73 protein-coding genes and 1 pseudogene (1 of these 74 cut by a window edge) are annotated in these 87,998 nt (G+C 44.2%); 34 read left to right on the forward strand and 40 right to left on the reverse strand.

Going from position 1 to position 87,998, the window contains the following annotated elements; genetic code table 11:
* Nucleotides 1–5, forward strand: partial view of an alkene reductase gene (locus MSG33_RS17060; protein WP_248381530.1) — the end only. 1,072 nt of this gene lie to the left of the window's left edge; 5 of the gene's 1,077 nt are visible here — the last part of the coding sequence; its start codon lies beyond the left edge, outside the window; its stop codon occupies nucleotides 3–5.
* 63 nt (nucleotides 6–68) lie between these two features.
* Here MSG33_RS17060 and MSG33_RS17065 read toward each other — a convergent pair whose 3' ends face one another.
* From MSG33_RS17065 to argR, 4 genes are all read right to left on the reverse strand, one after another.
* Nucleotides 69–506 carry a universal stress protein gene (locus MSG33_RS17065; protein WP_005392306.1) on the reverse strand — a complete coding sequence of 146 codons (438 nt, stop codon included), beginning with the start codon at nucleotides 504–506 and terminating at the stop codon, nucleotides 69–71.
* 42 nt (nucleotides 507–548) lie between these two features.
* Nucleotides 549–3,128, reverse strand: a complete 2,580-nt coding sequence (locus tag MSG33_RS17070) for a TRAP transporter permease (protein ID WP_065644958.1) — start codon at nucleotides 3,126–3,128, stop codon at nucleotides 549–551.
* A gap of 295 nt (nucleotides 3,129–3,423) precedes the next feature.
* On the reverse strand, nucleotides 3,424–4,392 hold the full coding sequence (locus MSG33_RS17075) for a TAXI family TRAP transporter solute-binding subunit (RefSeq protein WP_005392302.1): 969 nt from the start codon (nucleotides 4,390–4,392) through the stop codon (nucleotides 3,424–3,426).
* Between the two features lie 405 nt (nucleotides 4,393–4,797).
* A complete protein-coding gene (gene argR / locus MSG33_RS17080) occupies nucleotides 4,798–5,268 on the reverse strand; it encodes a transcriptional regulator ArgR (protein WP_031780246.1) in 471 nt (156 codons plus the stop codon).
* 359 nt (nucleotides 5,269–5,627) lie between these two features.
* Here argR and mdh point away from each other — a divergent pair, with 359 nt between their 5' ends.
* Both mdh and MSG33_RS17090 read left to right on the forward strand, forming a co-directional pair.
* Entirely contained in the window at nucleotides 5,628–6,563 is a 936-nt protein-coding gene (mdh, locus tag MSG33_RS17085; RefSeq protein ID WP_005392300.1) for a malate dehydrogenase, read from the forward strand.
* 113 nt (nucleotides 6,564–6,676) lie between these two features.
* On the forward strand, nucleotides 6,677–6,868 hold the full coding sequence (locus tag MSG33_RS17090; protein WP_005392299.1) for a hypothetical protein: 192 nt from the start codon (nucleotides 6,677–6,679) through the stop codon (nucleotides 6,866–6,868).
* 89 nt (nucleotides 6,869–6,957) lie between these two features.
* On the opposite strand, the gene ispB is transcribed toward MSG33_RS17090, so the two are convergent.
* The gene (ispB, locus tag MSG33_RS17095; protein WP_005392297.1) at nucleotides 6,958–7,929 is read right to left on the reverse strand and encodes an octaprenyl diphosphate synthase; all 972 of its coding nucleotides are present in this window, start codon (nucleotides 7,927–7,929) and stop codon (nucleotides 6,958–6,960) included.
* A 256-nt stretch (nucleotides 7,930–8,185) separates the two neighbouring features.
* Here ispB and rplU point away from each other — a divergent pair, with 256 nt between their 5' ends.
* The 6 genes from rplU (at nucleotide 8,186) to folA (ending at nucleotide 12,115) form a co-directional block, all read left to right on the forward strand.
* Entirely contained in the window at nucleotides 8,186–8,497 is a 312-nt protein-coding gene (rplU, locus tag MSG33_RS17100; RefSeq protein WP_005383096.1) for a 50S ribosomal protein L21, read from the forward strand.
* 20 nt (nucleotides 8,498–8,517) lie between these two features.
* Nucleotides 8,518–8,775, forward strand: a complete 258-nt coding sequence (gene rpmA / locus MSG33_RS17105) for a 50S ribosomal protein L27 (RefSeq protein ID WP_005383095.1) — start codon at nucleotides 8,518–8,520, stop codon at nucleotides 8,773–8,775.
* Nucleotides 8,776–8,981: 206 nt separating this feature from the next.
* The gene (gene cgtA, locus MSG33_RS17110) at nucleotides 8,982–10,157 is read left to right on the forward strand and encodes an Obg family GTPase CgtA (protein ID WP_005383091.1); all 1,176 of its coding nucleotides are present in this window, start codon (nucleotides 8,982–8,984) and stop codon (nucleotides 10,155–10,157) included.
* A 195-nt stretch (nucleotides 10,158–10,352) separates the two neighbouring features.
* On the forward strand, nucleotides 10,353–11,153 hold the full coding sequence (locus tag MSG33_RS17115) for a threonine/serine exporter family protein (protein ID WP_053809456.1): 801 nt from the start codon (nucleotides 10,353–10,355) through the stop codon (nucleotides 11,151–11,153).
* A complete protein-coding gene (locus MSG33_RS17120; RefSeq protein WP_005392295.1) occupies nucleotides 11,153–11,626 on the forward strand; it encodes a threonine/serine exporter family protein in 474 nt (157 codons plus the stop codon). The genes MSG33_RS17115 and MSG33_RS17120 overlap by 1 nt, the downstream gene beginning before the upstream one ends.
* 9 nt (nucleotides 11,627–11,635) lie before the next feature.
* The gene (gene folA / locus MSG33_RS17125; RefSeq protein WP_046874034.1) at nucleotides 11,636–12,115 is read left to right on the forward strand and encodes a type 3 dihydrofolate reductase; all 480 of its coding nucleotides are present in this window, start codon (nucleotides 11,636–11,638) and stop codon (nucleotides 12,113–12,115) included.
* Between the two features lie 268 nt (nucleotides 12,116–12,383).
* On the opposite strand, the gene MSG33_RS17130 is transcribed toward folA, so the two are convergent.
* The 6 genes from MSG33_RS17130 to lptD all read right to left on the reverse strand — a co-directional run bounded on the left by MSG33_RS17130 (nucleotide 12,384) and on the right by lptD (nucleotide 19,145).
* Nucleotides 12,384–13,190, reverse strand: a complete 807-nt coding sequence (locus MSG33_RS17130; RefSeq protein ID WP_248381532.1) for a symmetrical bis(5'-nucleosyl)-tetraphosphatase — start codon at nucleotides 13,188–13,190, stop codon at nucleotides 12,384–12,386.
* Between the two features lie 15 nt (nucleotides 13,191–13,205).
* On the reverse strand, nucleotides 13,206–13,586 hold the full coding sequence (gene apaG / locus MSG33_RS17135; protein ID WP_005379668.1) for a Co2+/Mg2+ efflux protein ApaG: 381 nt from the start codon (nucleotides 13,584–13,586) through the stop codon (nucleotides 13,206–13,208).
* Nucleotides 13,587–13,661: 75 nt separating this feature from the next.
* Nucleotides 13,662–14,471 carry a 16S rRNA (adenine(1518)-N(6)/adenine(1519)-N(6))-dimethyltransferase RsmA gene (rsmA, locus tag MSG33_RS17140; RefSeq protein ID WP_248381534.1) on the reverse strand — a complete coding sequence of 270 codons (810 nt, stop codon included), beginning with the start codon at nucleotides 14,469–14,471 and terminating at the stop codon, nucleotides 13,662–13,664.
* The gene (pdxA, locus tag MSG33_RS17145) at nucleotides 14,468–15,466 is read right to left on the reverse strand and encodes a 4-hydroxythreonine-4-phosphate dehydrogenase PdxA (RefSeq protein WP_047009044.1); all 999 of its coding nucleotides are present in this window, start codon (nucleotides 15,464–15,466) and stop codon (nucleotides 14,468–14,470) included. Before pdxA ends, rsmA begins: the two co-directional genes overlap by 4 nt.
* Complete coding sequence (gene surA, locus MSG33_RS17150) at nucleotides 15,456–16,739, reverse strand: peptidylprolyl isomerase SurA (RefSeq protein ID WP_006742728.1); 1,284 nt, start codon at nucleotides 16,737–16,739, stop codon at nucleotides 15,456–15,458. Before surA ends, pdxA begins: the two co-directional genes overlap by 11 nt.
* Before the next feature lie 60 nt (nucleotides 16,740–16,799).
* Nucleotides 16,800–19,145, reverse strand: a complete 2,346-nt coding sequence (gene lptD, locus MSG33_RS17155) for an LPS assembly protein LptD (RefSeq protein ID WP_006742729.1) — start codon at nucleotides 19,143–19,145, stop codon at nucleotides 16,800–16,802.
* 266 nt (nucleotides 19,146–19,411) lie between these two features.
* On the opposite strand from lptD, the gene djlA reads away from it, so the two are divergent.
* Complete coding sequence (gene djlA / locus MSG33_RS17160) at nucleotides 19,412–20,266, forward strand: co-chaperone DjlA (protein ID WP_005383076.1); 855 nt, start codon at nucleotides 19,412–19,414, stop codon at nucleotides 20,264–20,266.
* Between the two features lie 100 nt (nucleotides 20,267–20,366).
* On the opposite strand, the gene MSG33_RS17165 is transcribed toward djlA, so the two are convergent.
* From MSG33_RS17165 to leuA, 5 genes are all read right to left on the reverse strand, one after another.
* Nucleotides 20,367–21,149 (reverse strand): DUF547 domain-containing protein, encoded by a 783-nt coding sequence (locus MSG33_RS17165; protein ID WP_248381536.1) that lies wholly within the window; start codon nucleotides 21,147–21,149, stop codon nucleotides 20,367–20,369.
* A gap of 133 nt (nucleotides 21,150–21,282) precedes the next feature.
* Nucleotides 21,283–21,885 (reverse strand): 3-isopropylmalate dehydratase small subunit, encoded by a 603-nt coding sequence (gene leuD / locus MSG33_RS17170; RefSeq protein WP_005430484.1) that lies wholly within the window; start codon nucleotides 21,883–21,885, stop codon nucleotides 21,283–21,285.
* 11 nt (nucleotides 21,886–21,896) lie between these two features.
* Nucleotides 21,897–23,297, reverse strand: coding sequence for a 3-isopropylmalate dehydratase large subunit (leuC, locus tag MSG33_RS17175; RefSeq protein ID WP_228174634.1), 1,401 nt, complete (start codon nucleotides 23,295–23,297; stop codon nucleotides 21,897–21,899).
* A gap of 110 nt (nucleotides 23,298–23,407) precedes the next feature.
* Nucleotides 23,408–24,499 carry a 3-isopropylmalate dehydrogenase gene (gene leuB, locus MSG33_RS17180; RefSeq protein WP_006742732.1) on the reverse strand — a complete coding sequence of 364 codons (1,092 nt, stop codon included), beginning with the start codon at nucleotides 24,497–24,499 and terminating at the stop codon, nucleotides 23,408–23,410.
* A gap of 82 nt (nucleotides 24,500–24,581) precedes the next feature.
* Nucleotides 24,582–26,129 (reverse strand): 2-isopropylmalate synthase, encoded by a 1,548-nt coding sequence (leuA, locus tag MSG33_RS17185; RefSeq protein WP_248381538.1) that lies wholly within the window; start codon nucleotides 26,127–26,129, stop codon nucleotides 24,582–24,584.
* 514 nt (nucleotides 26,130–26,643) lie between these two features.
* Between leuA and MSG33_RS17190 the strand changes: the two genes are divergently transcribed.
* The 8 genes from MSG33_RS17190 to MSG33_RS17225 all read left to right on the forward strand — a co-directional run bounded on the left by MSG33_RS17190 (nucleotide 26,644) and on the right by MSG33_RS17225 (nucleotide 37,470).
* Nucleotides 26,644–27,441, forward strand: a complete 798-nt coding sequence (locus tag MSG33_RS17190) for an SH3 domain-containing protein (protein WP_065644964.1) — start codon at nucleotides 26,644–26,646, stop codon at nucleotides 27,439–27,441.
* A gap of 152 nt (nucleotides 27,442–27,593) precedes the next feature.
* Complete coding sequence (locus MSG33_RS17195) at nucleotides 27,594–28,142, forward strand: phosphatase PAP2 family protein (protein WP_005379690.1); 549 nt, start codon at nucleotides 27,594–27,596, stop codon at nucleotides 28,140–28,142.
* 3 nt (nucleotides 28,143–28,145) lie between these two features.
* On the forward strand, nucleotides 28,146–29,192 hold the full coding sequence (locus MSG33_RS17200; protein ID WP_248381539.1) for an MJ1255/VC2487 family glycosyltransferase: 1,047 nt from the start codon (nucleotides 28,146–28,148) through the stop codon (nucleotides 29,190–29,192).
* A gap of 556 nt (nucleotides 29,193–29,748) precedes the next feature.
* Nucleotides 29,749–30,708, forward strand: a complete 960-nt coding sequence (gene calR, locus MSG33_RS17205) for a LysR family transcriptional regulator CalR (RefSeq protein ID WP_005379693.1) — start codon at nucleotides 29,749–29,751, stop codon at nucleotides 30,706–30,708.
* 293 nt (nucleotides 30,709–31,001) lie between these two features.
* Nucleotides 31,002–32,810, forward strand: coding sequence for a long-chain fatty acid--CoA ligase (locus MSG33_RS17210; protein ID WP_248381541.1), 1,809 nt, complete (start codon nucleotides 31,002–31,004; stop codon nucleotides 32,808–32,810).
* A gap of 449 nt (nucleotides 32,811–33,259) precedes the next feature.
* Entirely contained in the window at nucleotides 33,260–34,984 is a 1,725-nt protein-coding gene (locus MSG33_RS17215) for an acetolactate synthase 3 large subunit (RefSeq protein WP_053809447.1), read from the forward strand.
* A 1-nt stretch (nucleotide 34,985) separates the two neighbouring features.
* The gene (gene ilvN / locus MSG33_RS17220; protein ID WP_005392253.1) at nucleotides 34,986–35,480 is read left to right on the forward strand and encodes an acetolactate synthase small subunit; all 495 of its coding nucleotides are present in this window, start codon (nucleotides 34,986–34,988) and stop codon (nucleotides 35,478–35,480) included.
* A 109-nt stretch (nucleotides 35,481–35,589) separates the two neighbouring features.
* Nucleotides 35,590–37,470, forward strand: coding sequence for a diguanylate cyclase (locus MSG33_RS17225; protein WP_005392251.1), 1,881 nt, complete (start codon nucleotides 35,590–35,592; stop codon nucleotides 37,468–37,470).
* Between the two features lie 64 nt (nucleotides 37,471–37,534).
* Here the strand turns inward: MSG33_RS17225 and MSG33_RS17230 are convergent, their stop codons facing one another.
* Together MSG33_RS17230 and pykF are read right to left on the reverse strand one after the other, a co-directional pair.
* Nucleotides 37,535–38,221 (reverse strand): GntR family transcriptional regulator, encoded by a 687-nt coding sequence (locus MSG33_RS17230; protein WP_082240136.1) that lies wholly within the window; start codon nucleotides 38,219–38,221, stop codon nucleotides 37,535–37,537.
* A 157-nt stretch (nucleotides 38,222–38,378) separates the two neighbouring features.
* Complete coding sequence (gene pykF / locus MSG33_RS17235; RefSeq protein ID WP_005392243.1) at nucleotides 38,379–39,791, reverse strand: pyruvate kinase PykF; 1,413 nt, start codon at nucleotides 39,789–39,791, stop codon at nucleotides 38,379–38,381.
* Nucleotides 39,792–40,224: 433 nt separating this feature from the next.
* On the opposite strand from pykF, the gene MSG33_RS17240 reads away from it, so the two are divergent.
* The 5 genes from MSG33_RS17240 to MSG33_RS17260 all read left to right on the forward strand — a co-directional run bounded on the left by MSG33_RS17240 (nucleotide 40,225) and on the right by MSG33_RS17260 (nucleotide 45,688).
* Nucleotides 40,225–40,986, forward strand: a complete 762-nt coding sequence (locus MSG33_RS17240; RefSeq protein WP_248381542.1) for a DeoR family transcriptional regulator — start codon at nucleotides 40,225–40,227, stop codon at nucleotides 40,984–40,986.
* A gap of 114 nt (nucleotides 40,987–41,100) precedes the next feature.
* Nucleotides 41,101–42,933: a glutamine--fructose-6-phosphate transaminase (isomerizing) gene (glmS, locus tag MSG33_RS17245; protein ID WP_145533396.1), complete on the forward strand. Its 1,833-nt coding sequence runs from the start codon at nucleotides 41,101–41,103 to the stop codon at nucleotides 42,931–42,933.
* A 204-nt stretch (nucleotides 42,934–43,137) separates the two neighbouring features.
* Nucleotides 43,138–43,515 carry a DUF3316 domain-containing protein gene (locus MSG33_RS17250; protein WP_069500063.1) on the forward strand — a complete coding sequence of 126 codons (378 nt, stop codon included), beginning with the start codon at nucleotides 43,138–43,140 and terminating at the stop codon, nucleotides 43,513–43,515.
* A 102-nt stretch (nucleotides 43,516–43,617) separates the two neighbouring features.
* Complete coding sequence (locus MSG33_RS17255) at nucleotides 43,618–44,310, forward strand: heavy metal response regulator transcription factor (protein ID WP_053808759.1); 693 nt, start codon at nucleotides 43,618–43,620, stop codon at nucleotides 44,308–44,310.
* Nucleotides 44,303–45,688: a heavy metal sensor histidine kinase gene (locus tag MSG33_RS17260; RefSeq protein ID WP_248381544.1), complete on the forward strand. Its 1,386-nt coding sequence runs from the start codon at nucleotides 44,303–44,305 to the stop codon at nucleotides 45,686–45,688. Before MSG33_RS17255 ends, MSG33_RS17260 begins: the two co-directional genes overlap by 8 nt.
* A gap of 54 nt (nucleotides 45,689–45,742) precedes the next feature.
* Here MSG33_RS17260 and MSG33_RS17265 read toward each other — a convergent pair whose 3' ends face one another.
* A complete protein-coding gene (locus MSG33_RS17265; protein ID WP_025631419.1) occupies nucleotides 45,743–46,825 on the reverse strand; it encodes a glycerol dehydrogenase in 1,083 nt (360 codons plus the stop codon).
* A gap of 353 nt (nucleotides 46,826–47,178) precedes the next feature.
* On the opposite strand from MSG33_RS17265, the gene dhaK reads away from it, so the two are divergent.
* The 3 genes from dhaK to ptsP are packed head-to-tail and all read left to right on the forward strand — an operon-like array spanning nucleotide 47,179 to nucleotide 51,289.
* A complete protein-coding gene (gene dhaK, locus MSG33_RS17270; protein WP_005392233.1) occupies nucleotides 47,179–48,237 on the forward strand; it encodes a dihydroxyacetone kinase subunit DhaK in 1,059 nt (352 codons plus the stop codon).
* Nucleotides 48,238–48,252: 15 nt separating this feature from the next.
* Nucleotides 48,253–48,888: a dihydroxyacetone kinase subunit DhaL gene (gene dhaL, locus MSG33_RS17275; protein WP_005379705.1), complete on the forward strand. Its 636-nt coding sequence runs from the start codon at nucleotides 48,253–48,255 to the stop codon at nucleotides 48,886–48,888.
* 1 nt (nucleotide 48,889) lies between these two features.
* A complete protein-coding gene (gene ptsP / locus MSG33_RS17280; protein WP_248381546.1) occupies nucleotides 48,890–51,289 on the forward strand; it encodes a phosphoenolpyruvate--protein phosphotransferase in 2,400 nt (799 codons plus the stop codon).
* A gap of 80 nt (nucleotides 51,290–51,369) precedes the next feature.
* On the opposite strand, the gene dhaR is transcribed toward ptsP, so the two are convergent.
* From dhaR to MSG33_RS17310, 6 genes are all read right to left on the reverse strand, one after another.
* Entirely contained in the window at nucleotides 51,370–53,295 is a 1,926-nt protein-coding gene (dhaR, locus tag MSG33_RS17285; protein WP_237312033.1) for a dihydroxyacetone kinase operon transcriptional regulator DhaR, read from the reverse strand.
* Between the two features lie 148 nt (nucleotides 53,296–53,443).
* Nucleotides 53,444–53,974: an MltR family transcriptional regulator gene (locus tag MSG33_RS17290; protein ID WP_012841150.1), complete on the reverse strand. Its 531-nt coding sequence runs from the start codon at nucleotides 53,972–53,974 to the stop codon at nucleotides 53,444–53,446.
* A 57-nt stretch (nucleotides 53,975–54,031) separates the two neighbouring features.
* Nucleotides 54,032–55,180 carry a mannitol-1-phosphate 5-dehydrogenase gene (locus MSG33_RS17295; RefSeq protein ID WP_248381548.1) on the reverse strand — a complete coding sequence of 383 codons (1,149 nt, stop codon included), beginning with the start codon at nucleotides 55,178–55,180 and terminating at the stop codon, nucleotides 54,032–54,034.
* 112 nt (nucleotides 55,181–55,292) lie between these two features.
* Nucleotides 55,293–57,245: a PTS mannitol transporter subunit IICBA gene (locus MSG33_RS17300; RefSeq protein ID WP_248381550.1), complete on the reverse strand. Its 1,953-nt coding sequence runs from the start codon at nucleotides 57,243–57,245 to the stop codon at nucleotides 55,293–55,295.
* Between the two features lie 613 nt (nucleotides 57,246–57,858).
* Nucleotides 57,859–59,607 (reverse strand): GNAT family N-acyltransferase, encoded by a 1,749-nt coding sequence (locus MSG33_RS17305; protein WP_248381552.1) that lies wholly within the window; start codon nucleotides 59,605–59,607, stop codon nucleotides 57,859–57,861.
* Nucleotides 59,608–59,743: 136 nt separating this feature from the next.
* Nucleotides 59,744–60,010 (reverse strand): hypothetical protein, encoded by a 267-nt coding sequence (locus MSG33_RS17310; RefSeq protein WP_041852999.1) that lies wholly within the window; start codon nucleotides 60,008–60,010, stop codon nucleotides 59,744–59,746.
* A gap of 163 nt (nucleotides 60,011–60,173) precedes the next feature.
* Between MSG33_RS17310 and MSG33_RS17315 the strand changes: the two genes are divergently transcribed.
* A complete protein-coding gene (locus MSG33_RS17315; protein ID WP_006742751.1) occupies nucleotides 60,174–60,893 on the forward strand; it encodes an SIMPL domain-containing protein in 720 nt (239 codons plus the stop codon).
* Nucleotides 60,894–60,946: 53 nt separating this feature from the next.
* On the opposite strand, the gene MSG33_RS17320 is transcribed toward MSG33_RS17315, so the two are convergent.
* Nucleotides 60,947–61,996: a DUF4382 domain-containing protein gene (locus MSG33_RS17320; RefSeq protein ID WP_248381554.1), complete on the reverse strand. Its 1,050-nt coding sequence runs from the start codon at nucleotides 61,994–61,996 to the stop codon at nucleotides 60,947–60,949.
* Nucleotides 61,997–62,225: 229 nt separating this feature from the next.
* On the opposite strand from MSG33_RS17320, the gene MSG33_RS17325 reads away from it, so the two are divergent.
* Nucleotides 62,226–62,501, forward strand: a complete 276-nt coding sequence (locus MSG33_RS17325) for a D-fructose-6-phosphate amidotransferase (RefSeq protein WP_225461768.1) — start codon at nucleotides 62,226–62,228, stop codon at nucleotides 62,499–62,501.
* 93 nt (nucleotides 62,502–62,594) lie between these two features.
* Here the strand turns inward: MSG33_RS17325 and MSG33_RS17330 are convergent, their stop codons facing one another.
* The gene (locus MSG33_RS17330) at nucleotides 62,595–63,398 is read right to left on the reverse strand and encodes a MetQ/NlpA family ABC transporter substrate-binding protein (RefSeq protein WP_248381556.1); all 804 of its coding nucleotides are present in this window, start codon (nucleotides 63,396–63,398) and stop codon (nucleotides 62,595–62,597) included.
* Between the two features lie 567 nt (nucleotides 63,399–63,965).
* On the opposite strand from MSG33_RS17330, the gene MSG33_RS17335 reads away from it, so the two are divergent.
* On the forward strand, nucleotides 63,966–65,333 hold the full coding sequence (locus tag MSG33_RS17335; RefSeq protein ID WP_140149148.1) for a site-specific integrase: 1,368 nt from the start codon (nucleotides 63,966–63,968) through the stop codon (nucleotides 65,331–65,333).
* 8 nt (nucleotides 65,334–65,341) lie between these two features.
* On the opposite strand, the pseudogene MSG33_RS17340 reads toward MSG33_RS17335, so the two are convergent.
* The 3 genes and pseudogenes from MSG33_RS17340 to MSG33_RS17350 form a co-directional block, all read right to left on the reverse strand.
* Nucleotides 65,342–65,506 (reverse strand): annotated as a pseudogene (locus MSG33_RS17340) (AAA family ATPase); the annotation flags it as partial.
* Between the two features lie 287 nt (nucleotides 65,507–65,793).
* Complete coding sequence (locus MSG33_RS17345) at nucleotides 65,794–66,585, reverse strand: metallophosphoesterase (RefSeq protein WP_248381557.1); 792 nt, start codon at nucleotides 66,583–66,585, stop codon at nucleotides 65,794–65,796.
* 296 nt (nucleotides 66,586–66,881) lie between these two features.
* On the reverse strand, nucleotides 66,882–67,421 hold the full coding sequence (locus MSG33_RS17350; protein WP_248381559.1) for a hypothetical protein: 540 nt from the start codon (nucleotides 67,419–67,421) through the stop codon (nucleotides 66,882–66,884).
* A gap of 689 nt (nucleotides 67,422–68,110) precedes the next feature.
* Here MSG33_RS17350 and MSG33_RS17355 point away from each other — a divergent pair.
* Nucleotides 68,111–68,398 (forward strand): hypothetical protein, encoded by a 288-nt coding sequence (locus MSG33_RS17355; RefSeq protein WP_069516197.1) that lies wholly within the window; start codon nucleotides 68,111–68,113, stop codon nucleotides 68,396–68,398.
* Between the two features lie 897 nt (nucleotides 68,399–69,295).
* Here the strand turns inward: MSG33_RS17355 and MSG33_RS17360 are convergent.
* From MSG33_RS17360 to MSG33_RS17390, 7 genes are all read right to left on the reverse strand, one after another.
* Nucleotides 69,296–70,291, reverse strand: a complete 996-nt coding sequence (locus MSG33_RS17360) for a hypothetical protein (protein WP_248381560.1) — start codon at nucleotides 70,289–70,291, stop codon at nucleotides 69,296–69,298.
* 2 nt (nucleotides 70,292–70,293) lie between these two features.
* Complete coding sequence (locus MSG33_RS17365) at nucleotides 70,294–72,012, reverse strand: restriction endonuclease subunit S (RefSeq protein ID WP_248381562.1); 1,719 nt, start codon at nucleotides 72,010–72,012, stop codon at nucleotides 70,294–70,296.
* Nucleotides 72,012–73,502, reverse strand: coding sequence for an N-6 DNA methylase (locus MSG33_RS17370; RefSeq protein ID WP_248381564.1), 1,491 nt, complete (start codon nucleotides 73,500–73,502; stop codon nucleotides 72,012–72,014). Before MSG33_RS17370 ends, MSG33_RS17365 begins: the two co-directional genes overlap by 1 nt.
* 139 nt (nucleotides 73,503–73,641) lie before the next feature.
* Entirely contained in the window at nucleotides 73,642–74,967 is a 1,326-nt protein-coding gene (locus MSG33_RS17375) for an MATE family Na+-driven efflux transporter (RefSeq protein WP_148524031.1), read from the reverse strand.
* A 3-nt stretch (nucleotides 74,968–74,970) separates the two neighbouring features.
* Nucleotides 74,971–76,257: a nucleotidyltransferase domain-containing protein gene (locus MSG33_RS17380; RefSeq protein ID WP_248381566.1), complete on the reverse strand. Its 1,287-nt coding sequence runs from the start codon at nucleotides 76,255–76,257 to the stop codon at nucleotides 74,971–74,973.
* Nucleotides 76,258–76,313: 56 nt separating this feature from the next.
* The gene (locus MSG33_RS17385) at nucleotides 76,314–78,791 is read right to left on the reverse strand and encodes a DEAD/DEAH box helicase family protein (protein WP_248381567.1); all 2,478 of its coding nucleotides are present in this window, start codon (nucleotides 78,789–78,791) and stop codon (nucleotides 76,314–76,316) included.
* 753 nt (nucleotides 78,792–79,544) lie between these two features.
* Nucleotides 79,545–80,702 (reverse strand): MarR family transcriptional regulator, encoded by a 1,158-nt coding sequence (locus tag MSG33_RS17390; protein WP_248381569.1) that lies wholly within the window; start codon nucleotides 80,700–80,702, stop codon nucleotides 79,545–79,547.
* 100 nt (nucleotides 80,703–80,802) lie between these two features.
* On the opposite strand from MSG33_RS17390, the gene MSG33_RS17395 reads away from it, so the two are divergent.
* Nucleotides 80,803–80,967 (forward strand): AlpA family phage regulatory protein, encoded by a 165-nt coding sequence (locus MSG33_RS17395; RefSeq protein ID WP_025500610.1) that lies wholly within the window; start codon nucleotides 80,803–80,805, stop codon nucleotides 80,965–80,967.
* Between the two features lie 455 nt (nucleotides 80,968–81,422).
* Nucleotides 81,423–82,238, forward strand: a complete 816-nt coding sequence (locus MSG33_RS17400) for a restriction endonuclease (RefSeq protein ID WP_248381570.1) — start codon at nucleotides 81,423–81,425, stop codon at nucleotides 82,236–82,238.
* A gap of 206 nt (nucleotides 82,239–82,444) precedes the next feature.
* Here the strand turns inward: MSG33_RS17400 and drt2 are convergent, their stop codons facing one another.
* Nucleotides 82,445–83,755, reverse strand: a complete 1,311-nt coding sequence (drt2, locus tag MSG33_RS17405; protein WP_248381572.1) for an antiviral reverse transcriptase Drt2 — start codon at nucleotides 83,753–83,755, stop codon at nucleotides 82,445–82,447.
* 518 nt (nucleotides 83,756–84,273) lie between these two features.
* Here drt2 and MSG33_RS17410 point away from each other — a divergent pair.
* Both MSG33_RS17410 and MSG33_RS17415 read left to right on the forward strand, forming a co-directional pair.
* Nucleotides 84,274–85,149 (forward strand): hypothetical protein, encoded by an 876-nt coding sequence (locus MSG33_RS17410; RefSeq protein WP_248381573.1) that lies wholly within the window; start codon nucleotides 84,274–84,276, stop codon nucleotides 85,147–85,149.
* Nucleotides 85,142–85,528: a hypothetical protein gene (locus tag MSG33_RS17415; protein ID WP_248381575.1), complete on the forward strand. Its 387-nt coding sequence runs from the start codon at nucleotides 85,142–85,144 to the stop codon at nucleotides 85,526–85,528. Before MSG33_RS17410 ends, MSG33_RS17415 begins: the two co-directional genes overlap by 8 nt.
* A gap of 171 nt (nucleotides 85,529–85,699) precedes the next feature.
* On the opposite strand, the gene MSG33_RS17420 is transcribed toward MSG33_RS17415, so the two are convergent.
* Together MSG33_RS17420 and MSG33_RS17425 are read right to left on the reverse strand one after the other, a co-directional pair.
* Complete coding sequence (locus MSG33_RS17420) at nucleotides 85,700–87,106, reverse strand: HipA domain-containing protein (protein ID WP_055467073.1); 1,407 nt, start codon at nucleotides 87,104–87,106, stop codon at nucleotides 85,700–85,702.
* A complete protein-coding gene (locus MSG33_RS17425; RefSeq protein ID WP_055467074.1) occupies nucleotides 87,099–87,434 on the reverse strand; it encodes a helix-turn-helix domain-containing protein in 336 nt (111 codons plus the stop codon). Before MSG33_RS17425 ends, MSG33_RS17420 begins: the two co-directional genes overlap by 8 nt.
* Between the last annotated feature and the right edge of the window lie 564 nt (nucleotides 87,435–87,998).

Raw genomic sequence — 87,998 nt, forward strand, 5'->3', positions numbered from 1 at the left:
CATAATCCTTACTTGTTCAATATAAAAAGGACGCTAATGTTAGCGTCCTTTTTCGTTTCTTTAGTTGTTTAACCTTGCGGTTTCACGACCATCACATTGATTGGAGAATATTCCACGACCTTACTTGCGACAGAGCCAAGCATTACTTTATTGATTTTAGAACGCTTGTGACTTGGCATAATGATGAGATCAGCGCCCAAGCGCTCTGCATAATCAAGAATCGTCGCGTAGGCTTTGCCCTCAGCAACATGCACTTGGTACACCACATCTTCAGCAATATGCTTATTGGCAAAAGCTTTTAATTGCTGCTTCACGTCTTGCTTCATTTTGGCTGCTGCATCTTTTGGGAAGTATGTAGCAACCATCGACATGTGAATACCAGGTAGTACTGTTAGAAGGTGGATTTGCGCATTCGCTTGCTTTGCCTGCCAAACCGCTAGTTCAACCGCTCGGTCTGAAAAGCCTTGGTCATTTAGATCAACCGGAACAAGAATTTGTTTGTACATTCAATGTCTCTCACTAAGGCCCCTTCCTCGGGGCCAAATCGGTTATGCGCTCAATTGTTCCTTACGAGCACGACGTTTTTGGTTCATGGCAAGCACCAGCAAAATCATTAAGCATGGCACAAATACCCATTCTTTCATCGGACGTTCTGCATCTTGGATAACCCACTTGATCTCCCAATCAAAGTCGATACCTGCAGACTCTGCCGGGCTACCAAACTCGACCATATCGACAATCATTTTGTTGTCGCTTTCGGTCAGCATCAGACCCATAGACGAAATACGCGCTTCCGCTGTTGTCGCACTGTCTTCGAATGGAAGACGAACCGTTTTCTCGATGTAGTCGCCCTCAAGGTTTTCGCCGGCAACACGTAGCTCCAATGATTCTCCTACATTTAGCGTTTCCGTGATTTGAGCTACCTCAACGCCAGGAGAAAGAACTTTCGCTGGATACAGCATGTCCCACCAAAAACCAGGACGGAAAAACGAAAATGTCAGTACTAATAATAGAACGGTTTCCCACCACTTGTTACGCGTGAACCACCATCCTTGTGTTGCGGCGGAGAAGATCAGCATCGCAATGATCGATGAGATGACAGTGAGTGCTAAATGCCACCAAGAGTCTATCCCCATCAACAGTAGCTGGGTATTGAACACAAACATGAATGGCAAAATGGCGGTTCGAATATCGTAAGTAAAGCCTTGGATACCTGTACGAATCGGGTCTGATTTAGCAATCGCAGCCGCCGCAAATGCCGCAAGACCTACGGGTGGGGTGTCGTCGGCCAAAATACCAAAGTAGAAAACGAACAAGTGCACCGCAATGAGTGGGATGATCAAGCCATGTGCTGCACCTAGCGTGACAATAACCGGTGCCATCAACGTAGATACTACGATGTAGTTCGCCGTTGTCGGTAGACCCATCCCAAGAACCAAGCTGATTATTGCGGTAAACAGCAGCATAAGAATGATGCTACCGCCAGAGATAAACTCAACGAAGTCCGTCATGACCAGGCCGATACCCGTTAGGGTGACGACCCCAACCACGGTACCTGCCGCTGCCGTTGCAACGCCGATACCAATCATGTTACGAGCGCCAGCAACCAAGCTCTCAGCCAGATCAACGAAGCCATCTTTGGTTTGCTGCATCATGTCACCTTGCTTTGATAACAGAGCAATCAATGGACGCTGAGTCAGCAAAATGAAAATCATGAACACCGTTGCCCAGAATGCTGAAAGACCTGGCGAGAAGCGCTCTACAGTCAGACACCAAACCAATACAACGATAGGCAGTAGATAGTGCAAACCAGATTTAACCGTTGGGCCAGGATCTGGTACTTCTGTTAACTCTGCATCAATCTCAATTGCGCCATCTTGCACATGATTCGCTGAGATCTTCACCAAGCCAACGTACGCAATTAACAGGGCAACCGTAACAATTGGCGTCGCGGCATCACCAAAGACATCTTTCGTCCAACCCACTCCGTAGTAAACCAATGCGCTGATCACACACAGTCCTAAGATTGTGCCAGTAAAGGAAAGTAAACTTTGTACTAACGTTGGGTTGTGGCGACGAGGAAGACCTGTCATACCCGCTTTACACGCCTCAAGGTGAACGATGTAAATCAAAGCGATGTAAGAGATAAGTGCCGGAAGTAGGGCAGCCTTAATCACCTCAACGTATGAGATACCGACATATTCCACCATCAAGAATGCCGCCGCGCCCATGATTGGTGGCGTTAACTGACCATTGGTTGAGGCAGCAACTTCAACGGCTCCCGCTTTGGTGCCCGGAAAACCGACACGTTTCATCAATGGAATGGTAAAGGTACCAGTGGTTACCACGTTTGCGATTGAAGAGCCAGAAACAAGCCCGGATAAACCAGATGCAACAACGGCCGCTTTTGCAGGACCACCTTTCATATGACCCAGTAAAGAAAAGGCGACTTTAATGAAGTAAGCACCTGCGCCAGCGCGTTCCAGCATGGCGCCAAACAATACAAACAAGAACACAAAAGAGGTTGAAACGCCTAATGCGACACCAAATACACCTTCCGTTGTTAGCCATAAGTGAGACATGGCCTTGTTTAAGCTCGCTCCTTTATGCGCGATGACATCGGGCATGTAAGGGCCAGCAAAGGTGTAAGTAAGGAAGACAGCAGCAACCACCATCAGTGGTGGACCGAGCGCTCGGCGTGTTGCTTCTAAAAGGAGAACCATACCGATGACAGCAACGACGATATCTACCGTTGTTGGTGCACCGGAACGTCCGGCTAGCTCGGTATAAAAAAGGTAAATATATGCCGCAGAAAAACTACCTGCTAGCGCCAATATCCAATCGACAAGAGGGATATGATCGCGAGGGGAATTTTTCATCGCTGGATAAGCAGTGAAAGCCAAGAAGATCGCGAAAGTGAGGTGGATTGATCGCGCTTCCGTGTCGTTCAGTACGCCGAAATTAAAAATAAATGGTAGCGGAGATGCGTACCATAATTGAAATAGTGACCAACACAGAGGAACAAACCAAAGGATTCGTCCTTGCATTCCCGAGGGGCTACGTGCACCTGTGTCTGCCTGAGCCACCATTTCTTGCACATCTTGTGACGGAGCTTGATTCGTCGCCATGTACTTTTTCCTTATTATTGATGGTCCTGTCGGATTTTTATCGAGAACCACACTTCGCCTTTATCAGTGTAGCGAATGGAGCGAAGTTTGCTTTCGAGTATTTTGCTGCCTGAACTCAAAGTGTTGAATTTTGGAGACTCTGCTAGGCGGCGTTTAAGTTTTTCTTGGGTATGAACTCGCAATTTTCGGAAGAAAACTGGCGAATGAAGCATGCAGTTAGCACGTGCTACAACCTGCATGCTCAAACAGGCAGAAAACCATCTTTTCCTGCCTGTGAGTTTGGAGTCTGAGGAAGTTACTTAAGTAGACCCACTTCTTTGTAGTATTTTTCTGCACCTGGGTGAAGAGGGATAGATAGACCCGCTTTCACCATGTCTTCTTTTTTCAGGTTTGCAAACGCAGGGTGTAGACGTTTGAACGTATCGAAGTTTTCAAACACGGCTTTTGCAACGTTGTAAGCGACATCGTCTGAAACGTCTGCTGTTGTAACCATCGTTGCTGCAACACCAAAGCTGTTTACGTCTTTGTCTGTGCCACGATACATGCCAGCTGGCACTGAGCTAAAGGCGTAGTATGGGTTATCAGCAACAATCTTATCGATTTTCGGGCCTGTTGCAGAAACTAGCTTAGCATCACATGATGTTGTTGCTTCTTTGATTGAACCGTTCGGGTGACCCACCATGTAAATGAATGCGTCAATTTTGTTGTCACAAAGTGCTTGAGAACGCTCAGAGCCCTTTAGCTCAGAAGCCAATTTGAAGCTGTCGTTTGTCCAGCCCATCGCTTCCATAACAACGCCCATGGTTGCACGGTCACCAGAGCCAGGGTTACCGATGTTTACGCGCTTACCTTTTAGGTCTTCAACGTTTTCGATACCTGAATCTGCACGAGCAATGATGTTGAAAGGTTCTGTATGAAGAGAGAACATTGCACGTAGCTTTTTGTACGGGCCTTGTTCCGCAAACTTACTCGTACCATTGTAGCCGTGGTACTGCCAATCCGATTGCACGATACCAAAATCTAACTCGCCAGCACGGATAGTGTTAACGTTGTAAATAGAGCCGCCAGTCGATTCTACTGAACAACGAATGTTGTGTTCTTTACGACCTTTATTGACCAATTTACAGATAGCACCACCAGTAGGGTAGTAAACACCTGTAACAGAGCCAGTACCGATAGTAATAAACTCTTGAGCGTTAACTGCGCCTGCACCCATTACTGCTGCAGCGATAGCGCCTACTTTGAGAAGTTTGTTAAATGCCATGAATTTCCCTTCCTTATATTCATTATTTACCCGGAAATAACCATAAATCACTTCTGGAGTTTCCTATTTGGAAACGGCATCTTTTCCAATCCAATCGTTTGAAAAAGCGAGTGAATCATAACAAAAAATTGGCAGAAAATTATCCAATTGTTAAATGTTATAGTTGATAAGTCTGAATCTTGTGCAGGAGGATAGTATTAGATTTGTGATTTAATTCTTTTTATAACAAACACTTAATAAGTATTAAGTGAACGAAGTGAAAAAGATCAATTGCGTGATGTTAATCACAAAATGGGTGGTTAAATAATGGTCTGGATAAGCAAAAAATTTACATAAATCATGGGCTACAAAATGAGATTTCTTTTATAGCCCACAAAGAGTTAGCTGATCTAAATGTGAAAGAACTTAGCCAGTGTATTCGAACAGTTCACACACTGATTTGAACAACTGTTCAGTCGTAATCGCCATCGTTGGAGTGATAAAGATAGTGTCATCACCTGCAACAACACCAAGAATACCTTCGGATTTACCCAGTGAGTCAAGCAAGCGAGCAATCAACTGCGCAGCACCAGGGCCAGTATGGATAACAACTAATGCCGCGTTATGGTCAATGTCTAGCACCAGTTCACGCAAAGAGCTGCTTACAGTCGGTACGCCTAGCTCAGCAGGAAGGCAGTAAACCATTTCCATTTTTGCATTGCGTGTGCGGACAGCGCCAAATTTAGTCAGCATGCGTGATACTTTCGATTGGTTAATGCTTTCAAATCCTTGTTGTTTGAGTGCATCAACAATCTCACCCTGTGAGCCAAAGCTCTCTTCTTTTAATAGGGCTTTAAAGGCGCGGACTAAGTTGTCTTGTTTTTCTGAATTGCGCATAGTCATTACGAATCTCTTATTACGGGTCAGCAATTTTGCATATTCTCGCATATATATTCATGCGGTGCCAAAGAGTCCCAGTATTATGTTAGTTACGTCACTGTAAACTATATACCACATGGAATTCTTTAACTATATGAAGTAGGGCTGTTTTTGTTTTCTTGAATTCCTTGTCATTTCAACAGAATAAAAGAATAATCCAAGCCCCATTTGTAGCACGGTAACAGCGAGTTGCGCGAGGTCGCAAAGCTAGCGTTAATTGATTGTAATCAAGTTGTGATTCCGATAGCTTTATTTAAGTTGGTTACAAACTACCCTACGAATACGTTTATAAGAGAAATACTCTCAAGGAGAACTACATGAAAGTAGCCGTTATTGGTGCCGCTGGTGGCATCGGTCAAGCCCTGGCCCTTCTACTTAAGAACCGTCTTCCTGCTGGTTCTGATTTAGCCCTATACGATATTGCTCCAGTAACTCCTGGTGTGGCTGCTGATCTTAGCCACATCCCGACGCCAGTTTCTATCAAAGGTTACGCGGGTGAAGATCCTACTCCAGCACTAGAAGGTGCGGATGTTGTGCTGATTTCTGCAGGTGTTGCTCGTAAGCCTGGTATGGATCGCGCGGATCTATTCAATGTAAATGCTGGTATCGTTAAGTCGCTAGCGGAGAAGATTGCGGTTGTTTGTCCGAAAGCTTGTGTTGGTATCATCACAAACCCGGTAAATACAACAGTGCCAATTGCCGCTGAAGTACTTAAAAAAGCGGGTGTTTACGATAAGCGTCGCTTGTTCGGTGTAACAACACTGGATGTTATCCGTTCAGAAACATTCGTTGCAGAGCTAAAAGACAAAGATCCAGGTGACATTCGCGTACCTGTTATCGGTGGTCACTCTGGCGTAACGATCTTACCTCTACTGTCTCAAGTGGAAGGCGTTGAGTTTACAGCTGAAGAAGTAGAAGCATTAACGAAACGTATTCAAAACGCAGGTACTGAAGTTGTAGAAGCGAAAGCGGGTGGTGGTAGTGCAACACTATCAATGGGCCAAGCTGCATGTCGCTTTGGTCTGTCTCTAGTTCGTGCTCTTCAAGGTGAAGAAGGCGTAGTTGAATGTGCATACGTTGAAGGCGACGGTGAACATGCGACTTACTTCGCACAGCCTGTGAAACTGGGTAAAGAAGGCGTAGAAGAAGTACTAAGCTACGGCAAACTCAGCGACTACGAAAAGTCTGCACTAGACGGTATGCTAGAAACACTAAATGGCGACATCAACATTGGTGTTGAATTCGCAAAGTAATCTAGAAAACCCGAATAAGAAGAAAGCCGATCAAAATGATCGGCTTTTTTGATCTTTGGCTTCTCTGCTTCGTAAAACTGCTTGATCAAAACCACGTGGTGAAGGAGAAGATGATGGAAGCAAGTCGAATCCGTAAAGGCATGGTTGTTGAATGCCAGCAGGGCGTAGGTACGATATTGGTGGTCGACCGTGAAGCAGAGACGGTACTGTTGTCGAAACAAGGCTCTGATCAGCAGATTGCGGTTAGCTTTGATGAAATAGAAGATGACCCACAACTGCATGGCGGTAGTGACAGATATTACTAGCGCCTATCACGGCATTAGGTATCAGATACAAAAAAGGAAGAGCTTGCTCTTCCTTTTTGTTTTAAGTCTTGCGTTATGGGTTGCTATGATTACTTCGTGCGTTGTACCGCGACATGAGCCAGAGTAATAAGCGCTTGCTTGTATTCAGATTCCGGCAATACTGATAGTTCTTCGATTGCTTTGTCTGCTTCTTCTAGTGCTTTTTGCGTCGTGTATTCCAGAGATCCGGCCTCTTTCATCACCGCGAGAATTTCTTCTAAGCGATCCATGCCATTGGCCTTCTCAATTGCTTCGCGAATCATGAGGGCATTGTCTGGCGTGGTATTACGCATAGCGTGAAGTAGAGGCAAAGTTGGCTTGCCTTCAGCCAAATCATCCCCCACATTTTTACCCATGTCTTCGCCATCAGAGGTGTAATCCATGACGTCATCAATAAGCTGAAACGCAGTACCCAAATACTTACCGTAATTTTGCATTGCGATTTCAACATGCTCAGGAGCATCGTTTAAGATTGCGCCAATTTGAGTTGCTGACTCAAATAAGCGTGCCGTCTTAGAGTAGATGACTTGCATGTAGCTTTCTTCTGTCGTGTCAGGATCGTTACAGTTCATCAACTGCTGAACTTCACCTTCGGCGATCACGTTTACGGCGTTGCTCATTAGCTTAAGGATCTTCATGGATCCTAGCTCCGTCATCATTTGGAATGAGCGAGTATAGATAAAGTCCCCAACTAACACGCTAGCAGCATTGCCAAATGCAGCATTCGCAGTTGCTTTACCGCGGCGCATGTCTGATTCGTCGACCACGTCATCATGCAGCAAAGTCGCTGTATGGATGAACTCAATAAACGCAGCTGCCATTGTATGACCGTTGCCTTGGTAACCAAGTGCGCGGGCTGACAGTATCGCTAAAAGCGGTCTCAGACGTTTGCCTCCACCACTCACGATATAAAAACCGAGCTGGTTGATTAAAGAGACATCAGAATTAAGTTGGGCTTGAATTGTTTCATTCACTTTTGCCATGTCATCGGCAGTAAGCGCTTGGATAGTTTTAAAATCCATCGTATATCCGGCTGAAGTTAGACCCTGCAAGGCTTATTCGATTTATATAATTGTCGAATAATACACTAAAAAACGTTGATTAATACATTACTAAAGGGCATGATTGCCGCACTTTTCTTTGGCGATTAGCTTTTCGCCAATTTTTTCAAAATATGGCTTGTCATAGGAGCATCTATTCTGTAGAATCTGCGCCCTATTGATGATTAGTTTAGCGCACACCCTCAAGAAAGGCTGTGCGGAAAAAGCGGAGTAAAATATGTACGCTGTTTTCCAATCTGGTGGTAAACAACACCGTGTAAGCGAAGGTCAAACTCTTCGTTTAGAGAAATTAGACGTTGAAACTGGTGCAACTGTAGAATTTGATAAAGTTCTTCTTGTTGCTAACGGCGAAGACATCAAAGTTGGTGCTCCTCTTGTAGAGGGCGGCAAAATTGTTGCTGAAGTTGTACAACACGGTCGTGGCGATAAAGTTAAAATCGTTAAGTTCCGTCGTCGTAAGCACTCTCGTAAGCAACAGGGTCACCGTCAGTGGTTCACTGAAGTGAAGATCACTGGTATCAACGCTTAATCTATTAGGAGAGTTTAACAATGGCACACAAAAAAGCTGGTGGTTCTACTCGTAACGGCCGCGATTCAGAAAGCAAACGTCTAGGTGTTAAGCGTTTCGGTGGTGAATCTGTACTTGCAGGTAACATCATCGTTCGTCAACGTGGTACTAAGTTCCACGCTGGTAACAACGTAGGTATCGGTAAAGACCACACTCTATTCGCTCTTACTGAAGGTAAAGTGAAGTTCGAAGTGAAAGGTCCTAAGAACCGTAAGTTTGTAAGCATCGAAGCTGAGTAATTAGGTTTTTACCAAGTTACTTAATAGCTTTAAGCTGAATTCAAAAGCCCTGCCGAATCGGCGGGGTTTTTTATTTATGGCAGTCGACATATCGAAGTTTCTCGTTTCCACGTTATTTGTGGGCTGGGAGCTTAGATCTGTCATCTGCTAAAATTGTCAGATGACAAAGTAGATTTAATCCACGCACGAAGTAGTCGGAGTAAAAGATGAAGTTCGTAGATGAAGCGGTAGTAAAAGTTCAGGCTGGCGACGGCGGTAGCGGCGTTGTGAGTTTCTGGCGTGAAAAATTCATCACTAAAGGTGGCCCTGATGGCGGTGATGGTGGCGACGGTGGTGATGTTTATATCCAAGCCGATGAAAACCTTAACACTCTGATTGATTATCGTTTCCAGCGCTTCTACGAAGCGGAGCGTGGTGAGAATGGCCGCGGTGGTAACTGTACTGGTAAACGTGGTAAAGACATCGTTCTTCGTGTGCCTGTAGGTACGCGCGCAGTGGATATCCACACAAATGAAATCGTGGCAGAAGTTGCTGAACACGGTAAGAAAGTGATGATCGCAAAAGGCGGTTGGCACGGTCTAGGTAACACGCGTTTCAAATCTTCAGTAAACCGCGCGCCTCGTCAAAGAACATTAGGCACAAAAGGTGAAGTACGTGAAATTCGCCTTGAGCTATTGCTTCTTGCTGACGTTGGTATGCTTGGTCTACCTAATGCAGGTAAATCAACCTTTATCCGCGCAGTCTCAGCAGCAAAACCAAAAGTCGCTGATTACCCATTCACGACGTTGATCCCAAGCTTGGGCGTAGTGAGTGTCGTACCAGAGAAAAGCTTTGTTGTTGCAGACATTCCAGGTCTTATCGAAGGTGCAGCAGATGGCGCTGGTCTTGGTATTCGATTCTTGAAGCACTTAGAGCGTTGCCGAGTGTTGCTGCACATGATCGATATTATGCCAATTGATCAGTCTGATCCGGTGCAAAATGCACTAACGATCATTGATGAGCTAGAGCAATACAGTGAAAAACTGGCAAGCAAGCCACGCTGGTTAGTATTCAACAAAGTTGATTTAATGCCTGAAGAAGAAGCGAATGAGAAGATCCAAGAAATCTTAGACGCACTAGGCTGGGAAGACGAGTACTTTAAGATCTCGGCGATCAATCGTAACGGCACTAAAGAGCTTTGTTACAAACTGGCTGACTTTATGGATAATCTACCTCGCGAAGAGGAAGAAGTGGCTGAAGAAGATAAAGTTAACTTCATGTGGGATGACTACCATAAAGATGCGATGGCGGGTAAAGACGTTATCACTGAAGATGACGACGACGATTGGGATGACTGGGACGATGAAGAAGATGACGGTCACGTTGTCTACGTTCGTGACTAATCAAAACCGTCAAACAATGCCTGTTTGCCTATAATTCATTAAGCCGCAATTATTTATTGCGGCTTTTTTTGTATCTAAATCATATTTAGATGGTGTAATTTACGGCACAATAGCCGATACGTCGTGATTTTTGAGGGCTAGTTTGGACCTCTCGCGTATGAATGAGCAACACCCTAAAAGGAATTAGACTTATTTATGACTCTAGAAACCATACCGTCTGGAGAGTTGGCGGTATCCACTCAACGATCTATTTCTCGCCTTGTTGCCCAAGCCGGGCAAATGCTACTCGCTCATGGTGCTGAAAGTACTCTGGTGAGCGATATTATGCGCCGTATTGGCCTTGCTTGTGGGGTTAATGAAGTTGCGGTTGCGCTATCAGCCAATGCACTGGTTGTAACGACGGTAATGGATGGACACTGCATCACCACTACCCGAAGTTGTGCCGATCGTGGCATTAATATGCGCGTTATTACGCAAATTCAACGTATCTGCATCATGATGGAGCGTGGGCTGCTCGATGCAACCATGGCGCAGAAAAAGCTGAACGCCATCAGTCCAGAGCGTTATAACCGCTGGTTGGTGGTGTTTATGATTGGCTTGTCATGTGCGGCATTCAGTCATCTGGCAGGTGGTGATTTGGGGGTATTTGTTATGACCTTTTTAGCATCAGCTGGTGGCATGATCGTTCGCCAAGAAATTGGTCATCGTCACTTTAATCCTTTACTGAACTTTGCAGCGACCGCCTTTGTCACCACCTTAATTTCTGCGCAAGCGGAAATCTACCAAATCGGCAATCTGCCCACCGTTGCAATGGCATCGTCGGTATTAATGCTCGTGCCGGGTTTCCCGTTGATCAACTCGGTAGCAGACATGCTGAAAGGGCACATTAACATGGGTATTGCCCGGTTTGTGATGGCCAGCTTACTGACGTTGGCGACGTGTTTGGGCATCGTTGCTGCGATGAGCGTTACTGGAATTTGGGGGTGGGCAATCTAATGAGTTTGTTTGATTTGATGCTTGGCCTGCTGAATGACATGTTTTTCGCTGCGATTCCCGCAGTTGGATTTGCACTGGTTTTTAACGTGCCACAAAGAGCTTTAGTGTATTGCGCTGTTGGCGGCGCGATTGGACACGGCAGCCGTTATTTGATGATGCAGTTTGGTATTCCCATTGAATGGGCGACCTTTTTTGCCGCGACGCTAGTTGGGATGATCGGGGTATACTGGTCTCGCCGCTTTCTCGCGCACCCAAAAGTGTTCACTGTGGCAGCTTTGATCCCGATGGTACCTGGCGTGTTTGCATACAAAGCAATGATAGCCATGGTTGAGATCAACCATATTGGTTATTCACCTGAGCTCGTTGCAACTTGTATGGAGAACTTTCTTAAGGCCATGTTTATTATTGCAGGTTTAGCTGTTGGTCTTGCTGTTCCAGGGCTGTTATTCTATCGCCGCAGACCTATTGTGTAAGGACCTAACATGATCATTAGTATGATTGCCGCGATGGCCGACAATCGCATCATTGGCAAAGACAATCAAATGCCTTGGCATCTTCCCGCTGATTTCGCTTGGTTTAAGCGTTGCACCATGGGAAAACCGGTTGTGATGGGACGCAAAACCTATGAGTCTATTGGTCGCCCTTTACCTGGTCGCTTGAATATTGTTATCAGCCGTGATGAGACACTAAAGATCGAAGGCGTCACTACCGTAACATCGATTGAGCAAGCTTTGGACGTGGCTGGTGACGTGGAAGAAGTGATGATCATTGGTGGTGGTGCGATTTACGCAGCTTGCCTACCGATGGCCAATAAACTATATGTAACACACATTGAAGCCGCGATTGATGGTGATACTCAGTTCCCAGATTGGGGAGACGAGTTTAAGGAAACTTACTCAGAAAAGTATCAAGCCGATGAGAAGAACGCCTACAACATGCGCTTTACTGTGTTAGAAAAGTAATTCGAGATTAATACAGCGTAGTTAATACGATAATGCCGTTCGTATAACAGCGAGCGGCCATCCCGGCCTGCCATCATCCTGAAAGCGACGGAGGAGCGTGATTCAGGATCTTCTATACGAGTACTTTGTTGTCAAAGGTATCTCTATCTACCCGCAGCGTGCGGATATTAGATTCCTAGTCTCGCTAAGGCTCGCTGGAATGACCCTACAGGAGATGTTAGGTGACAGGCATTCTCCCTACGATGGATTATCGACTATTATTCCGTGTTTAACTTAACGCATCCTGAGTAAAGATTTTCTTATCGTTCCAACGGATCATGGTTAGGCTTCCGCCCCAAACACAGCCAGTATCCAGACCGATGATCTCTTCGTCTACATGGCCTTGTAGTGCAGCCCAGTGACCAAATAACACCGTTTTATTGAGGTGAACGCGCTTAGGTACATCAAACCATGGAATAAGTTCGTTACCGGAAACTTGTTGTGGTGGTAGTTTACAATCCATATCCAAACGACCATCGGGGAAACAAAAGCGCATCCGCGTAAAAGCATTGATAATATAACGGTATCGGTCCAAACCCTGTAGAGAGTCATCCCAGGAATCAGGTTGATTACTGTACATGTTTTTTAAGAGCCAAGGCAGCTCTTCACTTTGGATGATGCGTTCAACTTCGCGGGCACATTTTCTTGCGGTTTTTAGATTCCACTGCGGTGATATACCAGCGTGACACATCACGAACTCGTCATGCTCAGCCATAAGAGGTTGCTGAGCTAGCCATGCTAATAGATCTTCTTTGTCGGGTGCTGTGAAAATAGGCGCGGTTTTATCTTTGTCTTTGACCTTTTTTATCCCGTGAGCAACGGCGAGCAGGTGAAGGTCGTGATTACCAAGCACCACTGTTGCGCTTGTGCCAAGTGACTTCACAAAGCGTAAAGTTTCTAGTGATTTAGGCCCTCTGGCGACCAAATCACCAGCGAGCCAAAGTTGGTCTTTTTTCGCAGAGAAAGAGACTTGTTCTAGTAGTCGCTGCAATTCATCAAAACAGCCTTGAATATCACCAACAATATAAGTAGCCACTGAATCTCCAATTTACTAATTTAAAACATTTGGAACAGCAAGACGAAATGGTTCAATTTCGGTGATGAACTCCTGTCCTTTTTCATCCAGCATTTTGTAGTGCCCTTGCATAACGCCGACAGGGGTTTCTAACGCGGTTCCGCTACTGTACGTGTATTCATCATTGCTTGGAATAAAAGGTTGTTGACCCACCACACCGTCACCTTCAACCGTCATTTGCTTGCCATTCGAGTCTGTGATTAACCAGCGACGGCTCACTAACTGCACGGTTTGTTGGCTAAGGTTTTTGATGGTGATGATATAGGCGAAAACGTAGCGTTGTAGCTCAGGATTGGACTGTTCTTCGATGTATTTGGTGTGAACTTGAATTTTGATGCAAGGTTGAATGACGTCCATGTGCACTCCTCAGAAACGTAATATCCCAATAATAATAAGCCAAACCGGCAAGGGTTTGGCTTATCGTTTGAGTTCTTAGTGCTGCGGGTTATCCGCAAGCCAGTTCGCCATCGCGACGAATTGTTCTAGCGTCAGGTTCTCTGGACGCATGCTTGGATTAACACCTAGCTCTTCTAGTACTTCTGTGCTTAACAACGATTTGTAGCAGTTACGAACTGTTTTGCGACGTTGGTTAAAGCCTTCACGACAAACGCGATCCAGCAAACGCAGATCTTTCGCAGGGCATGGTAGCTCTTCGTATGGCACTAGACGAACGACAGCAGAGTCCACTTTCGGTGGTGGAACGAATGCCGTTGGCGGCACTTCCAGTACTGGTACCACTTTACAGTAGTACTGAGCCATTACCGTTAAACGGCCGTAAGCTTTGCTGCCAGGGCCGGCGGCTAAGCGGTTTACCACTTCTTTTTGCAGCATAAAGTGCATGTCTTGAATGTCTTTATGGAATTCAAAAAGGTGGAACATCAATGGTGTAGAGATGTTGTACGGCAAGTTACCGAAAATGCGTAGCTTGTTGTTTGGCTTCACTAATTTAGTGAAGTCAAAACGCATAGCGTCACCCTCATGGATGGTCAACTTATCCGCCAGTTCAGGGTGAGTACGTAGGCGTTCTGCCAGATCGCGGTCTAATTCGATGACCGTGAATTTATCCACTTCACGACCTACCGGCTCAGTGATTGCACCAAGACCAGGACCAATTTCAACCAGGTTTTGACCTGGTTTTGGGTTAATCGCTGATACGATTCCATCAATAATGTATGGATCGTTCAGGAAGTTTTGACCAAAACGTTTACGCGCTTTGTGTCCTAAATGGACATCATTTCTCATTGTTTCTTCTCTACCAAATCTATCGCATGCGTGAGCGCTGTTCGGAAACTCCCTGTATCCGCTTGACCTGTCCCTGCCAGATCTAATGCAGTACCGTGATCCACCGATGTTCTAATAAAAGGTAGACCAAGAGTAATGTTTACTGAACGACCAAAGCCTTTGTATTTTAATACTGGCAACACTTGGTCGTGGTACATGCCTAAAACAGCATCAGCATCATTTAAATATTTTTCATTGAAAATGGTATCTGCCGGCAAAGGGCCGATCAGGTTGATACCTTTTTCTTGTCGAATCTTTTCCAGTGTCGGAGTGATGGTTTCGATCTCTTCACGACCTAAGCAGCCATCTTCGCCAGCATGAGGGTTAAGCCCGCAAACGTAGATGTTTGGTTGTGCGATAGCAAACTTTTCTACAAGGTCTTTATGAAGAATATCGATGATTTTTTCTAATCGCTCTTCGGTGACCGCTTTGGACACATATGCTAAAGGAATATGTGTTGTGACCAGCGCCACTCGTAGTCCTTCCGTTGCTAGCATCATGACGACTAGCGGCGTTTTTGACTTCTCGGCGAAAAACTCAGTATGACCACTGAATGCAACACCTGCGCGATTAATCACTCCCTTATGAACAGGGCCGGTGACAATAGCATCAAATTCATCATTCATACAGCCTAAAGCGGCTCTTTCTAGCGTTTTTAGTACATAGTGGCCATTCGCTTCATTGAGCTCGCCTGCGACCGCAGGTTCCGATATTTGGATATGATCAACGATAAGCGTGCCAGCTTTTTGTGCTTTAGGCGCTTCTTCTGGATTGTAATCAGACAGTTGGACTTCAATGCCAAGCTGCTTGGCTCTGTCCATCAGCATATTTTTATCGGCGCAGACGACAATTTGGTGTGCCCAATCTTCCTTCGATAAGGCAAGCACTAAGTCTGGGCCGATACCCGCAGGTTCCCCTGCGGTTACGACAATTCTACGAATTGTATTAGTTGTCATTGTTGTCATCCACGATTTCAACAAACGCACTTGCGCGTAGCTCTTGCATCCATGCGCCCGCTTCTTCATTAAATTTACGGTTAAATAGAATACGGTAAGCCTTATTCTTCATCGCTGAGTCAGTGCGGTCAACTTGGCGACGATCCAACACTTCAACGATATGCCAGCCGTGAACGGTTTTGAACGGTTCGCTGATTGAGCCAACAGGCAGAGTTTCTACTTGGTGTTTAAATTCTGGCACGTACAGATCTGGCGTTTGATAACCTAGCTCACCGTCTTGCGCTGCCGAACCAGGGTCTTGGCTGTATTGTGTTGCCAGTTGAGCGAAAGTGGCTTCGCCAGCTTTGATGCGGCGTACAAACTCATTCAGTTGCTTCTTCGCCCCTTCGTCACTCAGAATCACGGTTGGTTTAATCAAAATATGACGCGCATTTACTTCCGTTACCGCAACCGTTTCTAAGCCTTTTACATCTTCAATTTTTAGGATGTGGAAACCGACGCCACTGCGGAATGGGCCAATGATGCTGCCTTTGTTTTGCATTTTGATCTGATCGGCAAAGATGGTTGGCATTTCTTCTTTACGCATCCAGCCCCAGTCGCCACCTTGTAAAGCTTTAGGACCTTTTGAGTAGGTGTAGGCCATCTCCGTAAAGTCTGCACCTTCGTTTAGCTTTTTCGCCAGCGCTTTTGCTTCTGCTTCTACAGCAGACTTTTCTTTGTCATCAGAGAAGCGCAGTTGAATGTGTCCAATTTTGTATTGAACGGTCGCATTGGTTTCTTGTGATAGTTGCTCAGCAAGGCTGTCGACTTCTGCTGGAAGGATATTAATACGGCGACGAACCAGTGCATTACGGGCTTCTGAAGCGGCGATTTCCTTACGGATTTGTTCGCGGAATTCTGGGTAACTCAAGCCTTCACTTTCTACAGAAGCGGCGAGTTGTTCTACAGATTGTTCATTATTACGTGCGATCTCCGCAATCGCTTGGTTTAAACGGTTGTCGTCAATACGTACACCGATACGGTCTGCTTCTTGGCCTTGCAACGTATCAATAATCAGTTTTTCAACTACTTGTTCTTTTAACACGCTAGCAGAAGGTAAGCTTTTTCCGCTTTGACGTGCGTTGGCTTGCAGCGTTTTCATCGCTGTTTCAATGTCGCTTTGTAGAATTACACCGTCGTTCACGATGACCGCAACCTTATCGATCTCTACTGGTGCTGCAACCGCTCCGCAAGAGAGTAGGGTCGTGAATAAGATTGATTTCCAAATTTTCATTTAAAATTCCGTCAGTATTTTTTGAATAGGCGTCTTATTCATTTAAGACGCCTATTTCGATTAATTGTTCAGATAGAATGGGCGGCCGTACTTAATCGCGTTGTCAGAACCATCCAGTTCTTTGACTGCAGTGTCTTCACGCTGATTGGTCGCAAAGCCTTGAATACCGAAGTTAACGCTAAAGTTATTTTCGTATTCAGGTGATGCGCCAGTGCTGCCGATAGTTTGGTTTTCCCAACCAAGCAATTGGTTGGCGTAAGTCACACCAATGTACCAACAGTCAGACTGGTAACGCAGGCTCGCTAGCCATTCTAGGTCCGCATTTTCATTTAGGTCGTAGTAGTATTGACCACTTGCAGACCAGTTCGGGTTGAACTCGTAGGCCGCTACAATACCTGCTTGTGAAATGCCTTTACGAGTAATTGTGTCTAGGTTTTCGAGAATGATCGTATCTTCGATGTATTCACGCGTGACGTAACGATAGTTACCCTGAATAAAGCCACCGTTAAATTGGTACTCTAAGGTACTGTTCGCCAACTGCATGGAGCTCAAATCGATATCGTATTGAATTCCACCGTGATAGAACAAGTAATCGTTGTAGTTGAAATCAGCTTCAATCGCCCATGATGAGTAGTTGGTGGTCTCATCCGGAAGATTTGGGCTGTTGCTCAGTTTGGTCTTTTTATCGAAGTAGTAAATCTGACCAAATGAAACGTTAAGACGCTCTTTATAGTCATCATCAAAGAAGCGAGTACTCGCACCGTAGCTTAACTGGTTCGCAGAGGCGATTTTATCAATGCCACTGTACTTACGACTGCGGAATAGCCCGTAGTAGTCGGTTTGTAGCAAGGTGGTATCGTAGTTGTAGATATTGGTTTGATCTTCTTCAGGTACGTACAAGTACTGCAGCTGAGGTTCCAGTGTTTGTGTGTAGCCCTTGATCCAACTCGTGTCTCGCTCCAAGTAAAGTTGCGCATGCGTACGGAACTCGGGGATAACACGAGAAACTTCGTCATCTAACTGGTTTTGTAAGTTTACATCTGTCAGACCCGTTAAGTCTTGAGAGTAGTACGTGGAAAGCACGCGAGCTTCCGTTGTCCACGTTGCCCATGAATTTGAAAGCGGCAATGTAAGCCCTGGTTCAATATGAACACGGGTCGCATTTGGTCGCGCAGCATCGCTCGTATCGAAGCGGCTCACTTGGCTCTTCACGTCAAAGTTGAGGTAATCTCCCCACAATGGCGTGTAGTAGTTCAAGTCTAACTGAGGAAGCAGGCGATAAGGGCGGTTCTCTTCTTTCAATAAGATTTGGAAGTCGCGAACGGTTAACGAGGCATCCCAGAAATCAGAACGATATTGTACTTGTCCTTCTTGAACCAGTTGACCATCTTCACGGTTACCAATATCGGAGTCGAGATCGAGGAAGTAATCAATATCACTCACTTTTGAGTAATCGACTTTGACTATCCACTGTTTATTGATAATACCGTCGTGTTTAACTTGGTAGCCCCAACGAGACTCGTCTTGATATTTACGATCGCTATTGAGGTATTCGCCTTTGATTTCACCATTTCCCCAACCATCTGTTAGGTAGCGGAAATCAGTATCGAGTTTTGTACCACGTTGCTGCATGTAGAGCGTGGTGAGTGTCATGTCATATTGAGGCGCTATGTTCCAATAGAATGGCACCTCGACTTCCATACCATCACTAGAACCATACGATAAAGAAGGGAAGAGGAAACCCGTTTTACGCGTATCTCCAATTGGCATGGTTAGATACGGCACATAGAAAACAGGAACGTCTAACACTTCAAATCGAGGATGGTGCAGCGTCGCCGTCTCTTCATCTTGGTCAACGTCAATACCTGATGCCACTAAACGCCATGAATTGTCGCCTTGAGGACATGATGTAATAGAACCATCTTCGAGTTCATAAACCGACTGACCTGTACGCGCGATGTATGCTGCTGTGCCTCGACCTTGTTGGCAAAGGAACTGATAATCGGTGTTCTCCAGTGAAAACGTGTCTTGGTTGATGTCATTAGTAACACGATCAGATCGAGCTTTGACTTGGCCGTCATTGAAAGTCACGTTGCCTTCGGCAACCACGACGTTGTCTTGTTGGTGCAGCGTTACGCTATCTGCGGTGATTTTCTTCTGGCCTTGGGTGACTTGTACATTACCTGAGTACTGAGCTTTGTCACCATTGATGGCTTGCAGGGTGTCAGCTTCTACCACTACTGGGGTATTAAGAGCGTCCTCCTCGCCACTGGTATCGACCAAACATTGATCTGTGGCGGGCATTTCCTGCACACTATCATGGATATTCGCTTCAGCTTGAGTGGTGGGTACAAACAAGGCGGTGCTGATAGAGGCCGCTAAACATGTGCGGGAGAAATGTTGCATTGAATTGAACTTTCCTGTGTCACTACTACTCGATGGCTATAGGGCTTGTTGTACCCTAGCGTAATAGCCAAATGAATCAACTATAGTCGCATTTATCCCAGCGTATTGATTCACTGTGGCATAATGACGACAAAATAGCTGCAAAGATAAGCAGGCGAAATGGCCTAGCCGAAATAAAACTAATTCCATTATCATAAAGGAAATCGTTGCATCCGGCACTATAAGACCGCCGTCGTCGATAAAAATTCATTGATAGAGAACACATAATGCATATTTTTGGCAAAATTCTGGGTGCCTTTTTTGGCTTGTTACTTGGCGGGCCGCTAGGTTTACTCTTTGGCTTATTTATTGGCCATCAATTCGATAAAGCACGTCGCTTGAGTCAAGCCGGGTTCTCTACTGGCGGCTTTGGAAAAGGGCCGAGCCAAGCTCAGCGCCAAGAAGAATTTTTTAAAGCGGCGTTTGCGGTAATGGGACATGTGGCAAAAGCGAAAGGCCAAGTCACCAAAGAGGAAATCCAACTTGCTTCTGCAATGATGGACCGCATGAATTTGCATGGCGAACAGCGCCGCGCTGCGCAAGATGCGTTTCGTGAAGGTAAAGACAGTGACTTTCCGTTAGAAGACGTTCTTGTTCGTGTGAAAATTTCGACGGCAGGCCGTTTTGACTTGTTGCAATTTTTCCTTGAACTACAAATCTCGGCGGCCTTTGCTGACGGCTCGATTCATCCTAGTGAACGAAATGTGTTACACAAAATAGCACGTGGTTTGGGTTTCTCTTCTGAGCAGCTAGAGCGTCGCTTGCAAATGCAAGAAGCCGCATTCCGTTTCCAAAGCCAGGGTGGTTTTCATGGTCAGCATCAAGGCCAATCTTCTGGGGGTAGCTGGCAACAAGCTTCACAAGCGGATCAACTGGCTGACGCGTACAAAATTCTGGATGTGTCTTCAGATGCCGACAGTAAAACCGTCAAGCGTGCTTATCGTAAACTGATGAACGAGCATCACCCAGACAAATTGATGGCTAAAGGCCTACCACCAGAGATGATGAACGTAGCGAAAGAAAAATCTCAAGAGATTCAAAACGCTTACGATCTGATTAAAAAGGTCAAAGGCTTTAAGTGATTTTGTCAAAATCTAGAAAATAAAAAGGGCACTTGGTGCCCTTGTTAGCTTTTGGGTTACGGGTGACCAAAAGCGTTGCAAGCTGAACGGTGGCGATAAATTAGTCAGCTTGATTCAAACTCCAATCGTATTCGTACTTCACTTTTCCAGAGAAGTCTTTGTACTGTGGCGCGTACTTCGCGATGTGGTTAAAGACTTGTTTTTCTCCACCAAAGTCCGCTGCAAACCAATCATAAATGGAAGACAGCTGTGCCGTGTTTCCTTGGATAGATACGCCTTTGCTGCTGTTGATAAACGCTTTGGCAGCACTTTCAAGTAAGGCTTCAGTGTTTTCGGCAGTGAATGCTTGAGCTTGTAGGTTAGGGCATCCCAAGCTTGCACAATTTACGGCGTAATGCGTTCTTGGATCATTCCAAATTGGACGCAAAATTCGATGTTCAATATCGTTTAAAGTCAGATCCTTGCCGTTGACCACGACCACATCATCTCCCCAAGGACCAAAGCTAAATAAGCCACCCAGCTTGGTGATGGATTCGACGGGATAGTTATCCAAAATAAGATCAACCGTGATGGCGTTGTAAAGGTTCACCCAATAGGCGTATTGCTCTGCTTGGCTGTATTGTAGAGGGTCTAGTTTTGCCAAACGCTGGATGTATTGTTTCAGCTTAGTTTTATCGACAGAGGTCACTTGGCTATAACGAAACAAAGTATTCTCACCTTGTTCAACCAAGTAATTGTCTAACAGTTGTTGCCATTCCTGATGAGAAATTTGGGTTTGGTTGGCCTGATTCGATTGTTGCCAATACGGCCATAAATCAGATTTAGGAGCAGCGAACGCCGAGAAAGAAACCAGAGCACACAATAGCAATAACAGACGCTTCATAGAGATACCTTTGAATGAGATATTGTTGATAGTGTAGACCTGCATAAGGCGAAGTTTCTTTCTTGAGGCAATGAAAATAAAAGAAAAAAGGCTGACATAAGCCAACCTTTTTTTGTTTAAATTGCGATTTTTATTAGCTTAAGAAGCTTGGGATATTCGCTTCGTACTCAGCAATCTTATCTTCGTGCTGAAGGGTTAGGCCAATGTTGTCCAAACCGTTTAGTAAGCAGTGACGACGGAACGAATCGATTTCAAAACCATATTCTTTGCCGTTGGCGCGAACCACATTCGCTTCTAGGTCCACTTCCACTTCTGCGCCTTCGTTGGCCTCAACGAACTGGAAGATTTCATCCACTTCTTGCTCAGTCAAACGAACTGGCACCATTTGGTTGTTGATCGAGTTGCCGTAAAAAATATCGGCAAAGCTAGGTGCGATCATCGCTTTTATGCCGTAATCCGCTAGCGCCCACGGTGCGTGTTCGCGAGATGAGCCACAACCGAAGTTTTCACGTGCCAGCAAGATGGAAGCGCCCTGGTAGCGTGGGGCGTTCATCACGAACTCTGGATTTGGCTGTTCGCCAGCATCATCTAGAAAGCGCCAGTCATGGAACAAGTGTTTACCAAAGCCTAGGCGAGACACCTTTTGTAGGAACTGTTTTGGAATGATGGCATCAGTATCAACGTTCGCTGCATCTAGAGGAACAACTAAGCCTGTATGTTGTTTAAAGCCTGACATTTGTTTGCTCCTTAGTCTAGTTCACGAATATCTACAAAGTGACCAGCAATTGCTGCTGCCGCTGCCATCGCAGGGCTCACTAGGTGGGTACGGCCATCACGACCTTGGCGGCCTTCAAAGTTACGGTTTGAAGTAGACGCACAACGTTCATGTGGACCCAAACGGTCGTTGTTCATTGCTAGACACATCGAGCAACCTGGTAGGCGCCACTCAAAGCCCGCCTCTTTAAAGATGACATCTAGGCCTTCTGCTTCCGCTTGCGCTTTTACTTGCTCAGAGCCAGGAACGATAAGCGCTTGAACGTGAGACGCGACTTTGCGACCTTTCGCGACTTCCGCCGCTGCGCGCATGTCTTCGATACGTGAGTTAGTACAAGAGCCAACGAAGACTTTATCGACGTTGTAATCAGACAATGACTTGCCTGCTTCTAGACCCATGTAAGCCAGAGCTTTTTCTGCCGATGCTTTTTCTACTGGGTCAGCAAAGCTTTCTGGTGTTGGGATCGGTTGGTCTACCGCGATAACCTGGCCTGGGTTAGTACCCCAAGTGACTTGTGGTTTGATATCCGCTGCGTTTAGTGTCACGACAGCATCAAACTGGGCATCATCGTCAGTTTTTAATGTCTTCCAATATTCTACAGCGGCATCAAAATCCGCACCTTGAGGTGAGAACTTACGGCCTTTGATGTATTCGAATGTAGTTTCATCTGGCGCAATCAAACCGGCTTTTGCACCTAACTCAATCGCCATATTACATACGGTCATGCGACCTTCCATTGAAAGGTCTGTGATCGCTTCACCACAGAATTCAACTACGTAACCGGTACCGCCTGCTGCTGTCGTTTCACCGATGATTGCTAGCACAATGTCTTTCGCAGTAATGCCCGGAGCTACTTTGCCTTTCACTTCGATCTTCATCGTTTTAGCGCGCGCTTGTTTTAGCGTTTGAGTTGCTAATACGTGCTCAACTTCAGAGGTACCAATACCAAATGCTAGCGAGCCAAATGCACCGTGTGTAGCCGTGTGCGAGTCACCACAAACAATCGTCATGCCCGGTAGGGTAATACCAAGCTCAGGGCCCATAACGTGCACAATACCTTGGTATTTATGGTTGATGTCGTAAAGCGTAACGCCAAACTCTTCACAGTTTTTTGATAGCGTTTCCATCTGGATACGCGCCATCTCACCGGATGCGTTGATATCTTTGGTGGTTGTCGAAACGTTGTGGTCCATGGTGGCAAAAGTTTTGCTGACCTGACGCACTTTGCGACCTTTTTCACGCAAGCCATCAAAAGCCTGCGGAGAGGTCACTTCATGTACCAAGTGACGGTCGATGTACAAGATAGGGTTTTCCCCTTCTGCTGCGACGGCAACGTGTGCGTCGTAGACTTTTTCGTATAGTGTTTTGCCCATTGTTTGCTTCCTTTCCTCGTTATCCTTGTTGCTTTGTTTTAGCACCAATGACTTAGAGGTAAGTCATTGGTGGATGGAGGATTTAGTATTTATTATGAATCTGTTCTGTATTACGAGTTTAAGATGTACTCAGCGATCTTATCGCCCATCTCTGATGTTGTAAGTGCCGGGTTGTTGCCTGCAAGGTCGCCTGTTAGCTCGCCAGCTGAAAGTGCTTTCGACACCGCTGCTTCGATGTCTTGTGCTGCGGCTTCTTCGCCAAGGCTATAACGTAACATCAGTGCTGCCGATAGGATTTGTGCTACTGGGTTGGCGATGTTCTTACCTGCGATATCTGGTGCGCTGCCGCCTGCTGGCTCGTACAGACCGAACTTACTTTCGTTAAGGCTTGCTGAAGGCAGCATACCCATTGAGCCAGTGATCATCGCGCACTCATCAGAAATGATGTCGCCGAAGATGTTCGAACACAGCATTACGTCGAACTGTGCTGGGTCTTTGATAAGCTGCATGGTTGCGTTGTCGATGTACATGTGTGATAGCTCGACATCTGGGTAATCTTTTGCGATTTCTTCGACTACTTCACGCCATAAGATAGAGCTTTGTAGAACGTTCGCTTTGTCGATAGAGCACACTTTCTTGCGACGTAGACGAGCAGACTCAAAAGCGATTTTTGCAATACGTTCGATCTCAAAGCGGTGGTACACCTCAGTATCAAATGCTTTTTCTGTTGCGCCTTCACCTTCACGACCTTTCGGTTGGCCGAAATAGATACCACCAGTCAGTTCACGGACCACCACGATGTCAAAGCCACGGCCTGAGATGTCAGCACGAAGTGGTGAGAAAGCTTCCAGGCCTGCGTGGATTTGCGCTGGGCGTAGGTTACAAAACAGTTGGAAGTGTTTGCGTAGTGGTAGTAGGGCACCGCGTTCAGGTTGGTCATTTGGTGGCAAGTGCTCCCACTTCGGACCGCCAACTGAACCGAATAGGACTGCATCAGACTCTTCACACGCTTTTACTGTGCTTTCTGGAAGTGGAGAGCCGTGATTATCGATCGCGATACCGCCTACATCATGCTCGTCACGCTCAAACGCAATACCGTGCTTCTTTTCGATAGCATCCAATACCTTGTGTGCTTGCGCCATTACTTCCGGGCCGATGCCGTCACCGGGTAGGACGGCAATTTTGTATGATTTGTCTGTCATGTTAATCCTTTAAGTTTTCTAATTTTGAGCTTAATTATTTCAACGAGCGTGTTCTTTCCTGAGCCATGTAGCTCGGTTGTTATTACACAGTCGCAATCTTTTTCTGCTTCATTTCTTCGATTTTGTCTGCACGGTGGATGCTATTAATAACGTGCAATAGTGCTTGGCCGGAAGCTTCAACGATATCGGTGGAAACGCCCGTACCGTGGTATTTACGACCTTTGTAGTTGGCAATGATGTCAGCTTGACCCAAACCATCTTCACCTTCGCCTTTCGCGGTTAGGTCGAATTTATCCAGTACGATGTCGTAGCCTGTCACGCGGTAGATACATTGGTATAGCGCATCAACTGGGCCATTACCGACTGCCGCTTCACACATTTCTTCATCGCCACATTGCATTTTGATGCTGGTGGTGGCCATTACGCTGCCCGATTGCACGCTTAGGTAGTTCAGTTTGTAGAAGTCATCTTCTTCACGCAGGTTCGAGAAGTGCATTAGGGCTTCTAGATCGTAATCGAACACTTGGCCTTTGCGGTCGGCAAGTTTCAAGAAGTCCGCGTATAGAGCGTCTAGGTTGTACTCGTCCTCGTTGTATCCCATGGTATCCATGTGGCTCTTCACGGCTGCGCGACCACTACGGCTGGTTAGGTTTAGTGCTTGGTTTTTAAGGCCAATCGACTCAGGGGACATGATTTCGTAGGTATTCTTATTCTTTAACATGCCATCCTGGTGGATACCTGAAGAGTGGCTAAAGGCATTCGCGCCCACAATCGCTTTGTTGCTCTGAATTGGCATGTTGCATAATTGGCTCACCAACTTACTGGTGCGGTGAATTTCATCATGCTTGATGCCAGTGTGAACACCCAAGAACTCTTGACGCGTCTTGATGATCATTGCGATCTCTTCAAGAGAACAGTTACCCGCTCTCTCACCAATGCCATTGATGGTGCCTTCTATCTGACGTGCGCCGGCTTGAACGGCGGCAATAGAGTTGGCAACTGACATCCCCAAGTCGTCGTGACAGTGAACGGAGATGATCGCTTTATCAATGTTTGGAACGCGGTTGAAAAGGGTTTGAATAATGCCACCAAACTCGCTTGGTACTGTGTAACCAACGGTATCTGGAATGTTGATTGTGCTCGCACCTGCATTGATGGCAGCTTCTACCATGCGACATAGGTTGTCGATAGGAGTACGACCTGCATCTTCACAAGAAAACTCGACATCATCGGTGTAGTTACGCGCATGTTTAACGGCGTTGACCGCCATTTCAAGTACATCGTCGTAGCTGCGGCGTAGTTTGTCTTCTACGTGAATGGTGGAAGTGGCTAAAAACGTGTGAATACGGAATTGGTCGGCCACTTTTAATGCTTCAGCGGCAGCATCGATGTCTTTCGCAACGGCACGCGAAAGGGCACAAACTCGACTGTTTTTGATGTTTTTTGCAATGGTTTGTACCGACTCGAAATCACCAGGTGAAGAGATTGGGAAGCCAGCTTCGATAACATCAACGCCGAGTCTTTCCAGCGCATAGGCAATTTGCAGTTTTTCTTTAACCGTCAAGCTTGCTGACAACGCTTGCTCGCCATCACGCAATGTGGTGTCGAATATAATGACCTGATCGTTCATGTTTGCTTCCTTCCTGATTTCTGCACTTTACGTGCAAGTTAATCGTTTACTTCCAGTATTTAGATATAAAAAAACCCGCATTCTCATGCGGGTTCTTAGAAATTGGTGTGGTTATTTTTCTTCCACAGCCTACCCGCGCGAACTGGTCACGATCAGGAGGAGGCTAAGCAGAATAGAAAAATGAGCTGACATAGTTGTTAAGCTTTCCACATAATTAAGTTAACAAATTAGTACCGCACTCCATGGAGCGCGTCAACCCTAAAGTCGATTTTTTATTCATATCGGATGAGTCTTTTCATTTACTCGAGAAAAATGATGCGCTAAGTGAAACTGCATGGTGCGATAGAAACGTGCTAGAAGAGGCAAGTTCTCATCAATTTTGCGACGTTTCATTACCAAAACAAGCATTGGGATTGCGACTTGTCACACAAAGGCCCGAATTGTTTGGCAAAAGTTTTGAATGACCATTTATAGTAGTGCAGTTGCACTAGGTAAAAAGAAGGGTTAAGGAATAATGAGGTTAGCAAAACAATTTGGACGTTCAGCCGCAGTATTTACTCTGGTCAGCTTATCGGGTTGTCAGCTGTTTCAATCTCAAACCTATATGGCAGAGATTTCCCCTGTTGTTATTAATGATCACTCTCAGAGTGTCATGGTGATTAATGATCAAATGGATCGATTCTTGAGCTACGAGGGACGCGAGTCGTTTTTGAATCAAATGCTCGTTGCTCTTGAGTCGGACAGTCGAGATAAATTTAAAGGCAAAGATCCGGAAACCTATTCGTGGTGGAAGATCCGAGTGCAACCTAGTGAGAAACAACAAGCGGAAGTCTTCCGACCAACAGCTGACGGTGTGGATACCTCAAACCCAGTTGAGTTTATGGATGTCTCCTATCGCTCTAAGACCACATTAAACTTGCGATCCAAGCCGAGCCTAGAAGGAGAAAAGCTTGGCGTGTTATCTAAAGGGGAAGTTTTTAATGTGTTGGCAAAAGTGGTGGATCAACCTTGGTTTCTTGTTGAACAGAAAGGCGTGATAAAAGGTTACGTCCATAAGGATTATGCGCGCAGCAATGTGGTAAATCGTGACATTCTTTCTACACAGCCTAATCCTCTTTTAGAGTCTGCTTCGAGCACAACTGAGCAAACGGGCATAGAGCATGAACTGTCAGGAAATTACACTTGCCGCTCCCTTAGCTACGAGTTGACAAAAGATGGCGACATGACGATGGGCTCTTTGCGCGCCTGTCGTAAGAAGAGAAAAGTCTGGTATATCGATACGCCTCAACCGCAGCAAGCAAACCCTTCTTAAGCGTTCTCTCCTATGATTGTGCTCAATAGATAGATTATTGGGCACACCCTAATTTGGCATTTGTCATTAATTGTCCAAACTCCCGTCATGCAGTTGTCACCTAAACCTCCTACTTTTCACACAACGGCGTTGTCAAAGTAAGGAAAGGCCACATGCGAACCATAGAGACAATTACACAGCCAATTGCAACCATTGCTAAGTTTGATTTAGCGCTCTCTAGTGTTTGTCTTAAGCACCGTTTTAATCAGCAAGTTGCCAACATCAGTAAAGGAGTCTCCCACAGTGGTGACGGACATCTGTACTTGGTGCTAGGTTTATTAGCTTGGTATTTAGATAAAGAGCAGGGAGTTTGGTTTTTACTGGCGGGTTTACTTGCTTTTGCCATCGAGTTGCCAATTTATTGGACGCTGAAAAACAGTTTTAAGCGTCGTCGCCCTGAAGAACTCAGTGCACTCCTTCCTGCTTTTATTACCCCCTCTGATCGCTACAGTCTTCCTTCAGGACACACTGCCGCTGCGTTTGTCATGGCGACGCTGATTGATCATTTCTATCCGAGCCTAGGCGTTGCTGCATTCTTTTGGGCAAGTTTAATCGGAACTGCGCGAATCTTATTGGGGGTGCACTTTTTTACCGATGTCATCATTGGTGCACTGCTAGGTAGCCTTTGTGGTGGGTTAGCGATTGCGATGCTGGGAGGCTAATTGATGAAAATCTTATACGGTGTTCAAGGTACAGGAAACGGACATATTGCGCGTGCGAGGGCGATGAGTCATGCGTTTAAAGAGCACGATGTTGAGGTCGATTTTTTGTTTTCTGGACGAGCGCCTGAAAAGTACTTTTCAATGGAAGCGTTTGGCGATTATCAGACTCGCCGAGGCTTCACCTTTATCACTGAAAAAGGTTCAGTGAACTATGCGAAAACAGCATTGAGTAACAATTTGGTGCAATTTTGCAAAGAAGTTAAACAGCTTGATTTGTCGTCCTACGATCTCGTGCTCAATGATTTCGAGCCTGTTACGGCATGGGCGGCAAAACAACAAAATAAGCCGTCGATTGGTATCAGTCACCAAAATGCTTTCCGTTATCCAGTGCCGTTAAAGGGAGCGAGTTGGTTAGACAAATCCGTCATTGAATACTTTGCGCCTTCTCAACACCACCTTGGTTTGCATTGGCATCATTTTGACCAGCCTTTGTTGCCGCCAATTGTACATACCGTCGATAGCCAAGCAGAAAATGACGATTTTGTTTTGGTTTACCTACCGTTCGAATCCATTGAAGACATCTCGGATTTACTGTTCCATTTTAACCAGCAAGCGTTCATCTGTTATCACCCCGATGTGATCGAATGTGAGCAGGTGGAAAACATAGAATTAAGCCCTTTATGCCACAGCAACTTTCAGCATCATTTGCATCGGTGTAGTGGTGTCATTGCCAATGGTGGATTCGAGCTCCCTTCGGAAGCTCTGTCTCTAGGGAAAAAATTATTGCTTAAGCCACTCGCAGGTCAGTTTGAGCAACAAAGCAATGTCGCGACCTTAGAAGACTTAGGGCTTGCGATGTCGATGGAGAGCTTAGACATTTCCGCAGTACGCCAGTGGCTAAAGGAGCAGCAAGCCGAAAGTGTGAAATATCCAGATGTTGCTCAGGCCATTGTCCATTGGGTATTGCAAGGCGCGTGGGATTCACAAGCGGAGTTATCCAAACAGTTGTGGGAGCAAGTTGATTTCCCAAGTTACGTGTCGAACATTTAAGTACGTTGTTCTAAGTACATTGTTCCTTCCTATTTTTGACACGATTTTGTTGCAGCCTTTCAATCTAGAAGGCTGCATTTTTATTCTTTCTCTTTCATTTCTATTCAATGTGTATTTGCTGATAATTTGACTGATAAGTGCAAGTTTCACTCAGAGATATAGTCGTCATCTGTTGGTTTGCCCTCGACTAATAACTGAGATAAATGCATGCGTGTGGTGACCATCCGTCTCATCAATTTGCTAAATACTTCCTCAAAGAATGCGCTTTTACGTGTTTTATAGTTTTTTATGTTTTTATCAAGTTATTGTTATTTAAAGGGTAAATACCTAATCGGCTAAAATTTACTGATTAAATATCAATCTAGTTGCGAAACCGCAATCGATTAGTTGATAGTACAGTTCGAGCCGGAAGTATCCGGACAGCAAATATAATAAAAAGTTAGGTTATCTATTCGTAAAATGATTCGAATCCAGCCGCCGTCTTTTGTGCGAGATGGGATTCTATTCGTTATGAATTTAATGAACAAAGTTGACGATTACAAAAGAGGCGCACTCAATGTTAGAGAAGAAAGATGCGATGAGCGCAATTGCTAGCTACCGTATGGAAAGCACTTTGCGTGGTGTAGATTTAAACCTACTGACTGTATTTGATGCTGTGATGCAAGAGCAAAATATTACTCGTGCAGCACATAACTTAGGCATGTCTCAGCCGGCAGTAAGTAATGCCGTGGCACGCCTAAAAGTGATGTTTAACGACGAGCTGTTTATGCGTCAGGGCCGTGGTATTCAGCCAACGCAACGTGCTCGTCAGTTGTTTGGTCCAATTCGCCAAGCATTACAGCTGATTCGTAATGAACTTCCTAGCTCCGTATTCCAACCAGAATCTTCGACTCGCTTATTTAAGCTGGCGATTTGCAGTCCTTGTGACATGCGTTTTGCTCCGAAGATCATGGCAAAAGTGAATCAACAAGCACCAAACGTTCAGCTTCACCTAGATGCAGAATTTGACCGTCTGTTGTCTGAGCGTATGCGCTATCAAGAAATTGATTTCGTGATCGATTATGCTCGCTTTGATGAGCAAGGTTTCTCAAGTACTGAAATCTTCAAAGATGAATTAGTGGTTATCGCGTCAAAAACACACCCACGCATTCAAGGTGGTGTAACGGCCGAGCAACTGCTTAACGAAAAACATGCGAAGTTATCGAAAGTGCACGGTCAACGCAGCTTCTCAGAACAAGCATATCGTGAACTGGATTGCCAAGCCGCGTACGAAGGCTCTAGTCTAAGCAACCTACTATATGTGGTAGGTCAATCTGAGCTTGTGACTATCGCGCCACGTTGGATGGCAGAAAATGCGGTAAACAGCGATCAGCTGCAAATTCTAGACTTCCCATTTGCAAACAAGGAAATCAGCGGCTTCTTAAGCTGGCATGAATCAAGTGAAAAAGATAAAGGCCACATTTGGCTGCGCGATCAACTGATGATCACTTGTGGTGAAGTGGTTGCCGCAAAATAAGATGACGTTTGGTCTTATCGGTTAAGACCATATTGGTAATCATCAATTTTTACAATTCATTGGTCCCCGAGAGATTTTGTCTCTCGGGGCTTTTTGTTTTAGCAATCAACAATCGAAACAGTAAGTTAAATAGAGTAATCATTCAGCAGTTTTGGGTATGTTCGCGACGTATAAGTGATAGTTGTCTCTTATTAGTGATAAGTTTGATACTGGTCAGTTGCGTTTTAGCAAGCCGTGAGTACACTTGTTCGCTCAATTAGCTTACGCCTGTAAGCCAAAAGGTAAGTAAAAGAATGGCCAAGTTAGATTTTCATATCGTTAAACGTATTCGTGAACAAATTGCGAACGGTGGTACACGCGTTGCACTCAAGCATAAAGTGGGTGAGGAATGGCAAGGTATTACGTGGACGCAATTTGGTCAGCAAGTTGATGCTTTATCACTTGCACTTTTGGCTCAGGGATTAGGAGTCCAAGATAAAATCGGCATTTTCTCGAACAACATGCCGCAATGGACGATTGCTGATATTGCAGCGCTACAACTACGCGGCGTAACAGTACCTATTTACCCAACCAATACCGCCGCTCAGTCGGCGTACATCATTGACAACGCAGACGTTAAAGTGCTGTTTGTTGGTGAGCAGCCACAATTTGACGCAGCAGTGAGCATTTTCGACCAGTGCGAGCAGTTAGAGCTCATTGTTGCAATGTCTGATGATATCGAACTTGACGAGCATGATTTCGTTATTTCTTGGCAAGCATTTGTCGCCAAAGGCGATACCACATACCAAGTTGAATTGGACTCACGTTTAGAGCAAGCAAAGGAAGATGATCTACTCACGTTGATCTACACCTCGGGCACAACAGGACAACCAAAGGGTGTCATGTTGGACTACGCAAACATTGCGGCGCAATTGGAAGGGCACGATCAACGTTTGAGCCTTTCTCAAAGTGATGTGTCACTGTGTTTCCTTCCGTTGTCACACGTATTTGAACGCGCTTGGACCTTTTATGTGTTGTACAAAGGAGCGACCAACTGCTATTTGCAAGACACCATGCAGGTACGTGATGCACTGAGCCAAGTGCAACCTACCGTGATGTGTGCCGTGCCGCGTTTCTATGAGAAGATCTTCTCTGCGATTCACGAGAAAGTGTCTCGCGCGCCAATTCATCGCAAGATCATGTTTACTTGGGCCGTGAACATGGGCGCAAAAATGGCCGCTTGTCATCAAGAAAAACGTCAGCCATCGCTCATGCTGCGCAAGTCATATGCCCTGGCGGATAAATTGGTTCTGAGCAAGCTGCGTGCGTTACTTGGTGGACAAATCAACTTTATGCCGTGTGGCGGTGCAAAGTTAGATGAAACCATAGGCCGATTCTTCCACGCGATTGGTATCAATGTGAAGTTAGGTTACGGCATGACTGAAACCACGGCGACAGTATCGTGTTGGGATGATAAGTGCTTTAACCCAGACTCTATTGGTATGTCGATGCCTGGCGCGCAAGTGAAGGTCGGTGAGAACAACGAGATTCTGGTGCGTGGTCCAATGGTGATGCGTGGCTATTACAAAATGCCAGAAGAGACCGAAAAGACCTTTGACGAGCACGGTTTCCTAAAAACTGGCGATGCGGGTTACATTGATGAAAATGGCAACCTGTTCATTACTGATCGTATCAAAGAGTTGATGAAAACTTCAGGTGGTAAATACATCGCTCCGCAAATGATTGAAGGTGCGATTGGTAAAGACCACTTCATCGAGCAAATCGCGGTTATCGCGGATACGCGTAAGTTTGTCTCGGCGCTGATTGTGCCGTGTTTTGATTCTCTTGAAGAGTATGCGAAAGAGCTGAATATCAAGTATCACGATCGCGTTGAATTGATTAAGCATCATCAAGTGGTCGAAATGCTTGAGAAGCGTGTTAACGATCTCCAAAAAGAGTTGGCAAAGTTTGAACAGGTGAAGAAGTTTAAACTGTTACCAAGAGCTTTCTCTATGGATGATGGTGAGTTAACGCCAACTCAAAAACTGCGTCGTAAAGTCATCAATGACAAATACCAAGATGAAATTGAAGAAATGTATAAGGAAAAGTCAGAGAAAAAGTAACTTAAGCTGACTTAGATTTTATATTGATGAAAAAATCCCCAGTGATGTTATTGCGCATTACTGGGGATTTTTGTTTGTGTTGATTCTTTCTATTTTGCTCACCAAATACAGCTATTTAGCACCCTATACTTAAAAGGTTCTGAAATAATGTTCTTTTTTTGAACGTTAAATTTTTAGGTTGTACTGTGAAATAAGGTATGTGTGGCTGCTATTCCTACTAACATTCTAATTACTAGCATCTTGTTTAAAAAGTAGACCAATCTCTCATTAGACCCGTTGATAATAAAACGTTACATTTGTTGGGTAACCTTGCGGGATGTTATGACGAACGCAAGACATAGCCGAAAACGTGGAAGTATTTCGATTAGGCTACGAATAAGACCTAGACTATGTAAAACCAGACCAATCCGTTGACCTTACGGTGAGGAAACTGGCTAAGGAGAGCAATTATGACAGCAATGTTGTCAGGCGCAGAGATGGTGGTTCAATCTCTGATAGAAGAGCACGTAGAGCAGATCTTTGGCTACCCAGGTGGCTCTGTTTTGGATATCTACGATGCACTGCATGCCAAAACCGATCAAATCAAACACGTACTTGTAAGGCATGAGCAAGCCGCCACTCATATGGCAGATGGTTACGCTCGCGCTACCGGTAAACCGGGTGTCGTACTGGTATGTTCAGGTCCGGGCGCGACCAATACCATTACTGGTATTGCCACGGCTTATATGGATTCCATCCCAATGATCGTTATCTCGGGTAACGTACCTAATAGCCTAATTGGTAATGATGCTTTCCAAGAATGTGACATCGTTGGTGTCTCTCGCCCAGTGGTCAAACACAGCTTTTTAGTGAAAAAAGCGGAAGATATTCCTGAAACGATCAAGAAAGCGTTTTATATCGCGACCACAGGTCGACCTGGTCCAGTAGTGATTGACTTGCCGAAAGATGTAATGAATCCGCAAATCAAACTGCCTTACCAATACCCAGAAACGCTTTCAATGCGTTCTTACAAGCCGACGACGTCGGGTCATAAAGGCCAGATTAAAAAAGCGCTTAAATCGCTATTAGAAGCGAAAAAACCAGTGCTTTATATCGGTGGTGGTGCTGTGATTTCTGGCGCTCATGAACATATTTTAGAGCTCTCCGACAAGCTGAACCTTCCAGTAGTCAGTACGTTGATGGGACTAGGCGCATTCCCTGGAACACATAAAAACTCACTGGGCATGCTGGGTATGCACGGTACTTACGAAGCCAATATGGCGATGCATGAAGCGGATCTCATTTTTGGTATCGGTGTGCGTTTTGATGATCGCACGACGAACAACCTTGAAAAATACTGCCCAAACGCAAAAGTCATGCATATTGATATCGATCCATCATCGATCTCGAAAAACGTGAAGGTGGATTTACCTATCGTAGGCTCTGCGGAAAAAGTGCTTACAACCATGCTTGGCCTGCTGGCAGAGCAAGAAGGTGGGAATGATCAAGATGCCATCACCGCATGGTGGGATGACATTCAGGTGTGGCGTGACCGCAACTGTTTGGCTTATGAGAAGTCACCAGAGCGAATTAAGCCACAGCAAGTGATTGAAACCTTGCACAAGCTGACCAATGGTGATGCGTATGTTGCTTCTGATGTGGGTCAGCACCAGATGTTTGCAGCACTTTACTACCCATTTAACAAACCACGCCGTTGGATCAACTCGGGTGGATTGGGCACTATGGGATTTGGCCTTCCGGCTGGTATGGGTGTTAAGTTTGCCATGCCACAAGAAGAAGTCGTGGTTGTTACGGGCGATGGCAGTATTCAAATGAATATCCAAGAGCTTTCGACAGCCATGCAATACGATATTCCAGTGAAGATCATCAACCTGAACAACCGATTCCTAGGCATGGTAAAACAATGGCAAGACATTATTTATCAAGGTCGTCACTCTAATTCTTACATGAGTTCTGTTCCTGATTTTGCAGCGATTGCAGAAGCTTATGGTCACGTCGGTATTCGTATCGAAACGCCTGATCAGCTCGAAGAAGGGCTACAAAAAGCGTTGGATATGAAAGATCGTCTGGTGTTTGTGGACATCAACGTAGACGAAACCGAACACGTATACCCGATGCAAATTAAAGGTGAGGGTATGGATAAAATGTGGCTAAGCAAAACGGAGAGAACTTAATATGAGACACATTATTTCATTGCTATTGGAAAACCAACCGGGTGCGTTGTCTCGTGTTGTTGGCTTGTTCTCTCAACGTGGTTACAACATTGAATCTTTGACGGTATCACCGACAGATGATGAAACGCTGTCGCGAATGAACATTACCACGACGTCTGATGAGATGCAGTTGGAGCAAATTCAGAAGCAGTTACACAAATTGATCGATGTGCTGAAAGTACAAGAAGTCACCGAGTATGAGCACATCGAACGTGAACTGATGATGGTGAAAGTGAAAGCCAGCGGTTTTGCGCGAGCAGAAGTGAAACGGACGGCAGACATCTTCCGTGGCCAGATCGTGGATGTCACTGCTGCTCAATACACGGTACAACTCGCGGGCACGAGTGAAAAGTTGGATGCCTTCATTCAAGCGATATCTGAAGTAACTGAAGTCGTCGAAGTTGCTCGTAGTGGGGTAGTGGGCATTGCCCGAGGTGAGCGCGCACTCAAACCGTAATTGTCTAATTGCATATAGAAAAGCCACTTAATCTAAGTGGCTTTTTGTTTAGAAAATAACAATTAATGATATAATTGTCGTTTTAGTAAGCATTATAGGCAGTAGACGCGTGAAAATACCTAAGCGAGTCGGCACATTGTTGGCGACAGCACTATTTTTTAGTGCGCTCACTGCAGTTTACTATTATCAGAAATATCTGACGTTATTAGAGAGTAACGTTGAGAATACCGCTCAAGAAGCATTACACCAACTGGCTTATACTGGTCGCGAATACAACAATATTCAGGATCAAATTGAGACGATCAGCGATCTTCTCGGTCACAGCCAAAGTCTTTACGACTATCTACGTCAGCCGAACCGAGTCAACCTTTCTATCTTAGAAGATATGTGGATCTCGGTTGCGATCAACCAAAAGCTATATAAACAAATTCGTTTTCTTGATATTACCGGTCAGGAAAAAGCACGGATTAATTACGATTTCAAAACGGGTATCGCTGCACCCGCCCTCAAATTACATGACAAGTCAGAGCGGGATTATTTTCATTACGCGCAAGGTTTAGGTAATGATGAAATTGCGTCGTGGGGGATTGAGCTGGAGCGAGAAAATGGTGAGCTTGTTTACCCTTATAGCCCTTCATTGCGTATTCTGATGCCGATTTCTCTCAATGGGAAACGCGAAGGGTATCTTGTTCTTAATGTTGATATTGAGTATTTATCTTCTCGACTCAACTACTCACCGGTGCGGGATTTTCATATTGAGTTAATTAAAAGTGATGGCTTTTATATCGCGAGTCCTAAGTCATCACGCTTGTACGGCAATATTATCCCAGCTCGTTCTCAATTTAATTTTGGCCGGATGTACCCCAACATTTGGCGCACGATGATCTCCGAAGTTTCGGGCTATGAGTACAACGGCTCGAATTTGATTGCGTATAGCACGATCCAATTTGTTTCTAGTGAACCACTTCATCTGGTTATTGATCTTACCAATGAGCAATTACTATCTCGATCTCAGCGAGATATTGATGACTTAATCCAAGAAGCGTTTTTTGTATTAAGTTTGGTGTTTGGTTTTACTTTACCAACGACCGCGCTAGCCCTGCACTATCGACGTCATAGTATGGAATCGAAGTTAGCTCGGGCTGCACTTGATGGCATGACTGCGGTGATGATCTCAGATGCGTCGCATCGAATCATTATGGTGAACCAAGAATTTGAAAACATGATGGGCTATTCAACCAAGCATACTCAAGGCTGGAATGCGCATAATCTAATTTTCTTACCGGAAGATCTCGAGTCGACCCTCAATATTTGGAATAAGCTTGCGAACGAGCACGTTTGGGAAGGTGAGGTTCGTTGTCGAACCAAGTTTAATCACGTATTTACCGCCATTATGCGCATTCAGGCAAACTTAACCAAGTCAGGTAAAGTAAGCTATTACATCACGTCGCTGGTGGATATATCCGAGCAAAAAGAGCTGGAAGAAAAGCTACGCAACCTCAGTGAAAAAGATGGTTTGACGGGCTTGTGGAACCGCCGAAAATTTGAAGAGCAATTAGCGCAATATGCCGGGATTATTGAGCGTTATCCTGACAGTCCCCCAGCGTGTTTGGCGTTGTTTGATATTGACCACTTTAAGCGCATTAACGATGAACTTGGGCACGATGAAGGGGACAAAGTGATTTGCAGTGTCGCTGAGACTCTTCTTAAAGAGGTGCGCAGTACTGACTTTGTGTCTCGCGTCGGTGGTGAGGAATTTGCGGTGATCATGCCGCATACCACACTCGAAGAAGCAGAAGTTGTATTGAACCGGTTACGTGTGGCGGTTCAACTGCGCAGTGATAGAGCTATTACCGTTAGCGCCGGGTATAGTGATTTAACCTCCGATCGCACGCGCACTTATAAATGTGCTGATATTGCCTTGTATGAATCCAAAAGTGCAGGGCGTAACTGCGTATCACTATGTCATAGTTTCGATGATATTGCTTAGCTCTTTTTCAAAAACAAAAAATCGGGGATAGACCCCGATTTTTATGCTTATTTTAGCCTCAGCGTTATTCGCTAGCCAGTATGCGATATTGGTTGTCGATGGCCGCTTCGATACACTGCATTGACTGTCTCAAATAACGCTCTAGATAACCTAAAGCATCCTGGCTCTTTTTATCTAACGACGTCTTCATCAGCATTTCTTGCTCATCGATATTACAGTGCCCTGGGTTTCCAGTACCTAACATTTGCATAGCAAAATATTGGTAACGCTTAATTTGCGTGAGTAGATCGCGGAAAAACCCAAACATATTGGCAGAGCCAGCGCCTTCAAACAGCGCAGTAAGAAACTGATTATGGCGTTCTTCCCATTCCTTCCAGCAAAAGCTTTCGCCAGATTTAGAGCGGGATAACTTGTGATAAGCGGTTAGGACGTCCAGTTCCCAATTTTCATCGCCAATCACAATTGCTTTATTTAGTAGGCATGCAGAGACCATTTGTAGGCTCTCGTACAAGTCATTCAACTCATCTTTACATACAGGTGCAACCCAGCAGCCTTTTTGCGGCTCAAGTTTGACGTATTTGCTCCACGATAACAGCACCAAAGCTTCGCGAATGGGTGACGCTCCTACGTTGTACTTCTCTTTGAGTTCCGCAACCACGAGTTTTTGACCCGGTTTAAGCACGCCATCGAGAATATCCTGACGGATCATTTTTGATACTTTGTCGGTAAGAGTGGGACTGGACACATACACCTCATAGAAATTTTAATCGTGACGACAAAATTAAACAGTACGCAATTCTGCGCATGGTGAATGATACAGTTAGGCTATTATTAGAGCAAGAAAGCCATATAAAAAAAGAGGGCATAAGCCCTCTTTATCAATCAACTGAAGTATGAGAAGTTCAGTCTTATAGTACGTGTACAGAAGCTGTGTTCGTAGTACCTGAAGCGACTAGAGCACCAGAAACCATCACTACGATGTCGCCTTTGTTACCTAGACCAGATTCTAGAGCAAGCTCTTTACCTGCTACGTAGAATGCGTCAGTGCTTTCGATAGAATCAACAACAACTGGCGTCACACCTTTAGTTAGAACAAGTTGTGCTGCTGTTTTCTTGTTTGTTGTTAGTGCTAGGATGTTTGCAGTTGGGAAGTATTTACGTACTGAACGTGCAGATTTACCACCTTCAGTTGCAACAACGATAAGTGGAGCAGCCAGTTTCTCAGCTGTGTCTACTGCGCCTTTACATACTGCTTCAGTGATGCGTAGACGTGGGCTGTCTAGACGAGAACCTAGTTCAGCTTTTAGCGCTGAATCAGTACGGTTCGCGATTTGAGCCATGATAGTTACCGCTTCAACAGGGTACTTACCTTTAGCTGTTTCACCAGAAAGCATTACCGCGTCAGTACCGTCCATTACTGCGTTAGCAACGTCGCCTGCTTCCGCACGAGTAGGTCGTGGGTTGTTGATCATAGAATCAAGCATTTGAGTTGCAGTGATAACCATCTTACGTGCACGGTTACACTTCTCGATCATCATTTTCTGAGCGAAGATTACTTCTTCAGCTGGGATTTCAACACCTAGGTCACCACGAGCAACCATGATGCCGTCAGAAAGCTCTAGGATCTCGTCGAAGTTATCAACACCTTCTTGGTTTTCGATCTTAGAGATGATGTGGATGTTCTCGCCGCCGTTTGCAGCAAGTACTTCACGGATTTCTTGAACGTCAGAAGCTTTACGGATGAAAGAAGCAGCTACGAAGTCAACGCCTTGCTCACAACCGAATTTAAGGTCGTTCTTATCTTTTTCAGATAGAGCAGGTAGGTTTACAGAAACGCCAGGAAGGTTCACACCTTTGTTCTCGCCTAGTGCACCGTTGTTAAGTACTTTACATTTAACTTCTGTTTCAGTCTTAGAGATAACTTCCATCTCGATTAGACCGTCGTCGACTAGGATAGTGTTACCTACGTTTAGGTCTGCTGCGAAACCTGCGTAAGTTACTGCAACTTTATCTTTGTTACCTACAACTGAAGTGTCAGTTGTGAAAGTGAATTCTTGACCAGCTACTAGATCAACGTCGTTGCCGCCTTCTAGCTTGATAGTGCGGATTTCTGGACCTTTAGTATCTAGAAGAATTGCTAGTGGTTTGCCAGTAGCTTCCATTACTTTACGGAAGTTCGCGATACGAGTGCCGTGTTCTTCGTAGTCACCGTGAGAGAAGTTAAGACGCATTACGTTCATGCCTGCGTTCACTAGCTCAGTTAGCTTCTCTACAGATTCAGTTTTAGGGCCAATCGTACATACGATTTTGGTCTTTTTCATGGAAGATACTCTCCGGTAAGTATAGTTACAATTTGAAAGTCGGTTGTTTACTCTGAAGTTAGGGCGTTATTGATGACATTTAGTGCCTGTCACCCACCGATTTTTCGCCTCATTATCAGTACTTCAGATTCTGAAAGTCTTTCACCAAGTTTAGTCATTTTATGACTAAAAGATCGGCGATTTTGGTTACCTTTTTGTGACTAATCCCACTTTATATGCAGAAAGTTGCAAAAAAATAGCCTTCAATTCTGTAATTTTTTTTCTTTTCGGTGGCGAATTCTACCACTGAATGAATCCAATATCACTGTTTAAGAATTGTCTTAGGACAAGGTTTTATCGAGAAATATTAATTTTTTGGATCGAAATAAATGGACTTGAAAGTTTCGGTTTGACTATAATAAGTTTCACATCGAAACTTAAATTCAAAACGTAAATGTCGAAACGAAACACTCAACTAAGAAGGCACGCCATTTCTAACTTGGTTTCTGAGCTAGGAGAAGTCAGCGTTGACGAACTCGCTCAGAAATTCGAAACCTCAGAGGTCACGATTAGAAAGGATTTAGCTTCTTTAGAGAAAAATGGCCAACTTCTACGCCGCTACGGCGGTGCGATTGCTATCCCAACAGAAGTCATTCACGAAGAATTGAGCGCTAATGTTTCGACTCGAAAGCTAAACTTGGCAAAAGCAGCGGCATCACTGATTCGAGACCATAATCGCATCGTGATCGACAGTGGCAGTACGACGGCTGCGTTGATTCAACAGTTGAATGACAAACGTGGCTTAGTTGTCATGACCAACTCATTGCATGTTGCTAACGCCCTTAATGAATTAGAGAGCGAACCAACACTGCTGATGACTGGCGGGACTTGGGATACGCACTCAGAATCTTTTCAAGGCAAAGTAGCCGAATCTGTGTTACGAGCTTACGACTTTGACCAGCTATTTATCGGTGCGGATGGCATCGATCTCGAACGCGGCACCACAACATTTAATGAATTGGTTGGTTTGAGTAAGGTAATGGCGGAAGCGTCGCGCGAAGTGATCGTCATGATCGAATCGGAAAAAATCGGTCGTAAGATCCCGAATTTAGAGCTCGCTTGGCATCAAATTGATGTGCTAGTGACGGATGCTGATATTCAGCAAGAACACAAAATACAGATTGAACAACATGGCGTGAAAGTTATTTGCGCCTAATCTAATAATGTAATCAGTTTCATATTTCACTTCCCTCTGAATACAGGCCTTTGCTTGCTGCCTCTATCTGAAACATGGCTAGGGAAGAACAAAACTACAAACGGAGATAAACACATGTGTGGAATCGTAGGTGCAGTAGCACAACGAGATGTTGCAGAAATTTTGGTTGAAGGTCTACGCCGCTTAGAGTACCGCGGTTACGACTCTGCTGGCGTTGCTGTTGTTGATGGCGAGTCAAACCTAACGCGCGTTCGTCGCTTGGGTAAAGTGCAAGAACTGGCTGATGCAGTAGAAGAAGCAAAAGTGATCGGCGGAACGGGTATTGCACACACTCGCTGGGCGACGCACGGTGAACCATCTGAAGTTAATGCACACCCACATATGTCTGGCGATATTGCTGTTGTACATAACGGTATTATCGAAAACCACGAAGAGCTTCGTGAATTGCTTCAATCTCGTGGTTACGTGTTTGAATCTCAAACGGATACAGAAGTTATCGCACACATGGTTGAGTGGGAACTTCGCACTTCAGAAACGCTACTAGAAGCAGTACAAAAAACAGCAAAACAACTTGAAGGCGCATACGGCACGGTAGCGTTGGATCGCAAAGATCCTTCACGCATCGTAGTAGCGCGTTCAGGCAGCCCGATCGTAATTGGTTTTGGTGTGGGTGAAAACTTCCTGGCTTCTGACCAACTTGCGCTACTGAATGTAACGCGCCGTTTCATGTACCTAGAAGAAGGTGATGTGGCAGAAATCACTCGCCGTGAAGTTACTGTCTTTGACGCAACGGGCGAGCTGGTTGAGCGTGAAATCGTAGAATCTAACGCAGAACATGATGCTGGCGATAAAGGCCAATACCGCCACTTCATGCAAAAAGAAATCTATGAGCAACCTAAAGCGTTGATCAACACAATGGAAGGCCGTATCACGGCAGACTCCGTTGTAACTGATGCGATCGGTGTTCATGCGGCAGACATTCTAAGCAAAGTAGAACACGTACAAATCGTCGCGTGTGGTACGTCTTACAACGCAGGTATGACAGCGCGTTACTGGTTTGAAGACATTGCTGGCGTGAGCTGTGATGTCGAAATCGCGTCTGAGTTCCGTTACCGCAAGTTTGTGACTCGTCCAAACAGCCTTCTTATTACGTTGTCTCAGTCTGGTGAAACAGCAGATACGTTAGCAGCACTTCGTCTTGCGAAAGAAAAGGGTTACATGGCGGCGATGACCATCTGTAACGTAGCAGGTTCTTCTTTAGTTCGTGAGTCAGATTTTGCATTCATGACTCGCGCTGGTGTTGAAATCGGCGTGGCTTCAACCAAAGCGTTCACGACTCAGCTTTCTGCACTGCTTATGCTGGTAACAGCCCTGGGTAAAGAGCAAGGCCGCATCAGCAAAGAGAAAGAAAAAGAGATTGTCGAAGCTCTACACGCACTTCCTAAGCAAATCAACGCGGCACTTTCTTTCGAGAAAGAAATTGAAGCACTAGCAACGGATTTTGCAGACAAGCACCACACTTTGTTCCTAGGCCGTGGCGAGTTCTATCCAATCGCGATGGAAGCGTCTCTAAAACTGAAAGAGATCTCTTACATCCACGCAGAAGCGTACGCGGCGGGTGAACTTAAACACGGTCCTCTTGCGCTGATTGATGCTGACATGCCTGTTGTTGTGGTTGCACCAAGCAACGACCTACTTGAAAAGCTAAAATCAAACGTTGAAGAAGTGCGTGCACGTGGCGGTCTTCTATACGTATTCGCAGATGCAGACGCAGGCTTCGAAGGCGATGAAACAATGAAGATCATCACGATGCCTCACGTTAGTGAAATCACGGCGGCGATCTACTACACCATCCCAATGCAGTTGCTGTCTTACTACGTAGCACTGATCAAAGGTACGGACGTAGACCAACCACGTAACCTAGCGAAAGCGGTAACGGTTGAGTAATTACGCTTAACAGCAAAAATCCCAAGCGGCACATGCGAGAGTATGTGCCGCTTTTTTTGTCTTATTCTAAGCGTGATGGAACGCTCAAGCGCCTTCGCCAGTAGGTTGCTTTCATGACAAAAATGTCATTTTGTTGAAAGGGTGGTGTCAGAGGCGGTGTTCAATAATGACCTCATTGAAAACAAGCACTCAAAGGTTAACAACATGAACGCAATCAAAACTGCTCTTTTTGTAACGGTAATGGCAATGACTAGCGCATCTGCATTCGCTCAACCACTTTTCACTGGTGGCAACTACGTGAGCCACGAAGAGATGAAAACCATCTCAGTTACGCCGACAGCAACGTCAGATGAGGCTTATCAACAGGCACTGTCTGAACTCAATTCACTTAAAACCATGACGGCTCGTGAACTGAATAAAGAGCTCAATATCCTGACGTTTAATGTGAAGTCTCGCAGTACGCATTTAAAAGATGGTGGCTTCGTGACCGTGCAAGAACGCATGAATGAAGATGGTCAGTTGGAATATTTGGGCAAAGTGAATGTCAAAGTGCATTATGCCGAACGCGATAACAATCGATAATGGTTTGCCAATGGGGAAGAGTATGGTGTGGTTCACATCATGCTCTTTTTCGAGCTTTATACTGGGTTCTCATCCTCCCGCTAACACACTAGGTAAGTAAAGTTGAAAATATTGATCGTCGAAGATGAGCACAAAGCCGGAGAATATCTGCAAAAAGGTTTGATTGAATCTGGGTATGTGGTGGATTTAGTGCATGATGGGGTCGATGGGCTTTATCACGCTACCAGTGAAGAATATGACTTAATCCTCCTCGACATTATGTTGCCTAAACTCGATGGTTGGCAGGTGCTTAATACATTGCGCAGTAGTGGGATTCACACCCCAGTGATCATGCTGACAGCGAAGGAGCAAGTGGAAGATCGCGTGCGCGGTTTTGAGCTGGGTGCCAATGACTATGTCGTAAAACCTTACGCGTTTGCGGAGCTACTGGCGCGTGTTCAAAACGTATTTCGTCATCATATTGCCGCGCAAGTGGTCGCATCGCCGCAAACATTACGTGTGGCAGATTTAGAACTTGATATGATCAAACGCGTTGCCACGCGCGCGGAGCAGTCGATATCGCTTACCGCCAAAGAATATGCCCTGCTTGAGTTGTTGATGCGCAAAACTGGCCAAGTGCTTTCACGTACCACTATTGCGTCGTTAGTGTGGGATATGAACTTTGACAGCGATACCAATGTGATTGATGTGGCGGTCAAACGTCTGCGTAGCAAAGTGGACAAACCGTTCGATAAACCACTGATTCACACAGTCAGAGGGATGGGCTACAAACTCGAAGAGAGTTGTGATGCCTAAGTTTTCGCTCCCTTTTTCCATGAAAAATAAGCTCGTGCTGATGTTTGTTAGCATGACGTTCGTGACCTATTTTTCTTTGGCTTTCATCCTACAGTACGCCATTGAGCGCCACTTTTATTCGCAAGATTTCAGCTATATTTCCAGTAAGTTCAATGCCATTGAGAAAGCGTTAAAACGCTCGCCAGAGGATGTGTTCAAGCAAGCGAATAACAGCACGCTCTACATGTGGGTGTTTGAAGGCAAGCAGAACGTGTATCAGAATTCGAGCCTGACGATTCCTCAGAACCGAGCCTATAGCATTAGCTCACCTCAGGTTTTAAATCACGAGCGCGCCATCGAATGGAGTGAGGACTCGCTGAATATCCGCGCGTTTGCGTTTCAAGCTGGGGAGTATCAGGTGGTGCTCGGCATGAGTATCAACCACCATATTTTGTTTTTGGATAAACTCGACTGGATTTTGTTTTGGGCGCTCGGTTTGGCGTTTGTGATTTCTTCCGCGTTGAGCGGTTGGATTGTAAAACGTGGGTTGAAGCCGATTGTGGGGTTGAATCAGCACATTCAACAGATATCCCCAGAGCAAATGGGCATTCGTCTCGCCCCCGATTCGTTGCCAATAGAACTGCGCGAGTTAGCCAACAAACACAACGCGATGCTCGATAGGTTGCAAACTGGTTTTCGCCGCTTGAGCGAGTTTTCTTCTGATATAGCACATGAGTTAAAAACGCCACTCACCAACATTACTACGCAAAATCAGGTCATTTTAGGTGCATGTCGAACGCCTGAGGAATATCAGGATGCGATTGCCTCAACGTTAGAAGAACTCAACCGCATCACGAAAACCATCAACGATTTGCTCTACATTGCCAAGGCTGAAAACAAGCTCATTCATCGCCATGACGAAGTGTTTGCGGTGCGGGAGGAAATCGACCGCTTGGTCGCGTATTTTGAAATATTGGCCGAAGATGCCGAGGTTCGAATCGTGAACTCAGGCGACGGTCAGCTCTATATGGACAAAAACATGTTTGAGCGTGCGGTGGGCAATTTGCTCTCCAACGCGATTCGTCATGCGTATGCTGATTCAACCATTGTGATTGACGTTCAAGTGGTTGATGAATGGGTGACGATATCGGTCAGCAACCAAGGTGACACCATTGCCGTGCAAAACTTACCGTACCTTTTCGACCGTTTTTACCGCGCAGATAAGTCTCGCCAACATGTCGGCAGCGTCGGTGCAGGGCTAGGTTTGTCGATTACCCAATCTATCGTGCAAGCGTATGAAGGACAGATAAAAGTAACATCAGATAAAGAAAAGACGCAGTTTGTCATGATGTTGCCATCGTCAAGTATCAATGGAAGTGATAAGTCAGTTGAAGCATAAAAGGCAAGCTAAGGCTTGCCTTTGGAGACTTAAACTCGTTTGAAGTTATTTGGGTTATTGGCCCAGTTGATGAGCGGTTAGAATTGCAGAGTAGACATTTTCTGCCGTCACTGGGAATGGCATATTGTGGATGGTTTCTCCCTCGGCCGTTGAAGCTTCGGCGACCTCGCGCAACTTATCGTGATTAAGCTCTTTAACGCCCATATCAAATAAGTTGGTTGGTAGACCTACCGATCGGCAGAAGGCGAGAACCGTATTAATCTCTTCCATCGCTGCGTTTTCTAGCACCAGTTGAACAAGTGTGCCGAACGCGACTTTCTCACCATGATAGAGATGGTGACACTCTTCGAGCTTGGTTAGGCCGTTATGAATAGCGTGAGCGCCTGCTAGGCCACTGCTTTCAAAACCTATACCGCTTAGGTATGTATTGGCTTCAATAATGTTTTCTACCGCTTTGGTGCTCACACCATTTTCTACCGCTGCTTTTGCTTTTAAACCATCTTCAAGCAAGGTTTCATAGCAAAGTTTCGCAAGAGCTTGCGCTGAACGCGTCGCTAAACCACCTGCCATTGTTGCCTTACCAGAGGTCATGTTGGCTCTGGCTTCAAAGTAGGTGGAAAGCGCATCGCCCATCCCCGATACCAGTAGGCGAACAGGGGCTTTGGCGATGACTGATGTATCCATGATGACCATGTCTGGGTTTTTAGGGATCATCAAATATTCTGCAAACTCACCTTCAGGTGTGTATATCACCGCAAGAGCTGATGTCGGCGCATCAGTCGAGGCAATCGTAGGAACCACCACGACAGGAATTTTGGTGTAAAACGCAACGGCCTTTGCTGTATCTAACGTTTTACCGCCACCAATACCGACAATGACATCATGTTTTTGAGTCGCACAAATGTCCGTGATGCGTTCAATCTCAACGCGCGAACATTCGCCACCAAAAATGTTCATAGTGAGTGGAAGCTTTTCGTCAGCAAAGCTTTGTTTGACGTCATCACCAACCAGGTTAGTGACGAACTCATCGGCAATGACTAACGGACGTTCACCTAATGTTTTCACATAGTGAGCGATAGATGTAAGTACTTGTTCACCTTGGACGTATTTGCTTGGGCTGATAATAATTTTGTCCATAATTCAAACCTTTAACCTTTTTTATGTGTGTTTTTGACTGCAATGAAAGTCCATTGTAGCGATAAGGTTTATATTAGGTTTGGTGTGGTAAGTGGTGAAGGATATCTCTGGTTTTGTTCCATGCTTTTATGACCTCTGTGTCAAACCGACTGTCAGAAGTAATAAGCATCAGCATGCTTTATGGCGACGATCACTATTCAGGAAAATTTGTCGTTTTTCGTTTCATATTGAAACAAGAATGTCGAAGATTTTGTTTCAATATGAAACGGATTGATTTTTGTTGAGTACGCTTTTTCTCTGTTTAAGATGAATTCATACCCTACATAAAAATATAAATGGAATGAGATAGAACGATGAAAAAGTTAATTAACCAAGTCGATGATGTTGTATTGCAGCAAATGGAGGGCCTGGCATTGTCCCGCCCTGAGCTAAAAGCCAACTACGAGCCTCGTTACATGTGGCACGAGGAAACGCCAGGGCAAGTGGCATTGGTTTCTGGTGGTGGCTGTGGTCATGAACCTTTGCACGCAGGTTTTATTGGTAAAGGCATGCTGACAGGTGCCTGCCCTGGTGAGGTATTTACTTCACCTACGCCTGATCAAATGTACGAATGTGGCAACCAAGTGAATACTGGTGAAGGCGTGCTATTTATCATTAAAAACTACACCGGAGACGTGTTGAACTTTGAAACGGCCGTGGAGCTCCTTCATACCGATGGCATCAAAGTTGGGTCGGTGTTGGTGGATGACGATGTTGCAGTCAAAGACAGCCTGTATACCGCTGGTCGCCGTGGCGTCGCTGGAACGGTATTGGTTGAGAAGTTAGTTGGTGCTGCCGCGAACAAAGGTTATTCGCTGGAGCAATGTGAAGCACTGGCTCGTCGCGTTAATAATCACTGTCGTTCATTTGGCGTGGCGCTTAATGCTTGTGTTGTGCCAGCGGCGGGTAAACCATCTTTTGTTCTGGAAGATGATGAAGTGGAGTTTGGTGTTGGTATCCATGGTGAACCAGGTATCAAGCGAGTGAAGTACACCGACGTCGATACGTTAGTGGATGAAATGTTTGCTGAAGTTGCTGAAAACACACCTTATCAGCGCACTTTGCGTATTTGGAATCGTGACGAAGGTGAATGGGATGAAGTGGAATCCAGCATTGAGCCTTTCGCCTCTGAACACGACTATATTGTGATGGTGAATGGTATGGGTGGTACGCCAACTTCAGAGCTTTACGGAGTATACCGCCGTCTTGCTCATAACTGCGAGCAAGCGGGGTTCCGTATCGTGCGTAATATGGTTGGTAACTTCTGTACGTCACTCGATATGGAAGGCGTTTCAATTACGTTGCTGAAAGCAGATAAAGAGATGTTGGAGCTGTTTGATGCTCCTGTCGATACGGCCGCGATCAAGTGGTAACAGGGGGGAGCAAACATGCAAATTGAAAAACAACATATCGTTCACTGGTTAGAGTTATGTGCAAAAACGTATCAAGAGAATCAAGATTTTCTGACCGACCTTGATCGTGATATTGGTGACGCGGACCATGGTCTCAATATGAACCGAGGCTTTAAAAAAGTTGCTGAGAAACTGCCGCAATTTGCGGACCAAAATATCGGCAGCATTCTCAAGAATACGGGCATGACCTTGCTTTCTAGTGTCGGTGGGGCAAGTGGCCCGCTTTATGGCACGCTGTTTATTCGCACGGCTGCCGCTGTCGGCACTCGAGAGCAATTAACGTTTGAAGAGTTAGTGGATGCACTAAAAAGCGGTGTGGATGGCGTGGTGTCTCGTGGTAAAGCGGAACTGGGTGATAAAACCATGTGTGATGTTTGGTTACCCGTTTTAGTTAGCGTGAAGGCGTCGTTAGAAAATGGCATGAGCGCTGACCATTTATTGAATGAAATGGTTGAGCTAGCAGAAACGAACGCGGTTGCCACGATTGAAATGTTGGCGAAAAAAGGGCGAGCAAGCTATTTAGGTGAACGCAGTATTGGTCACCAAGACCCCGGCGCAACCTCTTCTTTGTTAATGATTAAAGCACTACAGCAGGCAATAGCAGGTAATTAAGATGGTGGGAATTGTAGTTGTATCTCATAGTCGTCGCCTTGCTGAAGGGGTGGCCGAACTTGCCACCCAAATGACGCAAGGCAAAGCCAAGCTTGCGATTGCCGCGGGGATTGATGATCCAGAGAACCCGATCGGAACCGATGCCATAGCCGTGATGGAAGCGATTGAGCAGGTACAAAATCAACAAGGGGTTGTTGTATTGATGGATCTTGGCAGCGCGTTGCTTAGCACGGAAATGGCTCTGGATCTGATTGATGATCATGTGAGGGAAAATGTCACTCTTATCTCGGCCCCTATTGTTGAAGGAACCATGGCGGCGTCGGTGGCTGCTGCCGCCGGACTATCTTTATCGACGGTAGTCGAAGAGGCACAGAATGCGTTAAGCGTAAAACGAGAGCACCTTGGTGATCAGCCACTAACATCCGCTGAGATAGCGCCAGTATCAGAGAACTTTGAGCAAGAGCAGACATTTGATTGGGTAGTGCAAAATCCGCATGGATTACATGCTCGTCCCGCTGCGGCCATTGTTGGTGCACTCGCGCCTTTTGACTGCCAATTATGGTTGAAAAAAGGCGAGCGCCGTGTGAACGCGAAAAGCTTAAACAGCATTGCGAAACTTGGTGTTCGTAGCCAAGAGACGATCACCTTATGCGCGCTCGGACCTCAATCCAGTGAAGCAATTAAGGCATTTGAAGCCTTAGCTCATGAGCACTTCGGAGAAAAAGACGCGGTTGAGCAAGGCATTGTCGAACCTGAAGAAAGCTCGGATACTTTGCTCGATGACATGGTCCCAAATCAGATTGAAGGTGCTGTTGTTGGTATTCGAGTCAATGACGGTATCGCTACTGCTCCAGTTGTCCTTTTTACTCATGAAATGCCAGCTGTGCCTGAACGTGATTTCCAAAGTGAACAAGATGAAATTGAACGGGTTAAGCATGCGATAGGCGTGGTTGTTCAACATTTGCAGGAGCAAGCGAAGCAGCCGAAAGGGGAAATATTTTCTGCTCATAGCATGATGCTCAGTGACCCAGAATTATGGGCATCGGTCGAGTCGCGAATTCAAACGGGCATGATAGCCGAGCAAGCTTGGATAGAATCACTGCAAACGTTAGCCGACGAGTTTCGCCAGGCTGAAAGCCAGTACATGCGGGAACGCGAAGCTGATGTGCATGATATCGCACGCCAGGTTATGGTTGAAATGACAGGTGTAACGCCTAATGCCATCGACATTCAGGAACCGAGTATTTTGTTGGCCCGCGACCTGATGCCTTCTGATGTGGCCGGGCTTAATAAATCGAAAGTGCTTGGTATCTGTTTGAGTGAAGGAGGGAAAACCTCTCACAGTGCGATTCTTGCGCGTGCGATGGGGATTCCTGCCATCGTTAAAGCTCAGGGCTGCCTTGATGCTGTGCGTGCTGGTCAGGTGGTGACTATTGATGGCTTCCGAGGGCATTTATGGTTCTCTCCTTCGGATTCCGTACAGCAGGAATTAGAAGCGCAACAAATTGAGTGGCAAAGCACCCGACAAAGTGCACTAGCGAGTGCTCAGCAAGCCGCAGTCACCTGTGATGGTGTCCATATTCCAGTATTCGCCAATATTGGTGGACCGAAAGATATTGATGATGCACTAACATCAGGAGCAGAGGGCGTTGGTCTATTCCGGACTGAGTTTCTATTTCAAAACAGTGATGAGTTGCCGACTGAGGAAGCGCAATACCAAGTGTATCGTGATATTGCCGCCGCACTTGGCGATAAGCCACTTACGATTCGTAGTCTAGATGTTGGCGGTGATAAGCCTTTAGTCGCTTACCCTATGCCAGCGGAAGATAATCCATTTTTAGGTCTGAGAGGGGTGCGGTTGTGCCTTCAACATGAGTCATTGTTTACCGCCCAACTTCGAGCCATTCTGAGAGCCTTTCACGAGCAACCGAATATTCAATTGATGATACCGATGGTGGCTCAGGTTGAAGAAGTGAGAAAAGTAAAAGCGCTGTTGGCACATCAAGCAACCCAACTCGGCTTGGATGCGACTCATTTGCCTGTTGGTATTATGATTGAGGTACCCGCCGCGGTATTAAATGCAGATGCGTTAGCCCAAGAAGTCGACTTTTTCTCTATTGGCACCAATGATTTGACTCAATATGTTATGGCAGCTGATCGAGGCAACGCCGCCGTTGCCGAATTGGTGAACTACTTTGAACCATCGGTACTAAAAGCCATTGAACTCACTTGTGCAGCAGGCGATCGCGCGGGCATACCGGTCAGTATGTGCGGTGAGATGGCTGGTGATCCAAATGCCACAGAAACATTGCTTCGTGTGGGGTTACGAAAATTCAGCGCCAGTGCGAGTCTACTACCGGGACTAAAAGCGCAGATTCGTCAGTTGTCTGTTGATGTTTAATCGATACCTTATCGTTAGTACATGTGTACCGGCGTGCTTACGCCGGTTTTACTTTTGTTATAGGAACGCCACTTCTTGGCTTAATACAGCTTCATTTGCTCCTGCAGCCCAAACTTATTAATTTTTCTCCATAAGGTCGTGCGGCCAATTTGCAATGCTTTCGCCATATCATGCATTTTGCCATCACACTGATTCCAAGCCTGAACGATAGCTCTTCTCTCGGCTTCTTCTAACGTGATTACTGGCGTATTTTCTGCGGTATGGCGAGAATTCAGTTTAATGTCTTCAGGAATATCGTTCAGCTTGATTAAGTTGGAACTGCGGTTCAGCAAAATTCGCTCAGTTCGGTTTCTTAATTCAGAGTTGTTGCCTGACCAACGAAAATTCATCAACGCTTCCAGTGCGACTGGCTCTATCGAGATCGTCACATTGTGGCGGCGTTCATAATGGCTGATAAGCTGCTGGACGAGAAATTCAATGTCTTCTTTACGCTTTCGTAGTGGCGGAATATGCAGCTCGTTCGAGGAGATTTCATAATAAAGTTGCCGACCAAATGAGCGCTGAGTGACATACTCGCTGATCTCTGAAGCGGTGCTCGTAATAAGTTGAAAGTCTACGGGGATCAATCGCAAACTGTCGCTGCGGCTGACGAGCCCAGTTTTTAACAACTTAAGTAACACGGCTTGTAAATCGGGCGACAGATATTCCACCTTCTCTAAAAAGAGCGTACCGCCATGGGCGAGTTCAAACTTAGAAGGCATGCCTTGTCCTTCGTCGTAGCCTAGGGTTTCTTTGACCAGTTGCTCTGTATTGATAGAGCGACAGTTGAGCGTAATGAATGGCCCTTCTTTGTAGGTGCTTTCGTTATGAATCGCCATGGCGAGAGTGGCTTTTCCTACACCTTCTTCACCTGTAATTAGAATCGGTGATTTGGACTTTATGGCCCGTTTTGCCACGGTAATGACATGCTTCATTTTTCGTGAAATAACAGGCAAAGTACTGAACGTATAGCGCGCACTGCCACCTATTTGTTGTTGAGCAAGTTCGCGAATTTTATCGATAGGGTGCAAAAACAATAAGTGCGTTCCGTCGTTGAGTGGACGCAAGGTAATGATCGCTTCAACAAACTCGCCACGAACCTCTACCGTTGTGAGTTTTCGGTTGATGCTTGCACCCGACTCAATACTATTGAGGACATTTGGCGGGAAGCGTAAAACAGAAAAGACTTCTTTATCCAAGACCTGACTGGCTTCAATGTTTAACAAGCGCTCTGATTGATGATTTACCATGGTGATACGGCTTTCTTCATCCCAGGCCAGAAGGCCGTCATCCATGCACTCTAACGTTGCGTTGTGCGCACAAGTGAGGCGGTTCATATTTTCTTGTTCCGACTGAATATGGATTTGCAAACTGACTTCTTTCGCGCTCGACGCGATGATGACTAAGTCTTCTTTCTTATAGCTTTCCGCTTTTTTGAAAAGGCATGTTGTACCGCGTAATTTGCCAAATTGGTCGAAAACAGGCGCCGCTACAGAGGCATAAGAGTGTAAGTGGCGATTGAAATGTTCTGCAGCAAAAACTTCACATGGGATGTGAGTGTTGATACAGAGATTGACTGCATTTGTGCCAATTTTCCCTTCAGACAGAAAGCAGCCTTGTTTAATACCGAGTGCTTGCATCTCTTGTCGCATAGAGTCGTGCCCGACGGTGGAGAGAATACAGCCGTTGCCATCAGTCACCATCAATAGCAGGTCTTCGTCTCCTAGCATGTCGTAAGTGTCTTCAAGTACGGTAGTGGCGCATTCGATGAGGTGCTCGTTGCGTTTCATCAGAGATGAGAAGGTAAAGCCAGAGGCAATATGTGGTTTTGACCAGGTATAAGGGCTGCATTGCTTTATGCAACGCTCCCACGACTCAAGTACGGGAGTGCGGGAAAATTCTGGAGATACCCAATGGTGTTTCTGGAAAAACGCCCATTTGGTTTTAGTGTCTTCGATTGAAAGCATGCCATACCGTTTCAATGCCAGCGATAGATTGGTCTGATATTACAGAGACATACGAATATGGACTGTGATGGCTTTCACGCACGTTATACAGAAAGGATACGCAAAGAAAAGAGGCTAGTAGAGAAGGCGTTCCTTGCCGGAGGTTGGGTTAAAAAGGGCTGTCCTTGCCCAGTTCATTGCAAATTTCGACAATGGCGAGCGAGAGACCTGATTTTATTATTTGTTGCTGGCGTTGAAGTTGGAGTTGATAAAACTCAAGGTCGATGTCGTCATCAGGTTCGTTGACTTCTAATTGCACCATGCCCATTTTCTTTACCAGATGCAGCTTTTTGATTGGCTCTAGAATATTTGGATCAGTGAACTCGTAGTCGGATGCATCGCTATTGAGTCGGTTTTTAAGCTTAATGATGTCTTCAATATCATGATAAATATCGTCTGGGAGTACGCCTAAGCCAAATAGGAGTTTCAAACGAACGGAGAGATCGCCCAGCGGTCCGGAGTCTTGCAGTAGGGGACCAACAACCGATTGCACGGCGAAGTTATCTTTACGAAAGATCCTTTGTATTAGCCCGTCGATGGAATCGTTGAACACATCGACTGCTGCAATAAAAAAGCCTCGTACCGATGGCGCGCTGTTTAATCGTTCAATGATCTCGGTTTCGTTGATGTTATCTGCCATATACTGAGTAACTGTTTAAAATTATATTTATGGGGAGCAGAGCTCCCCTTGATTCGATTAAAGCTGGTGGTAAATCACTTCGATTTGAGCCACTTCAACACTGTCTTCAGCCAGGCCAGTGTACGTTGCTAGCGTTTTCTTCACGCCCACGGCTTTTAATGAGGTTTGTAGTTCCACCGCTTGTGGGTCGGTGTCGTTAGTGTACTTCAAGGCCGCCGCGATCCCTTTCAAAAGTGTTTGATTTTCAGTGCCATACTCGATTGTACCGAGTAATGGCTTCACTAATCTATCATTTGCACCCAATTTACGGATTGGCTGGCGTCCAACGCGATCCACTTCATCCACTAAATATGGGTTGGCGAAGCGTCCTAGAATCTTTTCGATGTAGGCATTGTGCATCTCACGGTCGAAGCCGTAACGTTTGATCAGCACTTCACCACTTTCGTGCATTGCTTGTTTTACTTCGGCATGAATGCTTGGGTCTTCAATTGCTTCACGAATGGTACGGTGCCCTTTCAAACAACCTAAATAAGCGGTAATGCAGTGACCTGTGTTTAGGGTGAACAGCTTACGTTCTACGAATGCCATTAGGTTGTTGGTTTTTTCCATGCCAGCAATGTTTGGGATGTCGCCCTTGAACTGTTGCTCATCGACAATCCATTCGCTGAAGCTTTCAACAGTCACTTCCAATGGGTCATCGTTGGCGGCTTCTGCTGGTGGCACGATGCGATCGACAGCGGAATCAACAAAGCCAACCAACTCGTCTGCTTTTGCATGCAATGATTTATCTAAGTGTTTGTACACTTCACCTTTTAGGTGCGTAGTGCCACGCACCATATTTTCACAGGCGATGATGTTAAGTGGCGCGTCATTACCAGCTTCAAAACGTTTGGCGATACCTTTTGCGATGGTTTTCGCGATGATATCTAATACGTTTGGACCGACCGCTGTGGTAACCAAATCGGTTTTGACGATGCGATCAATCACGTCATCACTGGCTGAGTTTACGGCTGTGACGTGGGTAACGGTGTCGATTTTGCACTCAGTACCGACCACTTTCACTTTGTATTCTTGTTTGTGGCTGAGCTGGTCTACCAACGGCGCATCAACGTCAGCGAAAGTGACCTCGACTTCTGCGTCTGCCAAGAGTTTACCGATGAAACCACGACCGATGTTACCTGCACCAAAATGAACTGCGTTTTTCATAATTCTTACCTACCAATATCTGAAAATGTTGACTTACGAAACTAGGGTGAGGCCAACCGCATAGGGGGTGACAGCTGACCTCGTTTGCCTCAGGAGCAAATTAAAGGAGCAATTAAGCCGCTTGTTGACCGCCAAGGATGTTCAGAATTTCTTCTACATCGTTGGTGCTGGTTAGCTTCTCAATTGCTTCCGGCTCATCGAGCGCGTTCGTAATGGTGGTGATCACCTGGATGTGCTCATCGTTCTTCGCGGCAATGCCGATAACCAGTTTCGCGACATCGTCGTCATCTTCAGTAAATTGGATACCCGATGGGTATTGGCAGATTACAATCCCAGTTTTCTTCACGCGGTCTTTCGCTTCTACGGTGCCATGAGGAACCGCGATAGACTCGCCAAGGTAAGTTGGAACCAACGCTTCACGCTCAAACATCGCGTCTACGTATTCTGGTTCTGCGTAGCCAAGTTCAACCAATTTGTTGCCTGCAAAGCGAATGGCTTCTTCTTTGTTGGCTGCTTTCAAACCTAGGTGAATGTTCTCACGCTGGATTTGGAATACCGATGGCTGCTGTGGCTCAAAGCAGTCGTCGTTCGCCGCCATGACTGACACTTTTACCATTTGGTCGTCATTGGCTGCGGATTGGTTTTGTGCTGCCAGTAACTTGGTGACTAGCTGGTTGTACATTTCGCTGTCTAGGAAGTTAGTCAATGAAATGTGGTGTGCATTTGGAGCATGCTTACGTGCACGATCTGTTAAGTCTTTATGAGTAATCACGATATCTGCACTCTCTGGTAAGCTGTTAATAGCAAGGTTGGTTACGTGGATGTTCAGAGCTGCGTCTTTAACCTTTTTACGTAGCATGCTCGCGCCCATTGCACTCGAGCCCATGCCCGCATCACACGCGACAATGATGCTTTGTACTGTCGCTAGGTCTACGTCACCTTTGCTTTGGCTGTTTACCACCGCATCGTTTTTAGATGCAGATTTCATGTCTTTCATTTGTGATGTTGCTTTCTCTAGTGCTGCTTCATCACCGTCTTCTTCTGTTGACGTTTGTGTCTTCATTAGCAGTGCTGCTACGGCGAATGACACGCCTGTTGCGGCTGCGATAGACGCTAGAACACCAACGATTGAACCTTTCTGAGTCATCAACAAGATTGCAAAGATTGAACCTGGTGATGCTGGAGAAACGATACCTGCGTTAAACATAGTTAGAACGAATACGCCAGTCATACCGCCTGCGATAGCCGCAAGGATTAGGCGAGGGTTCATTAGGATGTATGGGAAGTAAATCTCGTGGATACCGCCGAAGAAGTGGATGATTGATGCACCACCTGCAGTTTGACGAGCCGTACCTTTACCAAACACCATGTAAGCCAGCAAGATTCCTAAGCCTGGACCTGGGTTCGCTTCGATCAAGAAGAAGATCGATTGACCAGTCTCTGACGCTTGCTGAATACCCAGTGGAGAGAAGATGCCGTGGTTGATCGCGTTATTTAGGAACAGGATCTTCGCTGGCTCAACAAAAATAGAAGTCAGTGGTAGAAGGTGCGCTGAAACAAGGAAGTTTACGCCGGCTGCCAATGCGCCTGAAAGCACTTTGACAAATGGACCGATAAGGAAGAAAGCCAAAATGGCGCACAGCATACCAATGATGCCCGCAGAGAAGTTGTTCACCAACATCTCGAAGCCGCTTTTTACTTTACCGTCGATGTAGTTATCGAATTTTTTGATTGCCCAGCCGCCCATTGGGCCGACCATCATTGCACCCATAAACATTGGGATGTCGGTACCGACAATCACACCCATGGTAGTGATTGCACCAACGACCGCGCCGCGATCGCCGCCCACTAATTTACCACCGGTGTAACCGATCAGTAGTGGCAGCAAGTAAGTGATCATAGGACCAACCATGGAAGCTAACGTCTCATTTGGTAGCCATCCGGTTGGGATAAATAGAGCAGTGATAAAGCCCCACGCGATAAACGCGCCGATGTTAGGCATTACCATGTTTGACAGAAAACGACCAAAATTTTGTATCTTGATCTTGGCATCTGGTGATATCATAACAATTCCCCGTTCGATGTTCTGATGAATATGTTGTCGTAAACGGTTCGCCAAAACCGCTTGTTTGATTGCTTAGTACCCAATCAATTTACCACACATTTTCCAATTGGAACTGACGACGGGTTTTTCGTGATCAACCCCCGCATTTCTTCGGATGAAAAGCATTTTTTAAGTGATGATGATCAATTAATTGATATGTAACTTAATAACAAAAAATGACTTTCAAATCTGTCAATAAAAATATTAGTGATCAACTCGATCTTCTGACAAATATAAAATCAAAATTCATTGTGATTAAGATCACCTTTAATTTCTTTTTCAATTCAAATTAAATACTCGAGATGATCAATGTCACATTTTGTTTGACGTCAGGTTTGATTGAAAATGTGATCTATGACCATTTTGAGGTTTTGTGAAAGTTTATAACGTGAACGTTTGTGCGATGTTGGCGTTTTGTGGATTAAAGCTTGAGATGACTGGCCTTTTTGCGATGAGTTTAACTAAACAATTTGTTTTTAATGTCTTATGGGTAAATAACGCATCACGCTGCTCGCGTTGTGTTGTTTAGAGCGATTTTGAGCAGCGCGATACCTCCTACGTTTTTAGACGACGCTTAATTGTTCATAGCTAAATACTCGCGCGCGTTTTCACTGCCCATGTAACGTGCCAGCGTTTTCTCAGGCACATCGCGTAAATCCACCATAATCAATCCATCCAGTGCGTTGTTAAACGCCGGATCGACGTTAAAACACACCAACTTACCATTCAAACTCAAATATTGGCGCAGTAATACCGGAACGCCTTTGCCTTCGTCAATTCGAGCGATCACGCGAGATAGCAACTGTAAATCTCCCAATGCGGTTAGCATGCTGGTATTCCAGTTTAAGTTGGTTTCTGGCAGTGGATTTGACGGAGTGACGTATTCGGCGCAGTCGTTGTCGTAGTGGTGTAGGGTCATCGATTGTGCCAGCAACTGACGCGCGGTATGGCTGTAATCGTTGCTGATGCTCACTGGGCCAAACAAGTGCGTGTATTCGGGATGTTGATGGACAAAAGTCGCTATGCCTTTCCAGAGTAAGAGTAGGGCACTCATGCTTTTTTGATATTGCTCGGCAATCACAGAGCGACCCATTTCAATCGACTTGCCCATTTGATCGAGAAAGCCTTGGTCATAGTTGAATAAGGTGCGCGAATACAATCCTTCTACGCCATATTTCGCCAATAATTGATCAACTAATCCAAGACGGTAAGCACCTACCATGCATTGGTTCTCACGATCCCACACAAATAGGTGCAGGTAATCATGATCGAAATGATCGATGTCTATCGCTTGTCCAGTCCCTTCGCCAACTTGACGGAAATTATGTTCTCGCAAGCGGCCAATTTCATGCAGGAGAGATGGGATCTGCTGCGCGCTGGCGCAATATACGTCGAACTCGCCACTTTGAAGCAATTGGGTTTCTGTCGGTAAGCTGTGCAGCTCTTCAAGCAATTGGCTTATGGGTAACCCTGCTGCAATAGGTAAGAGATCATTGTCTGAGACCGTTTGCTGAGTGGCACTTACATCGCGGTTAAGCAGGTAGGTGTTAAGCCTCAGATAATTGACGATCTGATCATCGTTGAGGTTATTGAGTTCTTTAAACTTGATTGCTTGCCCAAAGGACAATTCAATGGTTTTTGCGCTCTTGTTGAGCAGCTCTCTTCCCAACATCAAGGTGCGTAAAAGAGGGTGGATTTTACCTGCCATGTAGAAGCGTTTTGAGTTCTGCCCACGAATGAAGATGGGAACAGTGGCGGCTTTGTTCTTACGAATTAACGCACTGACACTGCGGCTCCATTCTTTGTCTTCTAAACGCTGTTGTTTGGCATCCACTAACTGCGACACTTCACCCGCAGGGAAAACCAATAACAAGCCGCCATTCGCAAGGTGTTTGTTGGCTGCTCTGAGGGCCTTCATATTCGATTTGACGGCGTCTTTGCCTTCGAATACGTCGACACCAATAAAAAGTTGGTCGAGCTCTGGTACGGTTTTTAGGTACTGATTCGCTAAAATTTGGATATCGTCTCGTATCATCAATAGTAGCTCGGCGAGAATCACGCCTTCAACACAACCGAGAGGGTGATTCGCCACAATGACGGTTGCGCCTTGCTTTGGCACTGCGTCGAGCGAACCATGGGCAATGCGATAGTCGATCCCCAAAATATCCAGCGTAAATCGCAAGAAAGTTTTAGTATCCGCATTCACGGGGCGTTGGGCGTAGAATTTATCGAGCTGACTTAAACCTGTTGCCCATTCTGCAACGTTTTCACCAATGCCAAACGGCGTTTTACGAGGGAGACGAAAAGGGGTCGAACTATCCATATTTACCTCAGCGTACAAGTGGCTGATCGGATAGTAGAAATTACAGATGACAGTTCAGAGGCAAATCCATGAGCCTTTGGTGACAAACTGGTGAAGCTTTGTTGACCAAAGGCGAGGGGATAGGGACGTATTAGCGTTACGTTTTGTCGCCAGCAAACATCAGGATACTCAGAGAGTTGAGCGTTTCACCGAGACTTTCTAGTGAGCTCAAGACCTGTTTGGTCGGCTCATTGTCTAGCAGAATGCGACCATCAAAGCGTTTCCCTTCGCATTGATCTTCATCGCACATACCCGCTTGGGGTTCTTGTGTTGAGTTGTCATCCATTACTAAGTCGTCAGTACTCAAACAAGCCGTTGAGACAAATAATCCGCTCAGAACTACCAGCCATTTTATTTTCAACATAATCTTAAAACTCACAATAAAACACCGTTCAATTGTAATTTATTCTATTTACCATTTCGAACGATATGACAAAAACTTGGCTTTAGGTCGCCATTTTCTGGCCATAGTTGAGCTATGTTATCGATACGACGAATTGTTACTTTTGGCGAAATTAGGAGGATGAATGGAGAAGATTTCCAATAGAGCGTCAATATGGCTCGGGCTGTGTCTGATAATTGGTTTAGGAGTATTGGGCTTTTTTATTCAGCAAACGGCAGTCAAATACAAAGCCTATGAGCGAGTGGTAACGGTGAAGGGATTGTCTGAACGAGAGTACTCTGCCGATACAGTGATCTGGCCAATTCAGTTCACCTTAGCGAGTAATGATATGGGGGCTATGTTTGATGACATCGATCAGCAAACGCGTTTGATTCTGGATTTCTTAAGTGCCAAAGGGCTCCCTGAAACGAGCGTTTCCCTTTCTTCTCCTGCTGTCATTGACAGAAAAGCACAGCAATACGGGAGTGAGCAAGATATCGAGTTTCGTTATTTAGCCTCGCGGACCGTTACGGTTTATAGTCAAAGTGTCGATGTGGTTCGAGCGGCAATTAACGAGATTGGTGAGCTAGGAAAACAAGGCGTACTGCTGAATCAGGACCCGTACGCGAACCGCATTGAGTACAGCTTTACTAAGCTGAATGATGTAAAGCCAGACATGATTGAAGAGGCGACCAAAAACGCCCGCGAAGTGGCGCAAAAGTTTGCGAAAGACTCACAGAGTTCATTGGGTAAGATCAAACGTGCCACGCAAGGGCAGTTCTCGATTTATGACCGAGATAGCAACACGCCTTACATTAAGAAAGTACGAGTGGTCTCAACCGTTCAGTATTACTTATCGGATTAAAATAATAGTCAAAAAGCCGCTCTTCGCGTGAGCGGCTTTCGATAAGACGAGAGCTATAGGATAGGATTAATATCTTGCTCTGTATGCTCACCTTCGACCACATCAACAGGTGTGTAATGTTGATAAATCAGGAAGCCATCTTCTGATGTTTCATGGTTATCTGGTGTATCAACATACGCGGTACAGGTGTACCCAATACTGTAGGTGCCTGGACCAATGTAACCAAACTCGTAGCTGTAGGTTATATTACCTTCTTCGTCTTGCGATTCATTCACGTTAGCTACTGCAACTGGCGCTTGGAGTGGTTCCATCGCGCCCATATCGCCCATGGTTGAGCGATCCATCGAACCTGCGTAAAGATAGACTGAGTGAACGGCAGGAACGTTATTTATAGCATTTGATGCTGCACTGTCTGCTTCACACGCTTGGTACTGAATTTCACTGACTTCACCACCAATATGACCTGATTCTGATGCGTTTACTAAGCTTACCGCATTAGAGTTCATGTTCATGTAATCTTTGCCCGTTGGATCTGCCAGGCCTTTACGCAAATCAAACTCGACAACATAGCTATTATGACCAGTATGAACTTTTACATACTGACCTTTTTGCGAAAACTTCAAGCGACCTTGATCGCTCGTATCTGGTTTAAAACCAAAACAGCTGCCTCGGCTAGGCACAACTAAGCCTTTGATGTTGCCGTCTGTCTTCTCTACGTATGACAGCGTTGTATCGTTTAATTGTTTGCCGTCTTTAGCGTACACACACATAGCATAATCACCAGGAGCGATGTCCTGTTCGTGAATGATCGTTTTAGCGTTACTTCCCTGATATTCCATTAGATCAACTTGGTGTAGTGCTCCATTGTCACTAACATCTAACAGAATATGTTCTCCAGTTTGTTCGCCAGTTTCTGGGTCAAATGGTACAAGGACAACATCTTTAAACGCTAAGACAACTTTGTTGGCATCGTCGACAGGCGCATCGGAAACGCTGAGAGAAAAAGTGGCTGCTTCTGTATCGGATGAAGAGTCGTCGCTACCACAGCCCGTCAATAAAAGACCGCCTGAGATGGCAAGTAAAGGGTAGGTATATTTTTTCATTATGACCTCTTGTTTACACTGCTGATAAATGTAAAAGGCTAGTCTCAAAGTCGAGAAATGGTGTCATTGTATTGTGATAGAGAGGTCAATCTTCAATGGCGCTATATACAAGTCCTTTTTTAGAAAACTAAGTTCTTAACTGTGATGAGGGGAGTTTGATAATAGTCAAGCTGGCTTGTTTCTTATGAGCGTAAGTTAGTATGACTTACTGCTAGAAGGAATTAGTATCATGGCATACAAGCACTTTATTAGAGAACTACTGGGTTTAACGATTGTTGTCTCTGTCGTCTTTGGCGTTTTAGGTGTGATGTTAGAGCTCTTTGCACTGACGGCACTCTGGGAGCATCAGCAAGCGATAGCCGATGTATTCTTCCATGAATCTCTCTACTTTGTCGTATTTTTAATCCCACCATACTTCCTTTGGAAGTTGATTAACCGCCCTGAATTGGTTTCTGCGGACCAAGCTTATTTAGCAATGAGATTAGAGGCTGAAAGTCGACAATAAGCCGATTGAGTGAGGAGTGAAAAGAAGAGGCTATGAGAAACATCAGCCTCTTTTCTATCTGATTAGTGAGCAAAGTATTCGTTGCTTTATTGATTAAAAAGCCGCTTCTATTGTGCCTTTGAAACTACGATCGAGATAATCACGAATTGCTTGAGATTGGTAAATAGAAACGAATTTTTTATACGCTTCATTATTTTTGTCTGCGTCACGAGTAGCGATGACCATGACGGCCAGTGGTGCGTCTTTTGCTTCAAGATAGATACTTTGTTTCTTCGGGTCTAAACCAGAAGACATTACGTAGTTCATTGTGATCGCAGCCGCGTCTACATCATCCAATGTTCGTGGTAACTGGGCGGCATCTACCTCGACAAATTCAAACGACTTTGCATTTTTTGTAATATCAGTTAGGGCGGCTTTGTGGCCAACACCTTGTTTAAGCTCAATTAAACCTGCATCGGCGAGTAGCAATAGACCACGACCACCATTAGTTGGATCGTTTGGAATTGCTATGCGTGCATTGTTTGGAAGCTCTTGTAATGAGCGATACTTGTTAGAATAAAGCCCCATGCGCATCAGAATGGATTGACCAATCGACACTAATTGGGCGTCATGACTATTGTTGAAGTTGTCTAAAAATGGTTGGTGCTGATAGCTGTTAATGTCGATGCTACCATCACTAAGCGCGGCATTGGGTGTTACGTAATCAGAAAACTCGATGACTTCTACATTCAAGCCTTGCTTCGCTGCTTCCTTCGCTACTGCTTCAACTACTTGAGCATGAGGCCCTACGGTTGCTCCCACTTTTATGATAGAGCCATCTTTTTCTCCACAAGCACTTAAGCCAACTACTGCCGTGAGAACCAAAGCTAGTTTCTTTAGGTGACAAATACTTTTCATTGTAACTCCATTTTTGTTTTAGACGTCCATACGTTTACATGTCCATCCTATCAGAAGTCGAAAAAGGGTCAATGGTTTAAATAGCGAGCAGACATTTTGTTTCTACGACTATATAGAAAGCTTGGTAATAAGCGAAAAGAAAGAGGGGGTAGAACCGAGGAAGGTAATAAGTTTGAAGTTGTTGATGAGATGAGCAACGAATTACTACACCCATACCCAAAGTCAGCAGACACAAAAAAGGCGTAGTAGGTACTAACCTGCTACGCCTTTCGAAATTTGGTGGCCCCTCGCAGACTTGAACTGCGGACCAATCGATTATGAGTCCTACCAGGTTCATTTTTATGAGTATGCAATGCTTGGTAATTTCTATTAAATTCAAATGTTTATCTGTTTGTCTTTGTTGCGTTAGTTTGCATTGATTTTCATGTCACTTTTCTCTTGTCTGACCCATTACCTGACCTAGCTTTGCTAGGTAGGAAGTTTGTCAATATCATTTTTGGCTGCTTTTAGGTTATGCCTGTTGACCTAGAAAGTTAACTTCGCCAAAAAAGACAAGAGAAAATCAGAATGTTAACTGTTACTAAAATTCAATCCGCGACCAGTCGTAAAAATTCCTATTATCTCTGGGATCAGTCAGGTCAACGAGGTATAGGGCGTTTGGGTGTAAAAATTTTCACTAGTGGGAAAAAGCAGTTCGTGTTTCGCTACTACCAGCAACAGAAAGAAAAATTTATCTCAATCGGTTTATTCAGTACACGTGCTGGCAGTATGACTCTTACAGAAGCTCGCGAGAAAGCCCAGGTCTTCTCACAACTGTTGCTCGGCGGAAAAGATCCTAAATTGCATCTTGAACAACAAGAGAGCGAGCAGAAAAAAATTGATGCAGAGAGTAAAAGCTTAGGAACCATTGATGAGCTATTTCATAGCTATACGGAGCGCATGAAAATAGATGGAAAGAGAACGTACGAAGACGTGCGAAATGCGCTGGTACGAGAATTCTATCCATATATAGACAGAAACACCAAAGCGTGTGATGTAACGACTGATGATATTAAATACGTTATTAGTAAGATGATCCAGCGCGGAGCTATCACCCAAAGTAACCGAGTACGTAGCTATGTGATGGCGGCGTTTAACCATGGGATGCGCTTTGATAACGATCCTCGCTATTTCTCTTTAGAGTCGAAATTTGGTATAAAATACAATCCAGTAGCACCAATTCCTAAGCAAAAAGACGGAGAGCGCATTGGTGAAAGGTTCTTAGAATGGCGAGAGTTACGGCGTCTGCTAAAAGATCTTCGTGAAAACTATGATCTTGTACCCATCGGACAAGATTTGAGGCACTTACTTCAACTGTGCATCTATCTAGGGGGGCAACGACCGTATGAGGTGATTACACTTGAATGGTGGAATGTTGATTGGGAAGAAAGGTTTGTCTGCATTACCAAAGAACGTTCCAAAAACAAAAAAGATCATATCGTACCGTTGAACGGATTGGCTTTTGAAATACTTCAGAAACAATATGAGCTTTCTGGTGGTGGACGATATGTTTTTCCAAATCCAAAAGATGCAGAAGAACCCATGAAGACTAGCTCAATTTGTCGTGCAGTGACTCGTTATCGCAATGCCGTGGGGTTCGATAAGTTTGTGCCTAAAGATTTGCGTCGAACGTGTAAAACTTTGATGGGGGCATGTCGAATCAGCAAAGAAGTTCGAGATCGTATTCAAAATCACGCGTTACAAGATGTGAGTACACGTCACTATGATCGCTATGACTATTTTGATGATAAATTAGGTGGGCTTGAAACCTGGAGCAGTAAATTGAAAGAGTTGATTGGGTATGTTCCACCAGCGTTGTCAGTTGTACCCTCCGCTGAAACGTTACCTTTTCCAGACATTAAAAGTACTCAGTCGCTAAGAGCTAATCTTAAATAAAGATTGTTTTTGAAAGCCCCGTTGGGGTTTTCTAGGAAATCGATTCTTATGACATTTTCGAATGTACTTCCTAATAGTTCCTGCAATAGGAATGTTTTACCAGTTTGTCTAGCACCGTCAATCAGCAAAAGCTTCCTTGTAGGCTTGTCTTTCCAGGTGAGTAGGTTTTCAATCTAGCCACCTCAGTTAAAGTACTTATCTGGTTGATTGTTTGTTACACAAAAATGCGCAATAAAATGCAAGTAAAAACATTTTTATGCGCTAGAAAATGAAAAAAAATAACACTTTTATGCGCGTAAAAGTGTTGTGGGTGTTTTTTGTGCGAATGATAGTGTTGGGATCGTGAAGGGAGGTGATGAGCCTATGCATCATTTCTGATTGGTTGCTTCACAAGGTCAATGATCGCAGTGAGAAAGCCCTAGCGGACTTTCAGATGCCGAAGTTTATTGCTGGCTAGCTCTCATAGGTAATAAGCTTTATTAGTAAGTAATCCACTGGCTAAGCGAGCTGAACCCTTGGGGTTACAAATAAATGTGGTTCTACCGTCCGCAATGACTTTCTCTACTGCATCATGTTGATGCCCTGCCACCCAATACCTAGCTCTAGAGATCAACTCCTTACTCAACCCTGCATGGTAGTAAGGAGCATAAACACTGTTGGCATTTGCTTCTACGGCGAAAGCTTCTTTGGAAGGAAGATGATGCGAAACAACAAGATCAACTTTTTCTGGGAGGTTATTAACGAACGCTTTGTACTGCTCTTCAATCATTTGATGGCTGATGTACTTTGTATCATTCATCAGTTCTGAGTAGGCATCAATCAGTGCAGACGAGTATGTGTGGATAGGAAACCAAAGAGTCCCTCCATAAATGCGACATCCATCTAAATCTATTGACTCATTATCCAGAAAAAACAAGTTCGCAGTTGTATCACTATGAGACTTAAACTTGGCTAGTACGGAACTCCTAGAATCTTGGAGAACGCCAGAGTTAGCAATAGATTTGCACTCAACGGACGTACTGTTATGGCGGTAGGATTTACTCTTATTGCTATACCATTCATGGTTTCCTGCGATGATTATTACAGCCTTAAAGTGGCGGCAAAGTACATTCTTCACATACGTCATGCATGAGAGGCCGTTCGCAGTGTCACCTGCAACGACTAAAGTGGCTTCTTTATCAAAGCTATGCCAGAAATCACGGCGTATTCCATGAATGTCGAGATGCAGGTCAGATACAACGTAAAACTTCAAACTATTATAACCTTAAGATTGATTGACCATCCGATGGTACATCGGTTATTTGGATTAGAGAAGTGAGCACACACGCTACGTATTTCTACTCAAGTTACTTGAAGGGTAACTTCTGTGTAGGGAAATGACTGGATGTTTTGTTTGATTTTTCGGCACTAAGATTTAGACACTAACTTTTAGTGTCTAAATCTTAGTTGTCTTTAAATATCTGAAATCATTTGTTTTTTATTGTTAATGATTAAGGTGTTTTGTTGAGAGAACTTCTAAGAGGCTGGCGATTACGAAATGCAAACTGCCTAATCGTGATCCGTCACAATTAAGTGTGTGTTTCTTCCAACTCTTTTTAGATCACGAAGTGCTGTCTCTTTCTTCGCAATCCGAAGGGGCCGATCTGAAGTTATGGTATTGTTGATAATGTCAATATCATCACGTTTCGTATGTGTGAACTCGATAACGCCGTAGGGAGTTCTAAACTCCCCTTTACGCCCTGTTGTCATGATAGTAATTCGATCGACCATCACTTGTGAAATGACACTGTATTCTGAGAGTGCCGATTCTAGAGAGATATAGTTGTACTCTCCTCGTCGCAAGCATTTAGCAATGTATTCAATGGTATAACCGTCCTTATGACGACTGTATGAGAATACATAAACACCGTTGCACACCCGTTCTAGTACTCCAGCTTTCACCAAACGAGGTAAACTTTGCTGGAATGCTGTAAGTGAGTCATCAAAAAATAATCTCCTGAGGTCACTTTTTCGGTAAACGTGTATACCTCGCCTGTCAAATTTATGCAGGCGATCCAATGCATCCCCAATCTTCACTTCAATGCTCATAAGTAGTCATAAAAAGTAAGTATGACATATATTTTTGTACACTTATGATTGAAGATAGCAATTGGTGATCGCTAATACCCTTCCTGATCCCTGATTGGTTTTTCCGAGTTAGGATCCTAACTTGGAATTTGTAGTGATGAATGTGGTTGCTATGAGGCTAAGGAAATGGCAGCACCAACAGTCAAAAGCTGGTTCCCTATTCTCGGTTAGGATCCTAACTCGGAATTTTTGGGATGAATATGGTTACTTTGAGACTAGGGGAAATAGCTGTACTAAACGCAGCCAGATTCCGATATTCATTCTTGGTTAGGATCCTAACTTGGAATTTGTAGTGATGGACGTGGTTGCTATGAGGCTAGGGAAAATAGCTGTACTAATCGTAGCCAGACTCCGATGTTCATTCTCGGTTAGGATCCTAACTCAGAAATTATGATGATGAATATGATTATTTTTAGTTAGGGGGATGGTAACAATAATAGCCATAATCTGATCTTTTTCATTTTGAGGGAAGAGTGAAGTTAATTACTATTTATCTAATTTTATAATTAAAAAAACAAACGAGTTATATTTAATAATTAAATGTTAAAGTGATTTGTAAATAGTATTAAAAGGTCCTTTACAAAGAGGGTATTACTTGATAAATATAATGATCATTGAATTTATCTATATATATCAAGAGGGTTGTCGATATGTCTAAAGTTCTGGTTTATTCTAAACGTAATCGTGAAATGAGTTATCTATCCGTAAGAGAAGAACGTGAAACTAAGCTCAATAATTTTAAAGTGATCTACAATGAAATTTCAGATGAAGAAGCATTACGCAGAGCAAATTCTATTAATTTAGATGAAAAGAACAATGTTCCAAAAGTTCGTTTGAAAAGAAAAGATATTAAAGAAAAGAAAGAATGCCGAGTGCCAGGCTTGTATGGCTGTAACCGCTATAAGTCAAGAAAAAATGAGACATTCAACGTATTCTAATGCTGTTCTTTTTTTGCACAACTCTAAAGCCAGTGGACTTTTATCAGACAAATGATGAAAGCCTTAAAAATTCCGTCATCAAAGCTCGTGGCAAGAGAATTTGCCAAGACTGGCAAGCAATGTGCCAATGCTGGCGTTGAAAGTGCCATTCGTGGCAGAAGAATTTCTGCAATAATTTAGACTTATTTGGGTTTAACTTTCATTTTTGTAAAAGCTAACCTTATATTAGAATTATAACTTTATAATAGTTATAACGGTTATAATAGTTATAACATGAGAAATTAAACAAATAAAGTTTATTTTTCATGTTGGATTTTAATAGTAAAGTGTTTTTATAATTAATTTGTTTTTAATTATATGGAAATAACTTTAGAGTCATGATTATTATCTATGGGGTTAAGTTTATTTTCTAGATTTTCTTTAGGCAAAGGTGGTTTGCCTAAATTCTTGACTTAAGTAGTCAAATTTAGCGAGATGTAAACATATTGGTAGTATCAAAAAACATCCATTTTCTGACACCAAATTGGTTAATGATATCAATTGTGACACCAAAAGGTGTGGTCAGTTGGGAGTGAGGGACGGACATTTGCTTATGGTCGTGTATCAATTAGCGAGCAAACAGTATCCAAAATAAAAGTAGATGAATGTAAGCGAGTAATAGTCAGTGACAACGCTAACTTAAAGTTAAGCTGGTTCTCATCACAGAGAACAATGTTCTCTGAGTAACGAGTTGCGTAACAGGGGGATTGGTGAGCTGGCTATTGATACTGCGAGAACAGTGTTCTCGCTTAAATTATCAAAACCTAAAGATTGCGTATTTGATTAACAAATAAAAAATGCTTCGAGGAGAACGATGTTCTACTCAAAGCTTGTTACTTGCGACTTTGGGTAGCTGAATCAGTCTGCTTTTTCTACAACCATACCACTTTGCTCTGCAAAGTGAATCAATCGAGTGATATTGTTTAGGCTCCACTGGTTGGTGATGGCTATCACCTCGTCGTTAGGCAGCGTAATCAACGCGTCCTCATCGCTGTGGAAGCGGCGGATTCTACCTTGAGGGATATCATCCGCTAAGATGGCGATGCGTCGTCTTACGGGGTCGTTAAATGCGTTGAGTACCTCATTTAAACTTTGTGGCTGATGCCTCTCGATCCAGTCCGTGACTAACGCTAGCGCGAGGTGACGCTTTTTATAGGTATGACCGTTATAGCGGTACTCCGAGTAATCTTTTTCGCCTTTTTGAACGCTTGTGCGCTGCTCGGCACGCTTCTCGCGGAACTTCACCTGGTACTCTTCTACCTCGGGTACAGGGATGATCTGTTCGGCATTGATCAGTACATCTTCTTTGTAGCGATAGGGCGTGAGGCGTACACAACTGATATCGATGCCTTTATCACGCAGCCACAAGACAGAAGTGGTGAGTTCCTTACCGAAGTCTGCTGAGGCTAGAACAATTCGAACATCGTTACCAAAGTCATCCAAGCTGTTTTCATCAAGATCGACAAACTCCAGAATGGCTTCGCGGGCATCAATTTCTTGACCTTCTTTCTCCAAGTATTGGGCATAGTAGTCACACGCTTTGTCGAACGTCATGGTAGAGATCATTGCGGCATAGCGTAGCGCTTGCAGCTCCATATGCGCACCGATTTCATCACGCTTAAGCTCAATAACCACTAAGTTGGCATTTTTGTCGATGGCTAACAGGTCAATACGGCGACGGCTGTCTTCCCAGTCAGAAAACTCTTCTGATATTACCAAGCAGTCTGGTGCGATGGCATTAATACAGCCTTTCAGCGCTTCTTGTAAATCGTGGCGCTCTTGCAGCCCTTCAGCTGCAAAAGTGGTCGGTGTGAGTGCGGTGAGGTTTTTATTGGCGATATTGTATAGGCTCATGTTTACACTGCCTGTTCAACGATAGCGTCAGTTAGGTTATGTTGGGTTGCTTGGAACTCTTTTACGCGAACTTTAAGTTGTTCGCAAAGATCTATGAGTTCCTTTGCTTTTTCAACAATTAGTCGCTGCTCATTCTCAGGAGGTAAACCAAACTGAATACTTTCACAATTAGTCTTATTTAAATATGCTATTGTCGTTGAAGTCGCGATAGTTTCCAGAACTTTACCTTCAACTCTGATGACCATGCTTAAATATTCTGGTAACAATCCTTTTAAAGTAATAAAGGCATGTACCTGTTGGTTTGAAGTTACGGGAATAGTATTAATTGCAGTCAGCCCAAATCGACCTACGCAACTCATTAATACGCTTCCTTCAGGTATCAATCGAGCCGAATACTTTTGAACTTCCGTTTCCGTCAGAGCTAATTCTACTTTAGTACTATCCAGATATAAGCTTTGCTGAGGAAAAGCTGGTAATGTTACCCAAGGAATATTACCAGTAAATGACTTCGGCCTATCTCGATTAGGTACTATAGACGGACATACTTGCCCTGTCTGTACACCGACCCAGCCTTTAGGGTAAGAAATCAATTCATTTCTTGGCTTTAACTTTGACGTTTTTTGATAAACCTTATCTTTGACTAACTGCGCCTTTTCGTCCGTTATTCTTTTCAGTAACTCACCAGCAGGCTCATCACTTGGATCTTGTGGAACCAACTTACCCATCACCGCCAGTTGTAGAATGGTTTGCTTAAGCTGGTCGATGCTTTCTTCAGTAGTGAATAAGGTATCGAAATGCTCACTGATTCGCGACCAGTTTTGCATTAACTCGTCAGCATCGGCAGAGTTGGTGAGTGTGTCCAACAGTGTTGTTACCAGCACTTGATGCGCTTCGATACTGGCTTCGGTTTGTTGCTCTAGCTGGTCGCAGAGCGCCATTAGCTCATCGACTTTGGCGACGATACGGTGTTGTTCAGCGGTTGGTGGTACAGGAATTAGACCGAAAAAAAACTGTTTATCATTGATTGCGGGATAAGCAATACCAGTTTGAACACTCTCAACATATTCTATAAAGCTTGGAGACCTAAGGTATCTATAAATGTACGAACTAGAAATACCGCTCAAAGGATGGATAATAGCAAACGCAGTACTAGCTATAGGCTCAGGATTAAAATCTCTGTCAATGACAGCAATATTTAGCAAATATGGTCGTACCGTTGAGTAAATAACAGTATTTTTCTGGACTAATTTCCTAGCTCGGGATGGCGCCTCAGAATGTTCTAAAATGCTTGGTTCGTCTATATAGCCTAACTCTTTATTAATTGAGCCAACATCCACGTAAGTGAACGTTTTATCTGGCTTTTTCTGCCCAAGGTCATGGCCTAAATCCTCAATTCTTGCCCATTTCCAACTCGAAGGAATATTAAAGGGTAAAGAATTATCATCAATTGGTTCATACTTTCTTGGTTTCTTAATCTTCTTTTCTTTAACTAATTGCGCTTTTTCTTGCGCGATACGTTCAAGCAACACTGAAGCAGGCTCGTCACTAGGATCTTGAGGAACGAGTTTTCCTCGCACCGCTAACTCCAGAATCAGTTCACGCAGCTTCTTTACACCATACAGTTCTAGCTTCTTGCTGCTACCGCGACCAGAGGTCGATTTGGTCTTTACTGCCGAAGTCCAAATATCAATATGCTCAGTGATCAGGTTTTCGACTGCCATTATTGCTCTCCACCTTGCTTTTTACCTTGAATGGTAGAGCTAAGTGCATCACCGAGAATGCCTTTCAGTTGGTCACGCAGTGCTTTGATGTCTTGTTGCTGTTGTTGATAGCTCGCCAGCAATTCTTCAGGGTCATGGTTGACTACTTCGTCCTGATACGGGTTTTTAATATCAAGGTTAAAGTTGCGCTCGATAATATCTTCAATCGACACTTTCCAAGCTTGCTTGGTCTCGATGCGGCTAGCGAATCCATCTGCCTCGTTACCCCACCAATCGATCTCTTGCTGGAATTCCTCAAACTTCATCGGTTTGGTTTTGCTGTAGTTCTTCACGCCTTCTGGGTAAGGGTGCTCGTAGAACCACACTTCTTTGGTCGGTTGGCCTTTGGTAAAGAACAGAATGTTGGTCTTAATACCTGTGTATGGGTTGAACACGCCATTAGGTAAGCGAACAATCGTGTGCAGGTTACACTCTTCCGTCAGCATCTTTTTGATTTTGGTTTTTACGCCTTCACCAAACAAGGTGCCATCAGGTAATACCACACCAGCACGACCATCTTTATCCAAGACCTCGACAATAAGCTGCAAGAACAGGTCAGCCGTTTCACGAGTTTGCATTTCGGCAGGGAAGTTCTTTTCAATCCCGTCCTCTTCGGTGCCGCCAAACGGAGGGTTAGTCGCAATCACATTGATATTGCTATCCCAGTTTGAAAGGGGCTTGTTAAGCGTGTTGCCGTGCTTAATCTGCACAGGGACTTCGATGCCGTGGAGCATCATATTGGTGATACACAGCAAATGTGGCAGTTGTTTCTTCTCTACACCATGGATTTGCTTTTGCAGCATTTGGTGGTCGGCTGCGCTTGTCACGTAGTTCTCTTTGACGTGATCGAACGAGCAAGCTAGGAATCCGCCCGTACCGCAGGCGGGATCCATAATCTGCTCACCTAGTTTAGGGTCAAGACGATTGACGATAAAGCGAGTCACTGCGCGAGGGGTATAGAACTCACCTGCATTACCAGCACTTTGAAGGTCGCGTAGGATTTGCTCGTAGATGTCACCAAACAAGTGACGTTCTTTAGAGTCAGTAAAGTCGATTTCGTTGAGCTTGTTAATCACCTGACGCAGCAGTGTGCCATTTTTCATGTAGTTGAAGGCGTCACTAAAGGCTTCTTTCACCACAAAACCACGCGGGTTGGTGTCTTTCGGTGCAGTAAGGTTTTTTAACGTCGGGAATAGGTCATCATTGATGAATTCCAGCAGCTCATCACCTGTAATGCCTTGGTTATCTGCCGCCCAGTTACGCCATAAGTATTTCGCTGGGATGGGTTCACGGTAATCATCTAACTCGAACTCTAGCTCTTCCTCTTGAGCATCAAACACTTTAAGGAACAAAAGCCACGACATTTGGCCTAGACGCTGCGCGTCACCATCAACACCCGCATCTTTACGCATGATGTCTTGAATAGACTTGATAACTGAACTGATTGACATGGAGTTCTACTACTAACTGACTGAAAAATTGGGGCAGATTATAGCATTTCTACGTCAATGTGAGTACTGAAAAGGGGAGAGGTGATGCCCAATAACGGTGGAGGTTAGTGGGCGTTTATATCTATGATAAATATATAAATCAATGTCTTACTGGTTGTTGATTCATGCTCTCTTTGCTCCGTAAGGCAAGGTACAACACCCAAGTGATGAGCGCATCAGCAGTAATGCCCAAGCCGAACATTATGGCGATTCGTTCAAGCGTAGGTACAAAGATACCGATTTGATAAAGCACAAAAGCACAACCGTAAAACAAGGTGTTTACGATAAGTGATTGATAGAGCATCAAATCCGTGCGTCCAATACCATAAAAGTAACTGTCTATGACATTGTTTAAACTGAAAATGACATAGAACCCAACCATTAGCCAAACTAGACTGGTGATTGATTCTGGGTTCTCTATCCCCATGACATTGGCTATAAAGCTGTTCCAAAGCGGTGCGGTGAGCATCCAAATAGCAATGATTACTAACGTTATCCAAAGGTAGCCATTGACTCGCTCAGATGTTAATCCATTGTTTGTCGCAGCATCTTGCTTAACCAGTTGTCCTAATGTCAAAACGGGAAGTAGTAGCCAGCCCCAAATAAATTGATTAGCAATCCAGAATGTTCCCGCTTGTTGTACTTGGTTAATAAGCTGAAGAATCATGACAATAAAGGCAGTATTTCGCACGAGTGACTCAAGCCCTGACTTCCATCCAATCTTTGCCCATTCTTTGAGCCATTGCGATTGATCTCCTTTAGAAAACTTTAAGCTCAGAGTGATCCCTGATTTCGATAAATAAATCAGGGCAAATAGTGCGAGAAGACTATTGACTACGATATTACTCAGAGCAATACCATTCACTCCTAACTGAAGGGAGTAAGGTAGTTGACTGACGAAGACGCTGTCACAAAGGACAGTCATGAGCATTTGTACTATTAGGAGACCATACAGCGCCTTTCGTTCATTTCTTAGGACTAGAACCAAAGACAAAAAAGCATAGAAGCTAGAGAGCAAAATAGCGGCAGATTCCAATCGAATGTATTGGATCGTTTGGGCCAATAATTCAGCCTGTTGCTGCATAGCATCTACAAAGTTCGGGGCTAGCCACAATACCATTAAGGTCACCACAAAGTAGCAAATTAAGGTAACCAAAAGAGATAGACTGGCTCGTTCGCGAAAAGCTTCATTACTATGAATAACTCTGCCTAGAATAAATGCTAGAGGGATAAGTAATGCTTCGCTGAGGACTTCATATCCTACATTTAGCCATGCAACTTGTGCTGCAATACTAAAAGTCCATGGGCTAGGGATGCTGCCCAAGAAATGGATTCGTGTAGTTGAGTAGATTAATGGTATTAAGCTTGTCAGAATCAGCACTAGCCACAGTTGGTAGTTGATTGTTTTTATTTGATTATGTTTCAATTTTTAAGCCTTGTTATCTTCACTAGGGATCTCGTGGAGAAAGCGACTCTCCACAGAGAAATAGCCATTACTTTTAATCAGTTGTTTCTTTCTAAGCCGTTCGAACAGTGTGATGAGGTACTGATAAAGTTCAGTATATTGCACTGTACTGATATGAGTTGCTGAGCCTTTAAATACTTGCCATGGGAAGTCAATCAATGTTGTAGCGGCATGTTTGGGAAGGTAGTTGTGTTTAAACTCACTTAGCAATAAATGTTCTAGCTGAACACAATAGTGCTGGATGATAGAGCAGTGAAAGTGGTACTTGTAACTGTCGTTGTTAGCGATAAGGTTCGGTAAGGAGCAAAACAAAAAGTAAACCTGAGCGGCCAACTCTTTGGCTTGCTTTCGCTCGCTTGTATGTGTTTTGGTAACGGCGTCTAATTGTTCTGCAAGGCCAAGATCACCCTTTAAAATAGTGAAGTGAACGTTGTAGATTTGTGACTCACGATAATAAAGAGAAATGTCAGACAGCGATTGGCCTACAACGATTTCTATAAGCAAACGGCCTTGTGTTCTAAGAGTGATTTTCGACCCCAAAATATCGGTATGAGCCAATTGTTCACCGAACAATCTGAGGAGCCTTTCATGCCACTCCTGAACCGAAATCGATGACTGAATAAATAAATCGATATCAGAGCGCTTTGTTAACTGATTAGCCCCCAAGCTTCCGTAAAGTAGAGCTGTAGGTGCGTTTGTATCTGTGCTTAATACTTTATTCAGCTTACTGACCCAAGTGTGTTGAGATAATGGGAAGGCCGCCCAGAAGGCATCAAAGTTATCAGAGAAGTCAAAACAGTAAGACTGCCAAATCTGTCTTTGCCAGTGAGCTTCTAGCTCTGTCGGTATGATTTTATCTTTCAAAAATCTAATCGTTTCATCAACAGCTTGCAGTTTTTTGTAGGATGATGGGTAAGGGATTTCTGAGTATTTCTCGTCATCTATTGTATTGATGCTCTGCTCAATATCTCTAGTGCAACAGATTAATATGCCTGTTTTTCTATCTAATTGATTAGTAAGAAGGCTAGCCGTTTGACCGTATCCTGTAAATTCAACAATCGCATTTTCCTGTTGTTTAACCGCAGCAAGGAAATGCTCACAAGCAAGTTGCTCACCTTGCTCGGTTCCATCGCCAAAGCGAATTCGATACTCATCTAATGATAAATAAATGAACTCAGGCAAACGTCCTTGTATTTGTTTGCTTAACGTTGTTTTACCTGAATTTAGGTTACCAAAAATATAGATATGCATGATGACTTGAGGTCATTAACCAAGCTAAAGAAGCTCTAGCTTGGTTTAAATGGTGATTAGGCAGATTGATAAATCTCAGCTTCCAGTTCAGAAATCGCTTCTAAGTACTGCTCTTTTCCGCCAAAGCACTGTTTGACGATTTCAGCAGGGCGTCCCATCTCGTCAAAAGGCTTAACTTTGAGTACATGAATATTCTCAATCTCTTGAACGCCTTCGTCTGCGTACTTGTCCAGTAGGTTGTTCAACACCTGCTGAGCTGTTTCACCGTACTTAGTGAAGTAGTTGCGCTTTTTGACGTTGTCAGCCCGTTCTTTTCTGGTGAGTGCTGGTTGGTCATACACGACATGACAAATCATGTCGAATGGGTCGAGATCTTTGCCGACTTCCAGCTCTAACGCTTCCCAGATGATGCCTTCCTCTGCCAGTTCATCAATGATTGCTTGCTTTTTATCGGCATCTTGCCAGCGCTTAACAAAGTCGTCCATCGAGGTGAACTGTTTTGCCATCGTCTTGCGGGTATAGTCTTTGAACGATTCGGTTACGAGTTTACCGTCGGCATCGTAGTATTGAACACGTTCGGCAATGGCTTTCACCGTTACACCGTTGATATGGAACTTTCTAACTCGATGTTCATCCTGCCAATCATCTTCGGCATTGCTAGCACCTGAAGGAGATGAACTAGAGTCGTATGAAGCTTCTGGTTCTTGGATGCTTTCAGGGTCGATATCTTCCCCTTCAAATGGATCATCTTGTTCAAGCTCATCCTCACCATCGATGATCTCATCGAGTCCTTCATCGGTTTCGAAGTCTTCTGGTTTTGTCTCTTTAACTCGCTCGGGGACACCATCAAAGCGCTCATCAGCGAACAGTTCTGTCGCCTTTTTAAAGTCTAGAATGGTAAACCATAGCTTTCCGTAACGATCATCAATACGAGTACCGCGACCGATGATCTGCTTAAATTTGGTCATCGACTGAATGCCCTGGTCAAGAACAACCAGTTTGCAAGTTTTTGCATCGACACCTGTTGTCATGAGTTCTGAGGTGGTCGCGATAACAGGGTAAGCCTTTTTGGGGTTGATGAAGTTATCAAGCTGAGCTTTGCCTATTTCATCATCACCAGTGATTTTCATTACGTATTTTTCATTCTTTGCAACTTGCTCAGGGTTGCAGTTGATTAGTGCTCGACGCATACGCTCTGCGTGGTCAATGTCATTACAGAACACAATGGTCTTCGCCATCGGGTCGGTGCGCTTGAGGTAGCTGGTGATGGTCTGTGCAACCAGTTCTGTTCGCTCATCAATGACCATAGTTCTGTCGAAGTCTTTCTGGTTATAGATCCTGTCTTCGATGACTTCGCCATGCTTATCGACTTGCCCTTTGGTTGGTCGCCAACCTTGTAAATCTACATCAATATCTACACGCACAACTTTGTAAGGGGCTAAGAAACCGTCTTCAATACCTTGCTTTAGAGAGTAGGTATAAATGGCGTCGCCAAAGTACTCAGTGTTAGACACGATATCGGTTTCTTTCGGTGTCGCGGTTAGCCCTATTTGAGTCGCAGAACCGAAATACTCAAGAATCTCGCGCCATGCGCTGTCTTCAGCGGCACTGCCACGATGGCACTCGTCAACGACAATAAGGTCAAAGAAATCAGGATCGACCTGTTTGTATGCTTTTTGATGATCTTCTGGGCCTGTCAGAGCTTGATACAGAGCTAGGTGGATTTCGTAAGCGGGATCGACTGTTCGACCAGTGACTTTGGTCATAGCGGTGCCAAACGGCTGGAAGTCGTTGTTCTTAGTTTGATCGACCAGAATGTTTCTGTCCGCCAAAAACAGGATGCGTTTTTTAGCTCGGGACTTCCATAGTCGCCAAATAATCTGGAATGCAGTGTAAGTTTTGCCCGTACCCGTTGCCATAACCAGTAGCACACGGTTTTGTCCTGCTGCGACCGCCTCCACAGTTTTGTTTATCGCCTGTAGCTGATAGTAGCGCGGAGACTTACCGCTACCATCATCATGGTAATCTTGAGTAATGACTGGAAGGTGCTCGGTTTTGTAGCCTTTCCAAACGCAGTATTTGTCCCATAGTTGCTGAGGTGTCGGGAAGTCTTCAAGTCGAATTTCAGTTTCGAGTTGAGCTGGGTTGGTTTTGTCGTGGAAGATAAAACCGTCGCCATTTGAGGCAAAGACAAAAGGGACTTCAAGTAGGCTGGCGTAATCTAGACCTTGTTGCATACCTTTGCCGATTTCATGCTTATTCGCTTTTGCTTCGACAACGGCTAGAGGCATGCTCGGTTTATGATAAAGGACGATGTCCGCAGACTTAACCTTTTTCCTCGCTGCTGCCTGACCACGAACAATGACTTTACCGTCACGTAGTTTTACCTCTTGACGGATTTGAGACATATCATCCCATCCTGCATCTTTGATAGCGGGAAGAATGAATTTCGTGATGATGTCGGTTTCAGATAGCTTTGATTTATTGATTGTCGATTCCATGCGATTAGCCAGCTCAGTACAAATGCATTTCATGACTATACCAAAGGATGCATAAAAGCAGAAAAGATACTGACTTATCAGTGAAGTGTGTAACGGTATGTATGAGTCTCTAAGGCGAAGGCTCTGAACATGCTGCCATCAATAGGTTTATGTGTGCAGTGAGAGTTTTGTAATGAGGCTAATCAGTAGAAGGTGTTGCCGAACAGTGGCAGCCTTTTTTCGATTAGAAGAACTTTCTGAAAATTCCCCAATACCACTGAGATATTATCAAAAATATACTCTTGATCTGGGATGTGGTTTAAATTAAATGTTTTCTTTACTTTGAATGTAATATATAGGAAATAAAAAACACAAAATTTTGCTTTTTATTTATTAAAATAATGCACTGTATGTTTGCCTAAGTTTTTTAAACCAAAATTGCTTGGCACATTGTTTTGCCAAGATTGGCAGCGAGACTGCCAGTAGTGGCAGAGAAAGTGTCAGGATTGGCAGTGAATGTGCCAATGGTGGCACTAAAATTTAGACCTAAAAATTAGAACATTCCGTTTATGAATCCAAATTTTAATAGATTAACGTTATATTAGAATTATAACTTTATAATAATTATAACAGTTATAATAGTTATAACATGAAAAAGTCAACAAGTAAAAACTATTTTATTGCCATAATTATCTTGGCTCAATTTAATAATTAAATTATTCGTAATTATATTTATGATTTTTATTTGATTTAATAATTAAAAATGCAAAATAAATTTGATTGTTTTTTGCACAGTTACTTTGCTGCTTAGGAGAGCAATTGATGTTTTTTAATGATCTGGTGTATGCGTTGTCTGCTAAGCCCAAGCGTTCTGGCGATATCACTTAAGTTAGTTTTGCTATTCGTGTCTAGTTGTTGTTTTAACAGCTCTTTGATCAACTGGTGTTGTTCTAGATTCGCTCCATATCCAACGTCTGGGCCTCGCTTAGTTTCAATGCTATTGATTCGTTCTACACATTCGAAGCGATGCAAGATCCCAATCAGTGTGGTCCAAGTATTCAACTCATTGAAAAGCGTTAGGCACTCTTTATCACTCCACGCGTTTGGTTCTTTAGTATCTAAACATCTCACTATCGCGATACACCATGATGACCATTGACCAAAATCATCTGACTTGATCTGATTTATTTTTTTATAGCTCGCTGGGTAGTTTACTTTACATGTCTGAACAATGTTCTTTGATAGCGAGAGCCAGTCTCCTCCCTTCGCGCTATCTTTACATTGGCGTAGAAATACTCGTGGATGCGGCGCATAGCCGCCGACCAGATCATACAGTTGTCGTCCCAGATTTTTCTGCTTGTTAGGTTGTGTTAGATACTTTTCGTAAGCTGCACTGTTCTGGTTGGGCAGATATTTCAATGCAGTGATAGCTGCGTATTTTTGCTGTTTATAAAGTTTAGTGGACTTGATGGGATGGTGTTTTTCGCAGTAGTAGTGAGATCGGCTGCGTAGACGCCAGCATAGTGCGCAGTAAGGTAGAACACTGTTCCAACGAACCTCTTCCTCTTGATGTTGTGGCGTAAGTGAACGCAGATCCTTTAAGCCCAACAGTACTTGATCGGCATAATTGACGCGTCGTTGAGTATGAAGACCGAATCCACGTAAAGCTAGCACCGTTTCAATAAGTTTAATTGTTTTATTTAATCCACCGTAACTTTCGATGATCTCGGCAAGATGGATAGCATTAGAACTGCTGTACTTTTTGAGTATGGTTCCATGTTGTCTGAGTAACTTGGTAAACCACGTTTCCAGAACAATGTTCCGAGCGGCATCAACAGCGTATAAATAGCCAGAACGACGTCGCTGAGCAATTTTACAACCTTGAGATTCTGACTGGCTTTTTAAGTCATTAATTGCTGTTTCTAGCTGTACTCTCAATGCATTGCGCTTTTGATCTAAGTCCATTCGTTATCATGTCAATATGGTTTGTTGCTTATTCTATATTATGAGTTGGGCGATGAGAATCTAAGATGCAACTAAATAATAGAGAAATAAAGGTAATAAAATGTTTGTAAGACAAGAGCAGTTAGCGAAAGAGATCGGGGTAAGCGTAAGTACTTTGTGGCGTTGGCGTCGGGACGGAAAAATGCCACCTGTTGTTACGCTTAGTTCTAGAGTTGTTGGATGGCAGAGAAAGGACATTGAGGAATGGCTAGAAGAACAAAAATAGATGCGACTTGTTACTGCGAGAACAGTGTTCTCGCTTAATCTTCGTAAGTATAAAGTAAGTCATTGTTTACATGATTAATAACACGAATAAAAATGCTCTTGCAGGAACCTTGTTCCTGCTTTTGTCTATCTCAGGGGGCTAATTTCTTCTTAAATCTTCATCAGTTGAACGGAGAACGATGTTCTCCGAATGACGAAAGACAGAGTTAGGTATTATCCGACTAGTGTTTGGGTATCTCAGGCAAAGGCTGATAGCTTTCAAACGCTACTGCGAGAACACTGTTCTCGCTCACATCATCAAAAACTAAAGTTTGGTCATTTAATTAATAAATAAAAAATGCTCTTGCTAGAACTATGTTCTAGCTGTTTGTTCTCCCACTAAATACATGATTTAACTCTATGTATTAGGTCTGGCAATTGTGCTCTAATGCATTTTGATGCTTATTGGGAGGAGTTATGGCTCGGAAAAATGATGGAATTATTTGGCATTTGATGGATGCGCCGTGGTGGGTGAGTATCTTGTTCTCAGCAGGCATTTATGTTGGTTTATCCTTTCTATTGCCTGATTTGGCGGCTCGCAGTGATAACTTCATCTTCAATGCCATTGGGCCGAATCTCCCGAAAATGGCACCGTATTTTGCTTTTTTGTTTTTAATTCCTGCTCCCATTGCATTCTTTAAGCAGTATCAGCGAAAGCATAATTATCTTGCGACGACGTCTCAAATCAGAGCAAACAAAAACACGACTCCGTTTAATTCCCTCAGCTGGATTGAATTTGAAAGCTACATTGGCGAGTACTTTAAGCAGCAAGGCTACGACGTTAAACAATCTTTCTCAAAGCAGGCGGATGGTGGGGTTGATATTTGGTTAACTAAAGACGGTGAGTTGAGTCTTGTACAATGTAAGCACTGGAAAGCTAGAAAAGTCGGAGTTCAAGTCTTAAGAGAAATGTATGGTGTGATGATCGACAATCGTGCTAGCAAAATGATCATCGTAACATCGGGAGATTTTACTTCTGAAGCTATCGCCTTTGCTCAAGAGAAGCGCCTGTGGTTGGTTAATGGTAGCGAGCTAGTCCACATGATTGAAGATGGACGCAGCTTTATGAATAAGCCAGTCATTGGTGAGCCTACACCCGAGCCTCATTCCAAGGTTTGCCCAAACTGCCAGTCTAGCCTTGTGATTCGTGTTGCTAAAAAAGGTCGTAATGCGGGTAAAAGTTTCTATGGTTGCTCTGCTTATCCTAAGTGTCGCTACACTTGCGACTGTTGAATGTGAGTGAAGATTTAAGCAGTCTAACCGTATAGAAGGGTGTTCTCAGAACATAAAAGTTAACCTATTGAGCCTAGCTGCCAGAGAAGAATGCTACTGCGAGAACACTGTTCTCGCTAAAATCATCCAAAAATAAAGTTTGCTCATTTAATTAATAGATAAAAATGTTCTAGCTAGCTAAAAGCCCTTAATAAGTGTCACTTTCATTATTTATCTATTTCGTCTTGAAGGCGTTGCCATAGAGGCTTCAATTGTTTCTTGATGCTTTTTGAGTTCATAATCTTCGCTGCTCGGTAGCCGTATGAAAGGAAATTTCTTCTACCTCGGAAAGAGTACAAACGGTGAAGTTTTCTTTTGTAAAGCTGATCTTGTTCTGGTTCGCCTTTACTTTTGCGTATTCGGTTTTCTTTCTCCATGGTTTTCTTGGCCAATTTAACTCCACCTTTCATCTTTTCTGAGTAGCGAGCTAGAGCTGTAGAGCGGAGGAAGATAGAGTTACCATCGAATAGGAAACCAAGATATTGCAGCGGCTTTTGTTTACCTGACTCGTCAAATGAGCAAAGCATATCATTTTGGAACCTAAAATCTCTGATCTCTGTTTTGTCGCTGTTTATTTTCACCTTTAAGGTTTTGATTTTACTGTTAGCTAAAGTTTCAACCATATCCCTATGATCTGATGGGACGATAAACAGCATATCGTCACAATATCTAAAATACTTCCCACCAAAAGAATCAACATAGTTCTTCATGTGTTCATCAAATGAGAACATGTAAATGTTAGAGAGTAATGCACTGATTGGAGAGCCTTGAGGAATACCCATTGCGCCATTAGGGTTTGACTTGATCAAACCACAACCACGAACTTTTTCTCTGAATTCAATTGGAGTACAGACTCGATTTCTTCCATTTGCTTTTGGGTTATATTGAGATATACCAAACGTTTTGAAAAGCTCATCTCGTTCAACTATAGAAAATTTGGTTAGGGAGCGAAAAACGTTGTAATGATCTTTGGGAAGATGTTTGACTTGGAGTAGTTTACTCCATTCTTCTTTTAGAATTCGATGATCAAGGGTGTCGAAAAACTTAGAAAAATCCAGAGCGATGGCTGAGCATTCTTTCATTTGACGTATGTAATTAAAAGCGTCATCCGCAAAATGAATATTACTTTTACCGTTGAGCTTTCTAAACGCTAAAACCGATTCATGTAGATCTGACTCTTCAATTTTCTGCTCATATAAGCTTGATAGCTGGCTAGCGTAGTAAGCATAAATATGGCTATCTACATGAGATGAGTAGGCAACGCCTCTTGGCTTTGGTTTACGGTAAAGCTTACCTGTAGAAGTATCTCTATCCAGTTTTGTTAGCTGAAAACTATATGAGATAAAAGGAAAGAATGCATGTTTCGCTACCGATGAGCTACTTGTTGCGATTTTCTCGGCTTTTTTTACTGAAACAGGAACATCAAAATGTAGATAGTTCCGTTTCGTATACCAAAAGGGGCATGGTGTATTTTTCATTCTTAGGGAATAAGCTCTAGCAAAACCCAAGAGAAGTGGACATGCGGCCTTTCCGTATATCCTCTTGGGCTTTAACTAACTGGCCTAACCAATCATCTGGCCCCGAGAGGCACTCGCCGCGATCTATTAGAAATGATATATAATGTAATCTGCGATGGAGACTATACGATGTTAATCTTACGCTTCATGACGATGTGTTTATCTTGGCTCTGCAAGGATAAATACATTGACAATCTGTCACAGCCCTCCACACCTTTTGCGTGAAGCCCTAACAGAGTATTGATTTTTATATATGCAATCAAGCCTTTCTTGAGGCCACACCTCAGAAAACATACAGTATTGGTTTTAGATACTGAGTGTTTTTAATCTTCACTTGTGTTTGAGCGGGGAATGTGGAAGAGATGTCATTCATGCGTTACTCGTAAATACAGTATGATCTTTCCCTTTTTAATAACAAATTACTTGTGTCATTTCGTGCTAAAGGTGAGAATCTAACAGACTGAATAATGGAGATTTATATGTCTGCTGGCTACTCAATCCGAATCGACTTTGATAAAACCGAAGGAAGGCCTGAGCGCGTTTTCCACGCAATGGCTGCATATGTAGAAGGCTTCAATGAACTTCAAGAAGCCTTTATCAAAGGCTACGGCAACGATATTGAATTCATTTCTTCATTGGACAGTACCCGTGAAGGTTCATGTATAGCTGATATTGGTGCAAAGCTTAAAGACAAAGTTCGCAATGTTAATCTGAATAACATTTTTGATGGTATCTATAATGGAGTTAGAAAAGAAATAGCGAAAGCTAATAAGATTGATTCAGAAAGCGATGTACGGACTTTTGTGGATAATGTTTATACGATTGCATCGGCTAATGAGCCTTCTTTTGAACAGTTTACTTGTGAGGGTGATGCTCATCTAGTAGATGTCGCTGATGCGCTAAATAAAATCTACAAAGCTAAAGGCATTCTTTCTCCGACTGACTTAGTGCAGTTTGGTCGTGACTTTGATTTTTCTGATATCAGCAAAGACTTTTCCTGTCCTCGTACGGGAGATCAGATTTTTGAAGATACTGTTCAGCCTTTTCCGTCAAAAGAAGTTTTTATCGTTCGACGTCCGTCTTATGTAGAAAATCTGCAATGGGATTTTGAGTGTAGTCAGCGTAAGCCGAAGAATTTTAGTGCTAAAATGTTAGATGCTAAATGGTTCAAAAAGTGGGCGAATCATCAAGAAGAAATTTGGCCAGGGGATGCTTTGCATGTTCTAGTAAGAACGAAGCGGAAATCCAATAAGTTTAAGAAGCGCGTATCACATGAAACGGAAATTATAAAAGTGATTCGAGTCATCCCACAGAGCGAAATAGAGCAGTTCACACTGGATTTGGAAAATGACTAGAGCCTACGACACTGCGAAGAAGGAAGCTGTATTCATAGCTTTGCCGCTTTTGGTGCTGTTCTTAATAAAAATGCTTAATAGTGATTTGATGTCGTTCTTAAAGTTGTCTGACTTCTCTCTAGCAACTTCAATCATGTACGGACAGTTGCTTGCTAAGACACTTGATGTTCCTGACAAAAACAAGAGAAGAGATAGATTTAGTACTTATCAGGTATATATCTTTGTGGTGTCTATTCTATCTATGACTATGTATATCGGATTTCAACTTATTCCTGATATTAACTTTAAATTTTATGTTGCTCAGATAATCACGTTTTTGATTGGTATTTTGTTCTACATTCCCTTATCAACGCTCATGAGTGACCTGTCTAAAGAGTGAGTAGGATGGGTTTATAAAACCAAGGAGCTGCTCTTGTCTTTCAGAACTTGTCTTTGGCTTTGTAAATATACAATACTTTATTGCGCTAACATGATTTTAAAAAATTGATTTCCCCATAGATAGTCTCAATTTGGTCGGCATAAATCTTCATATTACAAGCTGCGTTTAACATCATAGAAGTTCACTCATTTCTGGCACACTGTCGGCTTGCGCTAGCAAGTATTCACATTCTGTTTGGATGAGTGACACACATAGTTCTATGTGTTCACGTTCTCCATCCTCGATTCCTTGAGCTTCGGTAAGTTCAATCGCTTCCTTCAGGGTGTTTTTTATAGCACCAACGGTTTCTACCATTATGGAAGCCATTTTGGTGCCTGAATAACCCAGCAGAGCGCCGAATTCAGCGAGATCATAGCTGGTGATAGGGCGTTTGAAGTTACCTTTCGGAGGATTTTGAAAGTCTTCACTTTCCCAATCTCCAATCGACATTGCAAAATATTGAGGGATACTGGCGGCACGTCCCTCATCAGCAGATAACTTACCGCTTCGTGAGTTGCGTTTTGTTCCCTCTTGAGCGATTGCTTCTATGTTTACTAAATCATAAAAAGGGGTCAGTTCCAGGCCTTTAGGGGTGACGAAGAAGCTAATATTTTTACCATGGGCATCGTAGTTTAGCGTTACTAGATTAAAGAGCATCCATTGGGTGATCTTTAGGTTAGTGATGACCGAGTCTATGGTTTTGACGCATAGTAGGCGTGGGAAAGAAACGCCATCACGCATATATACGCCATCGCCTTCATCCCCATTCTGGCGCTCGTATTTGTAAGCTGGTGGTAAGTCAGTTGCCTGACAGCCATCAATCACATGTTTTCGTTGAACGACATCACGAGTCGCGATATAGGCACGATCGAACCGCTCAATTATCAGTGTCCTAGTCTTCCCAATGCGAGCTAACTCAACATTAGCGACGTCCAAACCTGCTAGCTTGGCTAATGTCATGCAAAAGAACTCATTAACAGCAATACACGGTGCTTTACCGCTTTCAAATTTCAGAATGTAGTTCGAACTTAATTTGCCTTCACCAAACCCCCACTCATCACCGCGCTTAAGTAAGTTTAACTTGTTTTGAACACCAGCAACCGAAAGGCGAACCTTACCGTCCCAATACACTAATGGCGCTAGATTTCGCTCTAGTCGTTCTATTAGTTCATCATCAGGTACGGATCTAAAGCTGGTTTCCCCAGGTTCTGAGCCTGGAACTCGAAAAGATAGTGCGCCAGATGTTTCCGCACCAAGCTTACGAATCAGCCCGAATGTATTGCTTTTGGAGATAGTGGTGTTTTGTATCATCTCCTCAAAGGCTTCTCCTTCAGGAAGGAGATTTCTGAGGTAGTTCTCAATACTACGTGGCGAAGCCCGATCATCGAAAGGGATGTGTGGCGAAATCGGGAAACCAGTGTGTTTCCATTCATCTTCATAGATGAATGAGAACTCTGTTTCTGTTCCGACAGGAAGAATCAAACGACCAATTTTGGTATTCGTACCGATAAACACGTCTAACTGTTGTAACTTACTCATACCAACCGTCCTCATTGATTCTCACACTGTTTTCAGTTTGGGAGGTTATTTGGCTATGTGGACGAACAAATAGGTTTAAATCGATAAGGCGTAAAGATAGCCCTAAGATGTCCATGAGGACGAGTACATTGGCAAAGGTGACACTGGTATCGCCTTTTTCTACTTTCATGACTGTTCTACGAGATAAGTTGGCTTTTGAAGCGAGATCATCAATACGCCAGCCTCTATCGGTGCGCTTTGAGCGAATGGCGCTCCCCAGCGTTTCCATACTGAACTCGGTATTCAAATCAGGCATAGGTTGTGCCTTTACCATCTTACCTTTTTTCATAAGTGCCTTTTAATGTACTTTTGTCACTATTGGGTTCGTCTTAATATATAAGTTCACTATAACTCACTTTTGTTGTGACTGTATAAGAAATTATCTATAAGTGCAATTTAAGTTACTTATGGTTGGTTTGCGAGTTCAATCCCTCTCTTTGTTCTCTATGAGAGAGTTTTATCAGCCAGAACGACATATTTGGCAACAGCGGAGTATTCGGATTAGTATTGGAAGAAGGCAGAGAAGAGTGCGTGATCGGGGCTTACCTGACCCATTACCTGACCCAAAATCGTCAGGTACAAAAAAAGGTTAGTAAACACTACGCTTACTAACCTTCTTGAATTTGGTGGCCCCTCCCAGACTTGAACTGGGGACCAATCGATTATGAGCGAAGGTCTGACGCAATATCACCGCACAATCAACATAGAAACCCTGCCCCGAATCACTCCGAAATCCGCCAGCAAAATCACATCACCTGATTACCCGCATGATTTTACTGACGTCGACGACGGGAAATTCGCCGAACCTATATCACCGCCGCCACCGTCGAGAAAATGTAGAAAACTGTGTTGG

Source organism: Vibrio sp. 1CM7H (genome assembly GCF_023161645.1).
Lineage (GTDB): Bacteria > Pseudomonadota > Gammaproteobacteria > Enterobacterales > Vibrionaceae > Vibrio > Vibrio diabolicus.

Bases quoted from the DNA above. Each gene is read 5' to 3' on its own strand.
- MSG33_RS17065 (WP_005392306.1), bottom strand. From the start codon at position 506: ATGTACAAACAAATTCTTGTTCCGGTTGATCTAAATGACCAAGGCTTT.
- MSG33_RS17070 (WP_065644958.1), bottom strand. From the start codon at position 3,128: ATGGCGACGAATCAAGCTCCGTCACAAGATGTGCAAGAAATGGTGGCT.
- MSG33_RS17075 (WP_005392302.1), bottom strand. From the start codon at position 4,392: ATGGCATTTAACAAACTTCTCAAAGTAGGCGCTATCGCTGCAGCAGTA.
- argR (WP_031780246.1), bottom strand. From the start codon at position 5,268: ATGCGCAATTCAGAAAAACAAGACAACTTAGTCCGCGCCTTTAAAGCC.
- mdh (WP_005392300.1), top strand. From the start codon at position 5,628: ATGAAAGTAGCCGTTATTGGTGCCGCTGGTGGCATCGGTCAAGCCCTG.
- MSG33_RS17090 (WP_005392299.1), top strand. From the start codon at position 6,677: ATGGAAGCAAGTCGAATCCGTAAAGGCATGGTTGTTGAATGCCAGCAG.
- ispB (WP_005392297.1), bottom strand. From the start codon at position 7,929: ATGGATTTTAAAACTATCCAAGCGCTTACTGCCGATGACATGGCAAAA.
- rplU (WP_005383096.1), top strand. From the start codon at position 8,186: ATGTACGCTGTTTTCCAATCTGGTGGTAAACAACACCGTGTAAGCGAA.
- rpmA (WP_005383095.1), top strand. From the start codon at position 8,518: ATGGCACACAAAAAAGCTGGTGGTTCTACTCGTAACGGCCGCGATTCA.
- cgtA (WP_005383091.1), top strand. From the start codon at position 8,982: ATGAAGTTCGTAGATGAAGCGGTAGTAAAAGTTCAGGCTGGCGACGGC.
- MSG33_RS17115 (WP_053809456.1), top strand. From the start codon at position 10,353: ATGACTCTAGAAACCATACCGTCTGGAGAGTTGGCGGTATCCACTCAA.
- MSG33_RS17120 (WP_005392295.1), top strand. From the start codon at position 11,153: ATGAGTTTGTTTGATTTGATGCTTGGCCTGCTGAATGACATGTTTTTC.
- folA (WP_046874034.1), top strand. From the start codon at position 11,636: ATGATCATTAGTATGATTGCCGCGATGGCCGACAATCGCATCATTGGC.
- apaG (WP_005379668.1), bottom strand. From the start codon at position 13,586: ATGGACGTCATTCAACCTTGCATCAAAATTCAAGTTCACACCAAATAC.
- rsmA (WP_248381534.1), bottom strand. From the start codon at position 14,471: ATGAGAAATGATGTCCATTTAGGACACAAAGCGCGTAAACGTTTTGGT.
- pdxA (WP_047009044.1), bottom strand. From the start codon at position 15,466: ATGACAACTAATACAATTCGTAGAATTGTCGTAACCGCAGGGGAACCT.
- surA (WP_006742728.1), bottom strand. From the start codon at position 16,739: ATGAAAATTTGGAAATCAATCTTATTCACGACCCTACTCTCTTGCGGA.
- lptD (WP_006742729.1), bottom strand. From the start codon at position 19,145: ATGCAACATTTCTCCCGCACATGTTTAGCGGCCTCTATCAGCACCGCC.
- djlA (WP_005383076.1), top strand. From the start codon at position 19,412: ATGCATATTTTTGGCAAAATTCTGGGTGCCTTTTTTGGCTTGTTACTT.
- MSG33_RS17165 (WP_248381536.1), bottom strand. From the start codon at position 21,149: ATGAAGCGTCTGTTATTGCTATTGTGTGCTCTGGTTTCTTTCTCGGCG.
- leuD (WP_005430484.1), bottom strand. From the start codon at position 21,885: ATGTCAGGCTTTAAACAACATACAGGCTTAGTTGTTCCTCTAGATGCA.
- leuC (WP_228174634.1), bottom strand. From the start codon at position 23,297: ATGGGCAAAACACTATACGAAAAAGTCTACGACGCACACGTTGCCGTC.
- leuB (WP_006742732.1), bottom strand. From the start codon at position 24,499: ATGACAGACAAATCATACAAAATTGCCGTCCTACCCGGTGACGGCATC.
- leuA (WP_248381538.1), bottom strand. From the start codon at position 26,129: ATGAACGATCAGGTCATTATATTCGACACCACATTGCGTGATGGCGAG.
- MSG33_RS17190 (WP_065644964.1), top strand. From the start codon at position 26,644: ATGAGGTTAGCAAAACAATTTGGACGTTCAGCCGCAGTATTTACTCTG.
- MSG33_RS17195 (WP_005379690.1), top strand. From the start codon at position 27,594: ATGCGAACCATAGAGACAATTACACAGCCAATTGCAACCATTGCTAAG.
- MSG33_RS17200 (WP_248381539.1), top strand. From the start codon at position 28,146: ATGAAAATCTTATACGGTGTTCAAGGTACAGGAAACGGACATATTGCG.
- calR (WP_005379693.1), top strand. From the start codon at position 29,749: ATGTTAGAGAAGAAAGATGCGATGAGCGCAATTGCTAGCTACCGTATG.
- MSG33_RS17210 (WP_248381541.1), top strand. From the start codon at position 31,002: ATGGCCAAGTTAGATTTTCATATCGTTAAACGTATTCGTGAACAAATT.
- MSG33_RS17215 (WP_053809447.1), top strand. From the start codon at position 33,260: ATGACAGCAATGTTGTCAGGCGCAGAGATGGTGGTTCAATCTCTGATA.
- ilvN (WP_005392253.1), top strand. From the start codon at position 34,986: ATGAGACACATTATTTCATTGCTATTGGAAAACCAACCGGGTGCGTTG.
- pykF (WP_005392243.1), bottom strand. From the start codon at position 39,791: ATGAAAAAGACCAAAATCGTATGTACGATTGGCCCTAAAACTGAATCT.
- MSG33_RS17240 (WP_248381542.1), top strand. From the start codon at position 40,225: ATGTCGAAACGAAACACTCAACTAAGAAGGCACGCCATTTCTAACTTG.
- glmS (WP_145533396.1), top strand. From the start codon at position 41,101: ATGTGTGGAATCGTAGGTGCAGTAGCACAACGAGATGTTGCAGAAATT.
- MSG33_RS17250 (WP_069500063.1), top strand. From the start codon at position 43,138: ATGAACGCAATCAAAACTGCTCTTTTTGTAACGGTAATGGCAATGACT.
- MSG33_RS17260 (WP_248381544.1), top strand. From the start codon at position 44,303: ATGCCTAAGTTTTCGCTCCCTTTTTCCATGAAAAATAAGCTCGTGCTG.
- MSG33_RS17265 (WP_025631419.1), bottom strand. From the start codon at position 46,825: ATGGACAAAATTATTATCAGCCCAAGCAAATACGTCCAAGGTGAACAA.
- dhaK (WP_005392233.1), top strand. From the start codon at position 47,179: ATGAAAAAGTTAATTAACCAAGTCGATGATGTTGTATTGCAGCAAATG.
- dhaL (WP_005379705.1), top strand. From the start codon at position 48,253: ATGCAAATTGAAAAACAACATATCGTTCACTGGTTAGAGTTATGTGCA.
- ptsP (WP_248381546.1), top strand. From the start codon at position 48,890: ATGGTGGGAATTGTAGTTGTATCTCATAGTCGTCGCCTTGCTGAAGGG.
- dhaR (WP_237312033.1), bottom strand. From the start codon at position 53,295: ATGCTTTCAATCGAAGACACTAAAACCAAATGGGCGTTTTTCCAGAAA.
- MSG33_RS17290 (WP_012841150.1), bottom strand. From the start codon at position 53,974: ATGGCAGATAACATCAACGAAACCGAGATCATTGAACGATTAAACAGC.
- MSG33_RS17295 (WP_248381548.1), bottom strand. From the start codon at position 55,180: ATGAAAAACGCAGTTCATTTTGGTGCAGGTAACATCGGTCGTGGTTTC.
- MSG33_RS17300 (WP_248381550.1), bottom strand. From the start codon at position 57,245: ATGATATCACCAGATGCCAAGATCAAGATACAAAATTTTGGTCGTTTT.
- MSG33_RS17305 (WP_248381552.1), bottom strand. From the start codon at position 59,607: ATGGATAGTTCGACCCCTTTTCGTCTCCCTCGTAAAACGCCGTTTGGC.
- MSG33_RS17310 (WP_041852999.1), bottom strand. From the start codon at position 60,010: ATGTTGAAAATAAAATGGCTGGTAGTTCTGAGCGGATTATTTGTCTCA.
- MSG33_RS17315 (WP_006742751.1), top strand. From the start codon at position 60,174: ATGGAGAAGATTTCCAATAGAGCGTCAATATGGCTCGGGCTGTGTCTG.
- MSG33_RS17320 (WP_248381554.1), bottom strand. From the start codon at position 61,996: ATGAAAAAATATACCTACCCTTTACTTGCCATCTCAGGCGGTCTTTTA.
- MSG33_RS17325 (WP_225461768.1), top strand. From the start codon at position 62,226: ATGGCATACAAGCACTTTATTAGAGAACTACTGGGTTTAACGATTGTT.
- MSG33_RS17330 (WP_248381556.1), bottom strand. From the start codon at position 63,398: ATGAAAAGTATTTGTCACCTAAAGAAACTAGCTTTGGTTCTCACGGCA.
- MSG33_RS17335 (WP_140149148.1), top strand. From the start codon at position 63,966: ATGTTAACTGTTACTAAAATTCAATCCGCGACCAGTCGTAAAAATTCC.
- MSG33_RS17350 (WP_248381559.1), bottom strand. From the start codon at position 67,421: ATGAGCATTGAAGTGAAGATTGGGGATGCATTGGATCGCCTGCATAAA.
- MSG33_RS17355 (WP_069516197.1), top strand. From the start codon at position 68,111: ATGTCTAAAGTTCTGGTTTATTCTAAACGTAATCGTGAAATGAGTTAT.
- MSG33_RS17360 (WP_248381560.1), bottom strand. From the start codon at position 70,291: ATGAGCCTATACAATATCGCCAATAAAAACCTCACCGCACTCACACCG.
- MSG33_RS17365 (WP_248381562.1), bottom strand. From the start codon at position 72,012: ATGGCAGTCGAAAACCTGATCACTGAGCATATTGATATTTGGACTTCG.
- MSG33_RS17370 (WP_248381564.1), bottom strand. From the start codon at position 73,502: ATGTCAATCAGTTCAGTTATCAAGTCTATTCAAGACATCATGCGTAAA.
- MSG33_RS17380 (WP_248381566.1), bottom strand. From the start codon at position 76,257: ATGCATATCTATATTTTTGGTAACCTAAATTCAGGTAAAACAACGTTA.
- MSG33_RS17385 (WP_248381567.1), bottom strand. From the start codon at position 78,791: ATGAAATGCATTTGTACTGAGCTGGCTAATCGCATGGAATCGACAATC.
- MSG33_RS17390 (WP_248381569.1), bottom strand. From the start codon at position 80,702: ATGGACTTAGATCAAAAGCGCAATGCATTGAGAGTACAGCTAGAAACA.
- MSG33_RS17395 (WP_025500610.1), top strand. From the start codon at position 80,803: ATGTTTGTAAGACAAGAGCAGTTAGCGAAAGAGATCGGGGTAAGCGTA.
- MSG33_RS17400 (WP_248381570.1), top strand. From the start codon at position 81,423: ATGGCTCGGAAAAATGATGGAATTATTTGGCATTTGATGGATGCGCCG.
- drt2 (WP_248381572.1), bottom strand. From the start codon at position 83,755: ATGAAAAATACACCATGCCCCTTTTGGTATACGAAACGGAACTATCTA.
- MSG33_RS17410 (WP_248381573.1), top strand. From the start codon at position 84,274: ATGTCTGCTGGCTACTCAATCCGAATCGACTTTGATAAAACCGAAGGA.
- MSG33_RS17415 (WP_248381575.1), top strand. From the start codon at position 85,142: ATGACTAGAGCCTACGACACTGCGAAGAAGGAAGCTGTATTCATAGCT.
- MSG33_RS17420 (WP_055467073.1), bottom strand. From the start codon at position 87,106: ATGAGTAAGTTACAACAGTTAGACGTGTTTATCGGTACGAATACCAAA.
- MSG33_RS17425 (WP_055467074.1), bottom strand. From the start codon at position 87,434: ATGAAAAAAGGTAAGATGGTAAAGGCACAACCTATGCCTGATTTGAAT.